The 115,343-nt window shown below is 43.9% G+C and carries 102 protein-coding genes (2 of these 102 cut by a window edge); 38 read left to right on the forward strand and 64 right to left on the reverse strand.

Annotation, left to right across the window (positions count from 1 at the left end):
- The 8 genes from FO447_RS01865 to FO447_RS01900 form a co-directional block, all read left to right on the forward strand.
- A protein-coding gene (locus FO447_RS01865) for a hypothetical protein (protein ID WP_153088330.1) crosses the window boundary here: on the forward strand, positions 1-22 show its end. Its footprint begins 458 nt before the window's first position; 22 of the gene's 480 nt are visible here — the last part of the coding sequence; the start codon falls outside the window, past its left edge; the stop codon is at positions 20-22.
- A 15-nt stretch (positions 23-37) separates the two neighbouring features.
- A complete protein-coding gene (locus FO447_RS01870; protein ID WP_200757411.1) occupies positions 38-730 on the forward strand; it encodes a hypothetical protein in 693 nt (230 codons plus the stop codon).
- 78 nt (positions 731-808) lie between these two features.
- Positions 809-1,276 (forward strand): hypothetical protein, encoded by a 468-nt coding sequence (locus tag FO447_RS01875; protein ID WP_119230301.1) that lies wholly within the window; start codon positions 809-811, stop codon positions 1,274-1,276.
- Between the two features lie 212 nt (positions 1,277-1,488).
- Positions 1,489-3,090 (forward strand): MobV family relaxase, encoded by a 1,602-nt coding sequence (mobV, locus tag FO447_RS01880; RefSeq protein ID WP_234699042.1) that lies wholly within the window; start codon positions 1,489-1,491, stop codon positions 3,088-3,090.
- A 581-nt stretch (positions 3,091-3,671) separates the two neighbouring features.
- Complete coding sequence (locus FO447_RS01885; protein WP_144150410.1) at positions 3,672-3,866, forward strand: hypothetical protein; 195 nt, start codon at positions 3,672-3,674, stop codon at positions 3,864-3,866.
- A gap of 87 nt (positions 3,867-3,953) precedes the next feature.
- The gene (locus tag FO447_RS01890; protein ID WP_117586797.1) at positions 3,954-4,322 is read left to right on the forward strand and encodes a hypothetical protein; all 369 of its coding nucleotides are present in this window, start codon (positions 3,954-3,956) and stop codon (positions 4,320-4,322) included.
- A gap of 93 nt (positions 4,323-4,415) precedes the next feature.
- The gene (locus FO447_RS01895) at positions 4,416-4,733 is read left to right on the forward strand and encodes a helix-turn-helix domain-containing protein (protein WP_117586804.1); all 318 of its coding nucleotides are present in this window, start codon (positions 4,416-4,418) and stop codon (positions 4,731-4,733) included.
- Between the two features lie 2 nt (positions 4,734-4,735).
- Positions 4,736-6,019 carry a type II toxin-antitoxin system HipA family toxin gene (locus tag FO447_RS01900; protein ID WP_153083328.1) on the forward strand — a complete coding sequence of 428 codons (1,284 nt, stop codon included), beginning with the start codon at positions 4,736-4,738 and terminating at the stop codon, positions 6,017-6,019.
- A 158-nt stretch (positions 6,020-6,177) separates the two neighbouring features.
- On the opposite strand, the gene FO447_RS01905 is transcribed toward FO447_RS01900, so the two are convergent.
- The 8 genes from FO447_RS01905 to FO447_RS01940 form a co-directional block, all read right to left on the reverse strand.
- Positions 6,178-6,864 (reverse strand): hypothetical protein, encoded by a 687-nt coding sequence (locus tag FO447_RS01905; RefSeq protein WP_200757413.1) that lies wholly within the window; start codon positions 6,862-6,864, stop codon positions 6,178-6,180.
- Between the two features lie 8 nt (positions 6,865-6,872).
- Positions 6,873-9,080: a type IV secretory system conjugative DNA transfer family protein gene (locus FO447_RS01910; protein ID WP_118085897.1), complete on the reverse strand. Its 2,208-nt coding sequence runs from the start codon at positions 9,078-9,080 to the stop codon at positions 6,873-6,875.
- Positions 9,081-9,096: 16 nt separating this feature from the next.
- Positions 9,097-9,810 carry a hypothetical protein gene (locus tag FO447_RS01915; RefSeq protein WP_147337090.1) on the reverse strand — a complete coding sequence of 238 codons (714 nt, stop codon included), beginning with the start codon at positions 9,808-9,810 and terminating at the stop codon, positions 9,097-9,099.
- Between the two features lie 19 nt (positions 9,811-9,829).
- Positions 9,830-10,573, reverse strand: coding sequence for a hypothetical protein (locus FO447_RS01920; RefSeq protein WP_118312245.1), 744 nt, complete (start codon positions 10,571-10,573; stop codon positions 9,830-9,832).
- Positions 10,551-11,045 (reverse strand): PH domain-containing protein, encoded by a 495-nt coding sequence (locus tag FO447_RS16235; protein ID WP_117586813.1) that lies wholly within the window; start codon positions 11,043-11,045, stop codon positions 10,551-10,553. Before FO447_RS16235 ends, FO447_RS01920 begins: the two co-directional genes overlap by 23 nt.
- Before the next feature lie 41 nt (positions 11,046-11,086).
- Entirely contained in the window at positions 11,087-13,708 is a 2,622-nt protein-coding gene (locus FO447_RS01930) for a hypothetical protein (RefSeq protein WP_200757415.1), read from the reverse strand.
- Positions 13,709-13,774: 66 nt separating this feature from the next.
- Positions 13,775-14,959, reverse strand: coding sequence for an OmpA family protein (locus FO447_RS01935; RefSeq protein WP_200757417.1), 1,185 nt, complete (start codon positions 14,957-14,959; stop codon positions 13,775-13,777).
- A gap of 29 nt (positions 14,960-14,988) precedes the next feature.
- Positions 14,989-15,933 carry a glucosaminidase domain-containing protein gene (locus FO447_RS01940; protein WP_234699043.1) on the reverse strand — a complete coding sequence of 315 codons (945 nt, stop codon included), beginning with the start codon at positions 15,931-15,933 and terminating at the stop codon, positions 14,989-14,991.
- A 386-nt stretch (positions 15,934-16,319) separates the two neighbouring features.
- On the opposite strand from FO447_RS01940, the gene FO447_RS01945 reads away from it, so the two are divergent.
- Both FO447_RS01945 and FO447_RS01950 read left to right on the forward strand, forming a co-directional pair.
- Complete coding sequence (locus FO447_RS01945) at positions 16,320-17,075, forward strand: DUF4099 domain-containing protein (protein WP_200757421.1); 756 nt, start codon at positions 16,320-16,322, stop codon at positions 17,073-17,075.
- A gap of 15 nt (positions 17,076-17,090) precedes the next feature.
- On the forward strand, positions 17,091-17,636 hold the full coding sequence (locus FO447_RS01950) for a hypothetical protein (protein ID WP_119229282.1): 546 nt from the start codon (positions 17,091-17,093) through the stop codon (positions 17,634-17,636).
- An 88-nt stretch (positions 17,637-17,724) separates the two neighbouring features.
- On the opposite strand, the gene FO447_RS01955 is transcribed toward FO447_RS01950, so the two are convergent.
- The 25 genes from FO447_RS01955 to FO447_RS02075 form a co-directional block, all read right to left on the reverse strand.
- Complete coding sequence (locus tag FO447_RS01955; RefSeq protein ID WP_200757423.1) at positions 17,725-21,729, reverse strand: ArdC-like ssDNA-binding domain-containing protein; 4,005 nt, start codon at positions 21,727-21,729, stop codon at positions 17,725-17,727.
- 158 nt (positions 21,730-21,887) lie between these two features.
- Complete coding sequence (locus tag FO447_RS01960; protein ID WP_200757425.1) at positions 21,888-22,529, reverse strand: hypothetical protein; 642 nt, start codon at positions 22,527-22,529, stop codon at positions 21,888-21,890.
- Between the two features lie 48 nt (positions 22,530-22,577).
- On the reverse strand, positions 22,578-24,005 hold the full coding sequence (locus FO447_RS01965) for a glucosaminidase domain-containing protein (RefSeq protein ID WP_200757427.1): 1,428 nt from the start codon (positions 24,003-24,005) through the stop codon (positions 22,578-22,580).
- Positions 24,006-24,051: 46 nt separating this feature from the next.
- Positions 24,052-29,091: an ArdC family protein gene (locus tag FO447_RS01970; RefSeq protein ID WP_200757429.1), complete on the reverse strand. Its 5,040-nt coding sequence runs from the start codon at positions 29,089-29,091 to the stop codon at positions 24,052-24,054.
- Positions 29,092-29,415: 324 nt separating this feature from the next.
- The gene (locus tag FO447_RS01975) at positions 29,416-31,473 is read right to left on the reverse strand and encodes a hypothetical protein (protein ID WP_200757432.1); all 2,058 of its coding nucleotides are present in this window, start codon (positions 31,471-31,473) and stop codon (positions 29,416-29,418) included.
- A 12-nt stretch (positions 31,474-31,485) separates the two neighbouring features.
- Complete coding sequence (locus FO447_RS01980; RefSeq protein WP_369973471.1) at positions 31,486-31,773, reverse strand: hypothetical protein; 288 nt, start codon at positions 31,771-31,773, stop codon at positions 31,486-31,488.
- Positions 31,770-32,618 carry a M23 family metallopeptidase gene (locus FO447_RS01985; RefSeq protein ID WP_200757434.1) on the reverse strand — a complete coding sequence of 283 codons (849 nt, stop codon included), beginning with the start codon at positions 32,616-32,618 and terminating at the stop codon, positions 31,770-31,772. Before FO447_RS01985 ends, FO447_RS01980 begins: the two co-directional genes overlap by 4 nt.
- A gap of 43 nt (positions 32,619-32,661) precedes the next feature.
- Positions 32,662-33,615 (reverse strand): hypothetical protein, encoded by a 954-nt coding sequence (locus tag FO447_RS01990; protein WP_200757436.1) that lies wholly within the window; start codon positions 33,613-33,615, stop codon positions 32,662-32,664.
- Positions 33,616-33,632: 17 nt separating this feature from the next.
- Positions 33,633-34,301, reverse strand: a complete 669-nt coding sequence (locus FO447_RS01995) for a hypothetical protein (RefSeq protein ID WP_200757438.1) — start codon at positions 34,299-34,301, stop codon at positions 33,633-33,635.
- 16 nt (positions 34,302-34,317) lie between these two features.
- Positions 34,318-34,818 (reverse strand): hypothetical protein, encoded by a 501-nt coding sequence (locus tag FO447_RS02000; RefSeq protein ID WP_118312258.1) that lies wholly within the window; start codon positions 34,816-34,818, stop codon positions 34,318-34,320.
- A 10-nt stretch (positions 34,819-34,828) separates the two neighbouring features.
- Positions 34,829-35,680 carry a conjugative transposon protein TraN gene (gene traN / locus FO447_RS02005; protein ID WP_117586835.1) on the reverse strand — a complete coding sequence of 284 codons (852 nt, stop codon included), beginning with the start codon at positions 35,678-35,680 and terminating at the stop codon, positions 34,829-34,831.
- Positions 35,681-35,690: 10 nt separating this feature from the next.
- The gene (gene traM, locus FO447_RS02010) at positions 35,691-36,989 is read right to left on the reverse strand and encodes a conjugative transposon protein TraM (protein ID WP_200757441.1); all 1,299 of its coding nucleotides are present in this window, start codon (positions 36,987-36,989) and stop codon (positions 35,691-35,693) included.
- A 2-nt stretch (positions 36,990-36,991) separates the two neighbouring features.
- The gene (locus FO447_RS02015; protein WP_117586836.1) at positions 36,992-37,324 is read right to left on the reverse strand and encodes a hypothetical protein; all 333 of its coding nucleotides are present in this window, start codon (positions 37,322-37,324) and stop codon (positions 36,992-36,994) included.
- 11 nt (positions 37,325-37,335) lie between these two features.
- Complete coding sequence (gene traK, locus FO447_RS02020; protein ID WP_117586837.1) at positions 37,336-37,953, reverse strand: conjugative transposon protein TraK; 618 nt, start codon at positions 37,951-37,953, stop codon at positions 37,336-37,338.
- A 23-nt stretch (positions 37,954-37,976) separates the two neighbouring features.
- Complete coding sequence (locus FO447_RS02025) at positions 37,977-39,095, reverse strand: hypothetical protein (RefSeq protein ID WP_118312266.1); 1,119 nt, start codon at positions 39,093-39,095, stop codon at positions 37,977-37,979.
- Between the two features lie 295 nt (positions 39,096-39,390).
- Positions 39,391-40,131 carry a hypothetical protein gene (locus FO447_RS02030; protein ID WP_118312261.1) on the reverse strand — a complete coding sequence of 247 codons (741 nt, stop codon included), beginning with the start codon at positions 40,129-40,131 and terminating at the stop codon, positions 39,391-39,393.
- Between the two features lie 278 nt (positions 40,132-40,409).
- On the reverse strand, positions 40,410-41,114 hold the full coding sequence (locus FO447_RS02035) for a DUF5045 domain-containing protein (RefSeq protein WP_117587977.1): 705 nt from the start codon (positions 41,112-41,114) through the stop codon (positions 40,410-40,412).
- Between the two features lie 137 nt (positions 41,115-41,251).
- Complete coding sequence (locus FO447_RS02040) at positions 41,252-42,082, reverse strand: hypothetical protein (RefSeq protein WP_200757443.1); 831 nt, start codon at positions 42,080-42,082, stop codon at positions 41,252-41,254.
- Positions 42,083-42,093: 11 nt separating this feature from the next.
- Entirely contained in the window at positions 42,094-43,053 is a 960-nt protein-coding gene (locus FO447_RS02045; protein WP_119249476.1) for an ORF6N domain-containing protein, read from the reverse strand.
- 37 nt (positions 43,054-43,090) lie between these two features.
- Positions 43,091-45,757, reverse strand: a complete 2,667-nt coding sequence (locus FO447_RS02050) for a PspA/IM30 family protein (protein ID WP_200757445.1) — start codon at positions 45,755-45,757, stop codon at positions 43,091-43,093.
- A 5-nt stretch (positions 45,758-45,762) separates the two neighbouring features.
- Positions 45,763-48,687, reverse strand: a complete 2,925-nt coding sequence (locus tag FO447_RS02055) for a TraG family conjugative transposon ATPase (protein ID WP_200757447.1) — start codon at positions 48,685-48,687, stop codon at positions 45,763-45,765.
- Positions 48,688-48,717: 30 nt separating this feature from the next.
- Positions 48,718-49,026 (reverse strand): DUF4133 domain-containing protein, encoded by a 309-nt coding sequence (locus FO447_RS02060; protein ID WP_117588088.1) that lies wholly within the window; start codon positions 49,024-49,026, stop codon positions 48,718-48,720.
- Between the two features lie 16 nt (positions 49,027-49,042).
- The gene (locus FO447_RS02065) at positions 49,043-49,351 is read right to left on the reverse strand and encodes a DUF4134 domain-containing protein (protein ID WP_117588093.1); all 309 of its coding nucleotides are present in this window, start codon (positions 49,349-49,351) and stop codon (positions 49,043-49,045) included.
- Between the two features lie 141 nt (positions 49,352-49,492).
- Positions 49,493-49,819 (reverse strand): DUF4134 family protein, encoded by a 327-nt coding sequence (locus FO447_RS02070; protein WP_118255880.1) that lies wholly within the window; start codon positions 49,817-49,819, stop codon positions 49,493-49,495.
- An 8-nt stretch (positions 49,820-49,827) separates the two neighbouring features.
- Positions 49,828-50,295, reverse strand: coding sequence for a hypothetical protein (locus FO447_RS02075; RefSeq protein WP_144150460.1), 468 nt, complete (start codon positions 50,293-50,295; stop codon positions 49,828-49,830).
- Between the two features lie 574 nt (positions 50,296-50,869).
- Here FO447_RS02075 and FO447_RS02080 point away from each other — a divergent pair.
- The 6 genes from FO447_RS02080 to FO447_RS02105 all read left to right on the forward strand — a co-directional run bounded on the left by FO447_RS02080 (position 50,870) and on the right by FO447_RS02105 (position 54,429).
- Positions 50,870-51,211, forward strand: coding sequence for a hypothetical protein (locus tag FO447_RS02080; RefSeq protein WP_200757449.1), 342 nt, complete (start codon positions 50,870-50,872; stop codon positions 51,209-51,211).
- 47 nt (positions 51,212-51,258) lie between these two features.
- Positions 51,259-51,504 (forward strand): hypothetical protein, encoded by a 246-nt coding sequence (locus FO447_RS02085; RefSeq protein ID WP_147382000.1) that lies wholly within the window; start codon positions 51,259-51,261, stop codon positions 51,502-51,504.
- Between the two features lie 142 nt (positions 51,505-51,646).
- On the forward strand, positions 51,647-51,877 hold the full coding sequence (locus FO447_RS02090) for a hypothetical protein (RefSeq protein ID WP_117588092.1): 231 nt from the start codon (positions 51,647-51,649) through the stop codon (positions 51,875-51,877).
- Between the two features lie 1,292 nt (positions 51,878-53,169).
- Positions 53,170-53,406 (forward strand): hypothetical protein, encoded by a 237-nt coding sequence (locus FO447_RS02095; protein ID WP_117588281.1) that lies wholly within the window; start codon positions 53,170-53,172, stop codon positions 53,404-53,406.
- Positions 53,407-53,563: 157 nt separating this feature from the next.
- Positions 53,564-53,875 (forward strand): hypothetical protein, encoded by a 312-nt coding sequence (locus tag FO447_RS02100; RefSeq protein ID WP_147381977.1) that lies wholly within the window; start codon positions 53,564-53,566, stop codon positions 53,873-53,875.
- Positions 53,876-53,886: 11 nt separating this feature from the next.
- Complete coding sequence (locus tag FO447_RS02105) at positions 53,887-54,429, forward strand: hypothetical protein (protein ID WP_118313379.1); 543 nt, start codon at positions 53,887-53,889, stop codon at positions 54,427-54,429.
- 186 nt (positions 54,430-54,615) lie between these two features.
- Here the strand turns inward: FO447_RS02105 and FO447_RS02110 are convergent, their stop codons facing one another.
- The 6 genes from FO447_RS02110 to FO447_RS02135 all read right to left on the reverse strand — a co-directional run bounded on the left by FO447_RS02110 (position 54,616) and on the right by FO447_RS02135 (position 57,837).
- A complete protein-coding gene (locus FO447_RS02110; RefSeq protein ID WP_147337064.1) occupies positions 54,616-54,951 on the reverse strand; it encodes a hypothetical protein in 336 nt (111 codons plus the stop codon).
- A 126-nt stretch (positions 54,952-55,077) separates the two neighbouring features.
- The gene (locus FO447_RS02115; protein ID WP_117586518.1) at positions 55,078-55,353 is read right to left on the reverse strand and encodes a hypothetical protein; all 276 of its coding nucleotides are present in this window, start codon (positions 55,351-55,353) and stop codon (positions 55,078-55,080) included.
- Positions 55,354-55,361: 8 nt separating this feature from the next.
- The gene (locus tag FO447_RS02120; protein ID WP_117586517.1) at positions 55,362-55,607 is read right to left on the reverse strand and encodes a hypothetical protein; all 246 of its coding nucleotides are present in this window, start codon (positions 55,605-55,607) and stop codon (positions 55,362-55,364) included.
- A 12-nt stretch (positions 55,608-55,619) separates the two neighbouring features.
- Positions 55,620-56,513 (reverse strand): DNA cytosine methyltransferase, encoded by an 894-nt coding sequence (locus FO447_RS02125; RefSeq protein WP_233547169.1) that lies wholly within the window; start codon positions 56,511-56,513, stop codon positions 55,620-55,622.
- A 175-nt stretch (positions 56,514-56,688) separates the two neighbouring features.
- Positions 56,689-57,000 carry a hypothetical protein gene (locus FO447_RS02130; protein ID WP_144150486.1) on the reverse strand — a complete coding sequence of 104 codons (312 nt, stop codon included), beginning with the start codon at positions 56,998-57,000 and terminating at the stop codon, positions 56,689-56,691.
- A gap of 45 nt (positions 57,001-57,045) precedes the next feature.
- Positions 57,046-57,837, reverse strand: coding sequence for a ParA family protein (locus tag FO447_RS02135; RefSeq protein ID WP_117586516.1), 792 nt, complete (start codon positions 57,835-57,837; stop codon positions 57,046-57,048).
- 160 nt (positions 57,838-57,997) lie between these two features.
- Here FO447_RS02135 and FO447_RS02140 point away from each other — a divergent pair, with 160 nt between their 5' ends.
- Both FO447_RS02140 and FO447_RS02145 read left to right on the forward strand, forming a co-directional pair.
- A complete protein-coding gene (locus FO447_RS02140; protein ID WP_117586515.1) occupies positions 57,998-58,717 on the forward strand; it encodes a hypothetical protein in 720 nt (239 codons plus the stop codon).
- Positions 58,718-58,729: 12 nt separating this feature from the next.
- Positions 58,730-58,891 carry a hypothetical protein gene (locus tag FO447_RS02145; protein ID WP_153082140.1) on the forward strand — a complete coding sequence of 54 codons (162 nt, stop codon included), beginning with the start codon at positions 58,730-58,732 and terminating at the stop codon, positions 58,889-58,891.
- A 560-nt stretch (positions 58,892-59,451) separates the two neighbouring features.
- On the opposite strand, the gene FO447_RS02150 is transcribed toward FO447_RS02145, so the two are convergent.
- The 8 genes from FO447_RS02150 to FO447_RS02185 all read right to left on the reverse strand — a co-directional run bounded on the left by FO447_RS02150 (position 59,452) and on the right by FO447_RS02185 (position 64,796).
- Positions 59,452-60,033 (reverse strand): hypothetical protein, encoded by a 582-nt coding sequence (locus tag FO447_RS02150; protein WP_118313387.1) that lies wholly within the window; start codon positions 60,031-60,033, stop codon positions 59,452-59,454.
- A 125-nt stretch (positions 60,034-60,158) separates the two neighbouring features.
- On the reverse strand, positions 60,159-60,590 hold the full coding sequence (locus FO447_RS02155; protein WP_200757451.1) for a hypothetical protein: 432 nt from the start codon (positions 60,588-60,590) through the stop codon (positions 60,159-60,161).
- A gap of 239 nt (positions 60,591-60,829) precedes the next feature.
- The gene (locus FO447_RS02160; protein WP_234699044.1) at positions 60,830-61,849 is read right to left on the reverse strand and encodes a toprim domain-containing protein; all 1,020 of its coding nucleotides are present in this window, start codon (positions 61,847-61,849) and stop codon (positions 60,830-60,832) included.
- 133 nt (positions 61,850-61,982) lie between these two features.
- Positions 61,983-62,606 (reverse strand): hypothetical protein, encoded by a 624-nt coding sequence (locus tag FO447_RS02165; protein ID WP_118253402.1) that lies wholly within the window; start codon positions 62,604-62,606, stop codon positions 61,983-61,985.
- Positions 62,590-63,927: a DUF7833 domain-containing protein gene (locus FO447_RS02170; RefSeq protein ID WP_200757455.1), complete on the reverse strand. Its 1,338-nt coding sequence runs from the start codon at positions 63,925-63,927 to the stop codon at positions 62,590-62,592. Before FO447_RS02170 ends, FO447_RS02165 begins: the two co-directional genes overlap by 17 nt.
- Entirely contained in the window at positions 63,924-64,223 is a 300-nt protein-coding gene (locus FO447_RS02175) for a hypothetical protein (RefSeq protein ID WP_117586507.1), read from the reverse strand. Before FO447_RS02175 ends, FO447_RS02170 begins: the two co-directional genes overlap by 4 nt.
- 11 nt (positions 64,224-64,234) lie before the next feature.
- Entirely contained in the window at positions 64,235-64,513 is a 279-nt protein-coding gene (locus FO447_RS02180) for a hypothetical protein (RefSeq protein WP_117586506.1), read from the reverse strand.
- The gene (locus FO447_RS02185; protein ID WP_117586505.1) at positions 64,491-64,796 is read right to left on the reverse strand and encodes a hypothetical protein; all 306 of its coding nucleotides are present in this window, start codon (positions 64,794-64,796) and stop codon (positions 64,491-64,493) included. The genes FO447_RS02180 and FO447_RS02185 overlap by 23 nt, the downstream gene beginning before the upstream one ends.
- Before the next feature lie 144 nt (positions 64,797-64,940).
- On the opposite strand from FO447_RS02185, the gene FO447_RS02190 reads away from it, so the two are divergent.
- From FO447_RS02190 to FO447_RS02200, 3 genes are all read left to right on the forward strand, one after another.
- Positions 64,941-65,369: a helix-turn-helix domain-containing protein gene (locus FO447_RS02190; RefSeq protein ID WP_118253405.1), complete on the forward strand. Its 429-nt coding sequence runs from the start codon at positions 64,941-64,943 to the stop codon at positions 65,367-65,369.
- Between the two features lie 362 nt (positions 65,370-65,731).
- A complete protein-coding gene (locus tag FO447_RS02195) occupies positions 65,732-65,959 on the forward strand; it encodes a hypothetical protein (RefSeq protein ID WP_200757457.1) in 228 nt (75 codons plus the stop codon).
- A 111-nt stretch (positions 65,960-66,070) separates the two neighbouring features.
- Positions 66,071-66,718 carry a DUF3256 family protein gene (locus FO447_RS02200; protein ID WP_200757459.1) on the forward strand — a complete coding sequence of 216 codons (648 nt, stop codon included), beginning with the start codon at positions 66,071-66,073 and terminating at the stop codon, positions 66,716-66,718.
- Between the two features lie 209 nt (positions 66,719-66,927).
- On the opposite strand, the gene FO447_RS02205 is transcribed toward FO447_RS02200, so the two are convergent.
- Both FO447_RS02205 and FO447_RS02210 read right to left on the reverse strand, forming a co-directional pair.
- Positions 66,928-67,500 carry a chromate transporter gene (locus FO447_RS02205; RefSeq protein ID WP_200757461.1) on the reverse strand — a complete coding sequence of 191 codons (573 nt, stop codon included), beginning with the start codon at positions 67,498-67,500 and terminating at the stop codon, positions 66,928-66,930.
- A gap of 30 nt (positions 67,501-67,530) precedes the next feature.
- On the reverse strand, positions 67,531-68,058 hold the full coding sequence (locus tag FO447_RS02210; protein ID WP_118079787.1) for a chromate transporter: 528 nt from the start codon (positions 68,056-68,058) through the stop codon (positions 67,531-67,533).
- A 173-nt stretch (positions 68,059-68,231) separates the two neighbouring features.
- On the opposite strand from FO447_RS02210, the gene FO447_RS02215 reads away from it, so the two are divergent.
- From FO447_RS02215 to FO447_RS02260, 10 genes are all read left to right on the forward strand, one after another.
- The gene (locus FO447_RS02215; RefSeq protein ID WP_118151195.1) at positions 68,232-69,533 is read left to right on the forward strand and encodes an MFS transporter; all 1,302 of its coding nucleotides are present in this window, start codon (positions 68,232-68,234) and stop codon (positions 69,531-69,533) included.
- 87 nt (positions 69,534-69,620) lie between these two features.
- Positions 69,621-70,184, forward strand: a complete 564-nt coding sequence (locus FO447_RS02220; RefSeq protein ID WP_118151193.1) for a UvrB/UvrC motif-containing protein — start codon at positions 69,621-69,623, stop codon at positions 70,182-70,184.
- A gap of 60 nt (positions 70,185-70,244) precedes the next feature.
- The gene (locus FO447_RS02225) at positions 70,245-71,000 is read left to right on the forward strand and encodes a 16S rRNA (uracil(1498)-N(3))-methyltransferase (protein ID WP_118139601.1); all 756 of its coding nucleotides are present in this window, start codon (positions 70,245-70,247) and stop codon (positions 70,998-71,000) included.
- A gap of 14 nt (positions 71,001-71,014) precedes the next feature.
- A complete protein-coding gene (locus tag FO447_RS02230; protein ID WP_200758453.1) occupies positions 71,015-72,412 on the forward strand; it encodes a DUF4836 family protein in 1,398 nt (465 codons plus the stop codon).
- Positions 72,413-72,544: 132 nt separating this feature from the next.
- Positions 72,545-73,189, forward strand: coding sequence for an ATP-binding cassette domain-containing protein (locus FO447_RS02235; RefSeq protein WP_118151189.1), 645 nt, complete (start codon positions 72,545-72,547; stop codon positions 73,187-73,189).
- Positions 73,190-73,271: 82 nt separating this feature from the next.
- Positions 73,272-74,471: an FtsX-like permease family protein gene (locus FO447_RS02240; RefSeq protein WP_117692597.1), complete on the forward strand. Its 1,200-nt coding sequence runs from the start codon at positions 73,272-73,274 to the stop codon at positions 74,469-74,471.
- A 380-nt stretch (positions 74,472-74,851) separates the two neighbouring features.
- The gene (locus FO447_RS02245) at positions 74,852-75,994 is read left to right on the forward strand and encodes an ISAs1 family transposase (RefSeq protein ID WP_118139234.1); all 1,143 of its coding nucleotides are present in this window, start codon (positions 74,852-74,854) and stop codon (positions 75,992-75,994) included.
- A gap of 66 nt (positions 75,995-76,060) precedes the next feature.
- Positions 76,061-79,378 carry a TonB-dependent receptor gene (locus FO447_RS02250; protein ID WP_200757463.1) on the forward strand — a complete coding sequence of 1,106 codons (3,318 nt, stop codon included), beginning with the start codon at positions 76,061-76,063 and terminating at the stop codon, positions 79,376-79,378.
- A 33-nt stretch (positions 79,379-79,411) separates the two neighbouring features.
- On the forward strand, positions 79,412-80,998 hold the full coding sequence (locus FO447_RS02255) for a BACON domain-containing protein (protein WP_118139597.1): 1,587 nt from the start codon (positions 79,412-79,414) through the stop codon (positions 80,996-80,998).
- Between the two features lie 240 nt (positions 80,999-81,238).
- Complete coding sequence (locus FO447_RS02260) at positions 81,239-84,496, forward strand: TonB-dependent receptor (RefSeq protein ID WP_200757465.1); 3,258 nt, start codon at positions 81,239-81,241, stop codon at positions 84,494-84,496.
- A 122-nt stretch (positions 84,497-84,618) separates the two neighbouring features.
- Here FO447_RS02260 and FO447_RS02265 read toward each other — a convergent pair whose 3' ends face one another.
- On the reverse strand, positions 84,619-85,932 hold the full coding sequence (locus FO447_RS02265) for a serine hydrolase domain-containing protein (RefSeq protein ID WP_200757467.1): 1,314 nt from the start codon (positions 85,930-85,932) through the stop codon (positions 84,619-84,621).
- 194 nt (positions 85,933-86,126) lie between these two features.
- Between FO447_RS02265 and FO447_RS02270 the strand changes: the two genes are divergently transcribed.
- Together FO447_RS02270 and FO447_RS02275 are read left to right on the forward strand one after the other, a co-directional pair.
- The gene (locus FO447_RS02270) at positions 86,127-87,260 is read left to right on the forward strand and encodes a metallophosphoesterase (protein ID WP_200757469.1); all 1,134 of its coding nucleotides are present in this window, start codon (positions 86,127-86,129) and stop codon (positions 87,258-87,260) included.
- Between the two features lie 260 nt (positions 87,261-87,520).
- Complete coding sequence (locus FO447_RS02275; RefSeq protein ID WP_117692588.1) at positions 87,521-88,126, forward strand: epoxyqueuosine reductase QueH; 606 nt, start codon at positions 87,521-87,523, stop codon at positions 88,124-88,126.
- A 64-nt stretch (positions 88,127-88,190) separates the two neighbouring features.
- On the opposite strand, the gene FO447_RS02280 is transcribed toward FO447_RS02275, so the two are convergent.
- Positions 88,191-89,855: a formate--tetrahydrofolate ligase gene (locus FO447_RS02280; RefSeq protein WP_200757470.1), complete on the reverse strand. Its 1,665-nt coding sequence runs from the start codon at positions 89,853-89,855 to the stop codon at positions 88,191-88,193.
- Positions 89,856-90,074: 219 nt separating this feature from the next.
- Between FO447_RS02280 and FO447_RS02285 the strand changes: the two genes are divergently transcribed.
- From FO447_RS02285 to pflA, 3 genes are all read left to right on the forward strand, one after another.
- Positions 90,075-90,764, forward strand: a complete 690-nt coding sequence (locus FO447_RS02285) for a thiamine phosphate synthase (RefSeq protein ID WP_118151167.1) — start codon at positions 90,075-90,077, stop codon at positions 90,762-90,764.
- 372 nt (positions 90,765-91,136) lie between these two features.
- Entirely contained in the window at positions 91,137-93,383 is a 2,247-nt protein-coding gene (gene pflB / locus FO447_RS02290) for a formate C-acetyltransferase (protein ID WP_301331795.1), read from the forward strand.
- A gap of 183 nt (positions 93,384-93,566) precedes the next feature.
- Positions 93,567-94,295: a pyruvate formate-lyase-activating protein gene (pflA, locus tag FO447_RS02295; RefSeq protein WP_117727034.1), complete on the forward strand. Its 729-nt coding sequence runs from the start codon at positions 93,567-93,569 to the stop codon at positions 94,293-94,295.
- On the opposite strand, the gene FO447_RS02300 is transcribed toward pflA, so the two are convergent.
- The 9 genes from FO447_RS02300 to FO447_RS02340 all read right to left on the reverse strand — a co-directional run bounded on the left by FO447_RS02300 (position 94,292) and on the right by FO447_RS02340 (position 108,669).
- Positions 94,292-94,675, reverse strand: coding sequence for a response regulator (locus FO447_RS02300; RefSeq protein WP_117727033.1), 384 nt, complete (start codon positions 94,673-94,675; stop codon positions 94,292-94,294). The genes pflA and FO447_RS02300 overlap by 4 nt on opposite strands.
- Before the next feature lie 43 nt (positions 94,676-94,718).
- A complete protein-coding gene (locus FO447_RS02305) occupies positions 94,719-95,975 on the reverse strand; it encodes a nucleotide sugar dehydrogenase (RefSeq protein WP_117727032.1) in 1,257 nt (418 codons plus the stop codon).
- Positions 95,976-96,064: 89 nt separating this feature from the next.
- Complete coding sequence (locus FO447_RS02310) at positions 96,065-97,381, reverse strand: glycosyltransferase family 2 protein (protein ID WP_118139588.1); 1,317 nt, start codon at positions 97,379-97,381, stop codon at positions 96,065-96,067.
- A gap of 26 nt (positions 97,382-97,407) precedes the next feature.
- Entirely contained in the window at positions 97,408-99,027 is a 1,620-nt protein-coding gene (locus tag FO447_RS02315) for a hypothetical protein (protein WP_200757474.1), read from the reverse strand.
- A 3-nt stretch (positions 99,028-99,030) separates the two neighbouring features.
- Entirely contained in the window at positions 99,031-100,212 is a 1,182-nt protein-coding gene (locus tag FO447_RS02320; protein ID WP_200757476.1) for a multidrug transporter, read from the reverse strand.
- An 18-nt stretch (positions 100,213-100,230) separates the two neighbouring features.
- Positions 100,231-101,568: a TolC family protein gene (locus FO447_RS02325; RefSeq protein ID WP_203031494.1), complete on the reverse strand. Its 1,338-nt coding sequence runs from the start codon at positions 101,566-101,568 to the stop codon at positions 100,231-100,233.
- A gap of 148 nt (positions 101,569-101,716) precedes the next feature.
- A complete protein-coding gene (locus FO447_RS02330; RefSeq protein WP_200757480.1) occupies positions 101,717-104,203 on the reverse strand; it encodes a hypothetical protein in 2,487 nt (828 codons plus the stop codon).
- Between the two features lie 128 nt (positions 104,204-104,331).
- The gene (locus FO447_RS02335) at positions 104,332-106,791 is read right to left on the reverse strand and encodes a hypothetical protein (protein WP_200757482.1); all 2,460 of its coding nucleotides are present in this window, start codon (positions 106,789-106,791) and stop codon (positions 104,332-104,334) included.
- 180 nt (positions 106,792-106,971) lie between these two features.
- Positions 106,972-108,669 carry an ISL3 family transposase gene (locus FO447_RS02340; RefSeq protein ID WP_118082171.1) on the reverse strand — a complete coding sequence of 566 codons (1,698 nt, stop codon included), beginning with the start codon at positions 108,667-108,669 and terminating at the stop codon, positions 106,972-106,974.
- 1,179 nt (positions 108,670-109,848) lie between these two features.
- On the opposite strand from FO447_RS02340, the gene FO447_RS02345 reads away from it, so the two are divergent.
- Positions 109,849-110,715, forward strand: a complete 867-nt coding sequence (locus FO447_RS02345; RefSeq protein WP_200757484.1) for a GIN domain-containing protein — start codon at positions 109,849-109,851, stop codon at positions 110,713-110,715.
- 101 nt (positions 110,716-110,816) lie between these two features.
- On the opposite strand, the gene FO447_RS02350 is transcribed toward FO447_RS02345, so the two are convergent.
- The 4 genes from FO447_RS02350 to pyrB form a co-directional block, all read right to left on the reverse strand.
- The gene (locus FO447_RS02350; RefSeq protein ID WP_234699046.1) at positions 110,817-111,596 is read right to left on the reverse strand and encodes a DUF5020 family protein; all 780 of its coding nucleotides are present in this window, start codon (positions 111,594-111,596) and stop codon (positions 110,817-110,819) included.
- 91 nt (positions 111,597-111,687) lie between these two features.
- Positions 111,688-112,968 (reverse strand): serine hydroxymethyltransferase, encoded by a 1,281-nt coding sequence (gene glyA / locus FO447_RS02355; protein WP_117587318.1) that lies wholly within the window; start codon positions 112,966-112,968, stop codon positions 111,688-111,690.
- 132 nt (positions 112,969-113,100) lie between these two features.
- Complete coding sequence (gene pyrI, locus FO447_RS02360; RefSeq protein WP_117587317.1) at positions 113,101-113,565, reverse strand: aspartate carbamoyltransferase regulatory subunit; 465 nt, start codon at positions 113,563-113,565, stop codon at positions 113,101-113,103.
- 182 nt (positions 113,566-113,747) lie between these two features.
- Positions 113,748-114,695, reverse strand: coding sequence for an aspartate carbamoyltransferase (gene pyrB / locus FO447_RS02365; RefSeq protein WP_118062888.1), 948 nt, complete (start codon positions 114,693-114,695; stop codon positions 113,748-113,750).
- A 115-nt stretch (positions 114,696-114,810) separates the two neighbouring features.
- Here pyrB and FO447_RS02370 point away from each other — a divergent pair, with 115 nt between their 5' ends.
- Positions 114,811-115,343 carry the start of a penicillin-binding protein 1A gene (locus FO447_RS02370; RefSeq protein WP_118151144.1) on the forward strand. The gene runs 1,798 nt beyond the window's last position, so the window shows 533 of its 2,331 coding nt (coding positions 1-533); it begins with the start codon at positions 114,811-114,813; the stop codon falls past the right edge of the window.

Genomic DNA, 115,343 nt, shown 5'->3' on the forward strand with positions numbered 1-115,343 from the left:
TGTCATAAACAGTTTCTATTAAAAAAATAATGGTTGTATGTTTGCAATAACATTGAAGGTGATACTGGCTTTTGTGCTCACGGCCATTCCTTTTGCTTTTCATCTCTGGGTAAAGCCGAGGAAAGCGTCCTCTAACAAGTGGGGGAGCTTGTACACCGTGCTTTCTGCTATTTATGAAAGGATGAAACATAGTGACAATGCAAGAAAATTCTTTATACATGTTTTCTTGATAGTCCTCCTGTTTGTTCAGTACGTGGATTTTGAAGCAGCGAACGCTGCCAATCTTCTTAGTAATGAATTAGCTCAGGGAAGAGTAACGATGGCAGGTCAGATTGTAAATGTAGCTGACCTGTCGTTACTAGACAATATGTTTGATAGTGGAGAAGAGATAGCTGATTATTTCTATCCATTCCAAACACCAATTTTCCTTTCTGTGGGGTGCTTGATGGTAGTTAGTCTAATGTTCTATTATCGGATTTCGGATAAGGTTCTATCCTTTCTGCATGGCAACAATATGGCATTTTCTCTAGTAGCACAAACTGTCATTTTTGTCATGGCTGGCCATTGTGGACAATACTTGTGCGCAGCGGAAACTGTGTTCATCATATTGATGGCTGCTGCCGTTTATCCAGATAAAACAGGCGAGGGAGTACCAGGAGGAAGAAAAGGAATAGAGTATTCAAAAAAGGAAGAATTGTTTTGGAAAAACGCAGAGAGAAAAGCTGCTTAGTTTTCTAACAATGGAAAAGATTGTGAAGGTATTGCACTTCACAGATTTTCCATATAAAATATGATGTAAAAAATAGCTATGAATGATAATAAAAAAGTACAAGGTATAGATAGCAAGATATGGGAATTGTCTGATGAGATAGTTCTTCCGATTAATGTCTTCATCTATCTGGCCAATGACAGGGCTTACAACAACCCACAGCGTCTTTCAAAGATTCAAGCCTTTGTGGATTTGGTGGAGCATTATCTGGATTCTCTTCAGAATGAGCAGGACGCTGCACTTAATATAGCAAAACTGTCAAGGCGTTGGAATTGGACACGCCCAACGGTTATAGCTTATGTCAATAACCTCAAAGCAATGAATGCTTTTGAAGTGAAGGACTCGAAGGAAGGAAAGAACGTTTCGATTAATCCGAATATTCTTTCTTCTCCAAGGTGGGGCAAAGCATCCGGTGGCAGAGAAAGCGGAGACTCCCTACAGTCTCGACCAACCCAGCCACATCTCTCTTCCGATGAAACGGAAGAAAACTCTGTGACAGAAAAATAAAAATATTCACATAGAAAGGATTCTTTACAAATGCGCTTGCGCATGGGCGGATTTTTTCTCTGCTCTAGTAGCCTAATACGGAGTTTCTGCAAAACTCACTGTAACCCCCAAAAATGAAAAGTAATTCATTTTGACATTCGTGCGGCAAGCCGTGGGGATTATTAGGCTCAGGGACTTCTTCCCTAAGAACCCTTCTTTAAAGCAAATAACATATGGCAGGAGCAAAAAATGTAATAGACATGAGACCGGGAAAGGGCTTTACCACTTCCCAAAGTAATGAACACCTCAGAGTTTTCTCTGATAAGGATAGAGCTAAAAAGGCTCAGTGGAATTATGACCCTTCTCGTGAACACCTTAACTTTGAGATTGGGAAAGGTGGGGTTGTTATGAAAGTCAACAAGATGAAATCAATACCCCAGAGGATTGCAGAGAACTTGGAGGCTCGTGGAATAAAAGACCCAAACTTGTCTTTGATAAATCAAGGCAAAAGGCCTTACTTTAAGACTGTTGCTAATTTTATTCTGGGAGGAAACCGAGAGGTCATGCGCAACTTGGCGTTTGGAAACCAAAATGTAAATTGGGAGCAAGGAGCTGACAATACCCAGTTGAAACGTATGCCTGAGATTGAGAATTGGGCGAAAGATGCTTATCGGTTTATGTGTAAAAAATATGGTGAAAAAAACATAGCAGCTTTTGTTGTGCATCTTGACGAGGCTAACCCACATATTCATTGTACAGTTTTGCCTATTACTCCAAAGGAAAAGTTTTCTTTCTTGGGCGTATTCCTAGATGGTCATGATGACAAGGAAGCTTTGTCTAGACATATGACTAATCTTCATACAGAGTTTGCCAACGAGGTTGGTATAAAGTATGGATTGGAACGTGGTGACAGCATCAAAGAAACTGGTGCCGAACATCGTACGACCGAAGAGTACCGTGAGCGACTTTGGAAGGAAGCGCAGCAAAAAGAAGCTGAGGTGGAGGAAAACAACAAGACCATCGAGGGCAATAAAAAGACTATCGATACTCAGAACAACATCATGGATTCTCAGAGTCGGGAAATCAAACATGCGGCTGCTCGTTTGAAGGCTTTGCAGACTATGATTAAGAATCTTCAAACCCATAAGATGGATTTGGAAGGTGAGGTGAAAAAGTTGGAGCGTGACTTGGAAAGCGGTAAGATTACCAAAGAAGAAGCAGACCGTAAACTTGCGCAAATCAATGCTGATATTGAAAAGACAAAAGAAAAAATTGCTGACAAAATAGAAAAGTTGAAAATCGCCCAACGTCAACTAGACATTATCGAAGAAAAGAAGAATAACTTTGAGGCGAAGGCTGCTATGGCAGAAGAGAAAGCGACGGAAGCTGAAAAGAAATATAATGAAGTGAAGGCAAAAATAGACAAGGAAACTCCTGTTCTCAACAAACAGGTGATGCGTGAGATGCAAGCTCTGGGTTACCACCTAGGTGCCATCGATACTCAAAATAGATTGGAAAAGTATAATGAGTTCAAGGCTCAATTACCTGATGAACAGCGTGAGTTCTTGGACAGTACTGTTGGCAAAATATGGGATGGTTCCTTTATGGAACAAATTGCCGAGAATACATCTGCTGTTTGCTCTGTCGCTACTGCTCTCTTTATGGGGTACCTCGATAGTGCAACGACCATTGCTGCTAGTCATGGTGGAGGCGGAAGTCCTGGCAGTGGTTGGGGTAAAAAGGATGACGAGGATGACCTCGCTTTCCGTCGCAGATGCTTTGGAATGGCTATGCACATGATGAGGTCTGGAAACAAGCAGCAGCGAAAACGTTGATGCGGTTCTTATGGAAGAATATAGAGATATACTTATATAAAGGTATGGTTATAGGAATCTTTCTTTATTTTGTTATTATCTTATATTCTTCTATAATACTATATGCATATAATGCAATAATTATAGATTTGTTTGTTTATATGCTTATATCTTTATTGTTTTATATAAAGTATTGTAATAAAGTAGAATAGGAAAGTAAAACTTATATACATTAACGGATAAGATGGCGTGATGGAAATATGAGATATTTTACATCCAAATTAAAAAGATTGCATGGTGTCAAATTATATAGTTAGAATAATGTAACAATGAAGGAACATAAGTAGGCGAAAAGTTCAAGTTCCAAGGTATGACCTTGGTGGCGGTTGAGATAAAGAAACCAACCTGTACCGGCTGTTTCTTTGAGGGTAAAATCTTGGAGACTTTAAGATGTGCATCTTGTGAGCGTTCAGACCACAAGAATGTAATCTTCAAGAAAATTGAAGGGTAGAAACTGCAAATAGTAAGTCTTTCTTTCTCTAGTTTAGAAAAAATGTTGTACCTTTGCGGTGCATCAAAAAGAAGATAGTATGGATAAAAATATGTTTTTTAATACAATACAGGAATATAAAGAACTGGGCATGTCTAATCTCATAGATTATGACAAGTTCTATTTATATTCCATCGTAACTCATTCCACCGCCATAGAAGGATCTACTATGACAGAGGTGGAGAACCAAGTGTTGTTGAAGAGGGCTTGGCAGCCAGGGGAAAGAGCATGGAAGAACTTAATATGAATCTCAAAGAGGAAATCAAAAACTATAATTTGTCTCTAGGGGATGATTCTATGGAAGAGACTGTTTCACAACATATGCATAGATAAAATGAAAGCATTGTTTCCTATAAAAAAGGAGTATGTCAAGAAAATCTTTGATGGCTCCAAGGCGTATGAATATAGAAAGTCCTTTTGCTCTTTGGAAGTAGATACTATTGTTATCTACGAATCAAGGGGAAAGGGACTTGTTGTTGGTGAGTTTGAGATAGCGGATAGGTTATGTGATACTCCAAGAAATATATGGGAAAGAACAAAGGGGTATGCTGGTATATCGGAAAGTGACTTCTTTTCATATTTCGAAGGGAGAGACAAGGCTTGTGCTTATGTTGTCGGGAATGTCAATGTGTTCTTGAAGCCCAAAACTCTCCAAGACTATGGAATTAATGTCGTGCCTCAGAATTTTTGTTATATCAGATAAACTTAAATTAAAAAAAGTTATAGAATGAGCGGAATGTTATATTCATATAACTTTATTTTGTATCTTTGTTGCGTATATATAACATTATAAGCAATGACAAAGTTTACAAAAGCAAATTGGATGACCAGACAACTGGCGGAGAATCTTTGTGTAATGGGTGAGCAACTTAAAATGGCGAGAATGAGGAGAAACTTGACCATGGAAATTGTAGCAGCAAGAGCACAATGTAGTCGCCAAACTTTGGCAAGATTGGAAAGTGGCTCACCTGAAGTTTCAGTAGGGGTATTGGCACGTGTTTTGAATGCACTGCAGATGCCTGATGAGTTGTTGCTCATTGCTAAGAACGATGAGATGGGAAAGGTCATACAAGACATTGATCTAAAGAATAAAAAACGTGTAACAGGAAAATGACAATGGAAAAAATTAAGGTTGTTGCCGACTTTGATTGGCTTGAAAATGAGGAAACTATAGGACTTCTTGGGCATGAATCTCAGAGGGGGACAGATGTATATACCTTTGAGTATGATAAGGACTGGTTGAAAAGACATCCTTCTTTAAATCTAGGAAAGGAGCTGCAATCTTTTCCTGGGGTTCAATATAATCCTACAAGAAACAGGATATTTGGAACATTCTCTGATGCACTGCCTGACAGATGGGGACGAAGACTTATTGATTTGAGAATCCACCAGGAAATGAAAGACTCTGGAGAACGCAGGGTAAATATTTCTGATTGGGACTACTTGAAAGGAGTGGAGGATTCCTTAAGAATGGGTGCTTTTCGTTTCAAGGACATAGCTACAGATGCTTACATAAGTTATAATAAGTCATATTCAATTCCACCAATTTTGTTCTTGGATGAACTGTTGGAGGCTGCAGGTCAGATAGAGAAGAGTGAGTTGAACAGAATGGAACCTGAATCAAGATGGATTCAGCGAATATTCCAACCAGGTTCTTCTATGGGAGGAGCTAGACCTAAGGCTTGTGTGAAGGAAGGTGAAGATTTATATGTTGCGAAATTTCCTTCTGTAGGGGATGAGATAAACATTTCACGTTGGGAATATTTTGCTCATTCTATGGCTAAGGATTGTGGTATAAACGCTGCGGAGTGCAGAGTGGTTTCAAGCAAGGATAGTCGTGATGTCCTTTTGTCTAAAAGGTTTGACAGAACAGAGAATGGAAAGAGAATACACATGGCATCTTCTCTTACATTGTTGGGATTGAACGATGGTGATGGGGAAAGTACAGGAAAGGGGTATCTTGATATTGTGGATTTTATTGTGGCCAATGGAAGTGTTGATATGGAAAAAGAATTGGAGGAACTGTATCGCCGTGTGGCGTTCAATATTTGCATAGGCAATACTGATGACCATTTCAGAAATCATGCTTTCCTTTTGAAAAAGGATGGATGGCACCTGTCACCAGCTTATGATATGAACCCTACTAACAAATATTACCATTCCTTGCTAATCGATGGTTATACCAATGAATCTAGCTTGGATGTACTTTATGATGCCCATGAAAGCTATATGTTGGATGAGACAACTGCAAGAGGAATTATTAAGGATGTTACTCGTAATATGAAATATTGGGAGAGCATGGCTTTGAGATGCGGTTTGTCAAGAAGTGAACTAAAAAATTTTCAAGAACGTATAGAAGATGGGATGGAATGGAAATGTGGTTTTACGCTGCACCGGTAAAACCTTCTTTCTTGAGGTGTACAACAACATATAGAAATAACAGCCCCTATGTATTACACACAGGGGCTGTCTTACTTTTGTCTATAAATAAAGCGTCCATCAAACTTTATAATGCTTCATTATAATAAATGCGTAGATGGCGAGAGCGGTGGCATAGTCTATAAATCCTCCCCATTGGCATGATTGTATTCGTTATCATAGAACATACAAATGTAGTACTCTCCATTAACTCTTGCAATTTTGAACCAAACAGGTTTCATAAACATCCGTTCCGTGCCTATTTTTATTGCTGTATTTGTAATTTCCTTCGATATTTCTTTTGACGGATTTTTTAATTCAGCCTCTGTGTATTTGCTTAACAACTCATTACGTACTTTCTCTTCGAAGAAAGTGTCGGCTTTCTCCATATCGGGAACTTGATAAAAGTAAGCATCATAGTTCTTATTGTGAACTGTCATTTCATACGAAATGTCTTCCTCATCAGACAAAGTGTATTTATCAAGCGGAAAGTATCGTTTGTTATTTTCAAATTGGCTCACAAGGTTATTGAAACGAATTTTTATTTGGGCTTCATCCACAGTAAAATTATCCGCAACCATGATTCTATATACCTTATTATTGTTTGTTACTATGTAAACACGAACATCTGTTCCATTGAATTCTCCTTCCAAGAACTCATTTGTACCTACTTTCTTTGGTACAAAACCTTTGCTTACCAGTTTTTGTTTCATACTTAAAACTGTTCCATCTACAGGAATACCAAGAAAACTAGTTACATCTTTCTGCTGAGCAAATGATGTTATTGTGGCTATCATAGCCAATACGATAAATAATAATCTCTTCATAATATTTGTTACTTTTTATTTGTTTTACTTTCTTTTTTGCATTCTGTCTGGATATGCTTTATCATATCGTCAACTTCTTGGTTGATTCTACTGAAGTTTTGTGAGAGCATTCGCTCCTTGGCATCAGGAGATTCAAATACATAGAACTTCGGAAGAGGATAGTTTGCATAGTCTGCTTCCTCTTTCTTTATCTCGTCCATGTCGAAGTTGGTCTTGCAGAAAAACTTGGAAGTCTTAAACTCCTCAGCTTTCTGGATATCCATGGCCCCCTTTCTACCAGTCTTTGTAACAGTGAAGTCTCTAGCTGTCTGACCGCAAATCCATCCAGATGCCATATCTGAAATTTTGGAGGCAGGAACCAGGCTATCCATATTCTCATTGAGGTTGATGGATGTCCTGTCTCGGTCAATGGTGATACCTTTCTTCAACTGTACCACCTTTCCGAAAATATCTCCGGACAGCCAGTCTAAGGTATCTTTACTTCTCGCAGAACCACTGATTACATTACCAACGGTAGTGATAATCTTATCTTTTCCTACCTTACTATAGTCAGCTTCAAGCTGTGGAAGTTCCTGGAAACCTAATGTCACTGCTACCTTGTTGCTTCGGGCAGTTCCTATCAGACGGTCTATCTTATGGAAATATAAGGTTGGCAGCTCATCTACGATGATACTAACAGGAACATTCTTGCCCTGTCCACTGTTCACTCGTGTTACAAGACGGTTCAGAATCAATGCGTTCAATGCTCCCACGATGGATTCCATTTCTGGGTCATTGGCTATGAGAAGGTAGCTTGGACTCTTAGGGTCTGATACTTTTAGATCAAAATCATCGCCGCTGAATACCCAATAGCTTTCTTTTGTGGCCAATCGAGAAATTTGAACTCGAAGTGTACCAATCATACCTTCCAACTGTTCCATGGCCTTGTTCTCAAAGGCTGTTTGGAACGGACCAAGAAGTGGTGCCACCTCTGTATCTGTATTCAACACCTCAAAGATTTCCTTGTAGTCGTGGTTGAGGAAGGATAGGACATGAGGCATGTCGGAGTATTGCCCTTTCCAATAGGCTGGCTCCACAAGTTTGTCTGCTTGTCCCAGACATCCTTTTGCATAGACCCTACCTGTGAGTCGTTGATGGAATGTTCCTTCAACTTGCTCGTATTGGGCATCAAGGATATTTCCATCTTTATCATAAGGCACTTTGTTGTAGTTAACAAAGAAGTAAATGCAAGCGGCGAGGAAGTTGGTTGCAGACTTCTGGAAGAAGTCATCACTACCGCCGCCTCCCTTTTGTCCTTTTTGCAAGGATTCTACCAAAGTCTCGGCTGTTTCCATTGCAGCAGCCAAGTTGCTGATGTACTTTTGCTGAATAGGATTTACTCTTCTGGAATACTCGACATTAACGAAGTTAATAATGTTGAACTTACAGTTCGCAGGAGTGTTTCCAGCAGCTTGGTTCTTTCTGTAATGGTAATAGAGCTTGGTTGCTAGGGTAGGGAACTTGTAGTCATATACTACCATGGCAAAACCTTTCTTGGAGTGTTGTCTTATATATGGCTCTATCACAGAGAAAGTCTTACCACTACCTGGTGTACCTACTACCCATGTTCCTCTGAAGGGATTGATGATGTTTATCCATCCATGGCGAAACTTGCCTCGGTAGTAGTAGCGCATAGGTATGTTTACGGAATACTTGTTCTCCACCAATTCTTCTGCTTGCTCGAAACTCTCGTTCTCGAAGTTGAAGCGGTCTTTCAACATACCATCCCTGAAGTATTTGGAAACATTGTCAAGTGCAACATGGATGAGCACTGTTCCTATGATGGATGCTGCCATGTAGAACCAAATGTTTGTTTTGAGAATCCAAATTCTACTATGCCAATCCCAGTTATATAAGAATACAGATAGAGTAACAAGTAACAATCCTATGGATATTGGCCAAAAGACCATCTTTCTGGCATCAAACTCCAACTGCTTCTTGTTCTTTGTTCCTATACAGGTGATGATGACCAACATTACGGTCACCAGTTTACTGAAAGGCAAATACTGATATACAGACATTCTGTGAAGACGAGAATGAATGTCTGTAATGAGACCTCCCAAGAAATCCAAAGCGGATGGATCGAGGGCATACATAAAAAACTCTAACACCAACGATACGTAGATGGCTACTCGAAATAGGGTGTAGAGACCTTGAAGTTCTTTCGATTCTTCCATTGTTTTGTTCTTATTTCTAATTCATTACACCACGAGCCTTTCTTGCCCATCTCTTTTGGCATTCTGTGCTGATGGTGTACATGCTCTTTGGTTTATAATATTTTCCTCTCAGTTCATACCATGAATCCATAAGGGTTGTATAGCGCAAGAGGCGATTCAGCTTTCTTATCTTATAATTCATGCTCTGAAGGCTTTTTCTGACTCTGCTAATGCAGTCAATTCTTTCTTTTTCTGTCATCTTGCTGTTCTTGTCCTCGTCCTTGCTGATAGGAAGAAGCTTTTCTACATCTGCAGCTATCTGGATGCCGTTGTCTATGATGTCGCTGTAGATATGGCTTCTTGATTTTGACAAGGCAACGGCAAGGGTGTTAGCTGGACAAGAGAACGTAAAGGATTTCAATTCCTTGATGTTCTTTACAGCGTGGTCAACCTCAAAATAGATGGCGTAAATCTCTGCTGCTATAGTGAGAATGTCATCGAAGCTTGTCAAGTATTTGTTGAACTGATTTTGAAAATTATTAATCTTGTCCACCTCTTCCTTGGACATGATATGTTCGCCAGCGTTCAAAGTCAAAACAGCATCTTGTGCAACTAAGGCTTTGGTTGCAGTCTTGGCATACAGCTTGAACATTCCTGCTCTCACTGGATCCGGACCATTTTGTGAATGGGCAGGATCGGGGAACATAAAAAATGCAGTGACTGCTAATATTAGAATATTACTTTTCTTCATAATGATGCTTTTTTTTGTTTTACCATCCCCAAGGTTTGCTGTTTTGTCGTTCTTTATAGAACTTGGCTACTATTTTCATGGCGCGAGACTGCCTTTTTCTGGCTTCCTCGGCAAGTGTCTTATTGCTTTTTTGTATCTTTCCTGCAATGGCACGATTCCAAACATCCTCGAAGGAATAGAGGCTGATGCTTAGTGCCAAGGCTCGGAACTTCTTGTTGAGCTGTTCAATCTCGCTATTCAGTTGCCATAATATTTTTGTTCTTTCTGCTCCATTGAGCATATGGCCTTCGCCTTCTCCTGCCACTACTTTCTTTAGCAACCTATAGGTTTTCACCAATTCCACGGCTGTTTCAGCATATAGGTTGTTCATGGAAATCGATGAAGCTATTCCTTGTGGATTGAGCTTGCAAGCTGTTTTTATCTCCCATAAGGCGGAGAGGGTTTGCATCCCTTCTGCATATAAGGTTGTTGCAGCCTTGATGGAAGAAGCAAATCCTTGTGCTGTCTTTAAATAAGAATTATACTTTTGCTCCCAATTCTTCATCTTCGTTTGTGAGTAAACTATGCCTCCCTGGAGAACAAACAATGTATCAAGACAGTGTTGTTGTTGCTTTATTTGTTTGCTTAACAATGCCTCTCCTTCTCCTATGGCTGTATATTCAATTGGATTGGAGGAGGACGCTCCTTGTCCGAACACTTGTACGTTGTACAAAATGACCAGCAAAATGAGGAACAAAATTTTACGAACGATTTGTGATTTCATATATTCCTTTGTTTTTCTTGTTAAACTCAACTCTACATCTTATCTCCGAAACAATGTCATTGCTAGCCTTGATGCCTATCATGTCAAGTTTGGCATTATTGCGGTCACCTGAGTATATGGTGACGGTTTTCAAACCGAAAAGTTGTTGGGGCAAGCTTCTACTTTGCTGGTAGTCAACAACTCTGTATAGCTCCACGTAATCAGTGGAGTGGGAGAACACCCCATGAAGGATAATGATTTGTTCTCCTGTGATGATATATTCCATTCTTGCAAGATAAACTAACTTGAAAAGAAGGTGGAACAATAGCAGGATGCAAGCATAGATAGCCCACTCATGATAGGCGAAACTACAAAACTTGTATATCCATATACTAGCAACAAGGAGGCACAAAGAACCTGTCTCATTGATTATGTATTGAAACCAATGAGGACGCAACGTAACCGTGCGAAACATAAATATGGTTTTGTTCATATCTCTTGTATATTTATATTTTATTAAAGGGATGGGAAGCGTTATCTTCCCATCCCCATACCTTCGTTCTGACCTCTACCTGGTTGCTCTGCCAAGCTTTCATATACGGCCGCAGACACTGCTTGTGGAGATACGACACCTGGTTTATGGAAAACTGGTGCTGACTCGTATATCTCTGGGCGAGGACGAGGTGGTGCGGACAAACCTGCCACTACATCCGCTCCAACAGTGACTGCTGCAAGGATGGCTGCGCCAAGATTGAAGCGGCTCTCAGGCTTGGTCTTCATCTCTACCTCTGGAAAAATCTTGTCGAAGAGCTTCATTCTTTGATAGTCGTTGATGGCAAGGAACTTGTCATACTGCTTTTGGGTAATCTCATGGGAAAAGACATTCCCATCTATTACTGCAGTCATCTTGTATTTCCCTTCAACGGCATTGCCATTGGCATCTTTGATTCTCTCTACTGCAATATCTCCGACTTCTGTAGCCCTGCCATGCTCTCCGCTTCGCTTCCATTCTTTGCTCGCCTTGATGTTATTGAGTGATTCACCGTTTATACTGGCATCGCCAAGAAGGTTGATTTTCGTTTGTTCTCGAAGGTCGTTGAGGTTGATTACTTCCTTTCCATAGAGAACAGTTTCCTTGGTTCTGGTTTCTACGGAAGGTAGTTTGCGAGGATTGGGATTCTCTTTGAGCATTTGCCATATCTCGCTGTCAGACGGCATCTTTACATCCTTTCCCTTTGCCTGTCCATAGTCTTGAAGCTTTTGAAGACCTTTCTTTATGGCATCGAAACGCTCTTGTTCTGATGTGTTCGAAGAAGTGATGATTTCATAGCCAAGTCCTGCTGCCTTTAAGTCTTTCAACACTTTTGCAAGTGAAGGAGGAATATTGGCATTTTGACCTCTAGTGTAACCACCCTGATAGAGGGTATTGCTTGCCACCACCTTCATCTTTTCCTTGTTCTCGTCTGTAAGTGGAATCATGTTGGTAAGCAACTTCGCACGTTCCTCGTCTGTGGAATATTTGAAGTTGTTGTACTGAGCTTCAGTAATCTTGAAAGACCACATGCCAACATCCTTGTTGGTTCTTACGTTCATCAGATAGTTGCCAGAAATCTCATCTTTCCACGCCGTGGCACTCGTGATTACTGCTGAGGACTTTTCACTGACAAGGCTGTAGTCACCATTTAAGGCAACAACTCCATTGGCTGTGGTGAGGTTTCCTGATTTCACGTTATCTTGCAACTCTCCGTTGGATGCATTCTTTATCTTTACCTCGTCAAACACTTTGTCAAAGAGTTGAAGACGGTATTTGTCTTCGTAATTGATGAACTTCAAGTAGTCTTCCTTGCTAATCTCATGGCTCATGACCTGCCCATTGATGACTGCTGTCATTCTGAAAGATGGTTTCACTCCATCATGGGTAGGATAGGCTTGGATTTCACCAACTGTAACTCTTCTGCCATCTTTCACTGGTAAATAGAACCCTTCGTTTGGGTTGAGTGTTCTACCATCCACAACCCCGATTGAGTTCCATTTGTCAATATATCCCGAATGGTAGTCCTCTCTCATGTTCTGTAGGTCGATGATGTCAGACGTTGTTGTCGTATAGTGTTGGGATGCAACTTCCTTTGCAAAGATTTCCTTTTCTTTCTCTGGTGTCAGATGAATGGAAACATAGTCCTTGGTGTTAAGCTGTTCACGAGTTATCTTGTCGCTAAAGTCAGCTTTAATGACATTGTTCAGGATGGCAAGACGCTCATCGATGCTTACTGCGTTCTTTGTGCTATTCTTCTTACCTGTGTTCTTAAACTTCTCTGTCATCAGTTTTTTAACCTCGTCATCCGTCAGCTTGTATTGCAAGTCTGCATTAACAGAGGATGACTTGATGGTGAGGGTCTTGTTTTTTTCATCTATCACAACGCCATGGGATGCCAGCAAATGCTGAAAGGTCTCTGGGGTGAGCGTTAAGTCTGGGCTATAGATATCTGATAATCTTTCTGCCTGTCCTTTAGGACGCACCAACTCCTTAGGCTTGCTTTCTACCTTCATGTTGGCAAGGGCATCCTGCTGCTGGTTACCTTTGTCATAGAAGCCATAGCTTCCTGTCTTCAATTCTCCAGGCTTTAATCTACCATCTGGACGGTCTATGACAACTGGCGCACTATTGGCAAAGAAAGGTCGATCATTGATTCTGCGAACGTGATATCTGTCTCTTCCAAACAACATTCCAAAGATTGAGTTGTCGAATCTGCCAAAACCTGGCCCTGAAAATGGACGAAAACGTGGGTCGCCCATATAGCCGTATTCTCCTACGTTGAGTCGATGACCATTCAATCCCATGTTAACAGGAGAATTGGCATTTCTTGCTGCTACAAAGGAACCTGGAATGTAATAATCGTTCTTCACAATAGAAACAAAAGTGTTGTAGGCATTCTTGTCCCATACGGTTGTTCCTCCGTTCATCAAGGCTTCCAACTGCTTTTGGTTGATATTGTAATATCTTGGCTGCGAAGAGTTGTGTGACATGGTGACAAGCTGATAGGTGCCTGTCTCTGTCATTGAAATATGGGCTTGCATACCATTGGCATTCAATACGCTTTGCAGCTGTGGGGCTACATCCGTGGCTCGTGGATTTGTGTTTGTTCTTATGGTTCTCATACCTTATTATTTTATATAGGAAATTTTCCTCTTCCATAATTGCTTATGGAAAAGGAATGATGTATGTTATTTTGTTTCTTCTTTGTACACAATAACACAGGTGTGTCGATTGGCGGTGTATGGCTTGTAAAGGTTGATGCCGCCTCTGCTGATGCCTTGCATCTTGCTTTTATCTACTCCTGCCTTCATAAGTAGCTTGGCAATATACTTTGCACGCTTCACGCTGAGTGCTCTGTTGTGCTTCGGTGTGCCAGTCTTGCTGTCTGCAGCTCCTATAATCTTGACATTTAGATTGTTCTCCTTCACAGCTCCTGCTATTTCTCCTATGTTTACAAGTTGTTGCTTGTCAACAAGGTTGGTGGAGTTTATCTTGAAGAAGAATAGAATAGGTGCGTCCAGTTGAATGCCACTGTTCTCGACGGCTTGTTCTTCACTTGCCATTCTGTCTCTTAGCTTTCGAAGTCCATCAAAACTGTTCTTGGGATAGTTGGTCAAGTCTGTTACGCCTTGGTTGTCTGTGTCTAAGATCTCCAAAACAGGCTTACGTTCATATCCTTGTTTGCCGATACCGATGGTGAGTCCAATGGTTGCTTGGAAAAGGTTGTCACCGAAATGCTTGTTTTTCCCTAAACCATCAAACTTTTGGTAGGTACTGGTTCCTCCCAACTCGGCGGTAACGTGCAAGCGATTGGTTGCCCTGTAACTGCAGAGTAGGCCGTATGAGAGGGCAAACGGAATATGGTGTAGCTCTGAGTTGTGAATTACACCAGCTCCAATATATGGAACCAAGTCCCATCTTGGAAGTGGATCGTAGGTGGTTCTGTAAAAACTCGATACGTTGAGCATCAAGTCTCCATGGTAATTTTGGAACTTCATGGCTTCATCGATTGCATTTGTGAACTTGAACCCTTGGTACACCAGGCGTGTTCCAAAGAAACGTGAATGCCATTTACCCAAACTGAATACCATGGTAGGACGTGTATGGCCAAAGAAGTCTGTGCATCCTACTGGTGCTCCAGAGAAGGTGGACATACCAGCCTTGATGCTGCCAAACCAATTGCTACCTATGCTGGATAACTTATATTTCTCTTGTCCGGAAAGGAATGGCTTGCTGTCTTTCTTTTCAGTTCTGCCATTGGAGAAAGAGGATGCCTTGATATATTCCTTCTCATTCTCTCCATAAACTACCTGTGCCTTGGCTGTGCTGCCTATTACCAATAAGGCTGCCAGCAAAATCTTTAATTTCTTCATTTTATTTATTATTATAGTTTTGTCTTATGTTACATTTTCTCAGCTTCTATATCGTATAGATAAAGCTTATGTTGAAGAATGATGCTCTCGCATTTCTTCACATAGTCTTTTCTAGTCGCATAGCCTCCTGCCTTGATTGCGACAAGCCAGTTGTGATAGTCGGTTGGCTTGTATCGCCAACAGCGAGCGTATCTGTCACTCATCAACAACCTGGAATGATACTTGATGCTTTCCTCTGCCGAGGAGAAATTGCAGAATTTCTCGTTTTTGCGGTCATCATCATGAATGCTGTAGGGTAGGCCTCTTCTGAGCCAGTTGCTATTGGCCTTTATTCCAAAGAAATTATAGCCTATTTGTGCCAGGCTGCTGTTTCCCCATCTGCTTTCAAACGCCATCTGTGCCAGTATAACAGAGGCTGGTATGCCGTATTTTCTTTGTTGGCGCATGGCCGCTTGGGCATAATGCTTGATGAAATCATCGGGCGTAAGCACTTTGTCTTCGTCTATCTTCAATGCCTTGATGGCTTTCTCTCTCGTCTCTTTTATGTAAAGAAGCAAGTCGTATGGGTCTTCCAAACGGCCCCGAAGCCTACTGGTGATATGCAGATGTGGCCCAGTGGAGCGTCCTGTAGTTCCGCTGATGCCTATTGGGTCTCCTGCATAGACCTTCTGGTTGTCGCTCACCCAAATTTCAGATAAATGGCAATAGCTTACCGTGTAATCGCCATACTGCATGGTGATATATTTCCCAGAGCCACTGTCGTAGCCTACGCCTTTCACGTAGCCATCGAACATGGATAGTACTTCCTCGTATCTTGCCCTAAGGTCAAGTCCCTTGTGTTGCTTGTGCTTCCCTGTGAAAGGATCAACCCTACTGCCAAAGGTGGAGTTTATCCTTATGCTTTCCAAAGGAAAACTCACACTTAGGTATTTGTCTATCCAGTAGTCCTTCATGTCTTTCTTTCCTTGTGCCATCCCCATCGGGGAATGGCAACATAGGAGAAATAGTAAAAATGAAAGAAATCTAATCATGCCTTATTCTTTATATAATAATACTTCTTTAGCTTGCAAAAGTAATATGAATGGAAGAAATTATGGGCGTAAATATAAAATAGCTTTTTATTTAACATATTCTTTTTCTAAAGACTTTTGTGTAAATTATTATAAATGAGGCTGCTCGCCCCCTTTAACCCCTCGGTGTTTTCAGGTATAGATTATTAAGGTTGAAGGCTATTTGTAGCAAGAGCTTTGATTTGGATAAGGATAAAATCTATGTTAAATAAAAAGGTATGTCGTATTTGTGGAAAGCCTTGATAAGAAAATGTGTACTTTTGCCGAAAACTTTAAACAAGAATAAGATTATGAACGAATTGAAATTTTCTGAAAGCGAAATCCCATACGAGGAGTTGGCTAACTTCGGACTCTCACAGGAAATGATAGACGACTTTCCTGAAAGTATTATGAATAAGTTCCTTTCTGGGCAAAGAACTCCCTTGCTCCCTATTGAGAGAGCAGATTTTGATGGAGTTGTCCACAAGGATTTTGCTCGAATCCGCTTACAGCAAACAGAGGATGGGCTTCATCCAGTGTTCTTGCCTCTCATCGCAAAGAACAATCTTGAGTATTTTACGGAGGAACAGAAAACCGCTTTGCAAAACGGACAAGTTCTGAAGGTGTTGCTACCGTCGAACAATTCCTGGAACTATGTGCAGCTCGATGGGGCTACAAATGCTACCATTTCTGTAAAGGCAGACATCATTGACCAGAACTTATCTACATTGGCTAACAAGGTGGGACTTTCTGAAAGTGAGCTTATGGAACTTGAAGAAGGAAAGGTTGTTACCAAGGGAGAGGAAGACAAGATGTTTTCTGCCGGCATCGATTTGAACGAGGAAACTGGAGTCCGCAGTGTCAACGGTGATGCGCAAAAGTGGCAGGAGGAAAAAGATGGCAACGTGATGCTAGACAAGTATAACTTTGGCATCTATGGCTGTTGGACAAAGGATGACAAAGGTATGCTTTCTTATGTCCCGGAGGATGAATATTCCGAGGAGATGTGTGTGGCACAGGATGCTGCTATAGAAAAGGCTAAACAAAGTCGTGGAATACATATGTAATTAAGGCTAGATTATATGGAAATTGTAGGTTTTGTGGACGAGGAACGCCTGAATGGTATGTTCCTGTCGAGAGATATAACGGAATTGGATTACGTGAAGCATCATTCCCAAGGAATGTTGGATGCTTACTTTTCCTTCATTGCCGACAACAACCTTCCTGATAACAACACTTCTGCAACAAAATTCCTGGAGGAAGAAAATGTCAGCTATGGAAATGAGGAGGATGAAGGGAATGATAATCAACAAGAGGAAGTGGATGTGCCTTCTTATGTTGACATCTACCGAAAGTGGGTAGATGAAAATGAAAAGGTGAACATTCTCCTTGCAGGGTGCGAAGAGGCTGCTATTGTTACGCTTTGGAGATACAATAATCCAACTGCGAGCAAAACGGACTGTGCCGTTCAAACGCATCTACTAGAAGACAAGGTCATCGAATGGTGGGACACCATTGATTTTGTCAAGGGTGCAATGGGAGATGGACACTTTTCTTTGATAAATCCAACTTTGGCAAATATCAAAGAATTGATTTTTGATGCGGCCAATCAGGCTTGCATGGAATAGGTTTTACGATAACAGTAAATAGAGTTTTTCATAAATATAAAGTTAAATGTCAGTCCCTCGCCGCTTGTGAAAGTAGCGAGGGATTTCTTTATCTGTGCATATGTCTCTTCTCTTGCCTAGGAACTTCGTCACTTTGCTCCTGGCTTCCGTTGGAGCTTTGCTTTTGGTCTGGGACAAGGTTTTCTTGGCTTTCAACAATGCCGTTACCGTCAATATCTACTTCTACTGGCGTGGAAGAACGGAGGTCAATGTCTTGGTTTCCTCCTTTTTTGAGAATGTCGATACGTTGCATGATAATCTGCGACGCAACATCTGCAGAAGATAATACTTGCTTGGTGTAGCTTGGGTCTTTTCTTAGACGCTCTTTCCACATGGATGTTTGCTGTGGCGTTGTTACATCAAAGTGGTTCTTTTGACCAAGGATGACACTGCCAACCAAGGAAACCAATTCTTCTCTGGATAGTGACTCGAAGCTGGTCTTTCTTGCCTCTGCCTTTCTGGTGCTTCTTGTCAGTCCCATTCCTAAGTCTCGATAGAAATCTTGCTCTTTCTCATAGTGTTGAACAGGTGCCACATGGATGGTGTCGTTCTTCGCACTGTAGGAGGCAAGGCTAGGCTTGCCATCGAAGGCAATAGCGGTCTGCCATGCTCCTTTGCGGAGTAGTTGGCCCAGTTCGTTACTTTGCTTGTAACGATTGGATGCGATGCTATCTACTTTTAACTCCTCGTAATCCTTCGGGTGCAAGATTGGATAGTTGGTTTGCTCGATGTTATATAACTCTGTTACACCTACTTCTTCTATGATAGGGAAGAAGGTGGCATCTGACTTCACCAGCAAGTTGTTTGCCTGGATATCTTCCTTGCTTATATAAATAGGTAAGGTATAGGCGTTCTTTTCTGCGTCCAAGGCCAGCATGAAAGAATCCATTCCATGGTATGCCTTCTTGCTCAGGTCGCATGGAATCTGCTTGTCGCTCTTTATCCATGGCATATCGCCATAGGTGAGTTGAAGGGATAGCTTATCAGCCATCATCTCTCCATAACGCTGATAGGCCGCTCTTTGCTCTACTTCTGGACGATGCCATCGACCATTGTCTTTTTCCTCTACGGAAACATAATATGGCTTGGTCTTGCCCTTTTGTTGAGCGACTTCTTCATAATTGAGAGGGTAGAGACCTTTGGTGTATTCATACAAGACTCTATCTGCTACTTCTTCTGCGGATGTATAATGAATGTGCAAAAAGTCAGACATGACATTCCAGAACTTTGAAACGGCATTGTTCATTTGAGTGACGGCCTGGGTCTCTGCGGTCTTCTCGTCCATACTCTTGTTGCTAGCAACAATTTCCTTAAGCTTTGACTCCAAACGCTCTGCGCCTCTTCTTCCAGAATAGGTGGCAAGGACTTCCTCGGCAATGTCATCGGTGGCAATAAGCTCGGTGTGGAGGTCTCTTACTTCGTTCCAGAGGTTCGACTTTTTCATCATGCCTACGACATTCTTCCATTCTTTCCAGTTCCTGTCTTGCAGTGCTTCCGCCCACAAGTGGGTGTACTCATGTACTGGTGGCTCAAAGCCCTTTGCCTCAGGATAAAGGTAAATCTTTCCTTGATAGGTGAAGCCCAGTAGCTTGCCGTCAGGAGTGCGTAGTTCTTTATGCTGCCTTCCTCTAGGGGATATGTTTATCTCGTTGGCATTGGCCAAGTCGGTGTATTCTCCTCTGTCCAGGAGGTCGAAGATTCCTTTGCCGATGTTCAAAAGGCGTTGGCGGTCTGGATTGTCATAAACGTATTCCTTTACTTGGGAATGTTTGTTTGCCTTGAACTTTGTTTCGGGAGAATCTTCTACTTTTATAACGATAGAATATCCTTCGGCCGCTCTTCCTCCTTTTTTGATGATGCTGAGTGCGTTAGCTCGATGATCAGAAAGACGGACTGTTGTTTTTTCTCCTTTGTCGTTGGAAAAATTAATATATTCAGAAACTTGAACATCTTTACCGTGAGGGTGTAACCCTATGCCTTTATATAACTCTTTTGTAAAATTGCTGGCGTTAATGCCTATATTTGTATTAAAAGATGTTATAAAATGGGCTAAATTCCCAAGAAATAGATACTTAGATGGAAATTTTTTATTATCTTTGCCATCAGAAGGGGCAACGCTCTGTGCGCCATCAGGAGACGTTCCTGATGGGAGGTACCCACGACGGTGGGAGTCGGCTGAGTTTCCAATATTGGATTTGAGAGATTGCTCCTTTCCTAGACGGTGCAGTTCTGCGATTCGCTTGTCGATTCGTGAGATTGCATCGTCTTTTTCTTTTTCCGTCAATCTCTGTGGCGCAACCTGTCTAGAACTCTCTTCCTTCACTTTCTTAGGTGCATAGTTTACATTGCCAAAGAAGGACTTAATGGCTTTTTGGTCAACTTCTTCGGCATTTATGTTCTTTACCTCTTTGAGGTCATTCTGTTTGGAAGCGGCTTCTGCATCCTGTAGTGATTCCTTTGGTGACTCTCTTTTTGCGGCTACAGGTACAGGTTTGACAGGAGTCTGACCTCTTGCCTCGATATTCAGAATTCTGTCAAGTTTTTCTAGCTTGCTCACTTTATTTGTGTCGATGACACCATCATGGTCTTTGTAAGCTTCAACCATATTTTGTAGTTCTTGCTTGAAGTTCATGAATGATGATTGAAGGTCTGCTATGAATTCAGCTTTGTCTTCTGCAGCTAGTGGCAAGGTTCCTTGGGCGTAGCTTGAATATTCCTCCTCGGCACTATAATATGTACCGTAAAGGCTATCTACTTTGGAACCATGTGGAAGAAGCTCCTTGTTTCCGGACAGAATGTCCTCTTCGTCCTCCATAGATTCCACATAGTCCTTCATCTTGGGGATGCTCAACTCCTTTCGAAGGCGAGATTGCTCATCCAAACCCTCGAAAAGCAAGGCTTGCATTAATTCAACGCTTTCTTTTCCATGCAACGGAATTTCCTTGTGGGTGTTGAGATTGAAAGCTATAACTCTGCCGTCGTTGGTAGCAGTAACGGCATTGACTGTTCCCTCTCTAGCTTCAAGCAAAGGGGTGTTGTTCTCCTTGGCAAAGATTTTGTCTTCACCAAGTTTGTTGCCCAGAACATTCACTAGCGAACGAGTTAAACCATTAACCTTCTCGTTATTTATTGCATGTGCAATGCTGTTGAGCAAACTCTTAGCTTTGTATGCGTTGTCCTCGTTGATGGTAATGCTACTTAAAGCGTTGCTGTGATTGGTGTAAACGTTAACTTTAATATCCTTTTCACTGGTGAGTGACCATGAAACTGGAATAACTTTTCCATCGAAGAAACCTACAGGGTGGGCTGTGCGTAATTCCATAGGAATACTGCCACCTATTGTTGGGGGATAGGTTTGGCGCAAAAGATTGTGCATTCCTTTGTAAAGCTCCTTGCCGTCTTCGAAGTTGGCAAGTTTCTCTTGAAATTCCTTTTGTCGCTCTTCTTCCATGATGGTATATTTTTCATTCAGCGACTTATGAAAATCAGCGTAGGCAACTTTTTCTTCGTTTGAGGAAAGACTACCATCTTCCCATTTCTTCAGAACAAGACTTGGGGCATCAAAGATCAGTCTTCCTCTGTCATAGGAGTCAATCTTAATGATGCTTTTGTCATTATTGGACACAAAGTATTTGCCTACAAGGCTTTGTGCCTCGTAGTCTTGCACCATGTTCTCGTATCGTTCTGGAAGTTCATATCCTCGCTCCTTCAGAAGTAATAATCTTCCAATCTGTCTGTCTTTTGTGTCAGGTGTGAGCTTTCCGTCTATCCATGTAGCCATCAATCCATTTTGCCATTTGACGGCGGCAAACTTTGTAGGGGATGATTTATCCTTTCCTTGTTCAAATGCCCATTTGCCAATGGAAACAGCCCATTGGTCAATAAGGGAACCCTCTTTGTTTTGTGAAAGATACTCTAGCTCTTCTGGGCTGTAGAAATGGTTCTTTGGGAATGGCTTCGCTTTTGGGGTGGTATGTTCTTTTGCTCCACCGAATAGCTTCTGCCATCCGCTCAGAAAATTACTAATGATGTTTTGCTTTTCTTCTTTTGCCATTATTTCTTGCTTTGTCTTAAACAAACAGAAGGTAGTACCATCTTTCATGATGACACTATCCCTGTTTGTGTTCTTGTTATTTCTTTGGGAATATCATGTGTAGGATGCCAATGGCTCCTACTGCCAAAACTCCAAATATATAGATGAAGTGGAGAAATCTATGACTGTGCTGTTTGCGCTGTTCCATTTGCATCTGTAGTTTTGTTCAAGTCCCAGGCAGCAATGCTCTTTACCTTGCATTCTATCTGAAGTTCTCCTTTGAAGATGCCTAGTTGCAAGTCTCCATGGACTTCCACGTACTTCTCTGCTGCAAAGTAATCCTCATGGATAGGGGAGAAGTTTACAAAGCTTACCCATGTAAACTCTCTGTTCTCTCCCTCTTTGTCAGAGGAGAATGCTGCGAACGACTGAAAGTCCTTGCCTTTCTTGTCTTTCAGCTCCTTGATGCCTTTCTTGCTTACCTTGCCTCGGAACTCCATGCTTCCCTCCAATCGGTCATTGGTAGTGGACTCGTTTACCTCGATGTTGGAGTCGGTGCGAAGGTTCAGGTAGATGTTTCCGTCGTGTTTTCTGATGTACATCACGCCGTTTATCGTTACCTTTCTGCCAGCGGAGTAAGAGGCGGCTGTCTCTTTATTTCCTGGCGCAGACACCGTTACCCATACTTCTTTCGCTGTTCCATCCTTTCCCAGCAAAGGAACAATCATGCCGAAGGAGATGAATTTCTCTCCATCCTTACTCTGCTTCTCTTCTGCGGAACTGCTGATGGTTCCACATGCTGTTACGTTACACTTAATCATATTTTTATTGTTTTATATGTTTATATAAGTATATAATTATTTCTTTATTTATGCGAGGCGTTGGCCTTGTTGCTGCTGTTGCTCTGGGGATTCCGCATCAAATTGCATGGATGCCGTTGCCTGTGCCTTTTCTACATCTTGGCGAGTCATCTTTACTAGATTGCTATTTTCCTCGTCTGGCGATTGCTGTTTAAGCTGGCTTTCGGCTTCTTCCTCGGCTTGTATCTCCTCGCTGCTTCTCAACTGCATGGCTACTGTAAGGGCGGCAGAGAACAGACTTCCTATAAGTGAAGAGATTGGGTCTCTTCCAGAAAGGTCCTCTCCGTTGTTGCTCATTAGCAATGACAACCATTTTGTGGGGTCGTTACTGTTGGTGATGGATGCCAGAAGTGCTTGTGTCGGGTCTGACGCTTGTTGCTGATAGGATGGGGCTTCGCCTCCTGCAAACTGCATTTGACTGCGGTAAGCGGCTAACGCATCGTTTCCATTCTTATCCAAAGCTGTCGCTTGATTACTTCTAACCTCCATTTCTGCAAGGTATAGCTTAGGGTCAAACTTCTCCCAATTCCCATTGGCATTGTGGTATTTTGTCTCAAAATGTAAGTGTGGCCCTGAAGAGCGGCCTGTGTTGCCTGAGACTCCTATTTGTTGACCTGCATTTACAGCTTCACCTTCTTTTACTCCTATTTGGGATAAGTGCATATAGGTTGTTTGTACCTTGCTGCCATCCTGACGGTCATATTCCACAACAATCATGTTTCCTGCTGCTCCATTGTTTGGTTCCACAGCGACAACCTTTCCATTGTCTTCGGTTGCATATACAGGATAGTTTTTGCCTTGAGTGGAGAGGTCTAGTCCTCCATGCTTATGCCCTGGTCTCTGTACTCCAAACTCGGAACTGAGCTTTACGACAGATAAATCAATAGGCAAAGCCCAATTGCCTTGCAAGGGGGGTAGGGTTATAACAGAGGTCGTTGACGATTGACCTCTGGCATATCCTGTTACCAATCCTTGGCTTTGGGCTTGTTGAATGCCTATTTGATCATATTTTCCTAGCCCATACTTGTTAATCTCGGATATAAGCTTGGAAGCATAGTCTGGATCTGTGGCGTAGCCGCCAGCCTTGATGCCGTTTGCCCAAGAAACATAATCGGTGGGCGAATAGTTCTGGCAGTGGCTGTAGCGGGATTTCATCAAGACCTTGGAGTGGTCTTCGATGCTTTCCATCACATTGTTGTATCTGCGGAACTTCTCGTTTGGACGGTCATCGCTGTAATAGTCGTAGGCTCCAGTCCAACTGCTGCCAACCTTTACACCGAAGAAGTTGTTGCTCCTTCTTGCAGGGGTAGATGTGCCAAAGCCGCTTTCCAAACCCATCTGTGCCAAGGTGATGGAGGCAGGAATGCCATATCTCTTCTGTTGCTCGATGGCTACCTGGGCATACTGGCTGTAAAACGCTTGCTTGTCTAATGCCATTTATGATAGTTTTATGAGGGCGCACCTTTAGATGCACCCTCGTGTATTACATATGTAGGCCTGTTCTGTGAGTTTCCGTAACAGTTTCCTGTACCTTGTTCTCAGGGGCAGGCTTTTCCTTAATCTCTACTTTCTCTGATTCGCTAACAGCCTGTTGAGATTGCTCTCCTTCCATACCTCTTTTCAGCATAGGCTCGAAGATGACGGCGGCCAAAGCCCTCTTGTAGGCTCCCATATCTTCGGCAAGCCACATCTTTTGCCATTGTTGCTTGTTGATAGGAGCTTGTACACGCCGCCCATTGATGGTGGCAAAGATGAGCTTCTGCTTGGCATCCTGTGCGCTCGATGTAATGGAAGGACGCTCTATGAGCTTCATATCCACATCAACTTTCTTAGGGGTGATAAGGTCTAGCTTGGTGTCAGGATGCTTGGTGGCCATCTCGTAATATCTTTGTGCCAGGGCATCGTGGACTATTGCCTGTTTGTCCGTCTTGATTACGTTGTAGAACGTGTTCAAGTGCTCTTTGGCAGGATATACAGAGAAAGAAGGTTCGTTCTCCGGCTTGATGAAGAAGGCGTATCTGCCGTTGTCATCCTTGATGGCTTGGAAGTTTTTGATAACCACTCCCTTCTTCGGGGCGGCTTGTTTCTCTACATCAAGTGTATGGTGGGGAACCAACTCATACTGCTTCAAGTTGTTGAGCGTGACTTCCTTCCCTTGGAAATAGGAGTTTGGCTTATTCAATCCAAGTGAACCACCGGCATTATAGAACCTCACATCGTCAATGCCTTCTTTCTTCAAGGCTATGGTGATTCTGTCCTTTCTCATGCCAGGAACCTCGTTGTTCACTTCCAAGGATGCTCCTGCAGGAAGAATGACATCTGCTTCTTTTCGCAAGATGTCTTTTACCACTACTATTTCCTTGGTCTCTATGTTTGGCAGCTTGGCCAAGTCTTGGGAGATGGAATATTTTGATGGATTCTCCATCGTCTTTCCTGGAAGCTGTCCACGGATGGCCTCGTAGTCAACCTTTCGCTTTGCCACAAGGTTGTCGATGGTCTCTACAGCATTGTTCACATCTCTTTCTACTATTCCCAAGAGTTTTGGATTTTCCTTTATCTCTCGTTCCCAATAAGGAATAAGTTTCTCATTCTCCTTTGAGAGAATGGCTGGAAGTCCCTGGCGAGCCATCATAACTCCTGCTGCAAGTTCTCTCACCAGCTGCTCATGCTTGGCATCGTCCTCTGGGAGGAGGTTGTTTCTGCCCGAACGGTCAAGACGGTTCTCTGTACCTGTGGCTGCAACAACGGCTCTGTAGATGTCGTTTGCTTTGTAAAGGGCAGCCATCTTTTCGTTTCCAACTTCGCCTTTCATGCCGCTTACGACAATCTTGTCTTCCTTGGAATCGTATTTGGCATCTTGCAAAACCATCACTCGCTCATATTGCATACCGCTTTGCTTGGCCACTTCCTTGGCAGTGGCGTATGCTTTGTTCAGTATTGCTTTTGCGTCGAAGCCTTGGCTGACGGTCTTCTTTGATTCCAACTGGTCGCAGATGGCTACTCGTTCTCCTGCTCGGATGAGTTTTGGAAGGTAGGTGTCAAGTGCTTGATGTGGAAATCCTGCAAGATGGAAGTCTTTACTTTCATTCATCTTGGTCAGGGTGATTCCCAACACTTCCGAACCTCGCTTGGCATCCTGCTTGTACATCTCATAGAAATCGCCAATGCGGAACAATAGAAGTGCATCGGGATGCTTGCCCTTCAACTCTTTCCATTGTTTCATAATAGAAGAGTATTTCCCTTTTTGCTCTTTCTCGTTTTGTGAAAGCTGCGCTCCCTTGTTCTTCAGAATTTCCACGTAAGCGTCATGGTTGTTGGCGTTCATGGTGGTTTGCTCCACATTGTAGATGTTCTGCATAACTCGTGTGGCATGTTTGGTATAGAAAGACTTCTCGTCATCAGGAAGTTTGTCAAACTGCTTGCTGGTGATGACTTCGTCTTTATCCATGGCGTTCTGATACCCCCAACTAGTCCAATGGAACTCCATGCCTTTCTCGTTCTGCTTCACTGGCATGTTATTCTCCTTGGCAGGATTATAATAAGTATAGACATTCGTCTTATACTTGTTGGCATCCGAATTGAGGTTCATCATAATGTTGTTGTAGGCCGTGATAGGGGTGTGGGTGTTGATGAACTCTGCATTACCTTTCTGGGATTTGTTCATCCAAATTCCCTCATTCTGCTTGGCAGCAGATAATGCTCCAACGAGAAGGGCTGCATGGGTAAGGGCTTTGGCTGTCGCCTCGCTGGCCTCTTTTGATTCCTCTTTTTTCTCTTGTTGCTCTTTCTTCTCTTCTGCTGCGGCTTGATTTGCCTTGTCCTTTTCCTGCTTGTCTTTCTCGGCTTCTTGCTTATGGTGTTCCTTGTGAACCTCTTCTTTCACAATGGATGAAGCCTTTTTCTCTGCTTCTTCCATAGGAACACCTGTGGATGCTATCTGTTTGGCCTTACCTACGACATCTGTCTGGATATAGCTGTCTTCACGAGGAGTTTTCTTTTCCTCGCTCGCCTTTTTTGCTTGATATTCAGTTGACAACTCTTTGTATATGGCAGACATGTTTTCTGCCTTGCTGAGAGCAAAGTCGTAATCGTGGACATAAGTTTCTATGAAAGAACCATCATTTAACTTTTCTCCTACTATGACTTTGTTGTCGCTAGCGTCATAGTGGTAATCTAGAACCTTCCCATTCGGCATGGTGAATTGAGGTGTCAAGTCTTCTCGAAAGCTCTTGGCTACAGCCTTTGCCTCTGGGGATGGAATCTCTACTAAAGGCTTTACGCCTTTTTCCAAGCCCATCTGCTGGTCAATGAACTTCACTGCATAGCTTGGAGTCTTTGGCATACCGTAACGCTCGATGGCCTCTCGGATGTCATTCTCACTGTACTTTCTCAACAAGTTGTAGGTTCCACCTACTGAATTGTTATATACAACAGCATAGTTCTCATCATCAATGAGAACATCATCACCATAGTCTGGTGTCATGCTGGTCTCTACATGCTCCAAGTCCATGCTGTCACCTTGATCATATTCTTTCGCCAGGGCAAGGATGCCTTCATAGTTCTCGGCATCCTTTAGTTTGTCAAACTCGGCGGTCTCGGATTCCATCTGAAAGTAGTTGTAGGACGAGAAATATTTCTTCTCATCCTTTGGGTCAAGCTGTATGGTCTGACCTTGCTCCTGGTAGTCATTTCGAGAAAGAACCTTGTTCATATTTTCTTTTTCCATGAGAAATTCTTTTCCAAATTTTTCCTCGATGTTGTTATGGTAGGAGGTTACCACCTCCTCGGCTTGTTTGATTCGATGAACAATTTGGCGTTTTGCGTCATTGTCCACAACATCGGGATATAATGCGTTGATGTTTGAATACGCTGCCTCTATGTTGTAGAGGCTTCTGCCTTCCTTGTGGCTATAGCGGAGGTTAGGCAAGAAGTCTGCTCCTGCTTCTATGATTTCCTTGTTGGATGCTTGATTTATCCAAGCTCCTACATTGGGATTCCCCTTGTAATAGTCTCGTAGCTCGGGAAGAGTCTTCACAGACAAAACTGTATGCTCACTGTTGGGAGTGGAAGTTATAGTTTCCATCAATGAAGTGAAGTAGTCCTTTCCTTGTGAAAGGATTTCAGTCTTTGTCTCTTTTTCCTGGAATTGCTTCATGTTTGAAAGCTCTTCCCACACATAGCCTAAGTTCTGGTTTATGCCCTGGCTGTGGTCATAGTTAGTGCAGTGAACTTTTTCCTCACCTTCTGATGTTTTATATGCAACTTCAAGAGTGTCTTTCTCTTTGTTGTAGTCAACGGTGAGAATGTCGCCAGAGGACATTGTAATCTTGTTGTTGACGGAAGGCCATACCTTGGCTATGCCCTCTTTCTTAGCATCTTCCTCCTTCAGGTCTTGAAGTTGTTGCTCATTCTTGTTTTTTTCTTCCACACCATCAAGAGAACCATCCAACAGGGCCTTTTCTCCTAATTTTCGGCGTTGCTCGTCGATGTGTTCTAAAACCATCTTGGATGATTTGTTCACATCTGACATCACCGACTTCAAGAACTTCGGGTCTTTCTTCAACGAACCTATCCAATTTTGGAGATAAGCTATGTTGTTCTCTCGTATTCTGCTATCAAAACCCATGGCATTGCCTATGAGGGCTGATGTAAGCTCCGCAACAAGTTCTTCCTTGGCGTATTGGTCTGAGCCAAATTGGTCTATCTTTACGATGCCATCACGACCAAGGCGTGACTCGTGACCTGTGGAGTGAGCCATCTCATGAATGGTGGTGCCGTAAAACTCCATTCCGTCCTTGAAAACATCCTCTGGGGTATTGCTGATATTGAACTGCTTTTTGGAAGGAACTACTATCTGGTCTCTTTTGGGACTATAGAAAGCGGATTCATTGAACTTCTCGTATTCTATAGGACACACCCAAGACTGTTCTTTCAGGAGGTTGTCGAAGGCCTCGTTCTTGTACATTCCTACCTCGTCCTTGATAGGCTCTGACTTGAAACGCTTCAAGATGGCATCGTATTTTTCTTTGTTGACCTCTTCCAGGTTGGTTTGGTCTATGTTCCATTCGTTATATACCTTCAGATAAGGGCGAACGGTGCATTCGGCTTGCTCCTCCTTTGTCATGTTACGATAGTCGCTTTCTGACAGTTTCTTGCCGTCCTTGCCCTTGATTCGCAAGTCCCACTTGAAGATAGGAATACTGTGCTCGCCTTTCTTGATCATGCCTCCTGCATCCCTTATCTGTTTGATGGTAAGGTAAACTGGCATTCTGTAATGCTCCATCGTGGTGTGGATTTGGCACAGGAAAGCATTGCTGCCTGTATAAGGGCGACCCACGAGATTCTGAGGCAAGCCGAACTGGGCTGTGCGCCCATCCGTCCAACCTTTCTTCCATTTGCTTTCCTTCATTTGCTCCATTCTTGCGATGAGCATGTCGGAGAACTTCTGAAGGGCGTTGTCTATTCGGTCAACTTTTCCTTCCTGCTGCTCCGAGGCTTGTTGAGATGATTCTTTTTTTGCCATTGTATTTTTTATTTATTGGGTTGTTTTTTATTTCCAATGGCAAAGTAACTGATTAAATACAGGATAGGTGGTATAAAAACGATATACCTTTTTATTTAACATATTCTTTTTCTAAGGGCTATCGTGTAAATGATTATAAATGAGGCTGCTCGCCCCCTTTAACCCCTCGGTGTTAATGCAAGGGTATAGATTATTGAGGTAGATGTAAAACAAAAGCGATACTCCGACTTGGAAATACCGCTCTAACTTAATGACAAACTAAAACCTCCCGATTCTCTCGAACCAGGAGGTATTTCTAAAATTAATATAACTGGCACTTAACACCTATTTAATACCCATTGATTGGGTTGTTGTTTCTTCTTGGCTCATATGCTGCTCATAATTCTGCGATGCCAATGCCTTGTTCTCATCATACTTGCGAAGGACAGCATTCGCCAATGTGTTGATAGGGATGGCTCCCTTGTTGTAAGCGTCTGCAGCATCTCTTGATATGTTGATGACGCTAGGCACGCCGTCGATAGTGGCTATCATACTGCTTCCCTTCATCGCTGGATTCACTATTCTTGAATTCAAAGGCTCGTCAGGATAAACCTTGTAGGTCTTTGACACATTGTTGCTCTTTGCTAAACCATCGCTGATGGCTGCATGACCAGCTTTATTCAAGATGTTTGCACCGCCAAATCCTATGAGCAGCAGCTTCAGGAGAGGACTCTTTACGAACATTCCTCCCACTATGGCAGCCAATGGCATCAGGTTGTCCTGAAGCTTTAGGTTTGGAGTCTTTCCTGTGAACATTCCTATAATCATATCAGGAAGCATGGCCAATACATAGCCTAGATTCTTGCCGATGTCCCCAAATCCATTAAGGCCTAAGCTCTCAAAGGCATTGCCCCAACCATCTATATTTGGCTTTTGCGCAGTATTCTGTGTTGTACCGTTTGCTTCTGTTCCCATTACGCCGTTTTGCGCATAAGGCCCCGAAGCGTAAGGGGATGCCACTGGAGTTGCTTGAGAAGAGGAAGTTGCACGTTTACGAATAGATGACTTGCCAGGAGTGTTTATCTGGTCATTGAGCGCAGACATGTTTTTGTCCCATGTTCCCTTTTGGGCATGAGCTGCATTCTTGGAGGATCGTTGCTCTACGGCAACTGCTGCCCTTGCATAGTCATAGGCTCGTTGACTCACTTCCTTCAAGGTCATCTTCTTGCCTCCAAACATCCTTACTTGTTTTTGCTCTCTAGACATTTCCAGGGCACAGGCGTAGAAAGAGGATGCCAACGCCCTGTTTTGCTTGCTGCTGTTGCTCAACATCCAAGCTGGAACTTTGCTGTTTCCGTTGAATGACACACACTGTTTGGAGAGATTGTTCTTGATGGTGGAGAGAAGCTTTTGGGAATTACCCTTGTGTTCCGCCAATAGGGCGTTGCTTTCTTTCTTTATGGTTAAAGATGTGTTTGGGGGTGGCAACTTTATCTTTTTTGCAAGTCCACTATTGATGTTCATCATCAATTCCGTACCATTCTTTTTATATCTCTTTGCTCCGGCCTGTATCTTTGTGGAAGCATTCTCATCACCAAAGATGGTACGGTTATCCTTCTTCTCTTCATCCTCAGTTCCCCATAGCTTGCCATAAATATGGAGACCTCCTTGGCAAATCTTGTCGGTTATCCACCAACCTGCAGCTTTTTGACTTACCTTTACCACACCCTTGGCTACGGAAGAAGTTGCTTTCCCTACACCTCCTGGGGTGAGTGCTGCATCTATTCCGTAACCAGCAATTGTTCCTGCAGTTTTGGAAACAACGGATGGATTGTAATATTTCTCCGCTTGTTCATCAACCTTTTGCCCAATGGCTCCTTTCTTTAGGCTACCAAAGTTGCCCATGCCAAGAATGCTCTCCGAAAAGGCTTTCTTGGCTATGTAAGTTGCGGTGTTGGCAGGAACCTGCTCCCTAGCTAATTGTTCCACCATCAATTTTTGAAGGCGATTGGCGCAGTAGTTGTTGGCGTAGTTTTCCAACGCCTTGGAGTCTCTACCGCCATTTTTCGCAACAAGGCTTGTATAGAAAGATGTAACGAAAACGCTGTAGTCTTTCACTATCTTGGGGTCTTTGAACCAACGTTCAGAAGTCCTTGCAGCCAACTCGTCGAGCGACTTCTTGGTAAGTTGCTCTGCATCGTTCAACTTGGTGAACGAATTTGAAGCGGCACCAAAGTTAGGCAGTCTCTGAAGAGATTCATTAAGTTTTATGGCAGCGTTCTTCTGCTCTTGAAGGATTTTCTTTCGCTCCTGAAGAAGAGTGGCTGCCATATACTTGCTATAGTATTGCTGAAGACAATAGTCTATTTGGGATAAATCCTGTAAATTATTACCTTTTGCCATATTGTTTGTTGTTTACATTCCAAGAAGTTGACTGCGCGCCTGACTGATGGCTTTATGATATACCGTCATTTGCTTAGGGTAGAAACGTGACAGCCATTCATCCATGGACATCTCGTCATTGAAGAACTTCATGGCGAGTTGTCTGGTTATCTCGATGGCATTCTCGCCTTTTTCTCTTCCGTTAAACCAAGCTTTTGTCCAACAACGGATTCCTTGGTTGTCATAGTAAACGGAGGCGGTGCGTTCAACATCGTAGCTTTGTATGTCTATCTCAAGGTCTTTCAAAGGATCGGCGGTCAATCCGTCTTCTGAAGCTTGTGAAAGAAGTTTTTTTTTTCATTTTCGTCCCATGTCTCAGGATATATGTTGTGGTTCAGTGCCAGATAGCTGAGAAAATCATGGATAAGGATATCCTGAATTTTCTCGGCTAGGGGAACACTTCTTTCTGATAATCCGAGAGGGTTGGCTACGGATGGTATGCTCTCAAAGAAATAATTCTTGGAGGCTGCCTGGGCAAAGATGTTGCGTAGGGATGCTTCTGCCCTTGGAGGAGGATTGTAAGCCCTGTTCCTTAAGTCGTTCATGTAGCTTGGAAGCCATCTGAGCATGAGCATCAAGATGGAAACATAGTCCTTGTCGAAACTGTTTTTTATGTTTTTTGTTCCCAAGGATTCTTCAGTAGGCTGTTTTTGGATTCCCATGGCGGCGAGTTGCTGGATGTTTGCCCATATCATGGAAAGAAAAACCATCGGGTCAATGTCTTGTCCATTGAATCGTATGCCGACATGAAGGAAATCGCCACTTTTGGCAATTTTATCACCTGCGGAAACGCTTTCACCATATCCTGTATATGCTTCTGCTAGATGCCCATAAGTAACTTCGTACTTCCCATATTTGGCTACGATGTAATTGTCATGAAGCGCATCGTTTCCTGCGCCAACAATCATACCAGAGGCTACTGCGTACAAATCTCTGTTCTTAATGGCGAAGTCAACACCTAGATGGTTAAATTCCTCGCCTGTCATGGGGTGACGCTGTTTGCCATATCCTAGTGTGGTTGGAAGCTCTTCTTTCTCCTCCAAGGCGAATGGCATCATGTAACCACTTCCGGATTCGAGGAGCATATCTTTAAAATTTTCTTTCATCTTATCTGTGATTTTTAATAGGAGATAGCTCTCCTGTATCTAATTATAGTCTTCTCATGCGAACAACAGTGTTCTCTTCTTCAACAGGCATCTCTGCTGTCTGAAGAGGTATTTGTTCGGTAACGTTCGCACGTGATTGCTGTTGTTGCTGATTTTGGTGTTGAGAAGCTGCCTGTTTTCCGTTTATGTTGTGTAAGGTCATTCCTCCCAGCAACAAACTGGCGGCTTTTCCCATCCAACCAAATCTACCGAACATCATATAGGCAGAAAGCAACAAACTGGCAATGTTCATCTTGCTCACGTTTCCACCGGACACTTGGCTTACTGCATTGTTCATGCCGTTCATCAAGGCATTCATTGAACCACCGCCTTGTTGATTGGTCATCTGCATCTGTGCCATGGATGGATAGGATTGCGCTGTTGGATCGTAATAGCCACCGTTGCCATTGGAAACCATGCCGTTGCCGGAAAAGAAATTTCCAGCAAACTGCTTTCCGTCTTGGTACAGGCCGATTGCTTCATTGCCTATTCCTGCCACCCCGTTTTTAAGATTATGGTAGAGTTCCTGCCCCTCGTCGATGGTGGCTCCTCCTGCTCTTTTGATTGAATCATAGGAACCTTCGCCAAAAAGAACGTTGACTGCTTTCTCCGAGATTGACTTTTCGTTTCCGTAAGCATCCTTTTGGTCGCCGAATGCTAATCTTGATGCTGTGTCAACAAGTCCTTTTTCCTTGGAGTCATCCCCCAGTAACTTTTCTTTCGCAAATGTTAATGCACCTTTGTTGTAACCGAAATAGGGGAGGGACACAGCACCTGCTACAAGGGAGGCCTTAGGATGCTTGGCGACGAACTCTGCTGTTCCTTTTACTGCGTGCGCTCCTGTTTTTACCGCACTCTTCACATAAGGGGCTGCTACCTTTGCTCCTGTAAGAATATGTGGGGCAGCGGTCTTGGCTCCTTTTAAGGCTGTTTCCAACAATGTTTTCCAATTTGCCATAATTTTGTGTTTGAAGATTAATATTCTGGATAATTCATCTCAATGATGGCTCTGACCTTATGGCTCTCTGCCTTTGGTGTTGGCATGATGCCACCATTCACTGCGCTGCATAGCCAGGCTTGTGTGCCTGGGTTCTCCTGTACTTCCGTAGAAGTCCAATACCAACAGTCTGCATCCAAGCTGATAGGTTGTCCTCCGCATCTCTTTATGATGGGATTGATGGTCTTGGCTGCACTTTGCAGCAATCGTTGTTCTGCCACGCTTGGGATGTGGTCGCTTTGCCCATACTCGTGGAAGTTCATCATCCTCATGGCTATCGGAGAGCCATGGCCAGTTTCATTGTCATAGCTTTGATACATGGCAACGGTATTGGAGAAGCCATCGAACTTGGTGATGTCACCGCTCGTTCCGTTCTCCATTCCTATGGAGTCACAGAACATGCCGCTTGTTTCCTCCAGGTTTACCGCCAACACAGGATGATCTTTCGTCTTTTCGGCAAAGACTACTCCCACGGCTTTGCGCTTGCTTTGGTTGAAATAGGTTGCCGTGTCCATGCAGGTATGGTCATCGCAAAGGACATATCCTATATGCAAGTCCGGGTCGTATGGCTCATGATTGTCGCAGGAGGTCATGAAGAATGCCATCATAAGCATCCCCATGACAAAAGTTGTTATCTTTGTTTTCATTTTACACCTTATTATATTATAGGGGAACTTTCACGCCAAAGGATGCTCCTGTTCTGAACGTGTCCTTTCCTCTGATTACTACATCTTCCTTCACCTGGAAGAACAGGCTCCAACCGTTGTAGAGGTTATAGGTATGCTCGTAACCTACATGTCCTGCGGTTATCACTTTGTCCAGGTCGCTGCCACAGCTAACACCTATTCTTACACTTCCGTGGTGGTTTCTGCCTCTTGTAACACATGGCTTGTAGGCTGCACCCACAGTCCATGTGTTATAGTTGTGCCAGAAGGAGTCGCTTGTGACATGTCCTGCCTCCTCGTCTTTCTTGTATTTCAAGTAGGCTGTGGCGAAATATTCCCAGGCGTTGTGATACTCGGTTTCGTGCTCGTAGGCGAGGGTGGCCTCTACTCCTTGCGGATAGCTGCCGCCAACGCCTACCATGATATGGTTGCCGTGACTCTGGGCGAATGCGCTTGCTGTCAGTAGTATGGCGAATATCGTTGAAAGTATTCTTCTCATATCTGTCTTTTTATTGTTCACGTAAAAGAAGGGTGTCGAAGGCATCGGCGGCCAACACATCCTCGTAATCGAGGTTCATGGAGATTGTTCTTCCGGAAATCTGCTTTTCGCTGAGTTCGATGGATAGTACCTTGTCGTTAGGAAAAGTCATTTTCTTCAGAACAATGATGTTTCTGTAGCCTTTCTTGAATCTTACGGAACGATCCAATACCAGGGCAGGCTTCAGCTCGATGGTCTGCACATTGGTGGCTTTCTGCTGCTTCTTGTCCTGCAGCTTTACCCTTAGCTCGTCGATATCAAACGGAAGGTTGGTCTTGTTGTCCACGGAGAAGTCTATGAAGAAGTATTCTCCTACCACATAGATGTTGTTCAGACGCATGGTCATCTTGTTCTGGGTGGTGAATGTGCTTCTATATCGGGCAGGGGAGTTCCACACCTTCATGGCGTAACTCACCATATCCACCGTTGACATGCTTACATCTGGGTTATGGAAGGCATTGCGCTCCACTAGCTCAACTTCCTTGTCAGTCACTGCCTCTTCCAGCTTGCTTGTGTATATCAAGGCATATTGCACTCGATAGCGTTCTGTGATGATGGTGACAACTCCCATCACCTCGCCGTCCTTGTGGTTGCCAGTCTTTGGCTTCAAGCGGATGACATTTTCCAATGGCTTGTCGCCAGCGATGCTGTCTGTGGATATATCTACCAAGCGAATAGGCTCTGATGCCGTGATGATGGATGAAACATTCTCGTTGATAGTGAGCTGCTCCATGTCGTTATACCCTTTCTGAGCGAATGCTCCAAGTGTGGCTCCTAAGCACACCGCAAGGAGTGATAGGAACTTCTTTCTTATTTCTTTCATTTCTATCTGATTAATAATTGTTTCTATTTCTGTTGCTTCTTTCCTTCTGACTGCCGTCAACAAGGTAAACTCGTGTGCCGTACTTCAGGCGGACACGGTTCTTCTTGGCTGCTGTTCCCAAGGCGTTCATCACTCGTTGTGAGGCATTTTGCGCTGCTTGGGTCGCCCATCCCTTGATGCCGCTGCTGCTGGTCGTGGTGTTGTCCATGATGTTGCCGCCTTGCATGGCACTGCTTGCGACTTCCTTGGTGGTTTCCCTGAAACTGCTCAGAGGTACATACAGGCCTTGCATGCCGTCCGTGTCATAGATGGATAGGCTTACCTTGATGATGTCATCGTCATAGAAGATGCTTTCTACCTTTCCTTGGACTCTTTGCTTGCCGAAGCCACTCATGGTGGCATATAGGTAGGTGCCTTTCTTGATGGTCTCGTCGCCTATCTCTATGTCATCCAACAGGCGGAGACGGACCCTGCTGCCGTCAACGGCCTTTACGTTCTCGTCGATGATGGCCATGATGAGCTTGTCTTTTTCCTTGTCCTTGCCTACGGTGTTGAAGTAGTCGGAGACTTCCTTGGTCTTCTTTGTCACCTTTTCTGGTTGCTCTCCATCTTGCTGTACGCCTCCTTGGTACTGATGGTTGCCGTTAGCGGTATTTGGAGCGTTGTAAGAATTGTCGGTGTCATTGTTCATGGCTCCAGGAATACCGCTGTTCGTGGTGTTTCCTGTTGTGGTTGAAGAGGAAAGGGAAGAGGACGAGTTTTCTTCATAGTCTGCCAGATAGTTGTCGCCACCTCCCAGGTTGCGGTTCATTTCTTCCCAGTTGCGTTGGCGACGGCGGCGTTGCGCCTTGGCTATCTCGGAGCTGCTTATCGGGTCAACAAAGTCGTCATTGTTGGATTGGCTGCGATTTTGTCTCACTCGCTCTTGCATCTCTTGGAGCTTGCGCTTCTCCTCGGCTTGCTGTTGCTTGACCTTCTTGGCTTCCTCTTCGTTATACTTTGACTCGTAATCCTGTTTCTTGTTTACGGAGTCGTTGTCGTTCTCTACGTTTTGGACTCCCGAAAGGTCGGAAATCTTTCCGTATTCCCTTTGGGTGTTGTCCATTTTGTCGCCTAGGACGCTGTCGGTGTAGGCTTCCGGTAACTCGCTCGACAAATAGTCGGTGGTCTTCAGCTTGCTGTTGCCTGGCCCTGATGTTTCGACGTTGAATGTGTCTATCAAGAAGTAGCCTGTGAACAACAGCGGTATGTATATGATGGCTGGTATCATATACTTGGGCTGCTTGAAGTTGATTTTCTTTATATCCATCTTTATTGTGCTTTGTGTGAATTACGTTGCTCCTGAAGGGCTTTCTCTACTCGCTCCACTGCCGTGTGGCGTTTTTGCTCCTTGCTCGCATTGTAATATCTTATCATGTTGATGACATTCCAGGCGAACAGGGAGATTACCAAGCCGAACACGATGCCCAGAAAGGCCTTTCTGTGGTCGTTTGCCCATTCTTGGATTTTCAAAAACAGAATGTTGAGCTTGGTCTTCTCAGCGAACTTTTGACCTGCTCTCACCTCTCGCTCGTATTGCTCTCGATACTGGGGATCGTTCTTGTCGGGCATCTTCTCGCCCATGAGTACTTTCTTTATGTCCATTGTTGCTTGATTTAATAGTCTGACTTCTTGGTTTCCTCCAAGTCTTGGTTCTTCAGTGTTCGCCAGTTGGTGATGAGGATTCCGTGAGGGTTGTTCTCTGTTCTCGGCACTCTTCTGAGCTTGCCGGCGGTTACTAACTGACGCATCAGGATGCTTGTCCTTCGCTCGATGCGCTGTCTGCCGTAGTAGGTGAAGGTGAGGGAATCGGTGTTGAGCTTGATGCTGTCACAATAGATACTGCAGATGGTGCTCGTACCTATTATATTATTATAGAAGCCTTTTTCCTTCAGGGCGTTGTACTGGGCTAGTCCTGTCTCGTCCACCAGATACATGGCTTTCTTCATGGTGTATTGGATATACTTGTCATCTGGTGCCAACGTGAAGAAGAACTGATGGAACATCTCGATGTCGCTCTTGGCTTCCACATCGAAGGTTTCTTCTTGGGTGGTCTGCTTCACCAGGATAGGAACGGTTCCGTCCAATACGTAAACTTTCTTGTGGGCTTCGTCCACCATGCCCTTGGCGATGATGATGCTGCCTAGGCTCACAATGACGCAGCCTACCAGAAATAGGCTGCTCACTATCATTACGAGCTTGATTTTATTCTCTACATTCTTTAATACTGCCATATTGTTGTATTTTTATCTATTCTTTATATTCTCATCACTGAAGCCGCACTTGCCTTCACAGAGGATGCTACTCCCTCGCCGAAGTTTCGGGTGGAGAATGCGGTGTCGCCCTCTGGTATCATCCACGCTGCCAAGTCTGGAACTAGGTTCAAGCACTTCAAGGCTACTACGGATGCTGCCAACAGGTAGCCGCAGGTCATGAAGGCGTTCTGGATGTAGGCAGCCATGGCTCCCTCGCCTTGGGTGATAGCAGTAAGGTTCTCTACTTGAACACTTAGTACGATGTCGAAAAGTAACAATACATAGAAACCGACGAAGTACAACATCGCTCCGTAGAAGTGTACCGTGAGATACCTCGTTATCCACTTAGCCCAGGCTCCTTCCCATTTTGGTAGGACGCTGAAAGCCCATTGAATCGGTCCGAATATCGTGAGCATTCCTAACAGTATCTGCTGACAGAAAATCGTGCTCCACCAACCAATTCGGTAGATGACCAAGGCAAAGAACATGACAACTTTGTCCAGACCTATCATTAAACCTGCAAAGGTGGACTTTGTTTCTGCGCTTTTTGCTTTTGAAAGTCCTTCTGAAACACTTTTAGTTCCTGTTGCTTCAGTTTGAACATCTGATGTTTGCACATTTTGTAATTCCCCAGCGGCACTTTTAATAGGGGAGGATATTGAATCACAAAGCTTATCTCTTTTCTGTATAAGAGGCATAAGTTCATTGTATTTATCACTTACTTGTGTAGCTTCGGCTTCATATAAGTCATGTGTGTAGCTGCCTATGCAATTAGGAATGTAAGCCAAAGCGTCAAGGATGCAAGCGTTGCTGGCACCTTTGAATCCACTCATACTTGGTGGGTACCAAAAGCACATCACGATAGCAATGCCTAACACCTTCATTATCTTGAAGACATCTATAGGCTCATTCTTCACCATCATCTTGTAGGCCATGCCTCCAGCCACGATGATAGAGAACAATGCTCCCAAAGCCATGCTCATCTGCAAAATCCACCAAAAAGGACCTTGCGAACCGATAAAATCGCTGTTGCATAAAAACTCGTTTGTTTGAAAAACGACATTATCTATGTCTTCTTCAAACAAATCAACACCTATGGTTTGCGAAAGATCGCTAACCATGTCTTTTATTCCATCCATCGTATCATTACTGGATGAAGCATCTAAGAATAATGTACTAAATGCCATTTTTATATCAATTTTAAAATTTTCGCACAAAAGTAATGGAAAAACATAAAAATGGCCGCATAAACACGATATACCTTTTTATTTAACATATTCTTTTTCTAAGGTGTATCGTGTAAACTGTTATAAATGAGGCTGCTCGCCCCCTTTAACCCCTCGGTGTTAATGCAAGGGTATAGATTATTGAGGTGAATATACAACAAAGCCCCTTGCTAACGCAAGAGGCTTATGATTATTTGAATAAAGAATCAAGATTTTTATCCTTTTCAGTTTTGTTGAGTAGTTCTGATTTTGCAGTTTCCAAATTAAGAGCATCGATTAAACTCTGTATTTGTTGTTCGCTGTTGAAATTAAAACAAACTTGCGACACAGAAAAAGTTTCTTTGATAGGATAGGATGTAAGCATTCCTTCGTTGTAACCTTTGGTTCTTATAAAAGGAATTCCATTCCACCCCATAAAAACATTACACTCTCCTTTTTCATCTACATTAAACATGGCATGTACTTCATGTATAGCTGCGATTTTCATGTCTTGATAGTATTCAAAACCGTTTTTAGTAGCTTGAAGAAATAATGCAGGATTGTTTTTGTAATAACCGATTTCCTTGGAATATTTCTTCACACCATTTTCCTTTGCTATAGATGACCACTCTATATATTTTTCTTTTATAAATTTTAATTCATTAATAAAGTCAGTCAAACAATTAGGTCTATTTTTTGTTTCTAATCCAGCCTTAATTTTTACTCCTTTATCGAAGCAGGAAAGAGTTAGATTAAGTCCAGAAAAACTGCCATCATTTATAAATAAAGTAGTGAGGCACGTATCTGGATGGTTGTTGTATCCTTTCATATAAAATTTACGTGTTACCGTCCCAGTCTGTGCCATCACATTTAGCATTCCTATCAAACTAAGGAATACTACTGCTATTGTTTTCTTTGCTATGCTATAATTGTTGTAATTTTTGTTACTCATATCATTTACTCTTTGGTTTGACATTATTGCCGTTTTACCTATTTTTGGCTGTAAAGGTACAGCTTTTTCTTGAATTGAGCAACATTATTAACTAAAAGTTTAGTTTTCACATATATTTTATTGTACTTTTGAGTAAAACGACTGATTTATATCCTTATTTTTCTGTTTCTTTATTGTATTATTGCCTTATTTCTTTGTTGCTATATTTCTTTATTTTCTTATATAATTATATTTTTATATGGTTATATAATTATGCGAATATAGGTGTATTTGTTTGCTTATTTGGAGAAACCATCCACGGCCATGGCGTTCTGCCATCTTCGCATGGCATTGTTTGCTATCACCGTATTGCTTGATTGCCTGTCTATTTTCGTTGCTTTCTGCTGGGCTTGTTTGACAGTCTTTAGACTTTTCCAATATCTTAGTTGTCCTGTGAGGGAGAGGTTGCGCTTCACTATGTCTTGGTAGATGGCCAAATATTCCTTCTTTCGACTGCCTAGGTCTAGATAGGACTTTCTGATGAGCTTGATGGCACAGTCGAGACTATTGTAGATGTCTTTCCAGTTCTTGAAGTCATCGCTGCTGCCTCCATAGCTTACTATCTTGTTGATGTTGCTTTCGAAGGTGTTCATCTTACTCTCTATCTTTCCCTTTTCCATCATCCAGGCGACATCGCCTGCGCCTGGTGTTCTTGTAGCGATGTTGGTGGCTTCTACCTTCTCTCTCTTTACCAAGTCGGAATCCACTTTCTCCGCTAAAGGAACTTCCTTGTTGGTCAATACTTGATTTTCCAAGCGAAAACTCAACTTGTTGGTGGCTGCTGCTGTTTTTTGGTAACTCTTGTGCATAAGTTGATAGTATTCTCTTGGTTTAAGACTGCCAGCACCAGTTTCCATTACTGTAAACTGATTCATGATGTCATCTTCATGAATATAGGTAACCTCGGCTCCTTGCGCTCTTGATGTCGTGGAGATGAATAACATTGCCACTAATGAAAATAAAATTCTTATATGTTTCATTGATTATTGCTTAATATAATTATATTTTTATATACTTATATGTCTGTTTCTTTATTGTTTTATATAAGCCTATACTTATATATGCCTTTTATCCATTGGAACTAAATGTCTTCTCTTGACCTGCCGCCGAGAATGCCCCCTCCTCCCAAAGCCTTATGTTTCTCGGTGGAAGGGCTTTGAAGGTTGTTGTAGGCAATGTACTGCGATTTCTTCCATGTGTCATATGCCTCCAACGCCATCTCCCTGATGGTCTTGGCTCTGAATATCTCTTTCTTCCAGAACCCCAGGCGAATGGTCATGTAGCTCCAAAGGGTTAGGTAGGCGTTTCTGACAGATGCGTCGATGGCATCCATGTTCTCATTGATACATTGCAAGCAGAGCATCATGGATTCTGTCTTGCACTCTGCCGTTCCTGTGAGGTAGGCTGACAAATCTATATAGGATTTATAGATGCTGGAAGCGGAACTTTTTATATCCTCTATGGTTTGCTTGCTTGTTGTATAGATGATGGTGTCCGATGACCATATCTTGCCCTTCAAGAGTATCTTTTCCTCATACTCGTTCAGAAGCTGTAGGTAGCTCTTGATGTTGCTACTGCAGCTTTGATAGGTTCTTACTCCATGAAAAGCCGTGGCTGTTCCATTCAAAATGAGGTCGATGATGTCAAAGCAGCGTTTGTATTTATCAAGCCTCTTGCTGGATTCCTGATATCCCTCGATGCTTTTCTGCGAGCCTTCATGTGCCTGTTCTACTCCTAGCTCAGCTATCATTCTTATATCCAAGGCTGTTCTTACAGTCTTGTGGTTGGAAATCATCGCTTCTATGGATGGCATGTCGTTGATGCCAAACTGGGCGTGGCTTTTTGTTGGAAGCCATGCCAGTAATGCCACTATTATATAATAGGTATAGTACCTATGGTTCTTTTTTCTCATACCGTTCGTTTTTAATTGTTACTTTTTATTTTTTCAATGAGCATATCTGGGGATAGTATGTCTAACTTGGAAAAGGCAAACCACTTTTTACCTAAGTCTTTGATGGAGGCTCCAATGTGATATACATCATCGTCTATACAAAGGAAGCGGTCATGCGACAAACGGAATGTTTCAACATCAATCGGTGCATATTGAGCATTATGACGGTCTATGTCGAGTTGGAACTGACGGTTTATCTGCTGAGTGTAGATAACCGCAGACACGTTATTATCTCTTTTATCGAGCAATGTCAGTACAGTCTCGTCAACGTAGTTGTCGATAAGGACAATACGCTTCTTCGCACTCTTAATCAAGTCGGACACGAAAGTATAGGCATCATAAACTTGCCCATTGTAGAACACACCTTGCTTCGGCTTTGCATTGCCCTCGTCCAATCTGCGGAATACTTCGTCTATGCGCTTGTCTGTTTCTTGCTGATGTTGCTGCATTTCCAGTTGATGGTACTCCATTGTTGAAAGACGTTGGAAAACTTCTGCATTTGTCACCATGAAACGTCTCATTGCAACAAATGCATCCATAATACGTATGCTTACACGAATTGCGGTTTCACTTCTAAGAACAGTGGAGAGCATAGCCACTCCCTGCTCCGTGAAAGCATATGAACGAACTGTTGAGTGCTTCAAAATATTGAACCGGTCGCAATTTGCGACCAGTTCAGCCATTTCCTCCTTAGTTAGTTGAAAACGGAAACGCTCAGGGAAACGTTCTATATTACGTTTTACAGCCTCGTTTAATCTTTTAGTTTCCACTCCATAAAGTTCAGCCAAGTCTCTGTCTATCATAATCTGCTTTCCACGAATAGACATTATTCGACTTTCTACAGGAGTGGTAACTACGACTTCATCATTTTGTAACTGGTCACAATTTGCGACCAGTTCTCCTTTATCTTGATGTTCTATATTATCTGCCATATTGCTATCTTTATTTTTAAGATCACAAATTGTGACCTTAAACGTTTTTGTCAGACTTTTGTGTGGATGGGGTATTCTCTTTCTTGTCCTCTACTCCTGCCTGTTTCTTCATTGCCGCCATACTTGCATCTTCCCATCTTGTAAGTGCATACTCGGCGATGGCTCCTCTGGATGCCCTGCTCACTACATCGAATATCTTGTGCTTCAGGAAGTCGAGGATGGTTTCTCTGTCTTGCATCACTTTCTCCAAGATGACAAGCTGTGAGTAGATGGAAGTGAGCTGGTAGTCAACTTCTCTTGCTACATCCAGGCGGTCGCTAGCCCATAGCAGATGGATGCCGTCTTCGTCTTCGTCATCATCAGCTTTTGAAGCATAGTTGTACTTGATGTTGATGCTGCAGTTGGGCATGTCTTCCATCAATTCCTTCAGCTTGGCATTCACCTCGTCGGCTCTTTCTTTCTCGCTCTTGTTCATGTCTAGCTTGATGACTGCCACGACATTGTCGCTGGAATACTCGCTAGTGAGCTTGAAATCCACGGACAATATGGCTCGATGGATTCTGATTCCAAGGAAATACTTTGGCTTCTGTTGCAAGGTGAGGGTGGCTGTATAGGTCACCGTTGACTTCACCGACGGACAATAGCCATGTCTTACAAAGATATATTGGCTGCTGCCTTCCACCCAGTTGCCATCGTCTGTCCATTGCAGCTGGTACATGCCTTCCAATTCCTTCATGTTGGATGGTATCCTGTAGGGACCGTCCAAGTTGTCGGCAAGGTCTTCGTAATACTCGTTTACATTGTTGTTCAACTCGTTGAGGAATTTCTGTGTATTGTTGAGCTGTTGCTTCAAGCTTGCCGTCTCATTGGTGATGGAATCATATTGGCTGCGCAAGCTCTTCACCTTGTCCTGGTTGCCCAACGACTGGGCTTGCTGAATTTGCTTTATTAGCTCTTGCTGCTTCTTGTCGTTGCTGGAAATCTGTTGCTTCAAGGTGGAAATCTGTGCCTCATACTCCTTTTGCTTGGTGAGAAGGTCATCCACATTGTTATTTTCTGAGTCCGGGGTGCTGCGCATGGCAAACTCCTTTGACTTCTCATTGAGGGAACTGCCTTGCTTGCCGTTCTCCTTCCAGTTGAAGCTGCCTTCTCCTAGGGATGCTCCTCCGTCACAGGTGGCTGTGAAACTTACGGAGTTGCAGCCTTCCATCTTCTTCTCATCGGCCATGGCATAGTATCTTGGTGGGTCGGAGCACAGCTTATAGGAGAGGGTGCTGCCTTCCTTGTCGGCCTCTTGGTCTTGGTAGTATTTCAAGCGAGATTCCATCTTCTTCTTGAAGATTTCCAGGTTCATGGTCTGGGAATCAAAGATTTCCTCATACACCTCATCCTTGATGTTCCAAGTGTCCGTAACTGTCATATATACGCAGAAATGCTTACCTCTTTCGTGCTTGGAATGCGAAAAGGTTCCTCCGCTCTTGTCCCAGATGTAATTATAGGAAACGGTCTGATAGCTGAGGGTTATGGTATGTCCTGGATTCTTTTTCTCGTAATCAGCTTTTTTAGTCGCATTCCATCCTGTCTCACTCTCGGCTGCGCTCTTTAACTGATTGTATTCCGAGGTGGTGAGGGTTGGATAGGGTGGGGCTGTCTTCTTTTGGGAGTTGCACTTGAATATCCATCCTGGCCAGTTGTCGTTGTTGTTGGTGTTGGTAGGTGGGGACGGCTTGTAGGTGGCGAGGACTTGCGAGCCACTGTTCACCTGGGCTATGTACCATCTTTGGGTGTAATATTGTCCCTGCATCTCCTTGATGTAGTTGCTGATATAGCCTGTGATGTTGTAGTCGTCAACCTTGAAAAGTCTGGCCACGCCGTCGGCATCGGCGGTCTGGATTACTTGCATCAGGATGTTCTCCACGTTTCCTGCTTCCTTGTATTTGTCGTATTGCTCCTTGAAGTGCTTGTAGAGGTCTGCAATCTCCTTGGGCTTCATATGGAAAATCTTGCCTATCTTGCTTCCTTCTTGCAAGTTGCTGTCGATGGTGTTTCCACCAATGGAGGCCAAGAGGCTACCAAGGTTCTTGAAGTCTTCCTGTATGTCCTCTTTCGTGAGTCCGTCGCCAAAGTCTCCAAGTTTGTCCAACAGGTCGCCCCAGTTGGTATTTGCACCCATCTGCGCTAGGTCGAATATCTTTCGCAGGTCATCGTTGATGAGGAGGAACGTCACATCCTTGAAACTAAGCTTGCCATTGGTGCAAACTAGCTCGAACTGCTTGCAAAGCTGTTCCACGTTCTCGGTGGTCTTGAACAGGTAAGGCCCCCAGTAGATGGCATTTTGGGGTTGCTTCACCATCTTGGAGGCTACGGTTATCAACTTTGGCATGATACCGTTCTTCACAAGGTTGAGGATGCGCTTGTAATAGTAGTTTTCCTCAGACGCAAAAAGGCCAGGGTTACGCATGGCATCCCTGTCCTTCTTCTTGGATAGTAAAATTCCCGCAGTGGCTACGGTGGCACTCTTGTAATGGTCAACGATCTTTTGCAGGTTGCTGGTGTTCATCGCCTCCATCTCTGCCTCCGAAGCGTAAGCTGCGGTCATGGCTGCAGCCGTCACCTTGTCAACGTTCACCGCATGATAGGACAGGGAGAATATCGGCAAGGTGGCTAGCAACAGCATAGTTATTATAGCACTTAATCTACGCATGGTTTTCATTGCTTGTTCTTGTAGTAAAACACTTTCTTTTCCTTCAGTACTTTCTGGGAGAACTCCAGGCTCTTCTTGATGCCGCTGTTGTGCCAGTCGCTCACAAACTGCTCGATGGCATGTTGGTAGTCGGTGGCCATGAGCTTCTTGTAGAGCTTCAAGGCTTCCTTCTCGGCTTTCTCCGTGGTATAGGCCATGTAGCACTCCGGTGGCTCCTCCACTCCAAGAACCTCGCCGTTCTGCCCTCTCTTCAGGAATACTTCCTTGAATGGGCTTCTGCCTTCCTTGTTGTCCAGACGGTTGATGGTGAAGATTTTCTTGCAGTCGTTGTCGGTGAGGGCGAGGGTGGCCTTGATGTCAGCGAACTTGTCCTTGAACTTGCTTTGGTCTAGCAACATGAACACGTCGGAGTTGTTGATGATGGCTTCCTTCACGATAGGGGAGGAGGTGATATCTTGTATCTCCTGTGTCACAACACCAACCATCGCCCAGTGCTTTCTGGCGGTTTTGTAGAGGTATTTTATATAGTTGGCCATCACTGGGGTGGCGATGGCTTTCCATGCTTCCTCGATGACCAGGCATTTTCTGCCTTTCTTGATTCTCATCTTCTGGGTGAACACATCCATGATGATGAGCACGATGATAGGGAAGAGAACTGGATCGTCCTTCACCTTATCTATCTCGAAAACGATGAACTTCTCATCAAACAGGCTGCTGTCCAAGTCGTTGTTCAGGATATACTCTTGCTCTCCTCCCTTGTAGAAAGGTTTGAGGATGGCGGCGAAGTCATTGATGTTGAACTCGATATGTTGTTGGTGCAGTATCTGAGGAATGCGCTCCAAGGCAAACTCATAGTAGGTGTTGAAGGAGAGTTCCTTTACTTTCAGCTTTTTCTTCTGTCTCTCTATCTTTTCCAGCTTGCGCTCGATGCGCATGAGATAGTTGTTTTCTATCACCTCCGGGGTGAGAAGCATCAGTTTCTTCTTGGCATTCTCTTTTTCACCTTCGGTGGATGCAGCGTCATCGATGACTGCTTGCAACTTCCCCTTCAGGCGTTGCTGTCTGGTGAGGTCTTTGCCATCTTTTGCCTCTGCCGTGGCTGATTCAAAGTCGAAGTCCTCTCCATATTTCTCTTCCAATTCTTGCTCATACTCCTCATACTTGCCGTTGGTCTTGTCTTGGAGAAGGAGGGTGTCCTTCATCTTCTGCCGCTCTTCGTCGGTAAAGCCTTCGAACGGATTGAAGTAGGCTTCGAAATACTCCACGATGGTTTGGTTGATGATGGTGTCCTCTATCTTGGACGGCATCTCCGCTCCCTTGAATATCTGGAAGATGAGACTCTTCAGGAAGTTCTTCTTCTCGCCAAAGTTCTGGTCATACTCCAGCTTGGTAATCTTGAAAGGGTTCATGGAGATTGGCTTTTCCTTGCTATAGGAAATATAGGTGCCCTCGAAGTAACTGCACAAGCCTTCGTAACTATCTCCTGTATCTACTATCACGATGTCCGTGTCTTGCTCGTAATACTGGCGCATCACGGTGTTCATGAAGAAGCTCTTGCCACTTCCCGAAGGACCTAGGACGAAGAAGTTACTGTTGTTGGTGTATTTCACCTTTCCTTCCTTACCTGTCGTGTCTATTGGCATTGGCACTCCTTGGCGGTCGGTATAGTAACACTTCAAGGGGGAGTTGTCACCCTTCGCCTGGTGTTCCTTGTACATCAGGCACAAGGCGGCCTCCGAGATGGTGAGGAACTGGTCGTAGTCTTGGTTGAGACGGAAACAGTTGCCAGGGAAGCTCGCCACAAACAGCTCCAGCTGGTTGTAGGCTCTCTTGGAGATATGGATGCTATACTTGGCAAAGATGTTCTCTAGGTTGTTGGTGACTTTCTGGAAGTCCTTGTCTGCCTCTATCTTTATCACCAGGTTGTAGTGTGCATATACGAGTTGCTTGCCATTTCTTGCCACCTCGTCTTGAACTGCCTTTATGTCCTCTACGGCTATCAGGTTGGATGGGTTTGGAATGGAAGCGTGACGGTTCTTCTTTTTGTCTAGCTTTGCCATCTCCCTCTTTTGGTTCGGGAAGAAGATGACTTGGTTGTAAATGACAGTATCTACACCTGGGATATGGTCTAGCTCCGACAGCAAGTCCTCTGGCATCACCGAGTTGTTCACCACGGTGTCGCTGTAGGGGCGTATCATGCCTGGCAAACCTACGTTGTCAACATCCAGCAGGCTATATACTTTTACATGTTGGTCGCCCATGCCGATTTCTTCACTGTCAACCTTGAAGTCGGTCATGCCTGTGGTAGGATTCTTGAAGTCAACGGCAAAGAAGCGGTCGGCAAACTCCTGACACTCCCTTGCGCCAAGGAAGCGGCATGTGATTCCACCACTCTTCAATCGGTCGGCTACTTTCTGTATCTTTACGTTGAAATCTCTCCACTTGTTGTTGTCGTAGGCTTTCAGTCCGCCACTCTTGCCCTTCTGGGTAATGGTGAGATAGGTGGTTGCCTCTGTGTAGCTTCTTCCGTTGAAGAAACGGAAATAGGCATCTGATAGGAAACGCTTCTTGGCATCCTTGTTCTTGCCCTTGATGCTGCTCATGTCGAACTGCTTGCGCACAAAGATGTCTTGCTTGTGGATGGCATAGCCATCTCCAAGCACTTGCATCACTGATGCCATGAGTGATGTGAACTCGTAATAGCTATCGGTGTCGGCGGAATATTTCCTCACTGGATTCTCCATCTTCAGAACGGCGGAGTAGTCGCCTTTCTTGGTATATACCACGCCGATGCCATCCACTTCCTCTATGCTGAAATAAATATCCTCGAAGATCTTGGCTCTCTTTCCTCCAGTGCCGAACGCACCTACGGAAATAGCCATACCTACGAGGATGGAAATGAAAACGACCGAAACGAAAAGTAAAATCATATCTATGAATTTATTAAATGATAAACTTGCTCATCTTTTCTGATGTTCCACAAGATGGGCAAGGATGAAAACACCCACAGGTGAGTGCTTGGAATGCAAGCCCTTGTGCTGCTTGATGAATATCATCGCTCCTCCAAAGCCTACGATGGATGTAATCAAGACAAGGCCTACTAGAAAACCGAAGGCAACGTAACCGATGAGAAAACTTAAAATGCCTCCTCCAACGGTTCCTGCAGCCCAATATATGTACCTACCCCTTAAACCCATAAATTCAAGGGGCTTTTGGAGTCCCTTGAATACTGGATAGTCAGGATATTGCTCTTGACTCTCATTTGCCATAATTTATTGATGACGATTAGTTGGTTACACCAAAGAACAATGGCAATGCCTGGGCAGCTGCCACAAGGAAGATACATGCGCCCACGGTCATCATAATCTTCTTCTTGATGTCGTTCTCCTCATTGTTCATGGCAATGTAGATGGAGATGGCTCCAACCACGGCAACGACACCTGCAATGGCATAGCAGAGCTTCACCACTACTGGAACATACTTGGCAATCTCGGTGGTCACCGTTCCCAAGGCTGTTGTTCCTGCCGAATAGTCACCAGCGGTGTTCTGGGCAAACATTCCCAGGGTAAAGACAAAGAGGAGAGTGAACACCATGGCTACTCTTGGGTTGCCAACTAGAGCCTTTGTGCCCTTGGTTGCAGAGCACACAAAGTCCTTTGCGCTTACTGCGTTTTTAAAAATGCTAATTTTCATAAATACTTTTTTTGTTTTGATTGTTATTATCTATAATTTAATTTAACCAAAGTTGAACCCGAAGAATGCTGGCATCACGATGGTTGCACCTATCATGAAGAGGCAACTGCCTACAAGCACCATCACACTCTTGGTGAAGCCTTCCTCTCCTGCTTGCAACTTGATGTAGATGCTGGTAGCACTGTAGATGGACAAGACGGCTGCAATGGCATATAGTAGCTGAACAGTCAAACTGCACATGGCAACGACGTATACTACCATGTCATAGAGCTTTCCTGAGCTTCCGCTGTAATCGGTTGTACCACAGGAGGCGGAGGCCGTAAGGCATATTGCCGTGAATAGAAAGGCTAGAAAATACCTTTTCTTCATTATCTTTCTCATATGCTCATCCTTTCTGCCATATCATCGCCTTCGGCAACCAACAAGGCTAGGCGTTTGTCGTCATAGTCTGCGGCTGCTATCTCATCCTCACTCTCGGCAACTACCTTCACCATCTCAGCCTTGGCTGCCACAGCCTTGGCATATAGCTCGGAGTCTTCCGTTGCCATAATCTTGGAGGCTATGTCCTCGCCGCTTTCCTCTGGCGAGATGGAAGGCTCTTGGACGGTGGCTTCCGATGGGATGGTTTCTTGTTTTGCCGAAGAGGTGTCTGGCAAGGCTTCCTTTTCCTTGATGAAGGTTGGTTCCTCGACAAACGCTTCTTGTGAGGAATTGCCAACGGCAAACACCTCTACGTCTTTCTTTTTCTTACCTTTGTCGCCTACAGTGTCCATGGCCATTATAACGGCATAATAGACGATATAGACAAATGTCAATATTGCTGCGAATATCCAAAATGCTCCCATTGTCTTGATTTTGTTTTGTTAAAAATTCGGGTGCAAAGGAACTACTTTTTTGCAATATAGGGGCGAAAATCACGATATACCTTTTTATTTAACATATTCTTTTTCTAATAACCCTCTTTCTCTTTGCTGATAATCAATAAGTTATAGCTAGCTTGTATTTTTCTTGTATCTAATTTTTCATTTTCGTCCCTTTTGTTCGACCTCATCTTTTATTTGCAAGTAGCGGCGTTGCTCGATGTCCCCCTTGCTTTTTCCTGTGCAAAGTTATGGCAGCCCTGCCAGATGCCAAGTACCAGGAGAGGACTCCTTATTTGGCTAAAACTTTTCTGGAAGCCTTCCGCAAATATTGCATATTTGGGTATTCCTGAAAAGTTTCTACCAAATTCCTTGGCGTTCTGACTTCGCTGGGCTGCCATCCTTTCTGCACGTAAAAAGGCTACAGGGGACGACGGACACGCCGGGGTATGATAAAAAAAATATCGGATCGAACGGAACGAAAAGCTGTAAAGGCTAGAGGATTCCAGAAATCCGAAGTATAAATTCATTTATGTTGAACCAATAAAATAGAATGATTATGACAGGACTTGCATTAAGAGTGAGTGTTCCTAAGTGGAACGTTGAGAGTGAGCTTGGTTACAAACCAATCACTACTTTTTGGGAGGATTTCTCCATCGCTGATAAGTTCGGCAATGAGGCTGTAAATGATACGTTCAAGCGTGCTTTCACTGAGTGGAAAGGCAACTATGCCTATCTTACGGAAATGGTGATGGTGTTGAACCATAAGATTTGGCAATGGTATAAGAAGAACATTCTTCTTGCCAAACTCTACAACCAGTTGTATGATATGGCTGCTGAGTATGCCAAGAACAACTTGAAAGGGGAGGAACTTGATTATTATTATCGTATCACTGACTAACAAAGGTAACGGAGAGGCTAACCACCTCTCCATAACTAAGCTACAGAATGGAAACAAGATTTAAAATGGCTGCTACGCAAAGACAGATGAACTATCTCCTCAGTCATTATGGTGTCAAACTTTGCGAGAGAATGGATAAGGAAGAACCTAAGTTTCCGATTCCTGGGGAAGCAAACGTTTATCTTTGGAAGGTGCTGCTTCGTCATCCAGAAGGATTGTCAATTCCTTCCTTGATAGGTTACTCTAAGTTGTTGCCAATGTTGAGAAACTCATATAAAAAGCAGAAAGTATGATAACGCTGATTCCTATCACATCAGAGTTGTTGCACCTGAATATGTGAAATTCAAGAGAAAGGTGCACGGATAGGAGAAATTTAAGAAAAATAACTTGCAAGTTACGAAATTTTTTCGTAACTTTGCCATCAAATTAAACAAAATGGGACAGAAAGAAGAAAAAGAAAAGATTAAAACGGCAAGAGAAACATTAGGAAGGTATTTTTATGACTTAAGTAAGACTTCATTTGGTACAGGCCTATTAGGAACGTTCTTGCCGTATTTTACAAAAGATGAGTCTGCAATGACAGAAAAAACAATATGGTTATTTGCAGGGTGTCTTATAGCAACAGTTGGTTTTGCATATGTTGGTAATAAAATTTTAAAAAGATAAAGTATGGATTCATTGTTGATTTTTATGACAGGCGTTGCAATAATAGCAGCAGGGCTTGCTTTTTGGGTAAACACCAAAATGGGGAAAAAATGGATTGATAGTTTGTAAGGTAAATCCAGAAATCATTAGCGTTTACAATGACAGAATTGGCTATTATTGCTGTTGGCATATTGCTGTGGAGCAATACAAGAGCTGGTAAGAAATGGTTGAAAGAACTTTAAGTGTTTATAGAGGTGGCAAGTTGCATTGCTGCCTCTTAATTTTTCGGCTGCTCCCTCTCGCAGCCAACAGGCGAACCGTTCAGCTTCGTCTGTAAAGCGGTATCGCCGATGGGTGTCTTGGTAAATGTTCCAAATAGTAGCTGTTTGGAACATTTGCGCTTTTCTTATGTCTATGGCTTCGCTTTATTCCCTTTCTCCTGACTTTCATCCATCCTCGGCTTCACTGAGTTCTCCTGAAAGTCTGGAGAAACTGCACTATGAAGCCATAGAGCAGCAAGGGAGATAGGTCGAACCTTCATGTGGGGCTTTGGCCACCACACCCCTTGGCGGATGGCATACATGCGAGGAGGACTTTTCTTTCAGGGTAGGCTTGCTTCCGTTTTTGGCGAAGATGGACTTCCTTCCCATCTCCACCTATTTTGAAAGCCAGGCTACCCCTCCCTCCAAGCCACATGGACATGCCATTCTCCTCACAAGTGTGCCATCCTCTACGCTCCTATATCTATAGCCGAAGTTTCGGAATCTTATTTTTCTGTTTCTATATTTCCTTATTTTCTTATTTCTTTATATATTTATATAAGTATATAGTTCTATAAGAATATAATTGTTTCTACCTATAGAACTACAGTGCTATATCTATATTTTTCTTTTCTACTTTTCTTATATCTATGTTTTCATATTTGTTTCTGTTGTTCGACCTCACTTTTTTATTGAAGCGGTAGCGTGCCGTCTGCCCTCCCTTGCTTTTTCCTGTGCAAAGTTATGGCGGCCCTGTCAGATGCCAAGTACCAGGAGAGGACTCCTTATTTGGCTAAAACTTTTCTGGAAGCCTTCCGCAAATAATTCTTATTTGGGTATTCCTGAAAAGTTTCTGCCAAATTCCTTGGCGTTCTGACTCCTCTGGGCTGCCATCCTTTCTGCACGTAAAAAGGCTACAGGAGGCGAAGGACACGCCGAGGTATGATAAAAAAAAATATCGGATCGAACGAAACAAATAACTGTAAAAGGCTAGAAGGTTCCGGAAATCCAAAGTATAATTTTTAAAGTTGAACCGTTAAAATGAGATTGACAATGAAACAGATTATTAAGTTTCTCAAGAAGATGAGTGTGGAAAACGCTTTGTTTTTCTTCTCAATGTTTGGAGTGGCAATGATGGCTTTTGCTTTCATGGGTGGTAACATGCGCTTCCTTGATGAGGGATTGGCCATCTGGCTGATAATAGCTGGAGCAGTGGTAGCTGGTGTGGGAATGATTGGAGTCTTCGCTAAGAACGACTTCTTCATCTACGACATCAACGAGACTTCATAGATTCTTTCGGGAGAGGTGAATAACCTCTCCTGTGCTTCTTTTTATGTTAGGCAAAGGTGGTGGTATATGTTAAAAATGAAAGATATATCATTTTATAGCAGTCATTTTAAGTTCCATCACTTATCTTTGTAACTTCAAAAATATAGATGATATGAGAATGAATGAGATTTCTTGGCAACGAATGGTGTATATGAACCATAGTGCCAACGTTGTTCCTGCAGGAAAACCCTATAAGAAGCAAATGCTTCAGGGAAAAGTCTTTCCTGTCACTAAAGCACAGGCTAGGAACTTTGTTCTGATGGGGTGTCTGCTCAATGAACTTAACAACGAGGATGTTCGGGTAGTGGAATTGATACTGAACAAGCATGGAATTGTTGGCAACTACAGCTATGCCAAGAAAAAGGGGATGGTGAGACTCGTCAACTCATGTGATTTCGACAAGGCTCTGAGAATGGAATATAATTTTTAAAATTTGATGATATGGAAGAAAAGTATGAGAGTTTTAAACAGAAAATTCTGAAACTGAACGAACTCGCTTTGAGAGGGGAAGAGGGAGAAGCCATTAATGCTCGAAAGGCAATGGTTAGGCTTTGCTCTACCCTGGGTGTTAATTTGGAGGACATCTTGAATGAGAGCGAACAAAAGAAAGAATATGTCTTCAATGTTGGATGTGACCACTTGCTGAAGGAGCTGTTCTTTATGTGCAGTGAGAAAATCTTGGGCGACGGTGAGATTTGGTATAAGGAGAAGAATAGCCATATATCCTTGGAACTTACTCCTTCACAATATGCCGAGTTGTTTACTTACTTCGATTTTCACAAGGAAAACTTCAAGAAGGAACTGAAAGCTACAAGGAAAAGATTGCTTCTGGCATATTTGTTGAAACATAATATCTATGTTGGTAATGATGACGGAACAGACAAAGAGCTTTCATCGGAGGAACGCCGCAATGCTTGGAAGACTTTGCAGATGGTTGATGGCTTGGAAAATGTGTCTTATTTAAAATCTTTGGAAGACAAGTAAATGGAAAAGAATGATATTTAATACAATGAAATGGTGATTGCCAGAATGAGAAAAATGAGGGAAGAGGCAGAAAAGCGAAATACTACTGTTGATTTCTGTAAAATACAATAGGGACTCTCTATTTTCTGTAGCGAAATAGTCTCTGCTTTTGGAGTGTTTACACTAAAAACAGAGACTATTTTGTTATTAATATGTGTGAGATATGGTAACAAACACTGTCTCACCAGAATATCCTATCTTATAGGTTACTTCTTCCACAAGCCAGCGATAATCCGTCAATCCTTCGTTGAAAATTTCTTCATGCTCGTCGCCATACACCACCATATGCAGGAGAGACTTGTCTTCTAGCTCCTTTACGTTCCTTAGGTAGGATGGTGTCCTGTTGTCTTCTTTTCGAATCTCTTCCAATAGTAAGTGCAGGTCACTGTCGGAATTGGATAGTTGGCTGTAAAGCTGCTTGAATATCATGTCTTCGTAGTCGGAGAGCATGATGAATTCTCCTTTTCGAGGAATTATGGACATTTCGCATTCTATGAAGAATGCTCTGTGGGGATAGCACTCTGGGATATTGTTATAACAATCTATTCCTTTGCATCCCCAAACATTTTTTGGTAATAATATGACTTTCATCTTGATTTCTGGTATTGCTTAATATTCCGACAATGCTTCTCTGCGGGAAACGCTTCTAGCCACGAAACTGAAGGAATTGCCTGTGCTCTTGTACTTGCAAGGTTCGCCTACTTTCGAGACTGTCACGCAAAACACAGAGAGTGGAAGAGGTGCTTCGGGATGCTCTTTTACAAAACTCTCGATTTGTTCCTTGAACCAAAATGCTTTCTTGCCATTGAAAACCACTACAAGGTTGCCGTTGCATTCTATGGCTGCCCTGCCAATTTCTTGGTCAAATATGTCAACTTTTTCCATTGTGCAACTTATTTTAGTTCTCTTACTTCCATGTTTACACCTCTCTCATAGATGACAAAGGTGTAGGTCTTTCCTTTATACTTGAACTCATCTATGGTACGTGATATGTCACGGCCTTTTACTTTCTCTTTGCCGGAAAGTCTGTTCATTTCGGCAACTTGGTTCTTCCTGTAATAGCCCAATATACCTTGTATGACCAAGATTGCGGCGACAATGGCAAATAGCCAAATGTTGTCTTTGAAAAATTTTCTCATCTGTCTTGTTCTTTAATTGTTATTATACTCTTCTATGGCCTTGAATATCTCCAAAGCCACTTGCGGAACCCAGGCATTGCCGTATGCCTTTATGGATTCCTTTCTCCATTTTCCTTCAGAAATGGCAAGGTCGTCCACATCGAAGGGAAGCCCATCATCTCCTCTGCATATAGTGGGTTGAACTGACGGGAACCCTGTGAACCCCCGGTTTCCTCTGCTACTTTCTTCGGTGATGGCAGCTTGCCGTTCATGGCAAGGGCTGTCAGTCCCATTCCCATCTGGCTCTTGGAATTGAGCTTGGTGGTGTACTTGGTCGCCTCCGCAGCTGTAGGCGTAGGGAGGAGGTGCAGGGGCAGAAACTCCGTCTTGCCCTTCTTGTTGCAACGTTTCAAGCCCTGTGTCTGTACGGTGGGCAACAATCCATATCCTGTTTCTTCTATGGGGCGCTCCTGTGGCACAAGCTGGAATAACAAGCGGTTGGACTTCATATCCTTCTCGCTCAATGTCTTCACAGATGGCATCGAGGATGTACCTGTATTCTTCTCTACATACAACACTTTCTTCGAAGAGAAAGTCTGAACGTCCCATTTCAGTGACACTGCTGGGTTGTACCATCGTCGTGATGCCAACAACGTTTTCAGCAACGACCCAAGTGGGCTGTATCTCCCGAATCGCTCGTAGCATTTCAGGCCAGAGGTAGCGGTCATCTTCCGCTCCTTTTCTGCTTCCTGCATAGCTGAAGGGCTGACAGGGAAATCCGCCTGTGAGAACATCGACTTTTCCCTTCCACTTCGTGAAGGTTGTCTTGGTGATGTCTTCATAACTTTCTGAATTTGGAAACCAATAGTCAAGAACTTGCCTTGGAAACTGCTGTATCTCGCAATGGAAGAGATTCTTCCATCCCATCCAGGAGGCTGCAAGCTCCGCTCCGCCTATCCCCGAGAATACGCTTGCGTGGGTCAAGGTGTTCTTGATGGTGGTATCGTTTGTTAATGGGGCTTCTCGCCCCCTTTCACCCCTCGGTGTTTTCAGGTATAGATTATTAAACCTGCTGCCGCACTGGGAGGAAGGGGAACGATGCCTACGAGTTGAAGATTTGGGAAATATCCCCTTTTCTGGGCTTTTTCACACGCACCTTTCCATGAAGCTCCTCATACTTGCGGATAAACATATCGAGGCCAACTCCGATGATTTCCTTGATGGCCACTCCCTCGATGTCGGCGATGGTTCGTACCTTACTCATCACATCTGGATCAACCATGGTGCTGATTACCTCATAGCGTGGTTTCTCCTTTCGCCTGGTAGGTGAAGGAGCCTCGCTAGGACATTCTTGTGTAGGAACAGCTTCCTGTTCTTCGGTCTTCCCTGTCAACCCTTGTAACAGGGAATCCATTGCGTTTGAATTGATGCTCTTTGACATAACTGCTAATTTTACGTTCTACTTGCTGATGGTTACATTGTTTAATACCATTCTCTCCAAAAACTCCTCGGTCAGGGCGATGTAGTCCTGTGCGCCATTGCTCTTCTTGTCGTAGTCAACGATGTTCGTTGCCTCCAATGGTGCCTGGGCGATGGTGACATTCTTGCGAATCTTTGTCGTGAACACTAAATCGTCCAGCTGCTTTCTCAAACCTTCCTCGATGTTCTTGCTGAGCTTCGTTCCTTCCCATCGAGTGATGGCGATACCGAAGATGTTTACCTTTGGATTGAGGAACTTCTTGATTTGGTTGATGAAGTCGAAGATCATCTTCAATCCGTTAAATGGCAAGACTTCTGCTACCAAAGGGATAATCACATAGTCGGATGCCGTGAGGGCATTCAGGGTGAGCAACCCAAGGGAAGGTGGGCAATCGATGAGGATGTAGTCGTACTCGCTCTTGTAGTTCTCCAACAACTCTGAGAGGATTCTCTCTCTCGCCATCTTTCCTGCCAACTCCAAGTCTGCCTGGGCTAGGTTCAAATCGGCTGGTATCATGTCCAAACGGATGTCCTCACGTACCTTATATATATAAAGGGAGGTGGAGGACTGGGATTTCAAGCCATCATAGATGGTGGTTGTGACCTCTTTCTTCAAGAGTGAACTCGTGAGGTTTGCCTGGGCATCCAAATCTACCAAGAGAACCTTGTAACCCTTGGAGGCAAGGATTGAACCCATACTTGCTGTTGTCGTTGTCTTACCAACGCCACCTTTGTGGTTGGCGAAGGAAATAATCTTTGCGTAATGTTTCATAATTGCGTTGTATTTTTATATAATTATATGACTATATAGTTATTTTCGCCTACAAAGATATGAATATTGGTAATATAACAAAATAATTATATAATTATTTGCATATTTCGATGCTTTTTTGTACCTTTGCAACAGAAAAAGTTCTTAAAATATAAGTAATATGAAGAAAATTTTAGCATCAATGATGATGTTGGCTGCAACTTCCACAGGATTTGCCCAACAGGTAACGGCTCCAGAGCCTGAGTTTATTAACAGCTATTGCGTGCTCACAAGTGATTCCACTTTCGATGCGCTCCCAAAAGAGGACGGAATGATTTCCAAGCATCAGAATAAATTCGGCAAATTTGCCAAGATAGCAGGAGCTGTTGGAGACTTGGGGTTTGCAGGAGGTATGATAGGGGCCAGTACATCTGGAAGTGCTTCTGGTATAATTAATGGTGTTCGTGTGATGGGAACAGCAGCTGGAGTAGGACAAGCTGCCGATGCAGTGAATACCCTCGCAGGAGCAGAGGGTATGGACATTGCTTTCGCAGGTGGCAAATCTGCCTACACCGTGAAGAATGCAAATAATGGCATCCGTTTACTCATTAAGGGAGAGAAGAACGAGTACGATCCAATGGAGATTTACCGCATTGTACGTTTCAAAGCATCAAAGAAGGACAGAAGAATTCAATGGATGGAGTTCAAGCCTGCCTTGATAGGCAGCGCAGAAACCAAGAAGAGAGGATATGTAGCTTTCACAGGTCATAAATATGGAAACCAAAGCTATCTCTTGGAAATTCCAGCATCTGAGGCAGAGCCAGGAGAGTATGGCATCTTCTATATGTCAATCATCACGGCTACAGCCATCCCTGTAGGAACATTTAGTATTAACAAATAAAACGTTACGATTATGGAGGCTTTATTAACTTTGGCATTTGCCGGTTGGCTCGGCAAGAAAACCGTGGAAGCGGTAGTTGGTGGTGGAAATAAAAAGAAAAGAAGACGCTCTAAGACCAACTGGGATAGACTAAGCTATTCCCAGAAGGCTTGGCTTCATGACCATTCACTATAGTTTAATGGCAAATCCTGTAGTTTAAATTGCAAAATCATTATATATAAGGTTCAGCGCTCCTGGTTCGAGAGAATCAGGAGTTTTTTGTTTGTAAGCCATTAAAACTCATAAAAGTTTGGAGATTAGAATTATTTGTCGTACTTTTGCAGCGGAATAAATTTAATAAAGTCCCTTTGTGGCATAAATTATGTGTAAGGTATCAGAAGAGACAATCCTCAAGGCTAACGAGAGGATGAGAAAATATAAGATAGGGCAGAACAACAAGAATGTCTCACCTATGGGGGTTACCGTGGACACTCATGTCCAAGGTAAGACCTATAGTCAAACATTTACAGAGAATAGCATTAATGCTATCTTTGAACGTGTACTAAGCAATAGGCAGCATGGCAAAGCACTATAACTTCATTTATGAGGAATTGGTAAGGTATGAGGGTGACTTGGTAGGACGTGTTGCCTACTCACTGTATAAAAGGGAAAAGATTGCTTTTATAGAACAATAGAGTAGGATGTAGGGGAGTAATCCCCTACATCTACTCTATTTGAAATATTTCGGTGCTATTTTACTTTGCTTGCCCTTTGCTCATAAGTTCGGCATAGGCAAGGGCATCTCTGATAATGCAACTGCTTTCAGTCTCTTTGTCTTCCTTGCAAATGGCCCTGTATTGTTGCTTGAAGACATCTGGACATTCCTCATAGGCATCGATAAGGACATATCTTATCCATTTGTCATAGTCCTTGGGATGAGGAAGCTTAAGTCTTCTCAGAAACATACCTGTGGCACGCTTCAAGGTGTTGACATCGAGCTTGACGGCCTTGCCTGTTTCCATGTCTATCCAGGCAAACAACAGGTGGGCTACCTGCACTGAGCGGTCTATGCTGATTTGAAAACATGATACCTTGAATCTTTTTTCAAATGCCAGACTTACTTCCTTTATTTGCTCCAGTGTGGTGGATGCTGGAACCTCAAAGGAAATTTCCCTGATGACCTTTGTGTTGCGATATGGCAGAAAAGAGGTCTTCTTTTCTATCACTCTAAGAAGTTTCTCGTATCTTGATACGTAAGTCTCTTCTATCCAATATTCTGGTTGCATGGGCAAATCTGCCCTAGCAACGTCAATGTTAAGGATTCCGTTATTTCTCATAAGGTTTGCGTTTTATAGCATTTACTTTTTCCATAAGTCCCCATCTCTGTAAGTGAACTTAATCTCGTAGATGAAGGCGATGATGATGCCAATGACGGCAACACCGAATGCTATTCCCACTATTTTCATAGGCTCTCTTTGTTTTTTATGAACTTGTAATAGGCGTATGAGCGAAGGCTCTGAAAGTGTATGTAACTTCCCGACCAGTCCACTGCGGTCGGATTTCTGTCCATGATGGTTCTCGTTAGCACCTTTCCTGCTGAACTGTTGGGCAAGAACAGGTTCACTTCCTCGTACTCCTCGCTTTCTACAAGAAAGTGAGAGAGGTTGAAATGGTGGTTGAGGATGATGCAATCGCATTCCTTGGGGAGTGCAATCTTGCCGTCCTTCGACAAAGAGAGATAGGCCAGATAGTCCATGAAATTACTAAAAAGGCAGCAACTAGCGACTGAGCCTTTTTTAGAAGGTTGCAATGTGATGCCCTTGCGATGAATTGTCGTTGGTCTTTTCATCTCCGTCAGGCTGATGAACTCCACGCCTCCGTGTACGTTTCTCATTCCTATTCCGTGCCACACTCTGTTCAAGCTGCTACAGTCGATGGAATATACTTCTTCTGGTATCGAGGAAGGATTTATGCCAAATTCTTGCAGTTTTTCTTGATCTTTCACTGTCAAGGACTCAAAGCAGATTTCTTCTGCTGCGTGTTCCAAATGCAGTGCTTTTCCGTTCTTTTGCTTGTTCATGATTGTTAAATATTTATTCGTTTCACTCATTTACTTTTATCATCATGATGTTCCTACATCTTGTTTATTAACTTTTGTAGGTCTTGTGTCGTTCTTCCTAAGGCGAAATAGTCGCTAATGTCCTTTTCTTGTTTGGTTCCTCTGAGAGGTAACTCCAATCTGAAAACGTTGTAATTGCCATTGTACTCTTCCACTCTGCTCTTGGATTCCTTGATGCCTGTAGTATCAGAATCGTAAAGAAATATAATTTTTCTGAACCTCTGGGAAAGCAGCTTTATTTTGTCTGCAGGTATCTTTGCCGTCTCGCTGTTGAATGCTATGGCATTGTAGCCATGGGAAGCAAGGGACAGGACATCCTTTTCTCCACCAGTGATGAACACCATGTCGCCGTTTTCTTGCAACTGTTCCCATCCAAACACATATGGCGTTGGCAGGTCGCCGCCATACAGAAATCTGTTTTCTGCCTTAGGACGATATACTTTGATGCCCTTCATGTCGTTGAAGAAATAGCCGTAGGCTGGGATGGCCTTGGAACCAAATATGTTGAAACTCTTGCCGTCGGCTTTATTGAAAGTCACGCTTCTTAGGCTGTGAACATGATAGCGACGTAGGGTGTTGACATCGATTCCATACTTGTTCCAATACTCTAATTCCCAAGACATAAATTCTTGTATGACAGGCATGAAAGTCTTGATACTTGATGTCTTGTTCTTGCTGATTTCTTGCTTGATGGCAGCTCTGTTGAACTGGGGCTTTGAGGAGTACTTTCCCTTGTTCTCCTCAAAGACTCCCAGGCACAGGTCCTGGTCGATTCTCTCCAATACGGCCTTGAAATCATTGCGGATGCTCATGTTCAGCACCCTTGCAGCGATTGCAAAGGCGTTGCCGCTACATCTGCTGTCGCCAAAGTCCTGGAGATAGTAGTAGGCTTGCTCTCCTGGAGGCTCGTTGAGATACAGATGGCAGGACGGACGGTTGTCGCCACTTCTGAAGGGGCTCTTGAACTTTTTCTTCAAGCACTCCTTACCCAGATAATAGCTGAAAATATCCAGTCCTCCATCTGTTTTCTTCAAAATTGTTTTGTATTCTTCCATGTAAAACCTAATTTTTGCCGCTTTATTTGCGATTTGAGACGTTTTGTTTGTTTCTGTGAGGAATTTATTGCTTGCCTCGGAAAAGTCGTCCTGAGCGTTGTTTTTACGCTTTTTAGTGAATCTTGCGGAAGTTGATGTCTGGCATGTGTACCACTTCCATCAGCTCGTTGAGCCTTTCCGCAAGCCTGTCACCATATTTCGGGCGTATGTCTGCCATCGGCAAGTTGGTGGTGATGATGGTCGGGAGCATCTTGTCGTAGCGATACGACAACAGCTGCTCGATGGGCTTGTATCTGTTCCCGTACTCGCAGAAGTCCGTTTCTTCCGTTCCTAGCTCGTCGATGGCGAGGATGTAGGTGTTGGCGCATCGCTCAAACTTGGGCTTGTTACTTACGAACATCTGGTAGAGTTCTCTAGCCGTGACTAGCCAGATTCCTGCCTTGGAGCTGAACACACTGCCTTCTCCATTGCTAGGATCGGGAATCTTGCAGCAGTTGATGAAGCTTCGCATCCCCTTCACGCAGGTGGTCTTTCCGTTGCCTGTGATGCCGTTGAGGACAAGCCAGCAGTGCTCCTTTCCGGTTGTTAACCACGAGGCGACTTTTTTCATGCTTTCCATCTGGGATGGTTCGGCAACGAAAGACTTCTCTCTCTTTTTCACCTCTTGGGCGAAATGATAGCGCAGATGCTCAAAGCACAGCTCTGGGGTGAACCCCATATTAGAAATTTCCTTCATAGATGCCTCCTTCCGAACTTTTTGGTACAAACTTCTCGCCGCTCCAACGCTCTGAGGTTGGTGATGGGGAACGGTTGGAAGCCTGAGGTTGGTTGATAGTTCTCAAATTCTTTTCAAGCCAGTCGCAGAAATGACACTTGAAGTCTTTCATATCCTCATGCTTATCCTTGCCACGGCAGACTAGTTCAATCTCGAACTCGTCAACTTTGTTCTTCACTTCCTCTGATGTGAGGAGCTTGTATTTTTTCTGAATGGCAGCTAACCATGTGGTTTCTGACTTCACGAGGTCGGCAAAATTTTCTTTGTTTGATTTCTTTTGCTCGTTTTCTTTCTCCACCTCGGTCACTTCTAAAACTTCGACGAAATCCCCCTCACGCACGTGCGCGATGTCGTCGTCGATATTCTTTATTTCTTTTATTCTTTTATTCTTATATTCTTTTAGTGTTGTTAAAGCCGTGTTAGAACTATGTTGCTCCTGTGTTAGTACCGTGTTAGAACTATGTTGCTCCTGTGTTAGTACCGTGTTAGTTGAGATTTTTGTAGCTTGGTAACTATCATAATTACAGCGAGTTATGTCTCGTTCTTTTTGTGCCGATATTTGTGAGTTGTTATGTTCTGACACGGATTCTATATTATTGTGCCTCTCTTGTGTTAGCACTGTGTTAGTTGAAATTTTTGTAGCTTGATAACTATCATAATTACAGAGAGTTATGACGCTTTGCTTATGTGCCACCCCTGGTAAATACGAGATTTCGCCAGTTCGTTGTAATCTGGCTAGACAAGTTCTGATGCTCTTCTCGGAAATGCCGGTTGCTTTTGTCAATAAACGCAAGGTGGAATTGAGCTGCCATGCTTCACTTCTGCTGTCGTTGTTTATGACTAATTTTGCTTTCAACATGAAGTACACATACAAATGCACCATGTTTGGCTCATGATACCAACCCCAATCGCAAATCTTGCGATATAACTTTATCCAATCTGGAGCAGCCTCGTCTATTCCGATAGGCTGAAACTTGTTGAAATCAACAAGAACGATGATTCTTCCGTTCTGCAACTTCTTATATTCGATTTCTTTGGTGCGCTGGAGTCTTGCGAGCCCTGTTCGAAGCTTCTGCAATGAAATCCCAGTTTCCTTAGATAAATGGTTGAGGGAAACAAGGCATTCGCCACGTTTGATGGTGATGTCATTGTATTTGACATCATAAACGTTGGCGTTGAGAAGAAGGTACAGATATAGCTGCACCATGTTTGCGTCATGGTACCAACTCCAATTTACAAAGTTGCGTGGCAACTTAATCCAACTATTGTCTGCTATGTTCATGATTCTTTGGCTTTTGATTCCTCTATTTTGAAAGACACGCAGGGCTTGCCGCCTTTGTAGCTGATGATGATTTCATCGTCTTTCTCTGTTATGTCTCGTATGTAGGAAAGGAGAAATTTTCCTCTTTTCCAACTTAGCTCTTGCTTTTTTATGTCCTCGCCTAGGTTGTGGAGTGCAAGCTTGCACTCTTCTATGCCTTGGCAAGGGGCAAAGTACGAAGGCTTCAACTTCACGAGGAGGTCTATAAGCCAAGGTTGCTTCTCTGCTACTTGATAATATCTTTTGATTCTGTACATTGCTCTTTGCTTTAAAAGTAGTCTTGCTCTCTTCGGTGTAACTCCTGAAGGTCGCTGACTTTGTATTCTGTCTTTCCCTTTCTCTTGGAAAAAGGTTTGAGCTTGCCTTCCTTAATCCAACGGCGCACATTCCCAGAACCGAACACTCTCATACTTTCTCGCTCACTATAATACTTTTTTGGAGGATTCTTTATCAAGAGCGCAATCTTTGGTGCCAGGAAAGTAGCTAAGTCTTCAAGAAATGTCTTGTAACTGACATTCTTGTCCTCAAACACGATTCGCTGTTCCATAAATTTCTGTTTTATTGTTCAACTCACTTGGATATACCACAGGATTTGAACGCCCATGATATATTCCTGCTTCCTTCAGTATCTTCAAGACACCACAGCGAGAAAAGTTGTATTTCTTGGCAAGGTGTTCCATCACAGGGGTTGGTTTCAGCACCTTGTTCAGGATGAGTTGCCCATACACGTTGAGGTAGTCGCTGATGACCTGCTCTCTCTTTTTTATTCTTTCGCCTATTGAGGTTCCAGAATAAACTTCGGTTAAAATTTCAAAGTTATTCTTGCTCATATTGTATTTTTTATGTATATTTGCAAACGTATTTCGTTTTACGAACGTTACTATTTCGTTATTTCGAGTGCAAAGATACCAAAACATTCATAAAAATATGAATATTTGGTAAATTATTAACATAAATTAATTCATATTAATTAAATGAATGGAATAGAACTGCGAAAGATATTAGGGCAGAAGAATATTGGAATACAAAAATTGGCAGAGAGGATGGATATGTCTCAATCCAATCTTAGTAAACAATTTAAGGTGCAAGACGTAAAGACTGGCATCTTGGAGAGAATCTGTGAAGTTCTTGGTGTGACTATGGATTTCTTCTATGGCGGAACAAAATACATGAAGAATGGCGGCGAAGGCTACGTTGCTAAAGAAGAAACTGTAGGCGTGGCGCAGGAAGAGGATGCAGCAATCCTATATAAGAAACGACAACAGAGCCTTGCTGATGCAAAAGACCAGGAGATTATATTTCTAAAGGGACAGGTGCAAGCATTGAAGGAAACTATCCAAATGCTTGGTGGCAAGAACTCAAATGTGGATGTGCCTATGCCGTTGCAGAAAAAGAATGCGTAATCATCCATCACGATTTCATGAAAAATAGATAATGAATTAACTATATATATAAATATGTATATAAATATAATAAGGTGTAAAGCCTTTACATAGACAGAAGGAAATATTATCCTATGTTTAGAGTAACCTACGGAAAGGGCTTCCCATACTGATAATATTGCTGCGGCGCAGGCTGCTGTTGAGGAGTAAATCTCTTCTGAAAGAAGATTGTACGATTAATGATTAGATAATTAGAGGAAAGTGTTTCGTAATGAAGCGCTTTCCTCTTTTTCGTCTTTTTTAGGTTAAATTTCGAAAGAAAATGAGCAAATCATTTGCAAGTTACATTTATTTTCCGTAATTTTGTCGGAAAATAGAGAAATATGGCAGCAAAAGAAGAGAAGGAAAAGGCAAAGTTTGTCAGAGAAACAGTAGTGAAGTATTTCTTTGATATGAGTAAATCCACTTTTACTGTAATGGTATTAGGTGGGATGGCGGCTCTGTTTGGTTTAGTTCAGACCAATCAGGAAGATTCTTACTGGGCGATATTTTGGGGTGTTTTCTTAACTGTCATTTTATTTATAATAGGTTTGTTAATTTCTAAAAGATAAATATATGAATACATTAGCTTTAACTTTTGCCGTGTGCTCAATAGTAGCATTGGCCTTTCTTGCATGGCTCTTTACTCCTTGGGGAAAGAAGTGGTCGAAGGAATTGTAGTGATGAAGAAGATAAAATATATATTATGTGCTTGCCTGATGATGGCAAGCTTGGGCATGGAAGCTAAGTCGATGAAGGACTTGCTGGTTTCGATGCCCGATTCTGTTGTGCCTTATCTCAACCACAACCTGTGGTTGGAATTTACTGAGCTGCAGGAGATGGGAGTGAAGGCGGAAGTGAAGAATCTGTTAGGCGAAACGAGTGTGATGGATACGCTGACTGCTGATTTCGCTCAGTTGAGAACGAGTAAGAGCGCTACTTTGCAGATGAAGAAACTGCCATCGGCTAATGGCGATTCGCTGCTTTGCGTGGTGAAGACTTTTGCCGGAGTAGAGAAGGAGAGCGAACTCTATCTCTTTAATCAGGATTGGCAGGAGCAGGATGCCAGCAGAATTTTCGATGGAAAATCTTTGCAGCAACTGGCTTCCGGACTTGTAGCCAAACCCGATACAATGAGCGAGGCTAAGTTTGAGGAACTCAAGGGGAAAATTGAACTCAAAATCGTGAGTGCTCTGCTCCTGCAACATGAAAACAGCCTCGTAGTGCGCTTGGCTTTACCTTTCGTGTCTGCTGACGATAAGAAGGCTGTAAATGCAATAAAAGTGCAAAGAAAATTTAACTGGAATGGTAAAACTTTTAAGGAGAGTTAAATTCTTGAAGTTTTTTGCTATAAACTATTGTAGGTTACAAGATTATTTGTACCTTTGCATCGTGTTTTTCATGGTATTAGATTATTAAGGTTAATAAAAGATTGGTTGTCGTGAGACAATCAATTTTTTTTTTTGTCCCTATCTGAAGGCATCAGCCCCTTGTCTTACCCATCGGCTGGAGGCCGTTGGTTCAGACCGCAGGGCGATGTTTAGAAGATAACCATTCCGATGATACCGCAGATGAAAAGCAGCAGGATAGGGTTGGTCTTTCTGAATTTTGTGAAGTAGAAAGCAGCCAGAAACAGCACGATGCTTGCTCCGAAGACAAACGGATTGTCGGTTGGTGATCCGAAGTTCTCTTTATTCATCAGGAGAACGGCAGCAGCAGCTATCAGTCCGATGATGGCAGGGCGGAGTCCCGCAAAGATATCCTTTACGATTTTAGAATCCTTGTGCGTAATCAGATAGCGGCTGATGAGAATCATGATGATGAAAGGCAGCCACATGATGGAGAGCGAAGCCAATATTGAACCCAGCCAGGCTGCCCAGGTAGGATAGCCGTCGTGAAGGCAGGCGGTATAACCTACGTAGGTGGCACAGTTGATGCCGATAGGGCCCGGTGTAGACTGGCTGATAGCCACAATATCCGTAAACTCAGCATTGGTAAGCCAATGGTTCTTCACTACCGTCTCGTTATGGATGAGCGAAAGCATCGCATATCCGCCACCAAAATTAAATGTACCAATCTTGGTAAATATCAGAAATAATTTCAGAAATAGCATAATCTCTATATTTTTTACCTTTTTATTTTTTTACTTTTTTACCTTTCCGTAGAGCCAGCCCAGCACACCGGCTGCGATGATGATGTAGATAGGGGAGATGCCGAAAGCTGCAATCAACAGACAGCAGACAACGGGAATCCAGATGTTGTAGCGGTTGATGTTTGCCGTCTTTGCCATCTTGAAGCAAGGCGCAGCAATGAGTGCTACCACGGCAGGGCGCACACCCATGAAGAACTTACCCACCCAATAATTGTCCTTGAAATGCTGGAAGAACATGGCGATGATGAGAATGGCGATGATAGAAGGCAGGGCGATGCCAATGGCACCCACAATGCCTCCCCAGACTCCCTTCAGCTTATAGCCGATATGACTCGCCATGTCGATGGCGAAGATGCCCGGAGTGGTCTGAGCCACTACCATGATATCCATGAACTCCTGCTTGTCCATCCACTTGTTCTTGTCTACAAATTCCTGTTCCATGATCGGTATCATGGCATAGCCTCCGCCTAGCGTGAAAGCCCCGATTTTATTGCACGTGAGGAAAAATTTTACTAACATATCTGTTGTTTCTATATTACTTTTCTCTTATATCTGTTGAAATCGGCTGCAAAAATACACATAATTTGTTAAATATGCTAGCTTTCATGCGGATAATCTTCAAAATCGTGTGCTTTTTACCCGAAAATTTGTATCTTTGCAGCTAATATTTTATAATAAAAAGACATTAAACTATGAATCTGAAAGTACGCCTAGCAGTGATGAACTTCCTGGAGTTTGCAGTTTGGGGAGCTTATCTCACGTCTATGGGCAACTATCTCGGCAAGGCTGGGATGGGTGCCGAGATTTCCTGGTTCTATACCATACAGGGAATCGTATCTATTTTTATGCCTACATTGATGGGCATTGTGGCAGATAAGTATATCCAGCCGCAACGTCTTTTGGGCTATTGTCACCTTTTGGCAGGAGCAGCCATGATAGGTCTGTTCGTTATGGGACAGGCTAGTCAGACTCCTAATGAGGCAATGTTTATTGCCGTTTACACCTTCAGCGTGGCTTTCTATATGCCTACATTGGCATTGTCAAATACTTCGGCATTCAGTATATTGAAGAGCAACGGGCTCGACACCGTGAAGGCTTTTCCGCCAATCCGTGTGTTCGGAACCGTGGGCTTCATCCTCACGATGTGGATTGTGAACTGTGCTACCTGGGACAACGGTTCATTCTCGTTCCTGTTGAGCGAGAACGCCCATAAGTTCCAGTATACTCATTATCAGTTTCTGGTATCGGGTGTGCTCAGCATTCTTCTCTTCCTCTATTGCTTCTCATTGCCAGCCTGTCCTATCGTGAAGAAAGAGACAAAGAGCTGGGTAGAGACATGGGGTTTCGATGCCTTCAAACTCTTCAAGAGCCGTGAGATGGCGATGTTCTTCATCTTCTCTTGCATGCTCGGTATGAGTCTGCAGGTAACCAATGGCTATGCCACTCCGTTCATTACCAGTTTCAAGGGCGATCCTGCGATGCTCGATACTTTTGCAGCTAACAATGCTACGCTCCTGGTATCCATCTCTCAGGTAGCCGAGGCGCTCTGCATCCTTCTCATTCCGTTCTTCCTGAAGCGTTATGGCATCAAGGTTGTGATGCTCATCGCCATGATGGCATGGGTTTTGCGATTCGGTTTCTTCGGATTGGGCAATCCTGCATTTCCGGGTGTTACCTTCTTCATCCTCTCATGCATCGTTTACGGTGTAGCCTTCGACTTCTTCAATGTGTCGGGTGGTCTGTTTGTAGACCAGAAATGTGATGTGAAGGTAAGAGCATCGGCTCAAGGTCTGTTCATGCTGATGACCAATGGTCTGGGAGCATCTATCGGAACCATTCTCGCAGGTATGGTCATCAACCATTACTGCCACTGGACAGATGATGGCTACCTGATGGGTGACTGGAAAACCTGCTGGTTCATCTTTGCCGGTTATGCGCTCGTGGTAGCAGTAGCCTTTGCTGTCCTCTTCCGTCCGAAGAAAGAACAGAAATAAGGAAGAAAAAGGTCATACTCAACGCGAGAGTAAAAACAGAATGTTACGTAAGAATATAAATAAATTTAAATAAAGAAAGGGTACATAATGATATTGTACAAACTTAAACTCGCTGCCTGCTTTGGCATTCCGGAAGCTTCCGGGACATGTATTATTAGTTTGGTAGACGAATCCGAAAAAAGAGCTTTGTCTATTATGACTAATGATTATGTAGCAGAGCAGCTGAAGGCATGTAATTCGAAAACTTCTGATTTTAAAAATGATGTGATCTCTGTACTTTGGACACTATTTGACAGGCAAAATGTAGACGATTTCTATCTCGAATTCGATGCTACGCCAGAGAGGGGAGTATATGCTACTCTTGTGAATAAAATCACAAATGAACGTATGAGCATCAAGACTGACCAGGCTGTGTTGTTGTCTGTGGCTGCGGATATAGAAATGTATACAACAGAGCTGGTTATAAAGGAAATTTCTACTCCTTTTAATAAAAATGATATGAGTTCGGCTTCTTGTGCGGTACCAATTTCGGCTTTGCCAGACCAGATGCTCGAAAAAGCATTGGATTGTGCCATTAATGAAGAAGATTACGAAACAGCCTCAGCCATTCGTGATGAGATAGAGCGCCGCAAAGGCAAAAAAAGTGAATAATTAAAGGATATTCTTACGGAATAACAGAAAAATAAGAAGAAAAAGTAACAATAAGAGGAAATGAAAGAAGTTAGATTTTTCTATGTGCCAGATGCGGCTACACAGACAGAACTACCTCAGGAAGAGGCTACTCATGCACTCAGGGTTTTGCGTATCCAGGCGGGGGACGAATTGTTCCTGATGGATGGCAAGGGGGTGTTCTACCGTGCAGAAGTTTCGCTGGCTACCAACAAACGGTGCATCTATGAGGTGAAGGAGGTTATGCCGCAGCAGCCTGCCTGGCGCGGACACATTCACCTGGCCATCGCCCCGACAAAGATGATGGACCGCATTGAATGGATGGCAGAGAAGGCTACGGAAATCGGCTTCGATGAAATCTCTTTCCTCAACTGCAAGTTCTCTGAACGCAAGGTCATCCGTATAGACCGCATAGACAAGATTGTGGTTTCTGCCGTCAAGCAGAGCCACAAGGCTTGGAAACCTGTGGTCAACGAACTGCAGAACTTTAAAGATTTTATTACTACTCCCCGCAATGGCAGAAAGTTTATCTGTCATTGTTATGAGGAGATAGAAAAGAAAGACTTTTTTGCCGAGATTTCCAAGTCATGCCCAGCTGATGATTCTGCCGGAGCAGCCCAGGAGGGTGCCGATGACATCACCGTGCTGGTAGGACCTGAGGGCGATTTCTCTATCGATGAGGTGAGACTGGCCCTGGAAAACGGATATGAGAGTGTTTCGCTTGGCACCAGTCGCCTCCGTACGGAAACAGCAGGATTGGTGGCTGTCAACATGTGCCATCTGGCAAGAGCTTTATAATATTTACTAGTGTGATGAAAAGATTGTATAAGAGTTTGATGTTCATGTGCTTGGCTGTCGTATTGGGATTGCTGAGCTCATGCTCGGGCACTGACTATCTCAATGCCATTCCAAAGAAAAGTACTGCGCTCATCTCTGTTGACATGCAGCAGATGGCATCCGGCAAAAGCGATGAAGACAAGGCGGGAATGCTCAAGTCTCTGCTGCACGTTGAGGATGCATCGAAGTGTGGCATCGACATCTCAGAGAAGATATTCCTCTTTGAGAGTGCTGATGGCAACCTCGGACTTTGTGCCAAGGTGAGCGATGAGGGCGATGTGGAAGACTGGCTTGCTTCGCTTGCCAAACAGCATATCGCTACAGAGGTGAAGGAGCGCAAAGGCTTTCATTTCTCTGTATTGAAAAATTCGTGGCTGGTCGGCTTTTCTGATCAGGCACTCCTCGTTATGGGACCGGTTGTAGCCGATGCGCAGGCCCAGCTCCAGCAGCAGATGGTGAAATATCTGAAGGCTGATGAGGACGAAGGTATTACCGCATCGCCTATGTTTGAACGTCTGGAAACCATCACTTCGCCTATGGCTATGGTGGCTCAGGCTCAGGCGCTGCCGGAGAAGTTCGTTGCTCCATTTACCCTTGGCACGCCTAAAGATACCGACCCTTCGCAGGTAGTGATTGCTGCTGAGATGGACGTAAAAGACGGTATCCTGCAGGTGAAGGGAGAAACCTTCTCCTTTAATAAAGAAATAGATGAGGCCCTGAAGAAGGCGGCTCAAACCTATCGTCCGATTAAAGGCAGCTACGTTAAGTCGATGCCTGCTGATGCCCTGGCGGGTATCTTCATGAACGTAAAGGGCGAGCAGTTCCTGCCGATGATGCAGAGCAACCGCAGCCTTCAGACCCTCCTGATGGGTATCAACCAGGCCATCGATATGGATAATATCATCCGTAGTGTGGATGGAGATATGGCTATCGTGATGCCTTCGCTTACAGATAACAATATGCAGATGACGATGGCTGCTAAACTGTCGCATGCCAAGTGGTTGGGCGATGTTGATTATTGGAAAACTTCATGTCCGGCTGGTGCGAAGATAGCCAATTGGGGAAAGAATGCTTACTTCTATACCGATGGCAAAACCTCGTTCTATTTCGGTGTGACGGATGACAAGCAGTTCTTTAGCGGAAGCGATCAGCTGATGGCGCAATATGCCGTGAAACCAAGTAATCATCCGATAGATGCAAAGATTCAGAAGCTCATCGTCGGTCAGAAACTGGCAATGGTCATCAATCTCGCCAAGAGTTCTGGTAGTGACGGCTCGGGCAAGGATGATGCCATCTCTACCGTAACCGGTCTGCTTACCCCAGTCTTCGGAAATCTTACTTCGGTGGTCTATACTTTAAAGGTAAAAGGGTAAAAAGGTAAAAGGGTAAAAAGAACCTTACCCCTCCCTCTCTCTCTGCGCCCCCGTTCCTAGCGATTCTATCGCTAGTCCCCCAAAAAAGTCCTAATTTTAAAGGTAAAAGATTAAACATTAAACATAAAAAAAGTGGAAAAGATTCAGCTTCATTCCGTTCTCCCACAGGTTTTTGCCCAGCGCAACGACCTGGATTCGGAGATATGGAAGCAGGATGTTACCTTCGAGAAAGGTCATCTTTATCTTATCGAGGCAGAGAGTGGCAGCGGAAAGAGTACTTTCTGCAGCTATGTGCTCGGCTATCGTCACGACTACAGCGGAAGCGTGATGTTCGACAATGATGTTACCGCCAACTACAAGGTGAAAGACTGGGTAGAGATGCGCAAGCGTCACATCAGCCATCTCTTTCAGGAACTCCGTCTCTTCCCTGAGCTTACTGCCTTGGAGAATGTAGAAATTAAGAACAAGATAACCGGATTCAAGACGCGTGAGCAGATACAGAAATGGTTTGATATGCTCGGTATTGCTGATAAGGTAGATGCCAAAATCGGCAGAATGTCGTTCGGACAGCAGCAGCGTGTGGCAATGATGCGTGCGCTCTGTCAGCCTTTCGACTTCATTCTGGCTGATGAGCCTATCAGTCACCTCGACGACAACAATTCTGGCATCATGGCAGATATCATGATGACCGAAGCGAAGGAGCAGGGGGCTGGCGTCATCGTAACCAGTATCGGTAAGCACATGGACTTGCCCTACGAGCACGTGTTTAAACTTTAGTAAAGTTAATAGTTGACAGTTTATAGTTAATAGCAAGTTTGCTATAAACTGAAAATTATAAATTATAAATTCGAAATTTAAAATGAATCTCGTTTGGAAATTATTGCGTCAGCATATCAGCATACCTCAGTTTGCGGGCTTTGCCTTCGCCAATCTCTTCGGTATGCTCATCGTTCTTTTCGGCTTTCAGTTTTATAAAGACGTGCTGCCTGTCTTCACTCAGCAAGACAGTTTCATGAAAGCCGACTACCTCATCATGAGCAAGAAGATAGGTATGGGAAATACCATCAGCGGCCGTTCCAATACCTTCTCGGGTTCTGAAATCGATGAAATCGGAGACCAGAAGTTTGTAAAGAAGATAGGAAAATTCACCTCTACTGAATATAAGGTAGATGCCCAGATGGGTGTAAACGGCGTGAACGTTCTGAACAGCGAACTCTTCTTCGAGAGTGTGCCTGACGGTTTTGTTGATGTGCCGCTCAAGGACTGGAAATATACGCCGGGAACTCAGGAGGTGCCAATCATCCTCCCGCGTACCTATATTAATATGTATAACTTCGGTTTCGCCCAGAGTCATTCGCTTCCTAAAATCAGCGATGGACTGATGGGCATGATTGATTTCAATATCCAGATTCAGGCTGGTGGCAAGAAAGAGCAGTTCAAGGGAAAGGTAATCGGTTTCTCTTCGCGACTCAACACCATCCTCGTTCCACAGGCATTCATGGACTGGAGCAACCAGGAATTCGCTCCAAACCAGAAGAGCGATCCTAACCGCCTCATCGTAGAGGTAGGAAACCCGGGAGACGAGAACATCACCAAATACCTGGATGATAATGGTTATGAGGTAGAGACAGACAAGCTGGATGCAGAGAAGACTACCTATTTCCTCCGCATGATGGTATCGATGGTGATGATTATCGGTTTGGTTATCTCCGTTTTGAGCTTCTATATTCTGATGCTCAGCATCTATCTGCTGGTTCAGAAGAATTCTTCTAAGTTAGAGAATCTTCTTCTGATAGGTTACAGTCCGAACAATGTAGCAAAGCCATATCAGGTGCTCACCATCGCGCTGAACATCGTGGTACTTATCATCGCGTGGATCATCCTCTTCTTCCTTCGCGATTACTACATGGGCTTCATCGAAACCCTCTTCCCTGATATCGACGAGGGCACCATGCTCCCAGCCATCGCCCTAGGTCTGCTCCTGTTCCTGATAGTTTCTATCCTGAACATCGTAGCCATCCGTCGCAAGGTGATGAGCATCTGGCAGCGAAAGGAGTAAGAGCGCCTAGCCTCCGTTCCAGGCGATTCCATCGCCTGTCATAAAAGGTCAGTCCCCCGCTTGTAACCCCCGAAAAAACTATAAGCAATCCCTCGCTATAAATAACAAATTAAAAGAAATCTGCGTTATTTGCTTAACGCAGATTTTTTTTATGTTATAAAACACTATTTTTCATGCTTTTGTAACAAATAAAAGCAATTTTTTTATTACTTTTGCAACCGATAACAATATAAGAGGCAGGGCAGACGCATTAAATATTTTATTCGTTAACATCTGCGTTGTGCAGTTGTAACTTACTGAATATTAACATTATATATTTGTATATATGAAATATTTTTTGTACCTTTGTAAAGAAATAATTAACAAATAAAAGGTACAAAATGAGCATTATTAAGTTATCTAAACAAATAGCCGACCCACGAGTTGCGGGTCGAACTGTCCATAAAATGGAACATATCATTTACATTACAATCGCTGCGGTAATTGCAGGAGCTCAATCTTGGAACGAAATTGCAGAGTTTGGAAAAAGTAAGTTAGACTTCTTCAAAAAGCGTTTGCAGGGGTTGGAGACTATTCCAAGCCATGACACCTTCAATCGTTTCTTTTCTATCTTTGATCCAAAAGGATTTGAAGAGATCTTCAGAAACTGGGTTAGAGAAATTGTAGGGGAAGTCAAAGGTGTTGTTGCCATTGATGGCAAGCTTATGCGTGGATCAAGCAAGTGTGATGCCGAGCACACTATTGGTCAAGCTGACTTCCGCACATGGATCGTATCTGCTTGGTCAGCAGACAACAGCATATCACTTGGGCAAGAGAAAGTCGGTGAAAAAACAAATGAAATCACGGTCGTTCCCAAGTTGCTTAGTGCTATAGACGTGTCAAATGCCATTGTGACAATAGATGCTATGGGATGCCAAACTTCTATAACAGAGAAAATCATAGAAGGCAAGGGGGACTATATTATCGCCTTGAAGGAAAATCAGAAGAAAAGTTACGAATTTGCTAAGGACATGATTTACGAGCATGAGTATAGAGGCAATTGTAATGTAGTGACAAAACATTATTCCTTTAATGAGGGACATGGTCGTCAGGAAGAAAGAACCTGCATTGTTGTAAGCTATGGGGACATAATGCAGAGAATGTTTAAGAACAGGTTTGTTGGGTTAAGGTCTGTTGTCGGGATTACCTCAAGAAGATCTGTTGCGACATCTGGTGAAACATCTGAGGAAACAAGATACTATATAACTTCCTTAAGTAATGAAGACCCCGAAAAGATAGCAAGCGCCATTAGGCAACATTGGTCCATAGAAAACAACTTGCATTGGCAATTGGACATTACTTTCAGAGAAGACGAAAGTAAGAAAGTCAAAAATGCAGCGAGGAACTTCTCTACCATAAGCAAAATGGTCCTCTCCATCTTGAAAAATGACAAGACGACCAAGGGAAGTCTCAACCTGAAAAGATTGAAGGCAGGCTGGGATGAAGAGTACCTGTCAAAACTTTTGGAGGGCAGCGCAATTTAATGCGTTTGCCCTGATATAAGAGGGGGTTATATCCCCAAGTTTTAATAATTTTATATAATAAAAGGTATGCAGAAAAGATTGCATTTATTAGTGGCTTTGCTGGCCTTTATGGTAACCACAGCCATGGCGCAGATTACCACATCAGGTTTAAGTGGTTCGGTAACAGCTAGTGGTGAAGACGTGATTGGCGCAACGATTGAAGCCGTTCACGTTCCTTCAGGAACTCGTTACAAAGCTGTAACCAACATTGATGGTATGTTTACTATTAATGGTATGCGTGTCGGTGGTCCTTACGAAGTTAAGATTAGCTACATTGGCTACAAGACTAAAGTTGTAAAGAACGTAACGCTTCAGCTTGGTGAAACTTACAACTTGAAAGAGACTCTTGATGAGGATTCTAAGCAACTTGGCGAAGTTGTAGTTGTTGCCAAGGGCTCAAAGTTTAGTGTAGAGAAGACAGGTGCTTCTACCAATATCTCTAATGCGCAGATTGCTAACATGCCAACCGTTAGCCGTAGCATTACAGATATCACCCGTCTTTCTCCTTATGGTGGAAACGGAATGTCATTCGCAGGTGCTGATGGCCGTACAGCCAACTTCACTGTGGATGGTGCAAACTTCAACAACAACTTCGGCTTGAGCTCAAAGCTTCCTGGTGGTGGTGCTCCTATCTCTCTGGATGCTATCGAGGAAATGCAGGTTGTTATCTCTCCTTATGATGTTCGTCAGACTAACTTCGTAGGTGGTGGTGTCAATGCGATTACCAAGTCTGGTACCAACAACTTCAAGGGTAGCGCTTACGTATATCACAAGAATGAGAACATGCGTGGTGATGCTATCGAGCGTGAGCAGATTTCTGGTGCACGTGAGAAGGAACAGCAGACTACATGGGGTTTCTCTCTCGGTGGTCCTATCATCAAGAACAAGTTGTTCTTCTTCGCTAACGGTGAAATGGTCAAGACTCCTACAGTGGTAAATCGCTGGAGAGGTTCTGAGAATGGTATCGGCGATGCTGAAAACTATATCTCTCGTACCAAGCTTGCTGATTTGGAGAAAGTTTCTAATTTCGTAAAGGATAAGTATGGTTATGATACAGGTTCATGGACCAACTTCCCTGCAGACGAGAGCAACTACAAACTCCTCTTCCGTGTTGACTGGAACATCACAGACAAGCATCACTTGGCTGTACGCTACAACTATACCAAGAACCGTTCTTGGCAGGCTCCTAACGCATCATCTATGGATGGTGGTACACGTGCTTCTGGTAGCCGTATGTCTCAGTACTCTATGTCATTTGCCAACAGTATGTATGCCAATGACAACCTCGTCAACTCTTGGACTGTTGACTTGAACAGCCGTTTCACAGATAATCTGTCTAACCAGTTCCTGTTCACATACTCTAAGTTGGATGATAGCCGTTACACCAATTCTTCTGAGTTCCCATTCATCGATATCCTCGATGGCGGACAGAAGAGTGTAGATGGAACTGCTGATGCTGATGGTACCAACAACTACATGGCTTTGGGTTATGAGTTGTTTACCTGGAACAATGCCGTACACAATACTGTATGGAATATCAAGGACGATGTAACTTACTATCTCGGTAAGCACAAGATCATCGCCGGTCTCAACTATGAGCACCAGATGGCTGACAATGCTTATCAGCGTAATGGTACTGGTTACTATCGTTACAAGAGTCTCGACGACTTCCTGAATGGTGGTATTCCAGAGGTTGTATGTTTGACTTATGGTTATGGTGGCAACAACAATCCTGCTGCCCGCGTACAGTATAACAAGGCTGGTATCTACGCTCAGGATGAGTGGCAGATGACTCCTCTGTTCAAGTTGACTTATGGTCTTCGTCTGGATGGTCTGTTCTTCGACAATTCTGACTTGATGACTAACAATGCCATTCTCGGTCTCGACTATAACGGTCGTCACATCGACTCTGGCAAGTGGCCAAACAGCTCTTTGACTGTTTCTCCTCGTATCGGTTTCGTATATGATGTATTTGGTGACAAGACATTGAAGTTCCGTGGTGGTACTGGTTTCTTCCAGGGCCGTTTGCCATTGGTATTCTTCACCAACTTGCCAACCAACTCTGGTATGATACAGTATCAGGCACAGCTGAATGCAACCAAGGCATGGAATCCTCAGACAGGTAAGAAAGAGGGTGTAGATATGACTCCATTTGCAGGTGGTCTGGTTGTTGATAAGGATGGTAAGCCAACAGCAGCAGCTCTCCGTGACAAGTTGATTTCTATGGGTTACCCAGAGAACATCACTCCTGAAGAGGGTTCTGTTCCTTCAGCAATCTCTGCTGTAGATAGAAACTTCAAGTTGCCACAGGTTTGGAAGACATCTTTCGCTGTCGATTATCAGATTCCTGTGTCATTCCCAATGTCTGTTTCTGTTGAGGGTATCTTCAACAAGACATTGAATGCAGCTACATTGACCGACTGGAGTGTACAGGATGTAAAGGGCTTCCCACGTTTCAATGGTGCAGACAACCGTCCTATATATCCTAAGGGTTCTTCTGTAGGTACAAGTGCTTATGTACTTGAGAACACAAGCCGTGGTTATGGTTGGTCTTTCTCTGCACAGGTAAATGCTCAGCCATGGGAGTGGTTGAACTTGATGGCTGCCTATACTCATACTGTATCTAAGGAGGTAACTTCACTTCCAGGTTCTAACGCATCTTCTGTATTGAACTACATCTCTACAGTATATGGTCCTAACAACATCAAGTTGCACAACGGACAGAATGTAACTCCAGATCGTATCATTGCTTCTGCAACAATCCACGACAAGAGCAACAACCACTATAGCTTCATCTATGAGGCATGGCGTGGTGGTTACAACTACTCTTACATGATGGTAAATGATATCAATGCTGATGGTTACAACTATGATGCTATCTATATCCCAACCGACCAGCAGGTAGCTGACAATGAGTTCCGTTTCAAAACAGAGGACGACAAGACTCGATTCATGGATTATGTTCATAATAATAGCTATCTGAAGAATCATCAGGGCGAGTATGCAGAGGCTTATAGCCTTTACAGCCCATGGGTACATCGCATCGACTTCAGCTACAAGCACGACTTCAAGTTTGATGTGGCAGGTCACACCAATACTATCCAGTTGAGCTTCGATATGAAGAACGTACTCAACTTCTTTAACTCTAGTTGGGGCGTCATGAAGTACTTGAACCCTGAGATAGGTTCAGATCCACGCATCTTGAGATATGAAGGTTATGACAAGGATGGCTATGCTACCTTCTCAACACCAAAGTCAATCAATGGTAACACTAAGACTTTCGTACCAAATCACGCTATCGGTCAGTGCTGGTATGCATCAGTGGGTCTCCGTTATATTTTCTAATATTAGGTGTTATTCATTTAAGAGATTATTTATATGAAACTAAAATATTTATTTACCGCACTTGTTGCAATCTTGGCATTGTTTACAAGTTGTAACGACGACCAGACCTTGGATACTCTCGGCAAGGTGCAGGTGTCACAGTCATTTGTTTCCATTCCTGTGGAGGGTGGTAGTGCATCATTCAAGGTTAATGCCGCTTCTGACTGGAAAATCGTTTGTATGACCAAGTACAAGTACACGTACACGGATGCTGACGGTCAGAAAAAGGAAAAGACTGCAGAGAAAGACTCTATCCCTACTTGGCTGAAAGTTACTCCTACTGTTGGTGAAGCTGGCGAGACTGTTGTTACAGTTTCTGCCGAGGCAACAAAGGGCGCAAACTCAACTATGCTACAGTTTGTTTGTGATAATGAGATTCAGCGTGTCAACATTCTTCAAGGCGTCTTGAATCCTCCATACTCTACCTGTGCAGATGTTTTGGCTGGTAATGATGGTGAGACTTATAAGATTAAGGGTACTATGACCAGGATTTCTAATACCTTGTATGGTAACTGGTATATCAAGGATGCCACCGGTGAGGTATATGTCTATGGTACGCTTGATGCCAACGGTAGTGACAAGAACTTCTCCAGTCTGAAACTGGAAGAGGGTGATGAGGTTACTATCCAGGGTCCAAGAGATACTTACCAGGGTACTCCTCAGTTGAAGAATGTAACTGTTTTGAGCTATACCAAGTCTTTGATCAAGGTTGAAGAACTCGATAAGGCTACCTTGAGCAAGGCTGGTGAGGACTTCAAGGTTACCTTGACTGTAAAGGGCGAAGGCGTAACTGTTGATATCCCTGAGGCAGACCAGAGCTGGTTGTCTGTTAAGGGTATCGTAACCAAGGGCACAGAGGCAGTAGTTTCTTTCCATGCCAACGCTAATGCAGGTGGTGCCCGCTCTACAAAAATTGGTTTTACATCTACCAAGGGTAAGCAGAGCTCTACTGTTACAGCTTCTATCACACAGGAAGGTTCTATCGTTCCTCTTACCATTGCAGAGTTCAACGCTGCAGAAGAGGGTACAGCACAGTATCGCCTGACGGGTGTCATTACCAAGATCATCAATCCTAATAAACCTCAATTTATCATTGCCGACTATTCTGGTGAAACCACCGTTTATGGTCTCGGTGAGGCTGGTGATTTCGAGAAGTTAGGCTTGAAGGTGGGTGATATCATCACACTCGTAGCAGCTCGTTCTTCTTTCAAGGGTCTGCCACAGACCAAGGGCGCTCAGTATGAAGAATCTTATGCCGCTTCTTCATTGCAGAAGATTTCGGTAGCAGATTTCCGCAATGCAGCTGAGAGCAAGGAGAAGTTCTACCGCATCTCTGGAACGATTGTGAAGTCAAACGAGGCGAATACCAAGTTCGATTTGAACGAATATGGCAACTTTGCCTTGAAGGATGAAACCGGCGAGGTTTATGTATATGGCGTTTCTACCGGATGGAATGGTGAGAAGAAGCAGGCTGCTAAGCTTGGTCTAAAGGAAGGTGACAAGATTACCGTCATTGGTTATCGTACATCTTTCAAGAACCTGATTCAGGTTGGTGGTGGTATCTTCTATACCAAAGACTAATCGTAAGATTTTTATTTTTAACTTGATATGGGATGCACTTCTCTTTCTCGAGGGAAGTGCATCCTTTTTTTCGTTTATTTGCATATTTTTGGTATAAAACATTATATTTCTCTGTTTTTCGCTTGCCATTTCAAAAGTTTTAGTTATATTTGCAGCAAAATCAGTTTTAGGAGGGAGTTAAGCTCACGGTACGAGGTGCGCGGTTCTCTCTTTATTTATTCACAAAAGAATCTAAACAATATGCAGAAAAGATTGCAACTACTTCTGGCTTTGCTCGCCTTCGTGGTGACTTCGGCAATGGCTCAGATTACCACTTCGGGCATTAGTGGTAAGATTTCTTCCAATGGCGAAACCGTTATTGGTGCTACAGTTACTGCTACACACCAGCCATCTGGTACTGTGTATCGTGCTGTAACAAATGTAGATGGTCGCTATACTATTCAGGGTATGCGTCCAGGTGGTCCTTACAAGGTAAGTATCTCTTATATCGGATATAAGGACAAGGTTTTCAACAATGTCAGTCTGAGCCTCGGTGAAACGGAGAATATCTCCTGCTCGCTCCAGGAGGATGCCCACCAGCTCCAGGAAGTGGTGGTTTCCGGTAAGGCGGGTCTTGCAGCTTCCCGTACAGGTGCTGCTACCAGTATGACGGCAGAGCAGATCAACAATATGCCTAGTATAACCCACGGTATAGCCGATGTGGCTCGCTTGAACCCTCAGCTCACGGTTACCAATTCGGGTAACATGTCGTTTGCCGGTACCAACAACCGATACAATAACTTCATGATTGATGGTGCGGCAAACAATGACGTGTTCGGTCTGGCTCCCAGCGGTAACAATGGCGGTCAGGCGGGTGCTCAGCCTGTATCTATGGAGACCATCGAGCAGATTCAGGTATCTGTGGCTCCTTTCGACGTGCGACAGAGCGGTTTCACCGGTGGTGCCATCAATGCCATCACCAAGAGCGGTACCAACAAGTTCCACGGTTCTGCCTATTACTATGGCTACAACCAGGACCTTATCGGTACCAAGTATCCTTACCTCGATGGTACGGGTTATGCGCCTAAGTATCAGAAGCAGACTCAGTACAACATGGGTGTCACCCTGGGTGGACCTATCATCAAGAACAAACTCTTCTTCTTCGCCAACTACGAGCGTACCAACAAGGAGTATCCTAACCTCTATGGCGTGGATTCCGGTAACTCGAAGGTGAATACCGAGCAGGCGAAGGACATCATGAATATGTTGCAGAAGATGGCTGAGAAGCAGGGTGTGGCTTTCAATGATTACTTCAGCAACCAGGATATCTACACCAAGAGCGATAAGGCGGGCTTGAAACTCGATTGGAACATCAACGAGTTCAACAAATTTGCCATCCGCTGGAGTCTGGTCAAGGCAGAGCAGTTGAGTGGCGGCGGCAGTGCATCCAGCCTGAACACCTATGCCTACAGCTATCCTTTCAAGAGCAATACCAACTCGTTCATCGCTGAGCTTCAGAGCCGATTCTCTCCAAGTGTGAGCAATGAGGCACGTGTCAGCTTCGTAAGAGTACGCGATAGCCGTGATATCAAGGCCAATCTCCCTATGATTTCCATCACAGGTGTAGGTAGCGGTACGGTGAACATCGGTACGGAGCGCAACTCTCAGGCTAACTACCTGAACCAGGACATCTGGACCATTGAGGACAACCTGACATGGCTTCGTGGTAACCATACCTTCATTTTCGGTACCCACAATGAGTTCTACCATTTCAAGAACATGTTCATCTCTGATAAGTTCGGTTCTTATACCTTCAAGGGTTATGACAACTTCAAGGCTTATTACGATGATTACATGGCTGGAACATTGGATCCTAACAAGGCTTACATGAACCAGTATCTATATGGACAGGCTAATACAAGTATAACCGGCGACCCTAACTGGGCTTCTGAGTTCTCATCTGGTCAGTTCGGTTTCTATGCGCAGGATAAGTGGAATGCCAGCAACAATTTCACTCTTACCTATGGTCTCCGTCTGGATATTCCGGTGTTCTTTGATACTCCGATGGAGAATGCCGAGTTCAACGCCTTGTCTGAGAAGATGGGTTGGGGCATGAAGACCAACGATAAGCTCAACTTCTCTCCAATGCTCTCTCCACGTGTGGGATTCCGTTGGGACATTAACAACGACCGTAAGTTCATCCTCCGTGGTGGTGCAGGTGTCTTCACCGGCCGCATCCCATTCGTTTGGGTAAGCAACAACTTCTCAGGCACAGGTCTGCAGCTTTCTTCATACGACAGCAACAGCTCTTCTACCAAGGGCTTGGAGCTTATCCTCGACCCAAGCAAGCAGAACGCCAATGCCGATAAGATGAAGGTGACCGCCGGTAACCAGAATATTGCCGTTTGCAGCAAGAACTTCAAGTTTGCCCAGAACCTCCGTCTTAACCTCGGTTTCGACTTTGAACTGTTGGGCATTGACTGGACTGCTGAGGCCATCTACTCAAAGACATTGAATGATATTCTCTATAAGAATCTGGCTCAGGAGCAGAGTGGTGAAACCTTCTCTCAGAAGTATGGTTACGAGTGGGACAACCGTCCGCTCTATCAGAGCGTAGTGAAGGGTACTCCTATCGCAGGTGTCTATGCCTTGGGCAATACATCGAAGGGTCATACCATCAACCTCTCTCTGAAGGCAGAGAAGCATTTCGACTTCGGTCTCGACCTGATGGCAAGCTACACCTGGACCCGTTCTCGCAGTGCTGCCAATGGTGGTTCTTCTGTGGCTAAGAGTAACTGGACCTATCAATATACTCATCGTGACTGCAACGATTTGGAGGTGGGTAACTCTGCCTACAACGTGCCTCACCGCATCCAGGCTTCTGCCTACTACCACATCGACTACGGTCATCAGAAGCAGTGGAAGACAACCCTGGGTGTCATCTACCAGGCTAAGAGCGGTTCACCTTACACCTATTATTATTATGGTGACGTGAACGAGGATGGTTCCAGGGGTAATGACCTGTTCTACATCCCAACCGATGCACAGATTGACAAGATGCGTTTCGAGGAGACCAAGTATAACAACAATACCTTCACCAAGCGCATGTTTGGTGATAACCATGGCGATAAGCTCACCGAGGAGATGCAGCGTGAGATGCTGAAGAAGTGGATTGCAGACGATTCTTATCTGAGCAAGCACCGTGGCGAGTACTACGAGCGTTATGCTGATAACCTGCCATTCGAGCATCATTTCGATGTTCACTTCGGTCAGAAGTACAGCTTCAAGGTAGCTGGTCAGATTAACTCCATCGAGTTGACCTTCGATATCCTCAACGTGGGCAACCTCCTGAACAAGGATTGGGGTCATACCTATGGTGATGGCTTTGGTACTTATTATTCACCTGTCAACTATCAGGGCGGCGGTGTTTACCAGTTCACCGGTGCTTATGCATATAAGAGCTATAGCGATTATTACAGTCGCTGGCGTGGTCAGGTAGGTTTGAAATATACTTTCTAAAAGGCATATTTCATGTTGATATAAACAGATAATAGATAAGATAATAAAGTAGAAAAAAAAAGTCCCTGGAGAAGTTCTCTTTCTCCAGGGACTTTTTCCTTTCTCTATAAACTGATTTTCTTTTAGATAAACAAGTCTTTCTTTGGCATGTTTGCCATATATTTCTTTCTCAGTTTCTCGAAGAAAGCCATAGTATCGTTAGAGAAACCATGTCCCTTCCAGGTGGATGTGTTCGTGATGAGAATCCAGCATTGGTTATCCGGATATTTCAGGACGATGGCTGATGTGCCTGCCAGCGAACCTGTACGAATCCATGGTTTGTTGCTCTTTGGTGTATAGTTCCAGCCGATAGAGTATTGGTGGTCAGCCTGCTCCCGCGTCATAAACTCAATACTCTTTTTGCTGAGGATATCCTTGACATGTGGCAAACCATCGATGCTGGCAATAAAGCGGCTCAACTCTGCAGTCGAACCACACCAGGCACCTGCACCCGAGAGACGTGGAAGGTCGGTATCTCCATAGCATTTCTCTACCAGTCTGCCGCTGTTGTTGTATTCATACACAGGGATGCTGCCCTGGTGCATGTAGTACTTCGTCTCGTTAGGGCGGCGGTCCTTTAAGTAAGTGCCGGCAATGTGCATGTCGTAGCATCCGGCAGGCTGGAGCACATACTTCTGCATGAAGTTTTCATATTTCATTCCGCTCTTCTTCTCGATAATCATGGAGAGAATCATGTAGCCCAGATTACTGTAGCATTTGCCTTCGCCAGGAGTATAACCCAAGTGGCGCTTCAAGAGAATCTTGAGCAGGGTAGGGTGATCAGGTGGCGTTTTGAGATGGTTCTGCATCATGATGTAGCGGGTGGAAGATACAGGGTCACCGGCATAATTGTTGAAACCAGCCTGATGGCGCAGCAACTGTTCTACGGTGATGTCGTAATATCGCTTGTCCTTGATACTGTTGTTGTAAACGGTATCGCGCAGGATTCCCTTTTCGCCAAACACCTTCTCGTTCAGCTTGAGTTTCTTCATCTCCTGCAATTTCATGATACCTACTGCTGTAATCAGTTTTGATACCGAGGCGAAGCGCATCAGCATGTTAGGCTCCATTCTGATGCCTCGCTCCTTATCCGCCATTCCGAATCCGCGGGCATAGAGTAGTGAGTCGTTGCGGGTGATGACGAGTTGGGCTCCATTGATTTCCCATCTCTTGAGATACCTTTCTATTACCGAGTCCATCTCATGATATTCCTTCCCTTCAGTCAGTGCATTTGAGATGGAATCGTTGATGTGAACTTTAGGGAGCGAATCTGCCGCCTTGTTCTTGTCTGATGCTGATGTACAGCGAGATACACAGCTGTGTGTAGTCCATCCTACGATTGCTGTAAAGGTAAGCAATATGATTGCTATGCGTTTTTTTCTTAGTCGTCGTGCCATTTTATTTAATTTTTCTATGCAAAGATTTTGCAATCGAGTGCAATGAAAGTTTACTTTCAGATTGCCGAGTGCAGCAAATCTTATGCAAAGATAATGCAATCTTCTCAAATAACAAAACATTGAAAATATATTTAAATTTATTTTGTATTGTCTATGAATTATCGTACCTTTGTACCCAGTTATAAAGAAAAACAATGAAGAAGGTATTAAAAAAGGTATTAAGATCCATATTCTATATAGTAGTCATGTCGGTTCTGGCATTCCTGCCCGACTTCTGGCTTTGGCACATCGGGGTGAGTGAGTGGCCTTTGCTGCTAGCCATCTTATGGTGGGTTCCCTCGTTGTTGCTTGTTCTTGCCGAAGTGGGGTTGCAGATGGGGTTCTTCCATAAGTTGTCAGTCCGTGTACTCTTTACTACCATACTTTTCTCGGCATTCCCTAAGGTTGTCTTCATCCTGTTCGATGCATTTCTTCCTTGGTTCTTTGCTCTGATTCCTGCTTTGGGCGTAATGGGGTGGTTTGCCTTCGGCTTTATAGAGGGTTGGAAGCGGTTAGAACTGAAACATATTACCTTTACCTCGCCCGATTTGCCACCTTATTTTGATGGTTACCGTCTGGTACAGATTACCGACTTTCATCTCGGTTCGTTTCCTCCCGGCAATGATTTCGTGCAGAAGGTGGTGGATGCGACCAACAATGAAGAACCCGATATGATTCTCTTTACGGGCGATCTGGTCAATAACCAAGCCAGCGAAGTGGAGCCTTATCTGGATACCCTTGGGCAGCTTCATGCGTCAGATGGCATCTATTCTATCTGGGGAAATCATGATTATTGTGAATATGGCAACAATCATTCTATTGGCGCTTTGAAGAGAAACCGCCGTATGCTCTATGGATATCAGGAAAGTCTGGGGTGGCATCAGCTGATGAACGAACATCATGTGGTGAGTCATGGTATGGCATCTATCGCTGTAATAGGCGTAGAGAATCCCGGTCAGCCTCCTTTCACCAATCGCAGTAATCTGAAGAAAGCGATGAAGGGGTTGAAACCTGATATGTTTAAAATCCTCTTGAGTCATGATCCTCACCATTGGCGCAGAGAAGTAGTTGGTAAAAAGATACAACTTACTCTGGCGGGACATACGCATGCCGGACAATTGAAAATAGGTAAATGGACGCCTGCCCGCATGGCTTTCAAAGAGTGGGGCGGAGCTTACCGCATTGGTGAGCAGATGCTCTATGTATCATCGGGTATTGGTGGTTCTTTCCCTTTCCGCCTAGGCGCATGGCCTGAACTGACAGTTATCACGCTGAAACGTGATTTATAGTTCTTAAAGATACCGAAACTGGTGTTTAAGTGTTAAAATACAGTTAAATATTAGCTGTTTGAACCATTGTGATGAAAAAAACGTGTTAAAAATTTGGTGGTTCGAATAAATGTTGTAACTTTGCACTAGTTTTCGCATATATTTGGGCAAATGGGGGGTGTCGTGAGATTGTACTCCATTTGTTTTTTGAAGCAAGGCGAAAATACTTCACATCAGAAGTAGCTGTTCATAATTTAATTTTACATTTAACATTGAAAACAATGAAGATTCCTGTAGAAGAACAATATAAATACGTAAAACTTACTCTCCCGGATGGAAGCAAGGCTGAAGGTCAGGCTGTCTTGTTGCATGCCTGTTGTGCACCTTGTTCGGCGGCTATCGTAGAATGTATGCTTCGTAATGGTATGAAGCCTACTGTATATTTCAGTAACAGCAATATCTATCCTCAGCAGGAGTATGATGTCCGCAAACATGAACTGAAACGATTTCTGGAAGCCCAGAATGTACCTTATGTAGAGGATGAGTACGACCATGAGGAATGGCTTTCTGTTATCAAGGGTTTAGAGGATGAGCCCGAGCGTGGCAGCCGTTGTTCTGTCTGCTTTCAGTTCCGCCTCTCTCATGCAGCCAAGTATGCGCAGGAGCATGGTTTTCACCTTCTTACTACCACGTTGGCATCTTCGCGCTGGAAGAATATCAGACAGATAGATACTGCCGGTCATCTTGCCGTTGAGGCTTATCCTGATGTAGAATGGTGGGATATGAATTGGCGGAAGGGCGGTTTGCAGAATCGACGAGGTGAACTCTTGAGAATCAATGAATTCTATAATCAGTTATATTGTGGTTGCGAATTCAGTATGAGATAAATGAAAAAGCCCAGGACATCACGCCCTGGGCTTTTTTATAAGAATCTGTGAAATCTGTAGTGCTTTAAGAAAGACCTGTAATCTCACCGTTTACTACATCAATGCGCTCAGCCTGTGGGCTCTTTGGTAAGCCCGGCATACGCATGATAGGACCAGCGATGACTACAACCATCTCGGCACCCATATTTACGGTGATGTCGCGAACGTGGAGTTCGAAACCTTCTGTAGGACCGTATGCTTTGGCATCGGTAGAGAAACTGTACTGAGTCTTGGCAATACAGATAGGGAACTTTTCAGCACCCAGCTTCTTGATCTCTTCAATCATCGCCTTGGCAGAATCGCTCATAGTCACGCTGCCTGCTCCGTAAAGATTGAATGCAACCTTTTCTATCTTCTCCTCAACGCTATCGTTATCATCGTAAGCAAAATAGAGAGGGGCTGATGGACGCTCATCAATGGTCTTCACTACGAGGTTGGCAAGTTCAATGGCACCGTTTCCGCCTTCGGCAAAGGCGCTGTTTACGGCGAAACCGCAACCCATCTCCTCGCAATGCTTGCGCAATACTTCAATTTCTTCATCTGTATCGGTTGCAAATTTGTTGAATGCAATCACTACAGTCTGACCAAAGCTCTGCAGGTTCTTTACGTGCTTGTCGAGGTTCCAGTAACCGGCTTCCATTCCTGTGATGTTTGGCTTCTTGATATCTTCCAGAGCTACACCACCATGCATCTTCAACGCCTGGAGGGTAACAACGAGAACAGTGAGGTCTGGTTGCAAACCTGTCTTGCGGCATTTGATGTCATAGAATTTCTCTGCACCGAGATCTGCACCGAATCCTGCCTCTGTAATAGCATAGTCGCCATACTCAAGAGCAGCAGCAGTAGCCATGACGGAATTGCAGCCATGAGCAATGTTGGCAAAAGGACCGCAATGAACAAATGCCGGTGTTCCCTCTGTTGTCTGAACCAGATTTGGCTTCAAAGCATCGAGAAGGAGAGCTACGATACTGCCACCTACACCCATATCCTTTACGGTAAATGGCTTGTCGTCCTCGGTGATGCCCAGGAGGATATTATCGATACGTCGACGAAGATCATCGATGCTTGTTGCGAAACACATGATAGCCATAATCTCAGAAGCTGGTGTAATATCGAAACCAGACTCTGTCTCGATGCCGTTCTTATCTCCTATACCGGTGATGATGCGGCGCAAACCTCTATCGTTCACATCCATGACGCGACGCCAAAGAATCTTCTTGAGTTTGAAACCCTCTGCTTCGTGCTGGAAACGGTAATTGTCCAGAAGGGCAGAGATCATGTTGTTGGCCTCTGTGATGGCATGGAAATCGCCGGTGAAGTGGAGGTTGATCTTATCCATTGGTACGAGCTGGGCATAACCGCCACCTGCTGCGCCACCCTTCATGCCAAAGCATGGACCGAGAGATGGTTCGCGCAAGGCTACGACTGACTTCTTGCCAATCTTCTGCATGCCCAATGCGAGACCTACAGATACCGTAGTCTTACCATTACCAGCCTTTGTAGGGCTGATAGCTGTCACAAGGATGAGATGGTGATTCTTAAACTTGTTGGTGTCAATCTTGTCCGTAGTAATCTTAGCGATGTAACGGCCGTAGTTTTCCACTTGGTCTTCATGGATTCCAAGTTCTGCTGCCACTTCATTGATAGGGCGCATTTTTACTGATTTAGCTATTTCAATATCTGTCAACATAAAAAGTAATGTTTTGTATTTTGAGTGCAAAGGTACGGAAAAGAATTCATATAAATGCATAGGAATGTATAAAAAATCAAAATAAAATATCCTTCTTCTTTAAAAGCCACCAAGGCAGACCGCCCATTTCCAAATGACGAAGTTTAAAAAAGGTAAATTGTAGGATTTTGTCGTGTGAATGTAGTACCTTTGCAAGCGAATTTATATTTTATAGTACGTATGAACAAGTCTTTAGCATTAGCTCATTTTCAGACGAGCTTTCAGTTTATCACGCATCAGAACGAGCGCTTCTCTTATCTCGAAGGTGCCTATCTGGCACTTATCGGAGGATGTGATTGGGTTCAGCTTCGCATGAAGGGGGCTACCGATGAAGAGGTTGAGCCTATAGCCCGTAAGTTGAAGTTGGCTTGCGAGGGTGCCGGTGCAACCTTTATTCTCGACGACCGTGTAGAACTGGTGAAGAAGTTACAGATAGATGGTGTGCATCTTGGCAAGAATGATATGCCGGTTGATGAGGCCCGTAAGCTCCTGGGTGATGAATTCATTATCGGAGGAACAGCCAATACATTTGATGATATTCGCCGTTTGCATGAACAGGGGGCTGACTATATTGGTTGCGGTCCGTTCCGCTATACTACTACCAAGGAGAAACTCTCTCCGGTGTTGGGTATAGAAGGTTATCGCCAGATTATTGAGCAGATGAGGGAGAATAAAATCTCTCTGCCTATGGTGGCCATCGGAGGTTTGACCCCAGACGATATAGATCCGCTTGCAGATTTGGGCATCGGTGTGGCAATGAGCGGTACCATCCTGAATGCGGAGAACCCTGTTACCATGACACGTCAGATTCATGACAAGTGTTTCGGATTATTCATGGAAAATCTCAATCATTATTTTGAGAATCAGTAGAATGATACTCATAAATGATGATTTTGCATAGAAAAGAGAAGAAAGTTCTGGTTTTCTTCTCTTTTCTCATTTTATTGTTGTAACTTTGCATCCGCATTGCAAAACTGTTGCAAGCCAATTACAAATAATGAATTTAAAAGACATGAAATTAATAGTGGGAATTAACTTAGGATATATAGGAAAAACAGATGCTGTCGGCAAGAGCGATAACATCATGATATACGCACCTTCAGATAAAGGTGCTTAAAAACCCGGGCACAAACGTGTTCGGGCTTTTTTATTTTACTATATATAATAGGTGTAAAACCAACTCAAAATAGATAGTGTGTGCAAAATATATAATTATTAACTTTATAAAAAAGTATTAAAATGATAAAAACAGAATGGAGAGGTTTCAAAGGAAACATGTGGCAGAGTGAAGTGAATCTTCGTGATTTCATTCAGAACAACTACACTTGTTATGACGGCGATGAGTCGTTCCTTGCAGAACCAACTCAGGCAACTAACACCCTTTGGGGTATGTTGAAGGAACTCCAGAAGGAGGAGCGCGCCAAGGGTGGTGTGCTTGATATGGAAACAGAAATCGTTTCAGGATTGACAGCTTATGGTGCTGCCTATATTGGCGAGGGTACTAAGGAGTTGGAGAAGGTAGTTGGTCTGCAGACCGATAAGCCTTTGAAGCGTGCCTTCATGCCTTACGGCGGTATCAAGATGGCAGAGCAGGCTTGTACTACATACGGCTATCAGCCATCAGAGAAGCTCCACGAAATCTTCCACAAGTATTGCAAAACTCATAATGATGGCGTATTCGATGCTTATACTCCAGAGATGAAGCTCGTTCGCCATAACCACATTCTTACCGGTCTTCCTGATACTTACGGTCGTGGACGTATCGTAGGTGACTACCGTCGTGTGGCCCTCTATGGTATCGACTTCCTCATCGAGGAGAAGAAGAACGACCTCGCTAACATGGGCGACCGTGAGATGATTGACGAAGTAATCCGTCTCCGTGAAGAGGTTGCTATGCAGATCAAGGCGCTCAAGGGCTTGAAGGAGATGGCTCAGTTGTATGGTTACGACATCTCTCAGCCAGCTAAGAACGCTCGCGAGGCTGTTCAGTGGTTGTACTTCGGTTACCTCGGAGCTGTGAAGACTCAGAATGGTGCTGCGATGTCTGTAGGCCGTATCTCTACCTTCCTCGATATCTATATCCAGCGCGACTTGAACGAGGGTACTCTTACCGAGGATGAGGCTCAGGAGCTCATCGACCACTTGGTCATGAAGTTCCGTATGGTTAAGTTCGCCCGTATTCCTTCTTACAACGAGCTCTTCACCGGCGACCCAGTTTGGGCTACTCTCGAAGTAGGTGGTATGGGTCAGGATGGCCGCTCAATGGTTACCAAGAACGATTACCGTTTCCTCCATACATTGGAGAACATGGGTCCTTCACCAGAGCCAAACCTCACTGTACTCTATAGCTCTCGCTTGCCAAAGGCATTCAAGCACTACGCTTCTCTGATTTCTGTAAAGACAAGCTCTATCCAGTATGAGAACGACGATGTAATGCGCCCAGTTTGGGGTGATGACTATAGCATCTGCTGCTGTGTATCAGCTACACAGACAGGTAAGGAGATGCAGTTCTTCGGTGCACGTGCCAACTTGGCTAAGTGCTTGACCTACGCTGTATCTGGCGGTGTTGATTCAAAGACACGCGAGCAGTGCGGTCCTAAGTATCGCGCCGTTGAGGGTGATGTGTTGACATACGAGGAGTTCATGCCACGTTTCATGGATATGATGGACTGGTTGGCTGGCGTTTATGTGAAGACATTGAACCTCATCCACTACATGCACGATAAGTACTTCTACGAGGCAGCAGAGTTGGCGCTCATCGATACAGATGTTCGTCGTACTTTCGCTACAGGTATCGCTGGTTTCAGCCACGTGGTTGACTCTATCTCAGCTATCAAGTATGCCAAGGTAAACATCGTCCGTGATGAGACCGGTTTCCCTCTCAGCTTCAAGACCGAGGGTGACTTCCCACGTTACGGTAACGATGATGAGCGTGCTGATGAGATTGCAGTATGGTTGCTCAAGACCTTCATGAACATGATCAAGAAGCATCATACATACCGCAATTCAGAGCCTACTACATCTATCCTGACTATCACATCAAATGTAGTATATGGTAAGTACACCAGCAACATGCCTGATGGTCGTCCAGCCGGTGCTCCTTTGGCTCCAGGTGCTAACCCATCTTACGGTGCAGAGAAGAACGGTCTTTTGGCTTCATTGAACTCAGTAGCTAAGTTGCCATACGAGTATGCCCTCGATGGTATCTCTAATACTCAGACCATCAGTCCAGGTGCTCTCGGTCACAACGATGAGGAGCGTGCCCAGACATTGGTAGGTGTATTGGATGGTTACTTCAACCAGGGGTCTCACCACCTGAACGTGAACGTATTCGGTATCGACAAGCTCAAGGATGCGATGGAGCACCCAGAGAAGGAAGAATACCAGAACTTCACTATCCGTGTAAGTGGTTACGCTGTTAAGTTCATCGACTTGACACGTGAGCAGCAGCTCGACGTAATCGCTCGTCAGGCTCACGAGAGACTCTAATCAATTAGAAGAATAAATATTGCCCGCTAGATTTTCTGTCCGAGGATATTTAGCGGGCATTTTTCAAAAAGATAAAATAATTATGGATTTAGTTGATTTTTTGGGTGTCGTCACTGCTCTTATAGTCGTTCCTGGGCTTGCTTTTATTCTTTGGGATAATTACCAAGAAAAGAAAGTCGGCGCATGAAAGGATTTGTTCACAGCATAGAGAGCTTTGGTTCTGTAGATGGACCAGGCATCAGATTTTTGATTTTCCTGCAGGGGTGTCCGATGCGCTGCCAGTTCTGCCATAACCCGGATTCATGGAAGACGGGAGTAGGAGAGGAATGGAGTGCCGATGACCTGCTGGATAAGGCAGAGCGATTCAAGAGTTATTGGGGTGACAAGGGCGGTATTACTGTAAGTGGTGGAGAAGCCCTGATGCAGATAGACTTTCTCATCGAACTTTTCGAGAAAGCCCATCAGCGTGGCATCAACACTTGTCTTGATACATCAGCGCAACCATTTAGGAAAGAGGGTGCTTTCTTCGATAAATTCGAGCGTCTGATGACCGTCACTGATACTGTTCTTCTTGATATCAAGCATATCAACGATGAAGAGCATCGTAAACTCACCCGCCATTCTAATGTAAACATACTGGATTGTGCACGTTATTTAAGCGAGATACACAAACCGGTATGGATTCGTCACGTCCTGATTCCAGGTATTACCGACAAGGATGAATACCTCTATCAGCTGCGCGATTTCCTCTCGACACTCTCTAATATTGAGCGTATAGATGTCTTACCTTATCATACGATGGGTATCTACAAGTATGAGAAACTACGAATAGCCTACCCGCTGGAAGGCATAGATCCTCCTACTAGTGATCGTATAGCTCATGCAGAAACAATCTTGCAAGAGGCACTTTAGCCTCTTGCAAAACTGTTTAGATGAGCCTCTAGCGAGCTGGTGAGACGGGCTTTGATGATAGGCTTTGTGATGTAGTCGTTTACTCCAAGCTCATAGCACTCATCAATATTATCCTTGTTGCTTAACAGGGAAACCACGATGATGGCCATTTCGTTTTTCGAGTATTTAGAGCGTACATGGTCTATTACGTCCCACCCATTTACATGTGGCATCATCAAGTCGAGCAGTATCACGTCCGGCTTGAATGAGTCAATCAGGTCAATGGCTTCTTTTCCGCCATTGGCAGTTTTCACGTCGATGTCAAAGTCCTTTATCATTTCAGAGATAGTTTTAATATTTTCTGAAATATCATCGACGATTAGCACTTTGTTCTTTTCCATTTTTCACTGGTTTATTATATAGGTTCTTTCCGATCTTGAAGATTTAGTTTCTTGGCTTGTGAATGCCGTAGATGTCGCACATGAATCCTTTATCAGTGATTAGATTGTTCATGTCGATACTGTCGAACAACTTGTGATGAGTACCGATTACCACAATCTGATACTCTTTTTCCAGAACTTTAGGATCATCTGTCACCTTGATGTTATATTCTTTTTTTACTTCCTCTACATCTACCAATGGATCGTAGAGTGTGGTTTTGTAACCTGCTCCTACCAGGTTGATATAGAGATCGGCTACTTTTGTGTTTCTGATATCATCGCTGTCTGGCTTGAACGAGAAGCCGAGAATCAGCACGTTAGTCTCCGGAGCCTTGAACTTTCTGCTTTCAGATGCATTCTTTATCTTTCCTGCCATCCATACCGCCATCTGCTCGTTAACCTCGCGGGCTGTAGAGAGCAGCGATGGTACCACGTCAACCTCCTGTGCCTTGTTAATCAGGTAGTATGGGTCTACCGCGATGCAGTGGCCGCCAACGAGTCCTGGAGTAGCAGGTATGAAATTCCATTTTGTGCTTGCTGCCGCCGTTACGTCTTCAATGTTGATGTTCATCTTGTCGAAAATCTTTTCCATCTCATTGAAGAAGGCTATCTGCACGTCTCTCTGGCAGTTCTCCATCAGTTTACATGCCTCTGCTATTCTGATACTCTTCGCCTTGTAGGTGCCATGGGTAAGTACTGAAGCATAGAGGCTGTCGATGATAGCTGCTGCTTCGGGTGTAGAACCGCTGGTAACCTTCACGATGTTCTCGATGGTATGAACTGTATCGCCCGGGTTGATGCGCTCTGGCGAGAAGCCTACAAAGAAACTCTGGTTCAATTTCAATCCTGATGTAGATGCCAGTAATGGAGCGCAGACCTCTTCAGTCAGACCTGGGTAAACGGTACTTTCGTATACCACGATATCACCTTCTTTCAGAATCCTGCCAACCTCAGCTGTAGCATTGCGCACGCAGCTGATGTCTGGCTTGTTAGATTTGTTCACCGGTGTCGGTACAGCGATGATATACACGTTACACTTCTTCAGGGCATCAATGTTGCTGGTCAGTTTCAATCCCTGTTTCAATGCCTTGCATACAGGTTTGTTGTCTGTCATTGTACTTTTGGCTAACTTGTCTACCTTCTCAGCTTTGATGTCATAACCCCATGTATCGTATTTCTTTGAGAATAAGCATGCTAGTGGAGTACCAACATACCCCAATCCTATTATTCCAATCTTAAACTCAAAAGACTTGTTTATCATATACTATATTCTGTTTATGTTTTATAATGTTGTTTCTTTTATTGGGAGTTCCCTTCTGTATGTACGTTACGGCAAGTAACTCGGATCTTTTAGATTCCTTCAAGCTGAGCATAGCGTGAAGTCTTCTCAGGATTCCAGGCGTCCTTGTATGAACGGCGGAAGAAGAGCTCTTGCAGATGAGCCGACAGACGGGCGATACGCAGGAAATAACCTGTATAAGGTGACATCAGTGGCAGGTATCTGTAAAGGAACCATACATCTTTCTTTCTTTCTGAAACCATCAGCACCAAGATGAAGGCAAGCTGCGAGAAGCATACCCTGATGAAGTAGCCCAGTGCCAGCACTTCAATGATGTGCGTGTTAAACGTGATGGCGAGCTTGATGATATACCACAACCACAGAAAATTGAGGAAGCAGTCGAAAACCACACTCTCCATATTAGATAACCAGTTAAGGATACTCCAGTTCTTTGTAGGCAACAGAATGTCGGCATGCTTACGTAGACGGAATCTCACGAGCGAGCGCGACCATCTGATGCGCTGATGATACAACTTATACCATTTGGTAGGTACATTGGTCATGCAGATGGCATCTTCAGCAAATTTCACTTTATATCCGGCTTTGCGGATCTTCTGTGTCAGGTCACCATCCAGTCCCGGTCCGATATCCCAGTAGCCTATTTCTTTCAGCGTCTTTCTTTCGAAGGCTCCGAATGCTCCCGAAATGATGTGGTAGATACCCAGTTCGCTGGTTACGATGCGTCCCACCTGTATTCGCTTCAGATATTCGAATGCCTGCAGCGATGAGCAGATGGTTTCCTTGTAGTTGCGCACTTTCACACATCCTCCTACGCCCTTTACCATTCCGTCGATGTAGAAGGGGAGTAGAATCTTCTCCAGTGCATCACGGTCTAGAGAAGAGTCGGCATCCAGACATACGATATATTTTCCTCTTGCCATCTGGGCTCCATAGTTGCTGGCTGCAGCTTTACCGCCTCTTGTTTCCAACCTCAGATAGTGGGTGATGTACCCAGCCCGGTAGAGGTCGTTGCAAATCAGTTTGGTGTCATCATTGCTTCCGTCGTCTACCACTATGATTTCGTAGTTCCGGTAGGTTTGCTCTGCCAGTGAGTTCACCATTTTGAATATATGCTTGCCTTCGTTCTTTCCCGGTACGAGGATGCTTACTAGTGGATTCTCGCGGTACAGGAAGAACTTGGCATATTCTTTCTCTTTATCTATCCGGTTTCTCTTCATCAGTCGGTTTCCTATCACGAGATATTCCAGTATGTAATATCTTGGCATCTCGATGAAGAAGAGGAACCAGTAGGTATTCACGATACTGCTAAACGATAGCGTGCTGATCCAGTCGAAGAAATCGTTCAGATGTTCTGCTATGCTAAACATACGCTTTTCCCTTTCTTCTTGATGGCTCATCTCAGCACGGTGAGCGCCAAGAGGGCCATGATTATGAGTATACCTGCGATGGTGACAAGGATGGCAACGAGTTTCTTGTAGAGCACGATGCGCTTCTGTATCTTGTCGTTTTCATCTTCCTTCGGCTCCGTATCAAGCAGCTCTTCCTGCGGCTTCACCTCTTTCTCTTCTTCCTTCATCAGAGGTTCCTCTGAGTAGTGGCAGTAGTCGTCTGGAGTCATATCCACATATTGCAGTTTGTTGAAGAACTCGTCATAGTTGTTGGCGATGGTCTTCGTCTTGGTTTCCAGCATGCTGCAGATAATCTCGTCCGGTTCTATCGAGTCGGCCACCTTTCTGATGGCTACCGACATCTCCTTGCTCAATTTCTGCTGGGCCTCTTCCACCGTTTCTCCCTGCTCATAGAGGGTAGAGGATACGTAGAAGATATTGTTGTTGTAAGACACCTTGTGATTGGAGAAGATTCTACAGAGCTTGCCCTGTATGCTTTCCTTTATCTTTACGGTATCCTTGTTATCATCTATAATCCATATCTTGCCTACCATGACCGAGAGTTCATCCTTGCGGTAGGTTTCCATCAGCTGGCGTCGCAGTCGGTTTATCAGCAGATAATATTCCATGAAGTTATCATAGATGTTCGCCATGTTGTTGAACATGATATTGCCACTGGTCAGTGCTCTGATTCCTTCTTCCGTTATCTCGTAGTCCACAACGTCTCGTGGCACCAGGGCGTTTACCGGATAGGTGCTCTGGCAGTAGCAGCAGGTTGACTTGGTGATAGGCGAGGTAAATGAGTTCTCGCAGTCGTTGCAGGTATATACCACGGCTGGTCTGTCATAGTCAACACCGATGTGGCGCAGTTTCTTGTGACACTTCGGACAGATGAGCATACCGCCCACATTGTAGCTGCTCTCTGGCGATACGTTGGCGCAGCTGAAGTGGTGGATGATGTTCTGAATCTTCAGGTTCGTACTTCCGCACTTCGGACAGCACTCTGTATAGAGCAGGTGAGAGTGGTTGCACTTAGGGCATAGATGCTCCTTGAGCAGGAAACGGTGAATGCGCAGTGAACCAAACTCCACCATAGAGTCGATGAACATGAACATTTCGTTGAGATGGAAGAGACCCATACTGTGATAGTGCTCGAAGATTGGGTTGATATATCCCAAAGACGATTTCTCCAGCAGTCGGTGTCCCATGATTCGCTGGTCTCTTGAGAGCAGGTATCTCAGAATATTGGCAAAGAGCTGGTTAGGCTGTGTAGGACGGCTTGTTTCGCTTTTTACACCAAACTTCTGTCTTGCCATCTTGATTCTGTCAATAATCTCGTATACCTTTTCATTGTTCATGTCGCTCACATAGGCATCGATGATATAGTCGATGATTTGTTCTTTTCCCGATAACGCCGTATTGACGAATATCGGTTTGTAGCTACATTTCCAAGATAAGATTGGACTGGCTCCATACAGTATAGCATGGAACGCACGCTCACTCTTCGTATTGATGTAAATACAATCGAAGTAGTCGGGCTGGATGTCCGGTGTCGAATCGATATCTATATAGCTATCGATGGTGAGCACCATATCTCCACGTTTGTTTCTTCTAAGTCCAATCATTCTTTATTTCGTTTTATCTTGATGATTATTGGTGTCGCTCGAAATCATGTTGCTTCGCTTCACGTTTTCGTTCTTGCCTACTGGGATGGTGTACATCGGTAGTGGCTTCGGATCGAGCATGGCACCAATCTTGTTCACTCTTATTCTTACCGGCAGTTTGTTGCTCATTACCCATGCCGGTACTCTCTGGTTCGGGTTCAGGGTGAAGACGGCAACCACTGCGTTGACATCATGCGAGAAGTTACTCTGCAGATGCTTTGGTATTTCCTCTACTCTCAGACCTACCATCTGCAACTTAGCCTGCAGTTCCAGGTCTTTGTTGATGATGATGTCTGCATCGTCAGGGCTTTCCATATACTTTACCATGTCATTTGGTACGTATGCGATTACGCCCAGATGGCAGTCTGCATAGTCGGTATGCTGGATAACCATCACCTCCTCGCTTTTGAACACCAGGGTTTTGTCGCTCACATTGATTTTTGAGATGTAAGCATCGGCTGGTGCACAGCAGTAGTGTATAAGTCCCGGGTTGTAGATGCTAGTGTTGGAGTAAGGCATGGAAGCATTTGCTCTGCCGGCTCCTCTGCGGCTCATGAAGTTATAGGTGGTGTTCTTAGCCTGTGCGTAGATTTCCACCTTGTTAGCCTGCTTTCTCAATTCCTCTTCTACCTCGGCTATCTCAGCATCCAGTGCGTTTCGCTTGGTGTTGTCGGTAAGACCGTAGTAGATGTCCGAACTTTCAGAGGCTTTCTGTTTTCTCAGTTCTGCAAGTCGGGTGCGCAATACAGGAATCTCCTGCTGGGCGAGTTTAGCCTGTACCTCCATGTCGTGAGTCTCCTTTACGGCAGAAGGCAGAATGTTCGGGTCGTATTGGTTCACAATGTTACCTAGCAGTACATAAGAGTAGAGCGTATCTCCCTTATGCACCACTTCACCCATTTCTTTGTTCACCTTAAGGATATAGATGTCGTCAACGGCACTGATATGGTTTTCATCGAGGGTTATATAACCGTCGAAGGTTGCCCATATCATACGAGTGACAATATAGTAGGCGGCAAGCACGATAACCAGCAGGAAGATCAGGGCAAAGATGATCTGCTGTCTGGCAAGGCGGTGACTCTGCGACTTCAGCAAGTCTGCCATCGCCTGTTCTTGTGGCGTGCCATTATATTGGAATTCATTCATATTCTAGTTTCCTTACATTCAAAGTTCTATTTCTTTGAAGATATTATTGTTGTTATAGATGCTCACGGCTTTCTCGATATTGATGATAGCGAGGGCGCGGTTCTGCATCAGTTTATACATTCGCTCCATACTTTCCAGGAGTCCCGTATATTCGTCCATACGCATCAGATAGTTGTATCCCTGCTTCTGGTTCTTGTAGGCAAACCGCCTCATTTCGATATATTTGCCGGTCTGGTCTATATGGAAAGCCTCTGTGGCTATAGCCTTGTTCAGGTTGTCTATCTTCTTGAGCAGGATGCCTACCGACTGTTTTATTTCCTTCACATCGGTACCGCGGCTGCTGCGTATGATTTCCTTCTGGGTCTCCAGTGCCTGTCGTTTGCGTGGCGTTTCGTTCCAGATAGGAATGGTGAATCTTACGCCCACGTCGGCATTGTTCGAAATCTTGTTGTTGCTCTGCCAGTAGCTCGACCATCTTGCGAATGGTGTGAGTCGGGTAGTGCTTAAGTAGTTGGTCAGCTTGCTGTCGTTGTCAGCTATCTGTTCTTTCACCATCATGATGCGTGCATCCAGACTTTCCTGGTTCAGATGGTTCCAGAGGGCTGTGGTGTCTACCACAATCTTGGTTGGTTTGATGCGGTAGATAGGCTTGTTGCTGATATCTCTGTCTGTGCAGAGCACGGAGATGTCATATTCAGCCTCCAACTTATCGTTTATCACTTTCAGCATCTTGTCGTTGCTGATTCGGTCTTTTTCCAGCATATACTGGTACGCTTCGTTCATGATGTCGAGGTTGTCCAGTCTGTGTGCTATGACAGTACCGATATAGAAATTATATTGTTCGGTCAGCTCATCGGCTGCCTTTTCATATATGTCTGCAGTTTGGCGCTTTTTTATTTGCAAGCGGTCGAGTTCATTGGCAAGAGCAATCTTTGTTCTTTTCTCCTTGCCTTGGTAGAACTTCGAGTTGATGATGTTCCATCCCAGTTCGGCTTGAACCTTCATCTTATATTTTGATACCTCTTTTGCGTCGTCTTCATCAGAATCGAAGTACGCGTCAGGTCGGGCATAAATCTGTCCGGTCACTTCCAGACCGTTGTGTCTGTTGAGCGCTAAGTGCTCATGTGCAGTTTTCGACCAGAACAGAGAGTCGGTCTTGTTGATATCAGCGTGATGCTGATTATTGAGTCCCAGCTGTATGACTGGAGCTTTCACCCATATAGGGTTTTTGATGAGAGTGTCGAGTTGTGCGAAGCGCTGTTTGAAGTGTCTCAGTACATTATCGTTCTTCAGATTCTCATATACGAGCATCTTAGGGCTGAAACTTTTCGGCTTTTTGCCTTTCGTCTGAGCCATAGCGCTTTGTGCTGCCATGAGAAGTAGCAGAGCTGTAGTTGAGTAAAGTATTATTTTTCGCTTCATAATGAGTTATTAAACACGATGAATGCAGCTGCGAGCTTTTGCAGCTGCATTCATCTGGTGTTTCTTATATTTGATAAATCACTTACTTTGTGCCATAATTGGTATCATTTCCAGATGCGGCACCATCAATGAGCTTCATGACACGGAGTCGGCTCTTACCATATGCCACATAGATATAACCTCCATCCAGTGTGACATAGTTGGCAGACATTCCTGCTTCAGCTCTCTTCTTGACAACCTTTACAGGTTTGCCGTCTTCCATTTTGTTTTTGTCAAGAACTACCAGTCCATAACTTCCGCAAGCCAGGTAGATGTAATTGGCATCGTATGTTACACCATTAGCATATCCCTGTGGAACTTTGGTATTAGCAGTGAGCGGAGCTCCCCAGTTCCACACTTCTTTGCCTGTGGTAAGATCGTAGCAAGACAATCCCTTGGCACTTCGGCAAACGTAGATGTGGTTACCATCGATAGCTATAGTGTTTTTACCATCGTTAGGAGCTATGCTGCTTACGTTGATGGTTCTTGCTGGTGTTGCTGTAAGAATGTCGGCACCTAATGGGAAGACCTGTAGTGTACCACTTACAGCCTCATCGTCACTTTCTACTTCGTTGTTGTAGTGGAGTGTAACAATATACTGGTTGTTCAGTGCGATGTGCTTAGCCTTGCCTGGCGTTTCTTTCTTGCCGATTAAATCCAGCGTGTTTGCATCATATACTCCGTATCCTCTGGTAGATGCCACCATCAGTTTGTTTCCGTCTCTTACGATGCAGTTCTCGTCAGATTTTTCCAAACCTTTATGTTCCCAATCTACGATGGTGAGAGGGTTTAACGTAGTAGTCTCGTCGATGTCCGTAACTTCTGTGTTGAGAAGTCCGTTGCTATCTAATGCAATTCTACCCATCATACCGCCATTGGTTGAGTGACCGGCAATATATACATACTTTGTTGCATCTTTGCCGTCCACCATAAGGTGGTTGAAGTCGTAGAGTTCCTTCTTGTCTTGCAGATACTGCAACATGGTTGTCTGGTTGTTTTCTGTTTTAAACACTTCGATACAACCTCCAGTCTTCTTGCTTGGATCTGTCTGGTTCTCTTCGTTGGTGTGGTACGACATGTATAATTTGCCATTATATGGCTGAATACATGTTGCAGAGATGTCGTGAGTATGATTTGTATAATCAATCACGGAAATCACATCAATCTTCTTGCCTGGTTCAGGGTTTGGAGTTGGTGTAGGGGCTGGTGTCGTACCGTCACATGATGTTTTGACAACAGGGTCATTATACATATCATATCTCTTTGTATTGTCTGAAAGACCTGGAGCATAAGTATAATTTGCCGAATTTCCATTGTTGGTAAACTTATCGCAGTCCATATAGATAACGCCTCCGTTTCCGCTAGCTCGGAAGATATAGCAGGTTGAGAAATATGCGTAGGTTCCCGGAGCAATAAGAATATTACCGGCATCATTATTTCCGTTGTATTTCACCTCTGCTGCTCTGAAGATGGCATTTGCATTGTCTCCTTGAAGAATGACTCTACTGTCGTTGCCATTGTTGTCATTCTTGTAAGTACCCTTACAGTCGATGACGCTGTTGTTAACCAGATAAATGTTACTTCCTGCACACTGGTCGATAGCTCCTGTCTTCAGATTGTTGATGTGCGCTTCAGCGCCATTTGAATTGAGAACCATCTTGTCTGTCACTTCAAATGAACAAGCATAAAGTTTTGGAGTAGAACCTTGAATTGTCAGCTTGTTGACTTTTGCTTTTCCGTTGATGTTCAGGATGCATCCATCTACGGACAAATCCTGCTTTTCTGTACCAAGAAGATTGCCTTGTATATTGATTTTGGCATCAGACTCAGTTGACAGTTTACCTACTGTGGCATCGCCGCCCACATAAAGCAATCCTTTAACTTTTAGTTCATTTTTTACTTCAATGTTTCCGGTAGTAAAGTAGGCATCTCCTTGTTCCAGATACATGTTGCTGCCCTCTTTTTTCAGAGTTCCACCATAATTGTAGCAATATACTCCTGTATTATTGAAAAGAGCAGTGTTATTGTTGTCTATATGTAATGTTCCTCCTTTGAGGATGTAGATTTTTCCTTTTTGTGCGGCATTGTTTATCCAGACTGAATTATTCCATAGATTTTTTGTAGTCAGTTCGCCTTCGATAAACAGAGTGGCTCCGTTCATGTTGAGCTCACTGCTTATTTTTGTGCCTTTCTTGATGATGTAGGTCTTGGTACCATCCAGTCCCTTACATCCATCGTTATTCTTGATTTCGATAGCTCCGTCATGGCTAGGCAAGCTAGGCATTTCATAAACGTCGCTTAGGTTAGCTGTAGTTGCGCCGGCAGCTCTTGTTGCTGCTTTCGCTTTGTAGTTGATAACGCTACCTGCTAATTCCTGAGGGTCGGTGATGGATGTCACTTCTTCACCTATTATGTTTTTTGTGACTTCACCAGGGTTTGGAACGAAAGGGTTGTCATTAGAATCGCTACAAGATGCCAGGAGCATTGCTGCGAAAGAGAAAGTAACAAGTTTTGTAAAATGATGTTTCATGTTAATCTTTCTTTTGTCGTTTTTGTGTATAAATTAGCTTTCACCTTTTTGCTATTGCTCTAGCCTTTAAAGGTTTGTTCTCCCACACCTGTTGGTTAAGGTGCGGGAGAACAGATTTATTTAGTTGATTACTTAGTATTTACCAACTTGAAAATCTGAACGCGGCTGCGGCCGTAAGCTACACAGATATAATCCTTGTAAAGGGTTACATAGTTAGCTGAGTTGTAGCTCTCCTTGCCATCATAGAATGCACGGCGACGGGCTACAACGTTCTCACCCTTAGCCTTGGTCTTGTCCAATACAACGAGTCCATAACCGCCACATGCTACGTAAATGTATTTTGAATCTACTGCAACACCGTTTACGCGACCGATAACCTTGTTACTTTCGCCTATAGGAGCATCGAACAATACTGTAGGATTGCCATTTGCATCGTAGCGTACAAGTCCGCCGTCACCTTGGCATACGTAAAGGTTTGTACCATCTACAGCGATGGTGTTTTTACCATCAACAACACCCACTTTACCTTCTGTGGTATAGCTCTGAGGATTTTCCAGATTGATGTTGTTAAAGATGTTGACAGTACCTGTAGTTGTACCATTTGCCTCCAAACCATAGAGTTTGTCATTGCCAACAGCTACGAACTTCACGTCATTTGTTGTGAGGTGTGGAGTACGCAGGGTGAATGTAGAGTTGTAAACCTGATAACCCTTGTTTGTTGCCAAAACGAAGTTGTCTTTATACTTGACTACACTATTGGCATCAATGCCATTGTTTGGATTTGTCTTGTCGATAGGGTAGGTAACAAGCTTGGTGTCGCTCAACTGACCATTTGACAGATTGGCATAACCCAAGAAAGCACCTTCCTTGTAAGATGTAGCAGCAACGTAGAAGCGGTTGCCGTCAATCATGCCATAGTTTACATCCAATCCTCCCTGAGCTGAAACAGCCTGATCGAGAATAAGGTTCTTACCGTCGATATGAGCAACTTCCAATCCGCCTCCCATATGACTCTTATCATTGCCCTGGGTGTGGTATGTAACATACAACTTGTCGTTAGCAGCCTGGATAGATGTTGCAGAGAGGGTATTCTCTGTAATTCCAGCTGCAGAAAACAAATCCAGTTTTGGTTTGTTGCTCAAGTTCTCTGTTGTTGCAGTCAATTCATAACCATATTGCTTGTTATCAGCATCCTTCAACTTAACCAAATCACCAGTGGTAGCCTTGTCGTAGTCGAGGTATGATGCTGCAATGTCAAGATCCTCTGCTGTAGGAAGCTGGTTCTCGCCATTAAAGCATTTTGTGAACTGGAACAGGAAGGTAGCACCTTCTGCAGGAGTATCGAATGCCTGGATGTTTTCTGCACCATCGTTGTGGAACTCGTCTGCCTTAACAATAGCTAAACCGCCAGCTTTTTCCAGGCTGATTTGGCCTTTTGCATCGTTATAAGAGATAAGCTTGTTAACATTGATAACACCCTTGTCCGCAATGTTGATCTTGCAGGCACCCTTCAGGATGAGCTGTGCTTCACCTACCTTAGTTACCTTCTTGTGGGTATCCTTTTCGTTCAAGGTAACATTGATGTAGTTGGCATCAATCTGTGAACCGGCATTCATGGTCAATATATTGGTAACCTTGATTGCGCTGTTGTCGCCAGCCTTCAGATAACCATTTGTGTTGAGGTTCAGATCTGCTGTCTTCAGGAAACCGCCGATTTGCAGGTTACCATTGATGTTAACAGTAGTAGCATTCCAAACGTGAGCTGATGCATATACGTTGGCACCTTCCTCAACGTTTACTTCTGTACCACGGATAGAACCGATGATACATGCCTTTGAACCAGTCTTGAAGGTGATTTTCTGTGTAGGACTTGTCTTGTCTGCTGTAAGCTGTCCTAAACCGGACTTGAGTTCCTTTGGTTTAACTGCGTTGCCATTTTCATCAAGGCCGCTGGTAATACCTCTCCAAGATGAGAATAACTTTCCTTCAATAATGATGTCTGTTGCAGGGTCTTCAGTCTTGACATAACCAAGTTCGTTATAGACAGTAACTCCCTGCTTGATCATTGTACCTGTGCCCTTGAAAATCAGGGAACCGCCCTGCTTTACAACGATTGTTGCGTTTTCGAAAGTATTTGCAGAATATATTAATTTTGCACCTCCATTTACGAAGATAGTTGCATTCTTGATAGTGTTTTTTGAGAAGTCACACTCACCAGCAGATTTCTTTAAGTAGAAAATTCCATCTTTTAGGTTGTCGTTACCTAAAGCCTGAGTAGCCGTAGCAGGCTGCTTTGGTATCGTGTTCTCTTTGTCTTTGTTTCCCTCGTTTTCCTCGTAGAGTTCAGTTATGAAATTTGCGTCACTGGCTGCTCTTGTACCAAAGAACTTACGGGCATTAGCTGTTGTGTTCTTGTAGTTGATGACGCTAGAAAACAGAGACTCTCCGCTGTTAGTGAGGTCGAGAGTTGTGGCATCTACCTTAGCTGGAGATGAACCTCCTGTAGGATCACTTGTGTTGTCGCTACATGATGCGAATACGAATGCCGCCAAACCGATGGCAGCAAGCTTAGAATTGAATAATTTCATATCTATTTTAGTTTAAATTGTACTTTCAGTTTTTGTTTGATTCCATTTACTTATATTTTTGTCCTCAAGCTCGTTGCTTTTTTAGGGTGGTTTGACTATCATCATCTCGCATACACTCACAAGTGGCTCTTAGACGCTGCAAATTTAATGGGCTCTTCGCAAATTTTGGTGCACATAGTGCTAAAGCTTAAGCGCAACCTTTTTCTCCAACAAGGTGATGGAGGCTCGTCCTGCCATAATTCGTTTTACTGTTTTTATCTTGCATACCGTTCCTTCAAGAATTCCATTGTTCCATTTGCTGGTAATGGAATTCTTGATGGCCTGGTAGTCGTCAAGCAAACCCATGGCAAACTTTTCTATTCCATCCACCCCACATCCAATGGCCATATTTATCCATTTGTATAGTCCCATTTTGTTCTCTCCACTCAATATCCCTTGAAATGTGGAGACAAAGTATTTCAAATCATACATGTTTTTTTGTTGCATGAAAATCTTGACAGATTCCGTCTTTGGTCTTGAATTAAAGTGTACAATTGCGTTCCAAAGATCATGCTCTTCCATTCGTATGCTTTCTTTTGATAGAAATTTCCTCATTCTTTCTTTGTACTCCCCATATTCATTTTTCCATTTCTCCCTCAGAATGGACAGCAACATTTTCATTGCATACTTTTTCCCCGAACCATGAACGCCCTTGACCACACCTGAGTATTCCAAAGTCTTTTTCTCTAAGATTCTATCTGATATGTACTTCACATTTTTATATACCCATAGTTGGCTAGGGTTGAGAAAACTCTCATAAGTTGCATCTAGCAGTTTCTTAATCTCGCAACTGCTATAGCCTGTTTTGTCATGGATATCCTTTATAGAGAGCTCTTGATTTACATGCATTTGAAGACACAACTTCCGCTTAGCCAATGTTTTAGCTTTTTCCACGTCTTTACTCATTGAGTCCAAAGATGCATAAATACCTTGTAGCACCCAGGATTGATCTAAGACTGGAGGTTTGGGACCAATTTCACTTTTGTCCAACAAACGTTTTCTTTCATGCAAGAAGCGGCTTTGGACTTGTGGGAAAAGTGCTTTCGTCAAATTTTCCATAATATGGAATTTGTCTGCGACAACAGTTGCTGCAGGAAGAGCCTTCTTTATAGCCTTGATGTAACACTTGCCCCTATCGCGAGTGATGGTGGACACATGATGATAGAGGCTCAGGACTTCAGCGACCTTTTCGGAGTCTCTAGAATCAATCAATTCCAACACTTGACCAGTGTCATGATTGACGATGGCACTACCATACGAATAGCCTTTCCTTTTAGCAAAATCGTCTATACCAATGTTGGTTGCCGTCCTATCTGAAGCTAGTTTTATATTCTTGAGATGATTGATACATGTGTTGGGGCAGCAATGTATTCCCATATCCGACAATATTCTGGAAGCTGAGACTGATGACATCTGTAAGTGCACTTGGTTCATTAGTCTTGTACAGTCAATGGAAAATCTAGCATACTTGTTGAGCCAATCGGGCTGTTGCTCTGTAAAGAAATGACCATCGGCCTTACAGTGAAATTTACGCATATACAAAATCAGTGTAAAACGTTTTCCACCGAGCGGAGGCATGGTTACTTTCCTTTTTTGCCAGCCACGGGTATGATGTGTCTCGATATGGCAACGATCACAGCAAGCGCAAGTAGACTTGCTTTTTAGCGTCAGTGCCACTTCATCCTCTGTGATGGTATAGTTGATTATAACGAAATTAGCAAAGTGGGGGATGAGGAAAGCAACGAGGTTTTCTCCCACTTCAAAAGCATTTAATTTTAAATCCGTTTGGTTGTTTCCTAAATTTTCTGTACCTTTGCAAATGTTAGCGATTGTCTCCATTGTAAGTCTTATTTTTTGAACACTAATAAACTTACATTTTTTGTCGGACAATCGCTAACATTTTATGTAAAACTTTCTTAAAGAATTCTGCAGTTGGGCATTATGTGCACCAAAATTTGCGAAGAGCCATTTAATGAAATTATTTCATAAGTAGTAGTTTTCTAAGGTTAAATAAACTTAATTCGCTACTTTTTGTTCTGATACTCATTAGGTTGGTTTGTTGTGGGCAATAACGAATAGGCTCTTCCGCTTGTCAAACGATAACTATTTCTGAACTCATTAACCCGAAAATTACTCCGAAAGATAGCAGAATATCTCCGAAGAATACGAAAATATCTCCGAAAGATAGCAGAATATCTCCGAAGAATAAACCAGGAAAACAAATGTTGGGAATACGATGATGGATATGTGTTGTGGTGAAGGGTGAAGGGTATATTTTAAATCTTATATATATATTCTTTTTTTAGGATTTTTGGAAAAACCGGAAAGTCAGAAAAATGAAAAAACTGATTTTTTCCCTTGCCGCGCGTATATATAAAAAAGAGTTTTCAAACCTTCACCCTTCACCTTTTTATTTAACGTTTTATGTGTCAAATAGTTACGGGTGAAGGGTGGTGAAGGGTGTTTTTCGCTTTTTATAAACATATTTTAAGAATTTGGTCCGTTTTTACATATTTTAAGCGTTTGTTTTTGGTTCCGAAAGAGGTGCCATTTTTTTAGGGTTCCATTTTTTCTCTTTTCTTACCGCTGAAATCTTTGAAAAGCAAGTGGGGTAGGGGATTACGTGTTATGTTGTGTTAAACAATTATCAGATAAAAGAAGTTAACGATACCGAAAAAGAACTGATTTTTAAACAAATATTAACGCAGAAAATTTGAAGTTTCGCATATTAGATTGAACTTTCGTATCTGGGGAAGTTAAGGGAAGTTAAAGAAGTTATCACTCTCTACGGTCGTTCAGTAAACCAGGAAAACAATACTATTTCAGTGACTAACGAAGGCTATTTCAGTAAGAACAGGAGACTGTTCCAGTGAGAATAGCTTTCTGTTGCACTTTTTTTTCTGCATTTTTTCTTTTTTCCTGCAACCTTTATGTATCTTCTTACGTCTAACCATCAGATTTCCGAAACAAAAAGGTATTCGGTATATCACGTATTTAGAAACATAAAATAGAAATGATATGAAGAAATTATGTATTTGGGCGGTGGCTGCCGCTTTATTCTTAGCCCCAATGGGCTTGAGTTCTTGCAGTATGGGATCTTCTGCCAGTGAAATGAAGGGAAGTCTCAACTTTACGCAGGATGATTTGACCGAGAAGCCTTTCAAGGCTATCGACGTGGATGTGATTGCCAGCGTTTATTATACCCAGAACAATGGCGATGAATGCAGTGTTCGATTGGATTACTCTGCCATCAAGGATGCTGAGTTCGCACAGAAACTCAAGGAGAAACTCAAGGTGGTTTATCGTGACGGCGAGGTGAAGATCGGACTCAACGGAAAGCTCAAAGTGCCTGCCGCGTGTAACTCTGAAAAGAATAGACTCAAGATTTATATCACCAGCCCCGACCTGGTGAAGATTGCACAGGAAGGCGTGGGCTCATTCTATACCAAGAGCATCAATAGCGACCGCCTGAAAATCGATAACGAGGGTGTAGGCTCTGTCAAGATTGGGAAGGTTCTTGCCAACAAACTGGAGATAACCAACGAGGGGGTTGGCTCGGTAAATATCGATGATGTGGCTGGAGATGATATGAACATTGATAACGAAGGCGTAGGCTCGGTGAAAATCTCTAAGATTGAGATGGGAAGTGTGAAACTGGATAACGAGGGCGTAGGCTCGGTTAATCTGGGAATGTTTAAGGGTGGCAACCTGATTATCAAGAACGAGGGCGTGGGCAGTGTGAAAGCCAAGGTTGACTGCCAGAGTGTAAACGCTACTTCTGAAGGTGTTGGAGGGGTTGACTTGAGCGGCGTAACCCGTCAGTACAATAAGAAAAAAGGCGGAATCGGAGGGATTTCTGATGGTGGATTGACGGTAAGAAAGTAACGTAAGTTGTTGGAAAACAGAAAATAAAGTGGTTAAGAATTAGTGCGGAAAATTTTTAAAATGAATTTTTGAAAATTTTCCGCAGCTAAGAAAGTTCGTAATTAGAAGTCCCACTTTACACCGAGGCAAGGGCGAACCATCCAGCCGGCATTGCTGCCGAAGTTGTGGCTGATTTCTACCTCGCTACCTACGCTCAGGTTCTCGCAGCCGAAGTGCTGACCTACGTTGTACCAGAGCTGTGGCTCAGTAGTGAAGACGGTGTGCTCAGCTTTGTAATCGATGTTGCCATCCTTGTCGAGCTTCGGGTCGCCATCCTTATCCAGGAAAGAACTGTGGTCCTCCCACCAGAAATCTGCGAAACCGCTAAAGTTCAATCCCTTTAATCCAAAGATGTCTTTGCATCCCCAAACAGCAGTCAACTGCATTGGTACGTTCTGGTCGGTCTTGCGGATAGTCTTGTAGAGTGCCTGGAGTGTCAAGGTGTTCTTGAAACTCTTGTCGTGCATGAAATATTCCACACCGAAGAGCCAGGCATTGTTGATAGGGTATTTCTTGGTAATACCACCATTATACTCTACGTGGAGGCTCCAGTTCTTCATTGGGCTGTTCTGCCAGAAGTTCAATGCACGTGAAATCTCTGTATAGGTACCACCCTGTGCCACGTTTGGACTGCTGGTGTCCATTTTGTCGTAATTGAAGTCGTGGTCTACAAAGAAATAGGTGTTACCCCATTTGTCCTGCTTGAACATTTCGAGTGTGAGGGTAACAAACTTGCGGTCACTGCCGAAGTCGTAGAAAACTTGGGCGTTGGTCTGTGCTAAAGTTTTGCTCGCAGGGAGCAACGCAAGTGCCATGAGCAGTAGGCTTTTCATCTTTTTCATAATTTTTTTTCTTTTCTTTATTATTTATTAAATGAAACAAAAAACTGCGGACGGAAGGCCCGCAGTTTGTAATTATATTTATCCGTAACGATTAGTATGCAAAGAGAGGATAATCCTTCATTGTCGCATTCACCTTTTCGCGAACGCGGGCAATGACCTTCTCGTCCTCAGGAGCATTCAGAACCTCCTCGATGAGTTCGGCAATGAGATGCATCATGTCTTCCTTGGCACCACGTGTGGTCATGGCTGCTGTACCCAGGCGGATACCTGATGTCTGGAAGGCAGAACGGCTGTCGAATGGAACCATGTTCTTGTTGACTGTGATGTCGGCTGCAACCAGCGCATTCTCAGCGACTTTACCCGTAAGATCTGGATATTTACTTCGGAGGTCTACGAGCATAGAATGGTTGTCTGTACCACCGCTCACGATACCGAATCCGCGACCGATGAGGTCATCTGCGAGTACGGCTGCATTCTTCTTTACCTGAGTAGCATACTCCTTCCATGAAGGCTGCAGATTCTCATTGAAGGCTACTGCCTTGGCAGCGATGACGTGCTCCAGCGGACCACCCTGCTGACCTGGGAATACGGCAGAATTCAAGAGCATGCTCATCTTCTTAACCTCGCCCTTCTTGGTAGTCAAACCCCATGGATTGTCAAAATCTTTGCCCATCAGAATGATACCGCCACGAGGACCACGGAGGGTCTTGTGAGTAGTAGAAGTAACGATGTGTGCATACTTCAATGGGTTGTCGAGCAGACCGGCTGCAATCAGACCTGCAGGGTGAGCCATATCGATCATGAGGAGTGCGCCTACCTCATCGGCAATCTTGCGCATGCGGGCATAATCCCACTCGCGGCTATAAGCGCTACCACCACCGATAATCAGTTTTGGTTTGTGCTCAAGAGCCAGTTTCTCCATCTCGTCGTAGTCTACACGGCCTGTTTCCTTGTTCAGGTTGTAACCGATAGGGTTGTAGAGAATACCGGATGTATTGACGTGGCTACCATGAGAGAGGTGGCCGCCGTGGTCGAGGTTCAAGCCCATGAAGGTATCACCTGGCTTCAATACGGCAAGCAGAACAGCAGCGTTAGCCTGAGCACCAGAGTGAGGCTGTACGTTGGCATACTCAGCACCGAACACCTTCTTTACACGCTCGATGGCGAGGTTCTCTACGATGTCAACTACCTGGCATCCGCCATAATAACGCTTGCCTGGCAGACCCTCGGCATACTTGTTAGTAAGGTAAGAACCCATAGCGTTCATCACCTCGTCACTCACGAAATTCTCAGAAGCGATAAGCTCCATACCCTTCAGCTGGCGCTGATGTTCTCTTTCGATTAAGTCGAAAATCTCTTGATCTTTTACCATTTCCCTTTACTTTTTATGGTTGATGTTTAATGAAATCGGGTGCAAAAATAAGCAATATCTCTCAAACTACCAAATAAATCGTAACATTTTGAGTGATATTGCTTACTTTTTGTTATAAACTACCTGTTTTTATTACTTGCAGAGCTCTACTTTGCCCAATTGCTGCTCTTTGTCGCAGTAGTGGCAACGTACGATACCGAGCACTTTGTCTACGGTATGGAAGAGGGTCTGCATAGGCTCGTTGTTGGTGATACACTTAGGGTTGTTGCACTTTACGATGCCCTTCAGCGTATCAGGAGTCTTGACGGTCTTCTTCTCTACGATTTCGTAGTCTTTGATGATACTCAGTCCGATGTTAGGCGCAACGACAGAGAGTCGGTTGATTTCCTCATCGGTAAAATACTTGTTGGCAACCTTGATGATGCCCTTCTTGCCAATCTTCTTGCTTGGCAGGTTGTAGCCGATAGTAACAGGAGTCTCCATCTTCTCCAACTGGAGCAGATTTACTACCTGATAGGTCTTTTCGGCTGGTATATGGTCGATTACGGTACCGTTCTCGATAGCCGCAACCACTAATTGACTTTTATTGTTTCCCATCTCTTTTTTTTTAAATGTTGAGTGTTGAGTGTTGAATGTTGAGTGTTGAATGTTGAGTGTTGAATGTTGAGTGTTGAATGTTGAGTGAGGCTTGCGCCCTTGAGGCCCATGTTAAGTGTCCGTTAGGCAACTCAACATTCAACATTCAACATTCAACATTATTCAATATTCAACATTCAACATTATTCAATTATGCTTTTATCGTTCTTCACGTCATCGAGCGAGATGCCGAGGCAGTGGCAGAAGATAGCCTCACGTGCATAGAGGCCGTTCTGAGCCTGCTGGATATAGTATGCATGTGGATCATCGTCTACATCGTAAGCAATCTCGTTAACACGTGGCAGCGGATGCATGATCTTCATGTTCTCCTTAGCCTTGCAGAGCATGTCACGCTTCAGGATATACACGTTCTTTACGCGTTCATACTCCATCAGGTCGCTGAAACGCTCCTTCTGTACACGGGTCATGTAGAGGATGTCGGCACCTGCAATCACATCTTCGTTAAAGTCCTCGTGCTCAACATATTTGATGTTGTGCTCCTTGCAGTAGAGTTTATACTCTTCTGGCATGGCGAGTTCTTTAGGTGCGATGAAATGGAAGGTAGGATTGAAGTGGCGCATGGCTGTGATAAGTGAGTGAACGGTGCGGCCATATTTGAGGTCACCCACAAGATAGATGTTCAAGTTCTCCAGGGTTCCCTGGGTCTTGTAGATAGAGTAGAGGTCGAGCAGGCACTGTGAAGGATGCATGTGAGCGCCGTCGCCTGCATTTACGATAGGCACTGGTGCTACCTCACTGGCATACTGGGCTGCTCCCTCGATGAAATGGCGCATGGCGATTACATCGGCATAGTTGCTTACCATCAGGATGGTATCCTTGAGGGTCTCACCCTTGGTGGTACTGGATGTCTTGGCATCAGAGAAACCAATGACACGGGCACCAAGGCGGTTGGCAGCGGTTTGGAAACTGAGTTGGGTACGAGTAGATGGCTCGAAGAAAAGGGTCGCTACGACCTTTCCCTTCAACAACTCCCTGTTCGGGTGCTTTTCGAACTCTTGCGCCATTTCCAGGAGGTACATGATTTTCTCCTTGGAAAGGTCTGCAATGGTCACAAAATTATGTTTTTCCATTTGAAATTTGATTGAATGTTCTAAAATCGCCCACAAAGTTACATAAAAAATCTGATTTATGTGTGATAAGTCAAAACTTTTATGTAATTTTGCACAAATATTTAAAGAAATAGTGATGAGAAAGCGATTTATACATATTTTATGGGCTGTTTTCGGCACCGGAATACTCATGGTAATTCTTGCCTTTGTTGCCATCTGGTTTGGAATGATTGGCTACATGCCCGACATCGAGGATCTGCAGAATCCTATCAACAGATTTGCCACCCAGGTTTACTCTGCCGATGGCAAGGTGCTTGGTACGTGGAACCTGAACAAGGAGAACCGTATCGTGATTCCTTACAAGAAAATGTCACCTTATTTAATAAAGGCGCTGGTGGCTACTGAGGATGAGCGATTCTATGAGCATTCAGGTATCGACTTCCGTGCACTGGGACGTGCCATCGTCAAGCGTGGTATCCTGGGACAGACTAATGCGGGTGGTGGAAGTACCATCACGCAGCAGCTCGCCAAGCAGCTTTATTCTGAGAAGGCAGGCAGTACGATGGAACGATTGTTGCAGAAGCCGATAGAGTGGGTGATTGCGGTGAAGCTGGAACGCTATTATACCAAAGAGGAGATTCTGGCTCTCTATCTCAATTACTTCGATTT

The sequence above is a fragment of the Segatella copri genome (assembly GCF_015074785.1).
In the GTDB taxonomy this organism is placed as follows: domain Bacteria; phylum Bacteroidota; class Bacteroidia; order Bacteroidales; family Bacteroidaceae; genus Prevotella.

What these genes read in the sequence shown, in the direction of transcription:
- FO447_RS01870 (WP_200757411.1), top strand. Translation starts at nt 38, where the DNA reads ATGTTTGCAATAACATTGAAGGTGATACTGGCTTTTGTGCTCACGGCC.
- FO447_RS01875 (WP_119230301.1), top strand. Translation starts at nt 809, where the DNA reads ATGAATGATAATAAAAAAGTACAAGGTATAGATAGCAAGATATGGGAA.
- mobV (WP_234699042.1), top strand. Translation starts at nt 1,489, where the DNA reads ATGGCAGGAGCAAAAAATGTAATAGACATGAGACCGGGAAAGGGCTTT.
- FO447_RS01885 (WP_144150410.1), top strand. Translation starts at nt 3,672, where the DNA reads ATGTTTTTTAATACAATACAGGAATATAAAGAACTGGGCATGTCTAAT.
- FO447_RS01890 (WP_117586797.1), top strand. Translation starts at nt 3,954, where the DNA reads ATGAAAGCATTGTTTCCTATAAAAAAGGAGTATGTCAAGAAAATCTTT.
- FO447_RS01895 (WP_117586804.1), top strand. Translation starts at nt 4,416, where the DNA reads ATGACAAAGTTTACAAAAGCAAATTGGATGACCAGACAACTGGCGGAG.
- FO447_RS01900 (WP_153083328.1), top strand. Translation starts at nt 4,736, where the DNA reads ATGGAAAAAATTAAGGTTGTTGCCGACTTTGATTGGCTTGAAAATGAG.
- FO447_RS01905 (WP_200757413.1), bottom strand. Translation starts at nt 6,864, where the DNA reads ATGAAGAGATTATTATTTATCGTATTGGCTATGATAGCCACAATAACA.
- FO447_RS01910 (WP_118085897.1), bottom strand. Translation starts at nt 9,080, where the DNA reads ATGGAAGAATCGAAAGAACTTCAAGGTCTCTACACCCTATTTCGAGTA.
- FO447_RS01915 (WP_147337090.1), bottom strand. Translation starts at nt 9,810, where the DNA reads ATGAAGAAAAGTAATATTCTAATATTAGCAGTCACTGCATTTTTTATG.
- FO447_RS01920 (WP_118312245.1), bottom strand. Translation starts at nt 10,573, where the DNA reads ATGAAATCACAAATCGTTCGTAAAATTTTGTTCCTCATTTTGCTGGTC.
- FO447_RS16235 (WP_117586813.1), bottom strand. Translation starts at nt 11,045, where the DNA reads ATGAACAAAACCATATTTATGTTTCGCACGGTTACGTTGCGTCCTCAT.
- FO447_RS01930 (WP_200757415.1), bottom strand. Translation starts at nt 13,708, where the DNA reads ATGAGAACCATAAGAACAAACACAAATCCACGAGCCACGGATGTAGCC.
- FO447_RS01935 (WP_200757417.1), bottom strand. Translation starts at nt 14,959, where the DNA reads ATGAAGAAATTAAAGATTTTGCTGGCAGCCTTATTGGTAATAGGCAGC.
- FO447_RS01940 (WP_234699043.1), bottom strand. Translation starts at nt 15,933, where the DNA reads ATGGCACAAGGAAAGAAAGACATGAAGGACTACTGGATAGACAAATAC.
- FO447_RS01945 (WP_200757421.1), top strand. Translation starts at nt 16,320, where the DNA reads ATGAACGAATTGAAATTTTCTGAAAGCGAAATCCCATACGAGGAGTTG.
- FO447_RS01950 (WP_119229282.1), top strand. Translation starts at nt 17,091, where the DNA reads ATGGAAATTGTAGGTTTTGTGGACGAGGAACGCCTGAATGGTATGTTC.
- FO447_RS01955 (WP_200757423.1), bottom strand. Translation starts at nt 21,729, where the DNA reads ATGGCAAAAGAAGAAAAGCAAAACATCATTAGTAATTTTCTGAGCGGA.
- FO447_RS01960 (WP_200757425.1), bottom strand. Translation starts at nt 22,529, where the DNA reads ATGATTAAGTGTAACGTAACAGCATGTGGAACCATCAGCAGTTCCGCA.
- FO447_RS01965 (WP_200757427.1), bottom strand. Translation starts at nt 24,005, where the DNA reads ATGGCATTAGACAAGCAAGCGTTTTACAGCCAGTATGCCCAGGTAGCC.
- FO447_RS01970 (WP_200757429.1), bottom strand. Translation starts at nt 29,091, where the DNA reads ATGGCAAAAAAAGAATCATCTCAACAAGCCTCGGAGCAGCAGGAAGGA.
- FO447_RS01975 (WP_200757432.1), bottom strand. Translation starts at nt 31,473, where the DNA reads ATGGCAAAAGGTAATAATTTACAGGATTTATCCCAAATAGACTATTGT.
- FO447_RS01985 (WP_200757434.1), bottom strand. Translation starts at nt 32,618, where the DNA reads ATGAAAGAAAATTTTAAAGATATGCTCCTCGAATCCGGAAGTGGTTAC.
- FO447_RS01990 (WP_200757436.1), bottom strand. Translation starts at nt 33,615, where the DNA reads ATGGCAAATTGGAAAACATTGTTGGAAACAGCCTTAAAAGGAGCCAAG.
- FO447_RS01995 (WP_200757438.1), bottom strand. Translation starts at nt 34,301, where the DNA reads ATGAAAACAAAGATAACAACTTTTGTCATGGGGATGCTTATGATGGCA.
- FO447_RS02000 (WP_118312258.1), bottom strand. Translation starts at nt 34,818, where the DNA reads ATGAGAAGAATACTTTCAACGATATTCGCCATACTACTGACAGCAAGC.
- traN (WP_117586835.1), bottom strand. Translation starts at nt 35,680, where the DNA reads ATGAAAGAAATAAGAAAGAAGTTCCTATCACTCCTTGCGGTGTGCTTA.
- traM (WP_200757441.1), bottom strand. Translation starts at nt 36,989, where the DNA reads ATGGATATAAAGAAAATCAACTTCAAGCAGCCCAAGTATATGATACCA.
- FO447_RS02015 (WP_117586836.1), bottom strand. Translation starts at nt 37,324, where the DNA reads ATGGACATAAAGAAAGTACTCATGGGCGAGAAGATGCCCGACAAGAAC.
- traK (WP_117586837.1), bottom strand. Translation starts at nt 37,953, where the DNA reads ATGGCAGTATTAAAGAATGTAGAGAATAAAATCAAGCTCGTAATGATA.
- FO447_RS02025 (WP_118312266.1), bottom strand. Translation starts at nt 39,095, where the DNA reads ATGGTTAGCGATCTTTCGCAAACCATAGGTGTTGATTTGTTTGAAGAA.
- FO447_RS02030 (WP_118312261.1), bottom strand. Translation starts at nt 40,131, where the DNA reads ATGAGTAACAAAAATTACAACAATTATAGCATAGCAAAGAAAACAATA.
- FO447_RS02035 (WP_117587977.1), bottom strand. Translation starts at nt 41,114, where the DNA reads ATGTTATTCATCTCCACGACATCAAGAGCGCAAGGAGCCGAGGTTACC.
- FO447_RS02040 (WP_200757443.1), bottom strand. Translation starts at nt 42,082, where the DNA reads ATGAGAAAAAAGAACCATAGGTACTATACCTATTATATAATAGTGGCA.
- FO447_RS02045 (WP_119249476.1), bottom strand. Translation starts at nt 43,053, where the DNA reads ATGGCAGATAATATAGAACATCAAGATAAAGGAGAACTGGTCGCAAAT.
- FO447_RS02050 (WP_200757445.1), bottom strand. Translation starts at nt 45,757, where the DNA reads ATGCGTAGATTAAGTGCTATAATAACTATGCTGTTGCTAGCCACCTTG.
- FO447_RS02055 (WP_200757447.1), bottom strand. Translation starts at nt 48,687, where the DNA reads ATGATTTTACTTTTCGTTTCGGTCGTTTTCATTTCCATCCTCGTAGGT.
- FO447_RS02060 (WP_117588088.1), bottom strand. Translation starts at nt 49,026, where the DNA reads ATGGCAAATGAGAGTCAAGAGCAATATCCTGACTATCCAGTATTCAAG.
- FO447_RS02065 (WP_117588093.1), bottom strand. Translation starts at nt 49,351, where the DNA reads ATGGTGTTCACTCTCCTCTTTGTCTTTACCCTGGGAATGTTTGCCCAG.
- FO447_RS02070 (WP_118255880.1), bottom strand. Translation starts at nt 49,819, where the DNA reads ATGAAGAAAAGGTATTTTCTAGCCTTTCTATTCACGGCAATATGCCTT.
- FO447_RS02075 (WP_144150460.1), bottom strand. Translation starts at nt 50,295, where the DNA reads ATGGGAGCATTTTGGATATTCGCAGCAATATTGACATTTGTCTATATC.
- FO447_RS02080 (WP_200757449.1), top strand. Translation starts at nt 50,870, where the DNA reads ATGACAGGACTTGCATTAAGAGTGAGTGTTCCTAAGTGGAACGTTGAG.
- FO447_RS02085 (WP_147382000.1), top strand. Translation starts at nt 51,259, where the DNA reads ATGGAAACAAGATTTAAAATGGCTGCTACGCAAAGACAGATGAACTAT.
- FO447_RS02090 (WP_117588092.1), top strand. Translation starts at nt 51,647, where the DNA reads ATGGGACAGAAAGAAGAAAAAGAAAAGATTAAAACGGCAAGAGAAACA.
- FO447_RS02095 (WP_117588281.1), top strand. Translation starts at nt 53,170, where the DNA reads ATGAAACAGATTATTAAGTTTCTCAAGAAGATGAGTGTGGAAAACGCT.
- FO447_RS02100 (WP_147381977.1), top strand. Translation starts at nt 53,564, where the DNA reads ATGAATGAGATTTCTTGGCAACGAATGGTGTATATGAACCATAGTGCC.
- FO447_RS02105 (WP_118313379.1), top strand. Translation starts at nt 53,887, where the DNA reads ATGGAAGAAAAGTATGAGAGTTTTAAACAGAAAATTCTGAAACTGAAC.
- FO447_RS02110 (WP_147337064.1), bottom strand. Translation starts at nt 54,951, where the DNA reads ATGTCCATAATTCCTCGAAAAGGAGAATTCATCATGCTCTCCGACTAC.
- FO447_RS02115 (WP_117586518.1), bottom strand. Translation starts at nt 55,353, where the DNA reads ATGGAAAAAGTTGACATATTTGACCAAGAAATTGGCAGGGCAGCCATA.
- FO447_RS02120 (WP_117586517.1), bottom strand. Translation starts at nt 55,607, where the DNA reads ATGAGAAAATTTTTCAAAGACAACATTTGGCTATTTGCCATTGTCGCC.
- FO447_RS02125 (WP_233547169.1), bottom strand. Translation starts at nt 56,513, where the DNA reads ATGGGATGGAAGAATCTCTTCCATTGCGAGATACAGCAGTTTCCAAGG.
- FO447_RS02130 (WP_144150486.1), bottom strand. Translation starts at nt 57,000, where the DNA reads ATGGATTCCCTGTTACAAGGGTTGACAGGGAAGACCGAAGAACAGGAA.
- FO447_RS02135 (WP_117586516.1), bottom strand. Translation starts at nt 57,837, where the DNA reads ATGAAACATTACGCAAAGATTATTTCCTTCGCCAACCACAAAGGTGGC.
- FO447_RS02140 (WP_117586515.1), top strand. Translation starts at nt 57,998, where the DNA reads ATGAAGAAAATTTTAGCATCAATGATGATGTTGGCTGCAACTTCCACA.
- FO447_RS02145 (WP_153082140.1), top strand. Translation starts at nt 58,730, where the DNA reads ATGGAGGCTTTATTAACTTTGGCATTTGCCGGTTGGCTCGGCAAGAAA.
- FO447_RS02150 (WP_118313387.1), bottom strand. Translation starts at nt 60,033, where the DNA reads ATGAGAAATAACGGAATCCTTAACATTGACGTTGCTAGGGCAGATTTG.
- FO447_RS02155 (WP_200757451.1), bottom strand. Translation starts at nt 60,590, where the DNA reads ATGAGAAACGTACACGGAGGCGTGGAGTTCATCAGCCTGACGGAGATG.
- FO447_RS02165 (WP_118253402.1), bottom strand. Translation starts at nt 62,606, where the DNA reads ATGAAGGAAATTTCTAATATGGGGTTCACCCCAGAGCTGTGCTTTGAG.
- FO447_RS02170 (WP_200757455.1), bottom strand. Translation starts at nt 63,927, where the DNA reads ATGAACATAGCAGACAATAGTTGGATTAAGTTGCCACGCAACTTTGTA.
- FO447_RS02175 (WP_117586507.1), bottom strand. Translation starts at nt 64,223, where the DNA reads ATGTACAGAATCAAAAGATATTATCAAGTAGCAGAGAAGCAACCTTGG.
- FO447_RS02180 (WP_117586506.1), bottom strand. Translation starts at nt 64,513, where the DNA reads ATGGAACAGCGAATCGTGTTTGAGGACAAGAATGTCAGTTACAAGACA.
- FO447_RS02185 (WP_117586505.1), bottom strand. Translation starts at nt 64,796, where the DNA reads ATGAGCAAGAATAACTTTGAAATTTTAACCGAAGTTTATTCTGGAACC.
- FO447_RS02190 (WP_118253405.1), top strand. Translation starts at nt 64,941, where the DNA reads ATGAATGGAATAGAACTGCGAAAGATATTAGGGCAGAAGAATATTGGA.
- FO447_RS02195 (WP_200757457.1), top strand. Translation starts at nt 65,732, where the DNA reads ATGGCAGCAAAAGAAGAGAAGGAAAAGGCAAAGTTTGTCAGAGAAACA.
- FO447_RS02200 (WP_200757459.1), top strand. Translation starts at nt 66,071, where the DNA reads ATGAAGAAGATAAAATATATATTATGTGCTTGCCTGATGATGGCAAGC.
- FO447_RS02205 (WP_200757461.1), bottom strand. Translation starts at nt 67,500, where the DNA reads ATGCTATTTCTGAAATTATTTCTGATATTTACCAAGATTGGTACATTT.
- FO447_RS02210 (WP_118079787.1), bottom strand. Translation starts at nt 68,058, where the DNA reads ATGTTAGTAAAATTTTTCCTCACGTGCAATAAAATCGGGGCTTTCACG.
- FO447_RS02215 (WP_118151195.1), top strand. Translation starts at nt 68,232, where the DNA reads ATGAATCTGAAAGTACGCCTAGCAGTGATGAACTTCCTGGAGTTTGCA.
- FO447_RS02220 (WP_118151193.1), top strand. Translation starts at nt 69,621, where the DNA reads ATGATATTGTACAAACTTAAACTCGCTGCCTGCTTTGGCATTCCGGAA.
- FO447_RS02225 (WP_118139601.1), top strand. Translation starts at nt 70,245, where the DNA reads ATGAAAGAAGTTAGATTTTTCTATGTGCCAGATGCGGCTACACAGACA.
- FO447_RS02230 (WP_200758453.1), top strand. Translation starts at nt 71,015, where the DNA reads ATGAAAAGATTGTATAAGAGTTTGATGTTCATGTGCTTGGCTGTCGTA.
- FO447_RS02240 (WP_117692597.1), top strand. Translation starts at nt 73,272, where the DNA reads ATGAATCTCGTTTGGAAATTATTGCGTCAGCATATCAGCATACCTCAG.
- FO447_RS02245 (WP_118139234.1), top strand. Translation starts at nt 74,852, where the DNA reads ATGAGCATTATTAAGTTATCTAAACAAATAGCCGACCCACGAGTTGCG.
- FO447_RS02250 (WP_200757463.1), top strand. Translation starts at nt 76,061, where the DNA reads ATGCAGAAAAGATTGCATTTATTAGTGGCTTTGCTGGCCTTTATGGTA.
- FO447_RS02255 (WP_118139597.1), top strand. Translation starts at nt 79,412, where the DNA reads ATGAAACTAAAATATTTATTTACCGCACTTGTTGCAATCTTGGCATTG.
- FO447_RS02260 (WP_200757465.1), top strand. Translation starts at nt 81,239, where the DNA reads ATGCAGAAAAGATTGCAACTACTTCTGGCTTTGCTCGCCTTCGTGGTG.
- FO447_RS02265 (WP_200757467.1), bottom strand. Translation starts at nt 85,932, where the DNA reads ATGGCACGACGACTAAGAAAAAAACGCATAGCAATCATATTGCTTACC.
- FO447_RS02270 (WP_200757469.1), top strand. Translation starts at nt 86,127, where the DNA reads ATGAAGAAGGTATTAAAAAAGGTATTAAGATCCATATTCTATATAGTA.
- FO447_RS02275 (WP_117692588.1), top strand. Translation starts at nt 87,521, where the DNA reads ATGAAGATTCCTGTAGAAGAACAATATAAATACGTAAAACTTACTCTC.
- FO447_RS02280 (WP_200757470.1), bottom strand. Translation starts at nt 89,855, where the DNA reads ATGTTGACAGATATTGAAATAGCTAAATCAGTAAAAATGCGCCCTATC.
- FO447_RS02285 (WP_118151167.1), top strand. Translation starts at nt 90,075, where the DNA reads ATGAACAAGTCTTTAGCATTAGCTCATTTTCAGACGAGCTTTCAGTTT.
- pflA (WP_117727034.1), top strand. Translation starts at nt 93,567, where the DNA reads ATGAAAGGATTTGTTCACAGCATAGAGAGCTTTGGTTCTGTAGATGGA.
- FO447_RS02300 (WP_117727033.1), bottom strand. Translation starts at nt 94,675, where the DNA reads ATGGAAAAGAACAAAGTGCTAATCGTCGATGATATTTCAGAAAATATT.
- FO447_RS02305 (WP_117727032.1), bottom strand. Translation starts at nt 95,975, where the DNA reads ATGATAAACAAGTCTTTTGAGTTTAAGATTGGAATAATAGGATTGGGG.
- FO447_RS02310 (WP_118139588.1), bottom strand. Translation starts at nt 97,381, where the DNA reads ATGTTTAGCATAGCAGAACATCTGAACGATTTCTTCGACTGGATCAGC.
- FO447_RS02315 (WP_200757474.1), bottom strand. Translation starts at nt 99,027, where the DNA reads ATGATTGGACTTAGAAGAAACAAACGTGGAGATATGGTGCTCACCATC.
- FO447_RS02320 (WP_200757476.1), bottom strand. Translation starts at nt 100,212, where the DNA reads ATGAATGAATTCCAATATAATGGCACGCCACAAGAACAGGCGATGGCA.
- FO447_RS02325 (WP_203031494.1), bottom strand. Translation starts at nt 101,568, where the DNA reads ATGGCTCAGACGAAAGGCAAAAAGCCGAAAAGTTTCAGCCCTAAGATG.
- FO447_RS02330 (WP_200757480.1), bottom strand. Translation starts at nt 104,203, where the DNA reads ATGAAACATCATTTTACAAAACTTGTTACTTTCTCTTTCGCAGCAATG.
- FO447_RS02335 (WP_200757482.1), bottom strand. Translation starts at nt 106,791, where the DNA reads ATGAAATTATTCAATTCTAAGCTTGCTGCCATCGGTTTGGCGGCATTC.
- FO447_RS02340 (WP_118082171.1), bottom strand. Translation starts at nt 108,669, where the DNA reads ATGGAGACAATCGCTAACATTTGCAAAGGTACAGAAAATTTAGGAAAC.
- FO447_RS02345 (WP_200757484.1), top strand. Translation starts at nt 109,849, where the DNA reads ATGAAGAAATTATGTATTTGGGCGGTGGCTGCCGCTTTATTCTTAGCC.
- FO447_RS02350 (WP_234699046.1), bottom strand. Translation starts at nt 111,596, where the DNA reads ATGAAAAAGATGAAAAGCCTACTGCTCATGGCACTTGCGTTGCTCCCT.
- glyA (WP_117587318.1), bottom strand. Translation starts at nt 112,968, where the DNA reads ATGGTAAAAGATCAAGAGATTTTCGACTTAATCGAAAGAGAACATCAG.
- pyrI (WP_117587317.1), bottom strand. Translation starts at nt 113,565, where the DNA reads ATGGGAAACAATAAAAGTCAATTAGTGGTTGCGGCTATCGAGAACGGT.
- pyrB (WP_118062888.1), bottom strand. Translation starts at nt 114,695, where the DNA reads ATGGAAAAACATAATTTTGTGACCATTGCAGACCTTTCCAAGGAGAAA.